The following is a 110,624-nucleotide window of genomic DNA, read 5'->3' as shown; positions in this document are numbered from 1 at the left end:
TCGAGGAGCACGCGCGGGGCCAGGACCGCGTCCGGGTCCACGAGCCGCTTGGTGCGCCACATGAGGTCGGCCGCCCGGGGCCCCCACTCCAGTTCCAGGAAGGGGGCCATGTTGCGGCCGGTGGAGTGCTCGGCCTTCAGGGAGCCGTCGAACCGCTCCACCGTGAGGTGGCAGAAGGCGTCCATGAAGGCCGCGTACCGGTCGACGTCGGCGGGCCGGGCGGCGTCGAAGGCGAGCAGGAAGTGCAGGTTGCCGTGGGCGGCGTGACCGGCGACGGCCGCGTCGAAGCCGTGCTCCGCCTGGAGCGCCAGCAGCGCCCCGCAGGCCTCCGCCAGCCGCGACGGCGGCACCGCGAAGTCCTCGGTGATCAGGGTGGTGCCGGGCGGGCGGGCCCCGCCGACGGCGGTGACGAAGGCCTTGCGGGCCTTCCAGTAGCCGGCGATGACGGCCGGATCGCTCGTGAAGGCGTTGGTCACGGAGGCGACCGGTGCGACCAGCTCCAGCGCGGGCAGCACGGCGGCCGCGCGGCGCTCGTACGCGGCGCGGCCCGCCGCGTCCGGCGCCCGGAACTCCACCAGCAGTGCGGCGGTGTCCTTCGGCAGCTCGGCCCAGTCGGCGGGCACGCCGTCCACGCTGACGGAGGCGCGCAGGGTGTTCCCGTCCATCAGCTCGACGGCGATGGCGCCCGCGTCGTTGAAGAGCGGTACGGCGGCGGCCGCGGCGGGCAGGGACGGGAAGAAGAGCAGCGCGCTCGTCAGCTCGCGGTCCAGGGGGAGCGTGTCGAAGACGACCTCGGCGATGAATCCGAGCGTGCCCTCCGAGCCGACCATCAGGCCGCGCAGGATCTCCACGGGCGTGGTGCCGTCCAGGTAGGCGTCGAGCCGGTAGCCGGTGGTGTTCTTGATCTCGTACTTGGCCCGGATCCGGGCGACGAGGGCCGGATCCGCCTCGATCTCCCGCTTCAGCTCCATCAGTCCGTGGCACAGGCCCGGTTCCGCGCGGGCCAGCTCCTCGTCCGCGAGCGGGTCGGCGGTGTCCACGACGGTGCCGGTCGGCAGGACGAGGGTGAGGGAGGACAGGGTGCGGTACGAGTTCCGCGTGGTCCCGGCCGTCATGCCGGAGGAGTTGTTGGCGACGACCCCGCCGAGGGTGCAGGCGACGGCGCTGGCCGGGTCGGGTCCCAGGATCCGGCCGTGCCGGGCCAGGGCGGCGTTGGCCCGGAACACGGTGGTGCCGGGCCGGATCCGGGCGCGCCGGCCCTCCTCCAGGACCTCGATCCCGGCCCAGTGGCGGCGTACGTCGACGAGGATGTCCTCGCCCTGCGCCTGGCCGTTCAGGGAGGTCCCGGCGGCCCGGAAGACCACCTCGCGCTGCTTGCCGTGGGCGTAGGAGAGGACCGCGGAGACGTCGTCGATGTCCTCGGCGACCACCACGACCTGCGGGACGAAGCGGTACGGGGAGGCGTCGGTGGCGTAGCGCACCAGGTCGGAGACCTTCCACAGCACCTTCTCCGCGCCCAGCAGCTCGCTCAGCTCGGCGCGCAGGGCCGGTGGGGTGCCGCCGGCCAGCCGGTCGGGGACCCGGTCGGGGGCCCGGTCGGGGGCCGGGGCCCGCACGCCGCGCGGGCGCAGGGCCCCGGGCTCCGGTTCGAGCAGCGGCATGAGCGGCCCCTTGTCGGTCGCGGTCCGGCACGGGCGCCGGGTCCGGCGCCCGCTCCGCCCGTCTCAGCAGCGGCGCTCCGCGGGAGCGTCCGCCAGCGCGTTCAGCAGGCCGCCGAGCACCTCGCGCTGTCCGGCGGTCAATGGAGCAAGGATCTCCTCTGCGGCGTCCGTCCGCGCGTTGCGCAGACGGCGCAGCGTGGCGCGACCGGTTTCGGTGAGCTCGATCCGGATCACGCGCCGGTTCGCGGGGTCGGGCACCCGGCGCACGCAGTCGGCGGCCTCCAGCCCGTCCACGAGGGTGGTCACCGCGCGCGGCACGACCTCAAGGCGCGTTGCCAGGTCGGCCATTCGGGGCGGCTGGTCACCGCCGTAGTGCGAGACGAGGCGCAGCAGCCGGCCCTGGGCCGGGGTGATCCCGAGCGGCTCCATGTGGCGCTTCTGGATGCGGTGCAGCCGGCGGGTGAGGCGCAGCAGCTGCTCGGCGAGGACGCCGTCGGTGGAATCGCGGGTGTCGGTCTCGGAACCGGTGCTCATACTGGGAACAGTACCAGGACCGGATTCATTGTGAGCATAGGTAACAATGAGCTAAGCTCATCGGAGTCTCGCCTGAAGGAGGCACATGCCCCACGACGAACCGAAGTGGACCCCATCGAACGAAGCACTCGACCCCACCCGCCCGGCCCCGGCGGAACGCCCCCGCGAGCTGCGCCGCATCCTCGGCCTGTTCCGCCCCTACCGCGGCCGGCTCGCCGTGGTCGGAGCCCTCGTCGGCGCCTCCTCGCTGGTCGGCGTGGCCTCCCCGTTCCTGCTCAAGGAGATCCTGGACGTAGCGATCCCCCAGGGCCGGACCGGACTGCTTAGCCTGCTCGCCCTCGGCATGATCCTCACGGCGGTCGTGACCAGCGTCTTCGGCGTGCTCCAGACGCTGATCTCCACCACCGTCGGCCAGCGCGTCATGCACGACCTGCGCACCGCCGTCTACGCCCAGCTCCAGCGGATGCCGCTGGCCTTCTTCACCCGCACCCGCACCGGCGAGGTGCAGTCCCGGATAGCCAACGACATCGGCGGCATGCAGGCCACCGTCACCTCGACCGCGACCTCGCTCGTGTCGAACCTGACCGCCGTGATCGCTACCGTCGTCGCGATGCTCGCGCTCGACTGGCGGCTGACCGTGGTCTCCCTCCTGCTGCTGCCCGTGTTCGTGTGGATCAGCCGCCGGGTCGGCAACGAGCGCAAGAGGATCACCACCCAGCGCCAGAAGCAGATGGCCGCCATGGCCGCCACCGTCACCGAGTCCCTCTCGGTCAGCGGCATCCTGCTCGGCCGCACCATGGGCCGCTCGCAGTCCCTCACCGACGCCTTCTCGGAGGAGTCCGAGAAGCTCGTCGGCCTGGAGGTGCGCGCCAGCATGGCCGGGCGCTGGCGGATGTCCACCATCGGCATCGTCATGGCCGCCATGCCCGCCCTGATCTACTGGGCCGCCGGCATCGCCCTGCAGACCGGCGCGCCCTCGCTCTCCGTCGGCACCCTCGTCGCCTTCGTCACCCTGCAGCAGGGCCTGTTCCGGCCCGCCGTGAGCCTGCTGTCGACCGGTGTGCAGATCCAGACCTCGCTCGCGCTGTTCGCCCGGATCTTCGAGTACCTCGACCTGCCGGTGGACATCACCGAGCGGGAGGAGCCCGTGCGGCTGGACCGTGCCCGGGGCGAGGTCCGGCTGGAGGACGTGCACTTCGCCTACGAGGCCAAGACCGGCCCCACCCTCACCGGCATCGACATCACCGTCCCGGCCGGCGGCTCCCTCGCCGTGGTCGGCCCCACCGGCTCCGGCAAGAGCACCCTCAGCTACCTGGTCCCGAGGCTCTACGACGTGACCGGCGGACGGGTCGCCCTCGACGGGGTGGACGTGCGCGACCTCGACTTCGACTCGCTGGCCCGGTCCATCGGCGTGGTCTCCCAGGAGACCTACCTCTTCCACGCCTCGGTCGCCGACAACCTGCGCTTCGCCAAGCCGGACGCCACGCGCGAGGAGATCGTCGAGGCGGCCCGCGCGGCGCAGATCCACGACCACATCGAGTCCCTGCCCGACGGCTACGACACCCTGGTCGGCGAGCGCGGCTACCGCTTCTCCGGCGGTGAGAAGCAGCGCCTGGCCATCGCGCGCACGATCCTGCGCGACCCGCCGGTGCTCATCCTCGACGAGGCCACCAGCGCCCTCGACACCCGGACCGAGCACGCCGTGCAGCGGGCCATCGACAACCTCTCCAGGGGCCGCACCACCATCACCATCGCGCACCGCCTCTCCACCGTCCGCGACGCCGACCAGATCGTCGTCCTGGACGCGGGCCGCATCGCCGAGCGGGGTACGCACGAGGAGCTGCTGGGGGCCGACGGCCGCTACGCCGCACTGGTCCGCCGGGACCGGGACGCCGCCCAGGGGCCCGAAGGCGCCGCCGGCCGCGCCGCCGGCCGGGAGCGGGACGGTTCCGGGCCGGAGCCTGCGGGCGAGCCCGTACCCACTCCGGTGAACGTGTGATCGTATGACCGGAGCGGGGTGTGATGCCCAGAAGCTCCCGTTCCGGCGGTTAACGTGCCCGCATGCCTGATGAGTCCCGGCCGCACCAGCCGCACCAGCCGCCACCGCGCCGCTCCCGGCTCACCCGTCGGGGCCGCCTCGTGCTCCTCTGCGGCGCACTCCTCGGCATCGGGCTCGCCACGATGGTGATCGAGCCCCTCCTGCCGCAGGAGGAGGCGCCCGAGAAGCCGCGCCGACTGCTGATCCCCGAAGGCTGGCGGGCCGCGCAGGTCTACGCCGCCGTCGACCGCGAACTGCGGCTCCCCGCGGGCACCACCAAGTCGGCCGCCGCCACCGCGGCCCTGGACCTGCCGGCGGAGGCGAAGGGCAACCCGGAGGGCTACCTCTTCCCGGCGACCTACCCGGTGACGACGAAGTCCACCCCCGCCGACGTGCTCGCGTTCATGGTCCGCACGGCCAACCGGAACCTCGCCACCAAGGCCGTCGCGGACGGCGGCCGGGCCCACGGCATGACCCCCTACCAGACGGCCACCCTCGCCAGCGTCATCGAGGCGGAGGCCGACAACCCGGCCGACATGGGCAAGGTCTCACGGGTGGTGCACAACCGGCTGGCGAAGTCGATGCCGCTCCAGATGGACTCCACCGTCAACTACGCCCTGGGCCGCAACACCGTCGACACCACCCTCGCCGACACCCGCATCGACCACCCCTTCAACACCTACGCGCGCCAGGGCCTGCCCCCCACCCCCATCGACAGCCCCGGCCTGCGCGCCATGGCCGCCGCGGTCGCGCCGACGCCCGGCGACTGGCTGTTCTTCGTCACCGTCAAGCCCGGCGACACCCGCTTCTCGGCGACCTACGAGGAACACAAGAGGCACGTCGCCGAGTTCAACCGGCTGCGCGCCGCCACCGCTCCGCCCGCCCGGACGGGCCCGCCACCCGCCCAGGCCGGACCGCCCGCGAAGGCCCCCGCAGTGAAATGAGCCAGTGAAATGAGCAGGCGCCCCCGCCGCGTCCCGGCCTACCATCGGCCGCCTGGCGGACGCGGACGGACAGGGGGGGCGGCGGAGCATGAGACTGCCATGGAAGACACCTCGTACGAGGACCAGCGCGCCCGCGCCGCCCGCGGCCGCCGGCGCCGCACCGCGGGCGGAGGAAGCGGAACCCGCCCGGGACCGGGAAGCGGAGGCCGCCCGCAGGCACCTGGAGGAACTCTGGGACGAGGACGTGGCCGACTGGCAGCAGTGGCTGGCCCGTTCCCCGGAAGGCGTCGACCTGATCCTGTGGTGGTACCGGCAGCGCGCCCTCACCGCCCTCGTCGGCCCGGACCGCTACCGCGAACGCCTCGCCCTGCTGCTGTCCCGGGCCGCCCCGCGCGACATCGCCGCCATGGGCCTGGGCTGCAGCCGCCGGGTCGACCGTCGGTGCCGCACCCCGGAGATCTGCGGCCAGGACCCCGCCCCGCCCCCGCCCGGCGGCCCGGCCTTCCGGGGGTCCGGACCCGTCCCCGGGGCGTGCAGCCGCTTCACCGACTGCCACACCGCACACGAGATCCGGGTCCACTTCACCGACGACGACCGGCACAGCACGGTGCTCCTGCTCCGCGGCGGCCCGGACGAAGCCCGCATGTGGGTGGACGGAGTTCCCGTCGGAGAGGGCCGGTGGCTGGACAACGGCGGCTGGTGGCAGGACGACCGCTTCTACGTGATCCGCGTCGGCGGCCCCGCCGGCCATCCGAAGCAGGGACCCGGGGACATCGGGGACTGGCTCTACCGGATCGTCTCCCTCCTGGTGTACGACGCGGAGCGGGCCGTCGCCCGCGTGTTCGACCCCGGGCCCGACGAGGAATGGACCGACCCGGTGCTGGAAGTCCGCGACGGCCTCCTGCGCATCTACCCGACCGAGGAGGCCCGGGCGGCCGGCACCCCCGACCGGGAGTTCCCGCTGGACACCCCGTGCCCGGACTGACCCGCCGGCGCCGGCCCCCGGGCCAGCAGGCGGCGTATCCCGCGCACCGCGGCCCCGCCCGCCCGGTTGGCCCCGATGGTCGAGGCCGAGGGGCCGTAGCCCACCAGGTGGACCCGCTCGTCGCGCACCGCCCTCGTCCCCTCCAGCCGGATCCCGCCGCCCGGCTCCCGCAGCCGCAGCGGCGCCAGGTGGTCGACGGCGGGCCGGAAGCCGGTGGCCCACAGGATCACGTCGGCGTCCACGCTCCGTCCGTCCGCCCACGCGACCCCGGACGGGGTGATCCGGTCGAACACGGGCAGCCGCTCCAGCACCCCGGACTCCAGCCCCGCCCGTACGGCCTCCGTCAGGGCCAGCCCGGTCACGCTGACCACACTGCGCGGCGGCAGCCCCCGCCGGACCCGCTCCTCCACCAGCGCCACCGCCGCCCGGCCCTCCGCCTCGCCGAAGGCGCCCTCGCGGAACACCGGGGGCCGCCGGGTGACCCAGGTGGTCCCCGCCGCCACCTCGGAGACCTCCAGCAGGTGCTGCACCGCCGAGGTGCCGCCGCCCACCACGACCACCCGGGCCCCGGCGAACGCCCCGGGCCCGGGGTAGTCCGCGGTGTGCAGCTGGCGGCCCCGGAACAGCTCCTGCCCCGGGTAGCGCGGCCAGAACGGCCGGTCCCAAGTCCCGGTGGCGTTGACCAGCGCCCGCGCCGACCAGCTCCCCGACGCGGACTCCACCAGCAGCCGCCCGCCACCGCCCTCACGCACGGCCGTCACGTCCACGGGCCGCCGCACGCGCAGCCGGAACCGCTCCTCGTACGCCGCGAAGTACTCCCCGATCACCTCGGACGAGGGCCGCAGCGGATCGGCGCCGGCCAGCTCCATGCCGGGCAGCGCGTGCATCCCGTGCACCTTGCCGTAGGTCAGCGACGGCCACCGGAACTGCCAGGCCCCGCCGGGCCGCGGCGAGTGGTCCAGCACCACGTGGTCGATCCCGGCCCGGTCCAGGTGGTAGGCGGCGGACAGCCCCGCCTGCCCGGCCCCGACGACCACCACGTCCACGTCCGCCGCGCCCCTCAGCATTTCGTTCACGGTTCTACTAACCGGCGGCCCGCACGGGATCTTCCCGGATGATCCGAAGCCCTGCGCGGGGCCGTGGGCCGTCGCTAGAGTCGGCTGCGTCACAGGTGACGACGGCTTGCACTTTGGGGGCTCGGTGGGGCGGCGCTTCTTCATCGGGATGGGCACCGGCAGGTACCGTCACCTCCCTGCGGAGGACCAGCTGGGTTCCGTCCCCGACGACATCGCCGCCGTCGCGCGGCTCTTCGAGGGTTTCGGCTACGAACGCGCACTGCACGGACTGGGCGAGTTCGACGGAGCCGAACAACTCCGTCAGAAGCTGGTCAACTGGTCCGCATACACCGAACTGGCCGCCGATGACGTCGTGGTGCTCTACTTCGCCGGGCACGGGACTGTCGTGGAGCGCGACCGGCACTACCTGCTGTGCTGGGACACCCAGGACACGGCATTGGCCGGCACCGCTCTCGCCACCGAGGACCTCGTACGCGTCCTGTGCAACAGCGGACTGCGCCACCTCCTGCTGATCCTCGACACCTGCTCGGCGGGCGCCGGTACGGCGGACGCCTCGGGGGCGGCTCTCCAGACGATCATCTACCGGGGTGTTGCCGAAGCCTCTGCCGGGCTGTGGTTCCTCGCCTCAGCCCGCCGCAAAGAGCTGGCCATCGACGGAGCCTTCGTTCCGGTGCTGGCGGAGGCGATCCAGACCACCACCGAGCGGACCGGCCAGCGCCAGCAGTACCTCGACCTCACCGAACTGGTGAAGGCCGTCAACGAGGGTTTCGACGAGTTCGGCCGGGGTCAGCGCGCCGAGTTGGCGAGTGCGCTCGTCACCGGCCTGGCCCCCTTCCTTCCCAACTCCGGCTACCGGGCGGAGTTGCCCCCCTCGGGTACGGACCTCGAGGTCCAGGGACGCGTCGCCGCCAAGGAACTCGCCGAACACTTCGGGCCCCGCTCGCGCGGGGTGGAGTTCGAGTCGGAGCAGGGCCTCTACTTCAGCGGCCGGGTGAAGGTGCTCGCCGAACTGGCTGCATGGGCGACCGCCGAGCAGGGTGACGGGCGTGGCCGTGTCGTCACCGGAGTACCCGGATGCGGAAAATCGGCCGTCCTCGGTCGGATCGTCGCCCTCTCCGACCCCGTCTACCGGGCCCGCCTCGACCTGAACGGCGCAGACCCGGGCACCGTGGTCCCGGCAGGCTGCGTCACCGCCGCCGTCCACGCACGCCACAAGCGCCTCGAGGAGATCGTCGAACGGATCGCGTCGGCGCTCGGCACCGAGGCCGACGGCGTGGCCGCGCTCCTCCAGGAACTCACCCGGCGAGGCCGCCAGGGGACCCCGCTGGTCATCGTCGTGGACGCCGTCGACGAGGCCGGCTCCGACACCGCAGCCGACGCGGGTGGCCACGGCGAACCCCGCCGCATCACCCGCGAACTGCTGCGCCCCATGGCGGAGATCCAGGGCGTACGCCTCCTCGTGGGCACCCGGCGCGAACTCGTTACGGCGCTCGGCCCCACCTTCACCTGTGTGGACCTTGACCGGGAGGAATACCAGGCAGGGACGGAGGACGTCAGTGCGTACGTCGCCCGGGTGTTGCTGGCAGCCGAGGAGCCGGAGGTCCGCACCCCCTACCGGGACCGTCCCGAACTGGCCCGTACCGTCGCACGCGGAGTGGCGGAGAAGGCGGCAGGCGTCTACCTCTACGCGAGGATGACGGCCCGGACGCTGCGCTCGGACGCAGAGCCGGTCGACACCGGCAGGCCCGGCTGGGAGGACAACCTGCCCAGCGAGGTCGGCGAGGCCTTCGACGACTACCTCCAGCGCTTCGGCCCCGACGAGCCCCGGGTCCGCCGCATGCTGCTGGCGCTGGCGTTCTCGGAGGGCAAGGGGCTCCCGCGCGGGCGGGTGTGGACCGGACTCGGCTCCGCCATCTCCGGAGTACCCTGCTCGGAGGAGGACGTCAGCTGGGCCCTGGACGTCGCGGCAGCGTACATCGCGGAGGTCACCGACGACGACCGCCGCTCGGCGTACCGGCTCTACCACAAGGCCCTCGCCGAGCACCTGCGCGCGACGGCCGCCCAGGACGCGCACGACATCCAGCATGCCGTGGTCGACGCATTGTTGGGTCTCGTACCGCAAGCGGACGCGCAGCAGCCGGACTGGTTCGCTGCCGTTCCCTACGTGCGGCAGCACCTCGCCACCCATGCCGTGGCGGCAGGCCGGCTCGCGGAGTTGATGGAGGACCCGGGATTCCTGCTGGCCAGCGAACCGCTCACCCTGCTGCGAGGGTTCGCGGCCATGGAGGGCGAGGGCGTACCCGGGGTGCGCGGCGCGTACGAGCAGATCGCCCACCGGCTCACCCCCGACACCCCGCTCGGGGAGCGCGCCGCAGACCTCCAGCTGTCGGCCCGCCGCTGCCAGGCCGACCGTCTGGCCGACCGGGTTGGCGAGCTCGCGGTGACCCGCCCGTGGTCGACCACGTGGGCCTGGTGGTCCAACAGCGGGGCCCATCGTCTGCTGAACGGGCATGACAGACCGGTCACATGTGTGGCGACGGGCACGCTCGACGGCCGTCCGATCGCCGTCACGGGCAGCGAGGACTCCACGGCACGCGTCTGGGACCTGACGACCCAGCGCCCCATCGGCGAGCCGCTCCCGGTCGGCATCCCCGTCAATGCCCTGGCCATCGGCGAACTCGGCGACTACTCGGTCGCCCTGACCGGCGGGCACGACGGCACCGTCCGGATCTGGGACCTCTCGGCCGGCCAGGAGTACGGGGAGCCGCTCACCGGCCACACCAATCGGGTCCTGTCGATCGCGATCGGGGAGGTGTGCGGCAGACCCCTCGCCCTGACCGGGAGCGCGGACGGAACCGCACGCTTGTGGGACCTGGCGGAGAGGCGCCAACTGGGCCAGGAGCTCGTCGTCCATCGCAGTGCGGTGCACGGCGTGGCCCTCGGCCGGCTGGACGGCCGTCCGATCGCCCTCACCGGCGGCGACGACAAGGCCGTGTACGTATGGGACGTGCACGACGCGCTGGCCGGAGGGAACGCACAGGTCAACGGTCGGCCGTTGGTCGGCACGGTCGGCCAGGTACAAGCGGTGTGCGCCGTGGAACTGGACGGGCGCTCGCTGGCCCTCGTGTGTGACACGGCGGGGATGCTCGGCTGCTGGGACCTCGCTGACCGGCGCCAGATCGGAGAACCGGTCCATGCGCACACCGACGCCAGGCTGACCGGCCCGTACTCGGTGGTGACCGGTGAAATCGCGGGGCGACCCGTCGTACTGACCTGCGCTTCGCGCTGCGCGAAGCTCTGGGACCTGCGGACGCTCCGCCCGCTCGGCCATCCCCTGCGCGGACACCTGGATGCCATGACCGCCGCAGCCCTCGCCGTACACGGGGACACGGCCCTCGCCGTCACCGTGGGGGCGGACCACACCGCACGGATCTGGGACCTCGCGGCCGATCGGCCCGATGACGGGCTGACCAGGTCGATGGCCACCACCGCGTACTGCGAGTGGGAGGGACGCCCCGTCGTCGTGACCGGTGGGGAGGACGGTGCTGTTCGGGCCTGGGACCTGCGGACCCGTCAACAGCTGGGCCCGGCCTTCGAGGGGCATTCCGCCCGGGTGACGACCCTGGCCGCCAGTGTGGTCAAGGGCCGACTGACCGTGGCGACCGGCGGCGCCGACACCGTGGTCCGGCTGTGGAGCACAGTCGGGGACCGTACCGTCCACAGGGAGCTGGAGGGGCACACGAATGCCGTCGTGTGCACCGCCTTCGGTGCCCTGGCGGGCAGGACGGTCCTGGCCAGTGGAGGGGCCGACGGTACCGTCCGCATCTGGGACGTGGAATCCGGCACGCTGATCGGCCGTCCGCTCGCCGGTCACGTGGGGGACATCGCGCACCTCGCGGTGCGCTCGGAAGGAGGTGCGCTGGAGGTCGTCCTCGCGACGGACGTGGATCACGCGTACGTGTGGCGGATCGGGCAGGGAGCGGACGGTCCCGAGACACGCTGCTGCGGGCACCGGGCCGTGCGGGACGTGGACCAGTTCGCCGCGGTCGAGAGCGTGGGATTCCACCAGGGCAAGGCGGTGGTGCTCACCGTTGCCGGAACCGGCAACCTCCAAGTCCGCGAAGTGATCAGCGGGACCGTGGTGGCCGGACCGTTCCCCATGCTCGGAACGGTGCTGGCAGCGACCCTCGTGGAAGCGGGGGGCGAATCGGTCGTGGCGGCCAGCGGCGGCAGCCAGCTCCGGATCTGGCGCTTGGATCCACGGGAAGCGCCAGGGACGCGCACGGAACCGACCTGGTGCCTGGAACCCGCAACGGTGCACGCACGCCCGCTCTTCGGCAGGGTGGGCGGGACGGTAGTGGTCGTGACCACCGGCAGCGCGGACGTTCTGATCTGGGACCTGTACGAAGGTCACGTGGTCGGCGAGCCCTTGTGCGGTGGATCGAAGAGGCTGGGGTCCGCCGAGATCCTGGAGGGTCGCGACGGCCGGACGCTGGTCGTCACGGGCAGCGGTAACGGGGTCGTGCGCCAGCACGATCTCCGTGACGGCAGCCAGGTGGCGCCGCATTTGACGCACGACGGCAGCTACCAGCCCATCACCACGGTGCACATGGGCGGCCAGGTCCTGGTGGTACGCAGCAATTGGGCGGCGACTTCCGTCTGGGACTTGGAGACCCGTCGCGAGTTGGCGAGACGGCAGGGCACCGGGGACATCGGCCACATCCTCCGTTTCGGTGACCGCCGGATCGTCGTGTCGGCGACGGGTGAGAACGTGCTGGAGGCATGGGAGCTGGACACCCAGGGGGCCCTCTGCGGGCCGATGATGGGCCATGTGGGTCCGGTGTCGGCCCTGCGCGACCTGCTCATCGGTGGCGTCCACACCCTGGTGAGCGCCTCGCGCGACGGCACCGTGCGGCTCTGGGACCTGGAGACGGGGAGCCCGGTGGGCGATCCCCTGGGCGGCTACGCGCTCGGCGTGACCGCCTTGGAGGTGGTGCGGCTCGAAGGAGTGCCGCTCGCCGTGGTCGGATCCGGTGACGGCCACATCCACGCCCGCAGGCTGGACGCCGACCAGACGGTCGTCGGCGAGTTCCCGCGTTTCGCCTCGGGCGTCCGGGAGATCCGCTTCGCCGAAGTCCGCGGCGTCCCCACCCTCGTCGCCGCCGACCGCCACGGTCTCCTCCGCGTCGGCCGGATGAACACCTTCACCTGGACCTCCGAGATCAACATCGGCAGCACCATCAACGGCTTCTCCATCGACCGAGAGGGCCACATCTGCGTGGCCACCGACATGGGCGTCGTCGCCCTCACCCTGGCGGAGGTGCGCCCGTGAGCCGGATCGTGTTCGTGCACGGCATCGCGCAGGAGGTGGTGGGGCCTGAGTCGCTGCTCGCCGAGTGGTACCCCGCGCTCTGTGACGGGCTGGCTCTCGCGGGTGGGGGGAAGCCGGCTCGGGAGGAGGTCGCGATGGCCTTCTACGGGGACCTCTTCCGCCCGGCCGGGCACCGCGGCACCGGGACGCCCGAGCTCGACGCCTCCGACGTGGAGGAGGGCCTCGAGGAGGAGCTCCTGCTCCGGTGGTGGGAGGACGCCGCCCGGATCGACCCCCGGCTGCCCGGGCCGCAGGACCGGGTCCGGCTGAGGACCCCGTACCCCGTGCAGCGGGCGCTGGACGCGCTCGGCCACTCGGCGTTCTTCGCCGGGGTGGGGGAGCGGCTGATGATCGGGGCGGCCCGGCAGGTGCGGCGGTACTTCACCGAGCCGGCGACGCGGGCCGCGGTGCGGGCGCGGTTCGACGGGGTGCTGGGCGACCGGACGCGGGTGGTCGTCGCGCACTCGCTCGGGTCGGTCGTCGCGTACGAGGCCCTGTGCGCGGCCCCCGACCGGCCGGACGTGGTGCTGGTGACGCTGGGGTCCCCGCTCGGGGTGCGCAACCTGGTCTTCGACCGGCTCGTGCCGCCCCCGCACGCCGGACGCGGCCGCTGGCCCGCGCCCGTGCGGCAGTGGGTGAACATCGCCGACCGGGGTGACCTGGTGGCGCTGGCCAAGGAGCTGGCGCCGCTGTTCGGGGAGCGGGTGCGGGACGTGCCGGTGCACAACGGGGCCAGGGCGCACGACGTACGGCCCTACCTGACGGCCCGGGAGAGCGGGGAGGCGATCGCGGCGGCGCTGGCCTGAGTCACCGGCCCGGGACGGGGGACAGGTCCCGGAGCCGCTCCAGGCCCCGGCGGGACTCCTCGTCCAGCGGGACGAAGGTCGTCAGCCGCCCGCCCGACGCCGGGCCCAGCCACAGGCTGGTGTGTTCCAGCCGCAGCAGCCCCACGTGGGCGTTGCGGATGTACTTGGTGTTGCCGCCCGCCGTCACCACCTCGTGCCGGGCCCAGATCTCCCGGAACTCCGGCGAGGCCGCCTCCAGCCGGGCCAGCAGCGTCTTCCACGCGGGTTCCGCGAGGTGCCCGGCCATGGAGGCCCGGAACTTGGCCGCGAGCAGCCGGTGGGCGTCCGGGGTGTCGACGAGGGAGGCCCGCCAGTCGGCGTTGGTGAAGGACAGCCACACGCAGTTGCGGTCCTCGGGCGGCAGGGCGTCCAGGTCGCAGAGCAGCCGGGCGTAGGTGCTGTTGTAGGCCAGGATGTCGTAGCGGCTGTTCTGCACGCACGCCGGGACCGGGTCCAGCTGGTCGAGCACGGCCCGCAGGGCCGGGGTGACGCTCGGGCAGCGGGTGTTCGGCGCCGGGTCGGTGCTGCCCGCCAGCGCGAACAGGTGCGCGCGTTCGCTGGAGTCCAGCAGCAGGGCCCGCGCCAGTGCGTCCAGCACCTGGGGGGACACCTGGATCTCGCGGGCCTGTTCCAGCCAGGTGTACCAGGTGACGCCCACGGCGGAGAGCTGCGCGACCTCCTCGCGGCGCAGCCCCGGGGTGCGCCGGCGGCGGCCCCGGACGAGCCCGACCTGTTCGGGTGTGATCCGCTCGCGGCGGCTGCGCAGGAATTCGGCGAGCTCGTGACGGCGCAGGTCGCTCTCGGGGGCAACGGTGGTCATGACACCAGGATGCGGCACCGGTCATACCGTTGCCAGGTACTCCTGGTACCAGGATAAGGACACTCTGGTACCAGGCTGGGCGGCGGTGGATCGTTCCTTCCGTGAGTGAAACAACCGTACGCACGACCCACCCGTCCCCCTCCCCGGCTCTCCCGGCCGCCGTCGGCGCGCCCGCCCCGGCCCCCGCCCCGGCCCCCGCCGTCCTCACCCCGCTCGGGCTGTTCACGGTGCTGCTGGGCGCGGCCCTCCCCCTGATCGACTTCTTCATCGTCAACGTGGCGCTGCCCGCCATCGACGCCGACCTCGCCGCCGGTCCGGCCATGCTGGAACTGGTCGTCGGCGGCTACGGGGTCGCGTACTCGGTGCTGCTGGTGCTGGGCGGGCGGATCGGCGACACGGTCGGCCGGCGGCGGCTCTTCGTCATCGGCATGGCCGCCTTCGGGGTGACGTCCCTGGCCTGCGGTCTGGCGCCCACCGCCTGGGCCCTGGTGGCCGCGCGGGTGGCCCAGGGCGCGGCGGCGGCCCTGATGCTGCCGCAGGTGCTGGCCACCATCCAGGCCACCACCCGGGGCCCGCAGCGGGCCCGTGCGATGAGTCTGTACGGGGCCACCGGCGGCCTGTCCATGGTGGCCGGGCAGATCCTCGGCGGGGTGCTGGTCGCCGCCGACGTGGCCGGGTCCGGCTGGCGTTCGGTGTTCCTCGTCAACGTGCCCGTGGTGGTGGCGGGGCTGGTGCTCGCGGTCCGGGCCGTCCCTGAGACCCGCTCGGAGCGGCCGGCGTCCGTGGACGTCCCCGGGACGCTGCTGCTCGGCCTCACCCTGGTGTCCCTGCTGCTGCCGCTGACCGAGGGGCGGGCCGCCGGCTGGCCCCTGTGGACCTGGGTGGCGCTGGCCGTGTCCCCCTTCGCGGCCCTGGCCTTCTACCTGACGGAGCGCCGCGCCGACCGGCTCGGGCGCACCCCGCTGGTGCCGCCGAGCCTGCTGCGGCTGGTGTCGCTGCGGCGCGGACTGGTGATGCTGGCGCCGTTCTCGGTCGGCTTCAGCGGCTTCATGTTCGTGGTCGCCGTCGCCCTCCAGCAGGGCCTGCGCATGGGCCCGGTGGAGGCGGGCGCGGCACTGGTGCCGATGGCGCTCGGCTACTTCGGCGCCTCCCTCGCGGGGCCCCGGCTGGTCGGCAGGTTCGGCAGCCGGGTCGTCACCGCGGGCGGACTGGTCCAGGCCCTCGGCATCGCCCTCGTGTGCGCGGCCGTGCTGTACGGCTGGCCGGACCTCGGCATCGCCGGGCTGGCTCCGGGCGTCGCCCTGGCGGGCGTCGGGCAGGGCCTCCAGCAGCCGGTGCTGATGCGGCTGATGCTCTCGGACGTCCCGGCGGACCGGGCCGGGGTGGGCAGCGGGGTCATGATCACCACCCAGCAGTCCTCGCTGGCCCTGGGTGTGGCGACCGTGGGCAGCCTCTTCCTCGCGCTGGCCGCCCCGCTGGGCATGCGGGACGCCCTCGTCGTGGTCCTGCTGGTCCAGCTGGGCCTGATCGCCGTGACGACGGCCCTCGGCCTGCGCCTGCCGCGCGAGGTGCGCTGACCCGGACCGGGGAGGCGCCCGCCGCCGTCAGGCTCCGGCGCCGGCCCCGCGCGCGAACAGCCACTGCTCGGCGGCGTCCGCGTCGAACTCCCGCTGTCCGCCGGCGAAGAGCAGCCCCGCCGCCGCGAACGCGGGATCGGCGGCGCCGTCCGCCACGTACGGGACCGCGACGCAGCCCATCCCGGCGGCGTGCGCGGCCAGCGCCCCCGGTGCCGCGTCCTCGACCACCACGCAGTCGGCGGGCCGGGCGCCGAGCCGGCGGGCCGCCTCCAGGAACACGTCCGGGGCGGGCTTGCCCCGTTCGACCTCCTCGGCGGAGACGACCGTGGTCAGCAGGGCGTCCAGACCGGTGCCCTCCAGCACGACCTCGATCGCCTCCCGCGAGGACCCGGACGCGACCGCCATCGGCACGCCCCGCGCGTGCAGCCGCTCCACGAAGGCCCGCATCCGGGGGAAGACCTCGGTGCGGGTGCGGGCCAGCTCCAGGTAGGCGGCGTTCTGTTCGGCCAGCAGCTGTTCGACCGGGGGCCGCAGACCGTAGCGGTCCTTGAGGACCTCCAGGGTCTCCAGCGTGCCGATGCCGATGAAGCGGGAGTGCTGCTCCCACGTGAAATCGGGGACGCCGTGCCGCTCCAGAGTGAGCCGCCCCGATTCGTAGTAGTTCGGCTCGCTGTCCACGAGGGTGCCGTCGAGATCGAATATGACGGAGATCATCCGTTGTGCCCGTCCTGCCGGTCGCGTTCTGGTGTAGACCATTCTGTCAGGGTTTGTGCGCGGCCCGCCCCACCGACTCCACCAGCGGCAGCAGCCGGTGCGCCACCCGCTCGCGCAGGGCGACCTCCGTCCGCGTGCGGACCACGCCCGGAAGCCGGATCAGTCGCTGGATCACGTCCTCCAGATGACCCGCGTCCCGGGCCACCACCCGTGTCAGCAGGTCGCCGCCACCGGTGATGGAGAAGGCCTCGACGATCTCCGGAACGGTCGCCAGCGCGTCCCCGACCTCGTCCAGACGTCCCTGGGTCACCTCGATGTGCACGAACGCCAGCACCGGATGCCCCAGCGCCGCGGGGGAGAGGACCGGACCGGAACCGGTGATCACCCCGGTGCGCTCCAGCCGGTCCAGCCGGGCCTGGAGGGTGCCGCGGGCCACGCCGAGGATCCGCGCGTACTCGCGGACGCTGGTGCGCGGCTGCTCGATCAGCAGGCGCAGGATCCGGGTGTCGAGCTCGTCCACCGCCATGCCAGGACTGTACCAATGGCCCGGATCGTCCCGCCGTCCGGAACCGGCCGCACCCGATGGCGGACGAGGGCATCCGATCCCGCCCCCGGTACGGAAGAACAGGGTGGCAGCCGCCGCCCACAGCCCCCGACACGGAGCCCAGCGCATGAACACCGCAGTGGTCCTGTACACCTCCGACCTGCGCCTGCACGACCACCCGCCGCTGCGGGCCGCGCTCTCCTCGTGCGACCGGATCGTCCCGCTCTTCGTCCGCGACCGGGCCATCGAGGACGCCGGGTTCGCCGCACCCAACCGGCTGGCCTTCCTCGCCGACTGCCTCGCCGACCTCGACGCGGGCCTGCGCGAGCGCGGCGGCCGCCTGGTGCTGCGCTCCGGGGAGGCCGTCGCCGAGGTCTGCGCGCTCGTACAGGAAGCCGACGCCGACGAGGTCCACATGGCCGCGGGCGTCAGCCGTTACGCCCAGGGCCGCGAGGAACGGCTGCGCGAGGCACTGGAGGCGCAGGGCCGCCGGCTGTACACCCACGACACGGTGGTCACGGCGGTGGCCCCCGGAGCCGTCCTGCCCTCCGGCTCGGGCGCCGACCACTTCTCCGTCTTCACCCCCTACCTGCGCCGCTGGACGGAACTGCCCCTGCGGGCCGTGGCCGCCGCCCCGCGCCGGGTACGCGTCCCCGAGGACATCGGCTCCGAGGAGCTGCCCCGCCGCGCGGCCGTCACCGGAACCTCCCCGGGCCTGGCGCCCGGCGGCGAACGCGAGGCCCGGCGGCTGCTGACCACCTGGCTGCGCTCGGGCATCTCCCGCTACGAGGACACGCACGACGACCTGGCCGCCGACGCCACCTCCCGGCTCTCCCCGCACCTGCACTTCGGCACCCTCTCGCCCGCCGAAGCCGTCCAGCGCTCCGCCGCGGCCGGCGGCGCCGGGGCCGAGGCCTTCGTCCGGCAGCTGTGCTGGCGCGACTTCCACCACCAGGTCCTCGCCGCCCGCCCCGGCGCCGCCGCCGAGGACTACCGGCCCCGCCACGACCGCTGGCGCACCGGCCCCGCCGCCGAGGAGGAGCTCCAGGCCTGGAAGGACGGCCGCACCGGCTATCCGGTGGTCGACGCCGCCATGCGCCAGCTGCGCCACGAGGGCTGGATCCACAACCGCGGCCGCCTCCTGGCCGCGAGCTTCCTCGCCAAGAGCCTGTACGTGGACTGGCGCGCCGGGGCCCGGCACTTCCTCGACCTCCTCGTCGACGGCGACGTCGCCAACAACCAGCTCAACTGGCAGTGGGCGGCCGGCACCGGCACCGACACCCGCCCCAACCGGGTCCTCAACCCGGTCCGGCAGGGCCTCAAGTACGACCCCGAGGGCCGCTACGTGCACCGCTGGGTGCCCGAACTCGCCGGGCTGCCCGCGCCCCGGGTGCACGAACCCTGGCGGCTGCCCGGGCCGGAGCGGGCCCGGTACGACTACCCGCCCCCGGTGGTGGACCTCGCCGACGCCCTCGACCGCTTCCGCCAGGCACGGCCCGGCGCCGCCCCGGGCGGCGTACCGTAGGCCGGTGGAACCCGAACCCGCCCTGAGCACCGGCGCCGTCGCCCGCCGGCTCGGGGTCTCCCCGACCACGCTGCGCTCCTGGGAGCGCCGCTACGCCATCGGCCCCGCCCACCGCGAGGACGGCCGGCACCGCCGCTGGACGCCCCGGGACATCGCCCGTCTGGAGGAGATGTGCCGGCTCACCGCGCGGGGCGTGCCCCCGTCCGAGGCGGCCCGGGTCGCGCTCGGCGCAGCACCCGCCGCCCGCGCCGGCGGGAGGGCGGCGGCCGTGGTGCCGGGCGGGCCCGGCGCCCTCCCCCTCGGGGAGGCGCGGCCGGAGGGACGGGGGCTCGCACGGGCCGCCGTACGCCTGGACCAGCCGGCGGTGGCGGACCTGCTGGAGGCCGCCCTCGCGGAACACGGCCTGGTCGCGGCGTGGGAGGAGGTCATCGCCCCCACCCTGCACGCGGTCGGCCGCAAGTGGGCCTCCGCGGGGGAGCGTTACATCGAGGTGGAGCACCTGCTGTCCTGGCAGATCTCCGCCGCCCTGCACCGGATCCGCCCCGCCCGGGAGCAGGTGCGGGTGCCCCCGGTGCTGCTCGCCTGTGCGCCCGGGGAGCTGCACAGCCTGCCCATCGAGGCCCTGGCGGCCGCCCTCGGCGAACGCGGCGTGCCGGTCATGATGTTCGGTGCCGCCCTGCCCGCCGGGGCGCTGTGCGACGCGGTACGGCGTACGGGCCCCCGGGCCGCCGTGCTCTGGTCGCACTCCCGCACCACCGCGGACCGGTCCCTGGCCCGCTCGGTCGCCGGCATCGAGTGGGGGGTGCGCGGCGCGCGCGGCCACTCGGCGCTGCTGCTCGCCGGACCCGGCTGGGGCCCGGAGGCCCAGGGGCCGCGCACGGGACGGCTGTTCGGGCTGCGCTCCGGTCTCGGCGTCATTGCGGAACTGGTGGCGGGGCGGGCTCCAGCGACTGCCGCAGGGCGTGCAGGGCCCGCCGCGTATGGCTCTTGACGGTGCCCAGCGGGATACCGGTGCGCTCCGCGATCTGGCTCTGGCTCAGATCGGCGTAGAAGGCCAGGCACAGCACCAGCCGCTGGGCCGCGGGCAGCCGGGCCAGTTCGCCGAGGACCAGTACCCGGTCCAGGGCCTGCTCCGGCGGTGGGGCCTGGACCCCCTCGTGCGGCTCCGCGGCGCGCTGCGCGGCGGCCCGTGCCACTCGGGCGAGCCGCCCCCGGGCCTCCAGCGCGTCCGCTACCTTGTGCCGGGTGATGCCGGTCAGCCACGCCCCCATCCCGCCGGGCCCCGGACGGTACCCGGCCCGGCCGCGCCAGGCGGCGAGGAACACCTGCTGGGTGACGTCCTCGGCCTCGCGCGGATCGCCCAGGGCCCGCCGGGCCAGGGCGTGCACCATGGGCCTCCAGCGCCGGTAGACGGCCTCGGCGGAGGCTTCGTCCCCGGCGGCGAACCCCGACTCCACGGCGGGGCCGTCCGCGGTGGCGGGGGCGTCGTCCTGCGGGCGGGACCCCTGCGGGGGAACGGTGTCCATGCGACGAGCCTCCCGATGAGGCGGCAGGCGCAGCCACTTGCACCGTTTCCGCATCGATTGCCGCCCGCTCCGGCGGGTCAGCAGCTGCCGGGGCGCAGCACCGGCTGCCTCAGGTAGGTCACGGCGACCCCGCAGACCACCGCGGACGCCGGCAGCAGCAGCCAGTTCACCGTCCACCCGGCCCGCACCAGCAGGGCCCCGGTCAGCCCGCCCGCGAACATCGCGGAGACCGCCCAGGCGCGCCGCCCCCACGCCCCCGTGCCGTATCCGAAGGCGCTGTCGCGCCCCAGCGCCGAGCCGCCGAGGAAGGCCGTCATCGACCGGGTGACCAGGGTGGTCGGCACCCCCGGCAGGTTGACCCGCATGCTGGTGACGTTGCGGAAGCCCATGGCCACCGCGAGGAGGCCGGCCGTCACCAGGTGCTGCGCGGCCGGCTTCCCGTACCGGGGCGGCACGCCCCACCCGACGCAGGCGGCGGCCAGGATCAGGCCCGCCTCCACCGCCAGGCCGATCACGAACCAGTGCCGGTCCCGGGCCTGCGCGGCCCCCTCCAGCCGGGCCGCGCACACCGCGCCGACCGCGAAGCACACCAGCGACACCCCGGACGCCAGCGCGGGCAGGTTCCCCTCGTGGGCCGTGCCGAAGGCCAGGAACAGCACGTTGCCGGTCTGCATGGCGGTGAACACCGGCCCCAGGGCCAGCAGGCTGACGGCCTCGATCAGCCCGGTCACCCAGGTCAGCACCAGCAGCAGGACGGTCAGCCGCCTGCACTCACGCACGTCCATGACGCCCGACAGTGACACGCGGGCCCCGCTCCGGCGGGACGACATGCCGGGCACCGGCGCATCACCGTTAGGGTCCGGAGCATGAGTGAACTGCTGCTGGTGAGGCACGGGGAGACGGCCTGGAGCGCGAGCGGGCGCCACACCGGGCTGACGGACGTGCCGCTGACCGCGCAGGGCGCCGACGAGGCCCTCTCGCTGGCCCCCTGGTTCCGCGACCGGGAGCCCGCCCTGGTGCTGACCAGCCCGCTGAGCCGGGCCGTCGCCACGGCCCAGCTCGCCGGGCTCACCGGCGGGATCCCCGAACCCGACCTCCACGAATGGGACTACGGCGGCTACGAGGGCATCACCACCGCCGAGATCCAGCGGACCCGGCCCGACTGGTCGCTGTGGACCGACGGCGTCCCGCCGGGCGACGCACAGCACCCCGGAGAACAGGCCGCCCAGGTCGGAGTCCGCGCGGACCGGGTCCTCGCCCGCGTCGCCGAGACCCTGCGCACCGGCCGGGGGGACGTGGTGCTCGTCGCCCACGGCCACTTCCTGCGCGTCCTGACCGCCCGCTACCTCGGCCTGCCCCCGCAGGACGGCCGGCTCTTCCTGCTGCGCACCGGCACCGTCAGCACGCTGTCCACGGAACACGGGCTCCCGGTCATCGCGGGCTGGAACACCCGGCCCTGACCGTCCTTCAGCCCCTGACCGCCCCTCAGGCCCGGTCCGGCCCCGCCGGCGGGTCGGGCAGGGCCAGGCACAGGGCGTCGAGCGCCGCCGGGAACGCGTGCTCGGGCGGGGTGCCGTAGCCCAGCACCAGCCCGTCCCGCGGGTCCATGGCACTGTCCGGGTGCAGGTACGGGCCCAGCCCGTCCAGGGCCAGTCCCGCCCGCCGCGCCGCGCGCAGGGCCGCCGCCTCCGTGCCCGGCGGCAGCTCCAGCACCGCGTGCAGCCCGGCCGCGACCCCGCTGACCCGCACGTGCGGGGCCTCGGCCGCGAGCCGCGCCGCCAGCAGGTCCCGGCGGCGCCGGTAGACCTGCCGCATCCGGCGCAGGTGGCGGTCGTACCCGCCCGAGGAGACGAACTCGGCCAGGGTGAGCTGGTCCGTCACCCCCGACCACATCTCGCGCTCCCCCTTCGCCTCCAGCACCTCGTCCACCAGCCGGCCCGGCAGCACCATCCAGCCCATCCGCAGCGCGGGCGACAGGCTCTTGCTGACGGAGCCGACGTACACGACCCGCTCCGGGTCCAGGCCCTGGACGGCGCCGACCGGCTGGCGGTCGTACCGGAACTCCCCGTCGTAGTCGTCCTCGACGACGACCCCGCCCGTGGCCCGCGCCCAGTCCACCACCGCCGCCCGCCGCTCGGGGTGCAGCGGCCCGCCCGTCGGGAACTGGTGCGCGGGCGTGAGCAGCACGGCCCGCGCCCCCGTCCCCGCGAGCTCCCCGACCCGCGCGCCCCGGCCGTCCACGGTCAGCGGCACCGTCGCCCGCCCGGCCCGCTCCAGCACCTCCCGGTGGAAGGGCAGCCCGTACGACTCCACGGCGACCGGGCCCGTCAGGACCCCGCCCAGCAGTTCCAGCGCGTGCGCGAAGCCGGAGCAGAGCACGATCCGGTCCGGCGCCGTCCGCACGCCCCGGGCCCGCGCGAGGTACTCCGTCAGCGTCCGCCGCAGCTCGATCCGGCCGCGCGGGTCGCCCACCCCGAAGGCCTCGTGCGGGGCGGCGGCCAGGGCCCGCCGGGCCGCGCCCAGCCAGGCCGTGCGGGGGAAGGCGGAGGCGTCCGGGGAGCTGGGCAGCAGATCGTGCACGGTACGCCGCCGCACGGGCCGGGCCGGACCGCGCGGCCGCCCGTGCTCCAGCGGGACGGCCCGCTCCGCGACCCGGGTGCCCGACCCCTGGCGCGCCGACAGCCAGCCCTCCTCGACCAGCTCGGCGTACGCGTCGGCAACGGTGTTGCGGGCGATCCCCAGGTCGGCGGCGAGCGTCCGGTAGGGCGGCAGCCGGGTCCCCGGCGCCAGCCGCCCCGAGTGCACCGCCTCCCGCAGGGCGCGCATCAGCCGGGCGCGCAGGCTGCCCCCGCCGCTCAGGTCCAGGTGCAGGTCGCTGCCGTTGCCGCCGCCGTCCCGGGAGGCGGGCGACTCCGCCGAATTGACCCATGATCTCTGCATGGGAATGAACCCTACGGCCGGTCGATCACGCCCGTAGGTTCTTCACATGACAACTTTTCAGGTTCCCGAACGCATGAACTTCTCCGCCGTGGCCCCCCGCGTCTTCAAGGCCGTCCTCGCCCTCGACGCCGCCGCCCGCAAGGGCCTGGACCCGGTCCTCCTCGAACTGGTCCAGATCCGCGCCTCGCAGATCAACCGCTGCGCGTACTGCATCGACTACCACACCGGAGACGCCCGCAAGGGAGGCGAGTCGGAGGAGCGGATCTACCAGCTCTCCGCCTGGCACGACTCCAGCCTGTTCACCGAGAAGGAGCGCGCGGCCCTCGCCCTGACCGAGGAGATCACCCTGCTGCCCGGCGGGGTCTCGGACGCCGTCTACGACGAGGCCGCACGCCACTTCGGCGAGGAGGAGCTGGCCCACCTGATCGCGCTGGTCTTCACCGTGAACACCTGGAACCGGATGAACGTCACCACCCGCAAGACCCCCGGCACCGAGTAGACCCGCCCGCCCCGCCCGCCTCGCGCGCGGCCGCCCCGTGCGTGACGATGCGTACATGAACGACGGCGACCGCGCCGGGACGGGCCGCACCACCGATGACGCCGGCGCCGAGGACAGCCTCCAGGCCAACGCGATCGGCTTCCTCGACGCCCTCGTCATCGGCCTGAACTCCACCTCGCCGGCCTACTCCCTGGCCGCCGTCATCGGCCCGATCGTGGCCCTGGCGGGGATCTACGCCCCCGGCATCATGCTGGCCTCGTTCGTGCCGATGCTGCTCATCGCCGCCGCCTTCTACTACCTCAACAAGGTCGACCAGGACTGCGGCACCACCTTCTCCTGGGTGACCCGGGCCATGGGCCCCTGGGCGGGCTGGCTCGGCGGCTGGGCCATCACCATGACCGGCGTGCTCGTCATCGGCTCCCTCGCCGACGTCGCCGTCCACTTCGGACTGCTGGCCGCGGGCCTCGACGACTGGGCCGCCAACCAGGTGGTCCGACAGACGCTCACCGTGGTCGTCATCCTCGCGATGACGGCCGTCTGCGTCATCGGCACCGAACTGTCGGCCCACCTCCAGGACGTGCTGATCCTCGCGCAGGTCTTCTTCCTGCTGGTCTTCGCCGTCGTGGCCATCTACCGGGTGTACGCGGGCACCAGCACCCTCGACGAGATCCACCCCTCGCTGACCTGGCTCAACCCCTTCGGCGCGGGCGGGGCCGCGCTCACCGGCGGACTGCTGCTCGGCGTGTTCATCTACTGGGGCTGGGAGTCCGCCGTCAACCTCACCGAGGAGGTCGAGGACTCCGCGACCGCCCCCGGCAAGGCCGGCATCTGGTCCACCCTGGTGCTGCTGGTCACCTACCTGTCGGTCGGCTTCGCCATCGTCGCCTACGCCGGCACCGAGTTCCTCGCGGAGAACGCCGGCGAGGAGGAGGCGATCTTCGCGGTCCTCGCGCACGAGGTGATGGGCGGCTGGGACTGGATGGTGCTCCTCGCCGTCTGCACCTCGGCCCTCGCCTCCACCCAGACCACGATCATCCCGGCCTCCCGCACCGCCCTGTCCATGGCCCGGCGGCACGCCCTGCCGCCCCGCCTCGCACACATCCACCACCGCTTCCACACCCCCGAGGTGAGCACCTGGTGGGTGGCCGGCATCGCCATCGCCTGGTACCTCGTCGTCAACCAGATCAGCGAGAACGCCCTCCTGGACTCCCTCACCGCGCTCTCCCTGCTGATCGCCTTCTACTACGCGCTGACCGGCGTGGCCTGCGCCGTCTACTACCGCCGCCACCTGCTGGAGAACGCGCACAACTTCTTCCTCATCGGGGTGGGCCCGCTGGTCGGCGCCGGGCTGCTGACCTGGCTGCTGGTGGAGTCCGTGATCGACATGTCCGACCCGGGCAACTCGGCGGGCGGCGCCTCCTGGTTCGGACTGGGCCCGCCGCTGGTCATCGGGATCGGCATCGCGGCCCTCGGCGTGCTCCTGATGTGCTTCTGGCGGCTCCGCGACGGCCGGTTCTGGCAGGAGCGCCGGGGCGTGGTCGACCCCGCCCTCGTCCGCAGGAAGAGCTGAGGAGGCCCGGATGTCCGTGGTCCTTGGATACGACGAGTCCCCCGGCGCCGAGCGGGCCCTGCGGGTGGCGCTGGAGGTGGCCACCGCCTTCGGGGAACCCCTGGTCCTCGTCCACGGGGCCGCCGCGCCCGGACCCACCGGGGAGGAGTACCGCGCCCACCGCGAAGCCGTCCTCCAGGCCGGCCGCACCGCGCTCGCCCGCGCCGTCGAGGCCGCCGACGAGGCGGGCGTCCCCTCGACGGTGGAGGTGGTGGACGACAAGCCGGCCCAGGCGCTGCTCGCCGCCGCCGAACGCCACCACGCGCGGGTCATCATCGTCGGCAGCTGGGGCGACAGCCCGATCCGGGGCGCCCTGCTCGGCTCCACCCCGCACAAGCTGCTGCACCTCTCGCCCGTACCGGTGCTGTGCGTGCCGACCGAGGACGCCCCCTGAACCGCGTCTGCCGGATGCAGGGTCAGCGGTGGAACACCCCCGCGAGGTACGCGGCCAGCCCCTCCGCCGCCGGCGGCTCCAGCCGGGCCCCGAGGTAGCCGTCGGGCCGCACCACGAAGGCCGCCGGCCCGCGCACCCCGTACGCCCGCGCGAACTCGCCCCGCCCGTCGCGGTACACCGGCCACGCAGCCCCGGCGGGCGCGGTCCCGCCCTCGGAGAGGACCGCGTACGCCGTGAGCCGCCCCGCCGGCACCCCGTCCGCCACTGCGGCGAGTGCGGGGACGTACGAGTCCGGTGCACCGTCCGTGTGGAGCAGCAGCACGTGCTCGCGGTCCCGCAGCAGGTCGAAGAGCCGCAGCGGGTAGTGCGGGACCTCGCCGGCCAGGCCCCCGCAGTCCGGTGCCCGGTCGCCGGGCCGCGGCCCGCCGGACGTCCCGCGGTCCGGCCCCACGACCGGGCTGCCGGGGTAGCCGACGAGCAGCTGCGCCTCCCGCAGCACGATCGCGGCGGGGTCCGCCCCGTCGGCCCCGAAGCCCTGCGTGGCGTGCCGGACCGTCCGCCCGACCACCTCCTCGCCGACGGGCCGACGCTCGGCGTCGTAGCTCTCCAGCAGCCGGGGGTGCGCCTCCCCGGCGACGGCCAGGGACAGCTTCCAGGCCAGGTTCCAGGCGTCCTGGATGCCGGTGTTCATGCCCTGCGCCCCGGTCGGGGGATGGATGTGCGCCGCGTCCCCGGCGACGAACACCCGCCCGTCGGAGTACCGGTCCACGATCCGGTGGCTGATCCGGAAGACCGAGGACCAGCGCATGTCGCGGGCGGTCACCGGCTGCGGCGACAGCCGGTCCAGGACCGCCTGGACGTGCTCCGGCTCCGGCGCCCGGCCGCCCTCCAGCCCGTGCGCCGTGCCGTCCGGGGAGAGGGCGGGCGAGGACAGCTCCGGCGGCACCAGCATCGACATCCGGTACCGGCCGGGGCCCGGCAGCGGGATGCACACCAGCAGGTCGTCCGGTTTCCCGTCCGGCCCCAGGTGCGTGGAGCGCACGCCGTACCCGTACGGCAGGTCCCAGTCCACCCGGACGTCGGCCAGCATGTACTGCTCGGCGAAGGCCCCGCCCCCGAAGGCCAGCCCGAGCCCCTTGCGGACCAGGCTGTGCGCCCCGTCGCAGCCCACCAGGAACCGGGTCCGCAGCTCCTCCTGCCCGCCGTCCGGGCCGGTGAGCAGGCAGGTCACCCCGCGCTCGTCCCGGGCGAAGGACACCAGCTCGGTGCTCCGCTCGATGCCGGTCCCGAACCGGGCCAGGAACTCCTCCAGGATCCGCTCCGTCTCGTACTGGGGGAGCGCGGCGAACCCGTACGGCACCTCGGGCGGCAGCACCATCTCCAGCCGGTCCCGCAGGACGCCGTCGACGTACACCAGCTGCCCGCGCATCGGGACGGCCGCGTCCAGCGCCTCCCGGACGATGCCCATCCGGTCCCAGACCTCCAGGGTGCGCGGCTGGATGCCCACGGCCTTCGCGTACGGCAGCCGCGCGGGCAGCCGGTCCACGATCCGGCAGGCCACCCCGCGCCGGCGCAGCTCCACCGCCGCGGTCAGGCCCACCGGGCCCGCACCCGCGACGAGCACGTCCGCCGCATTGCCTCGCACCCCTCCATCGTGGGCGCCCCGTACCGACTCCGCGCGGCGGCGCTCCCCGCGCCTGGCCCGGTCCGGAACCGCCCGGTCCGTTGGCCCTCCGGGTGGCCGGAAATGGCGCCCCGGAACTGTGCCAACGGTCCAGCGTGACGGACGTCGCTTGAGCCAATGCCCCTGCGGATGCTTATCTGTGTCATATCCATGTACTTTCGGCGCCGCGCAGCGCCGGACGGCAACGAGGCCGGTCCGGAGCGCGGTGCCTTCGCCGTGCCCGTCCGCCGCCCACCACCCCCGGGCGGACGCCGGGCCGGCGCGCTTCACTCCGAGGGGGGCGGCACACCGCCATGAAGAGGATGTTCGTGGCTCCGGATCCGGGGCGCACCAGACTGCGGAACTCGCTGCGCGCGGTGATCGGCACCGGTCTCGCCGTCGCCGCCGCCGAACTGGCGGGGCTCTCGCTCACCGCCTCCATCACCGGCGGGCTCGCGGCGCTGCTCGCGCTGTTCACCGTCCTCGACGCGGACGTCCGCGCCCAGCGGGTGACCACCGCCCTGCTGCCCGCCACCGGCTTCCCGGTCCTGGTGCTGGCCACCGGACTGCAGGGGACGCCGCCCGCCCGCGACGCGGCCTTCCTCGCCGTCGTCTTCGCCGGGGTCTACGCACGCCGCTGGGGGCCGCGCGGCCACGCCCTCGGCATCTTCGCCTTCATGATGTTCTTCGTCACCCAGTTCCTGCACGCCCGGCCCGCCCAGCTGCCCGAGCTGTTCGCCGCCGTCGCCCTGGCGCTCCTGTCGGCCGGGGCCGTGCGGTTCGTGCTGTGGCCCATCGAGCGCCGCACGCCCCCCGCCGCCGTGCCGCCGCCGCTGCCCGGCACCGGCCTGGCCCGGCCCACCACCCGGCAGGCCTTCCAGGCCACCGCCGCGTGCGCCTTCGCCCTGGCCATCGGCCAGGTGCTGTCCGAGGACCGCTGGTACTGGGCCGTGGGCACCGCCTGGTGGATCTTCGTCAACACCGCCTCGCGCGGCGAGACCCTGGTACGCGGCTTCCGCCGGGTCCTGGGCACCGTCGTGGGCATAGCCGCCGGCCTGCTGATCGCCGTACCGCTGCACGGCGCGCCCGCGCCCACCGCCGTCCTCGTCGCCGTCTGCGTCTTCGGCATCTTCTACACGGCGGCGCCGTCCTACTCCTGGATGATGTTCTTCGTCACCGTCATGGCCGGGCTGCTCTACGGGCTCCTCGGCGTGCTGCACCCCGGACTGCTGCTCCTGCGCTTCGAGGAGACCGCCGTCGGCGCCCTCGGCGCGGCCCTCGCCGTGGTGCTGATCCTCCCGGTGACCACCCACGGCGCCAACGACGCCTGGATCCAGCGCGCCCTGCACTGCGTACGGGCCGCCACCGCGGCCTCCCTGGACCGCCTCGCCGGCGACCCCGGGGCCGACCCCGCCCCGCACGCCGCCGAGCTGGAACTCCTGCTGGTCCGCGCGCGCGTGGCCCTCGCCCCGCTCGTCCACCCGCTGAGCCCGCTGCGCGCCCGCAAGGCCCGCGCCCGGCAGGTCATGGCACTGCTCGACGACTGCGCCCGCGAGGTGCGCGGGCTCGTGGCCGTCGCCGCCGACCCGCAGGCTTCCCACGACGCCCGGCTCGCCGCCGCCTGCTGGCGGGTGGAGGCGGCCGTGGAGGCGCTCACCGCCCCCGAGGGGGCCCTGGAGCACGCCGCGCCGCGCACCGCGGCCCGGGAGCCCGGCGGCGAGCCGGCCCTGGCCCACCTGCACGGCCTGGAGGAAGCCCTCGTCGCCCTGGCCACCCCGCTGCGCACGGACCCGCGCGCCCCGCTGGTCGTCACCGCGGCCTGAACGGCCCGTCCGGGGCGGACCCGTCGGGCGGTACGGTCGGGTCCATGACGACCCCACAGGCTCCGGCGCCGGAGTACCGCACCGCCCGCCCCGGGGACCGCGAGGCGATCGAGTCCCTCGACGGCTCCTTCCTCACCTCCACCGTGTTCGAAGTGACCGCCTCCGACGGCGGCTTCGCGCTCCGCGAGGTCGCGGTGGACCCGCCGCTGCGCAAGGTCTTCCCGCCGGACCCGGACGACGGGCAGGACGACGGCGACGAAGGCTCCGGTGCGGACTCCCGGACCTTCGTCGCCCTCGACGCCGGGGTCCTGTGCGGCTTCGCCGCCGTCACCTACGCGCCCTGGAACCGGCGCCTGACCGTCGACGACATCGAGGTCGCCCCCGGCCACCGGGGGCGCGGGGTCGGCCGGGCCCTCATGGAGCTCGCGGCCGGCTTCGCGCGCGAACGCGGGGCCGCGCACCTCTGGCTGGAGGTCAGCTCGGTCAACGCCCCCGCCGTGCACGCCTACCGGCGCATGGGGTTCACCCTCTGCGGTCTGGACACCGCCCTCTACGACGGCACGCCTGCGGCGGGCGAGCACGCCCTGTTCATGAGCCGCCCCTGCGGCTGACCGGGCCCCTCCGCGCCGGGTGCCGGCAACTATCCGGAATGCCGCGGATGATAGGCCCCCGAGGGGTCTCTCCGCAGGGGAATGCACCGGGATCACCCGGAGGAGTGTTCCGCGTGCTCCCACCCCGCCGGGCTGACCTGCGCCGTGTACAACGGGTGATTGTTCATTGCACATTCATCCGGCACGTACAGGGTGGATCTGGTCGGACAGGGGGTAACCGCCCGGAATGGAAATTCTGCAGAAGCACTCGAGCGCCGCTCAGGTGTGGGAGGAAGCCGAGGAGTTCGTCCGGCTCTTCCACCGGGAGAATCCGCAGGCCGGTGATCCGCGTGCCCGGCTCGCCGCCGTACGGGCCGAGCTCGCGGAGACCGGCACCTACCGGCACACCCCCGAGGAGCTGGTCCACGGTGCCCGCGTGGCCTGGCGCAACAGCAACCGCTGCATAGGCCGGCTCTACTGGAACTCCCTGCGGGTCCGCGACCGGCGCGGGGTGACCGAGGCCGGGGACGTCGCCGCCGAGTGCTTCGAGCACCTGCGCGAGGCGACCAACGGCGGCCGGGTCCGGCCCACCATCACCGTCTTCGCCCCCGACGCCCCGGACCGCCCCGGCCCGCTGATCTGGAGCGAGCAGCTGGTGCGCTACGCCGGCTACGGGGACCACCACTCCATAACGGTCGGCGACGCCCGCAACGCACCGCTCACCGAGGCCCTGCTCGGACTCGGCTGGTCCGGCGGCGCCGGCACCCCCTTCGACCTCCTCCCGCTGGTCGTGCAGGGCGTCGACGACAAGCCCCGCTGGTTCGACACCCCCGCGGACGCCGTGCTGGAGGTACCGATCCGGCACCCCGACGGGCGCGACGACTGGGGCGACTGGGGGCTGCGCTGGCACGCCGTGCCCGCCATCTCCAACATGTGCCTGGAGATCGGCGGCATCCACTACCCGGCCGCCCCCTTCAACGGCTGGTACATGGGCACCGAGATCGGCGCCCGCAACCTCGCCGACACCGACCGCTACAACCTGCTCCCGGCCGTCGCCCGCAGGCTCGGACTGGACACCTCCAGCGAGCGCTCGCTGTGGAGGGACCGGGCGCTGGTCGAGCTGAACCGCGCGGTACTGGACTCCTTCGACCGTGCCGGGGTCACCATCGCCGACCACCACACCGAGTCGCGCCGCTTCCTCTCGCACCTGGAGCGCGAGGAACGCAAGGGCCGCGAGGTGGGCGCCGACTGGTCCTGGATCGTCCCGCCGATCTCCGGGGCCGCCACGCCCGTCTTCCACCGCACCTACGAGGACCGGCCGAGCTCCACCGCGTACGTCCACCACCCCGGCGCCCAGGAACGGGCCAGAGGGCGGGACTTGGTCTAGACCTTCTGTTACCGTCGGCTCCGGAGAAGGATCCGGGACGGCGGAAAGAGGCACCAGTGGGCGGCGCGCACAGCACGGACCAGGGCGGCGGACACCGGGCCTACATCGGCTCGTTCACCTCGGGGGGCGGCCGCGGTGTGACCACCGCGGCCGTGGATCCGGCCACCGGAGCGCTGACCCCGCTCTCCTCCGCGGACTCCCTGGCCGACCCCTCGTACCTCACCGTCGACCGGGATTCCGGCGTGCTCTACGCGGTGAGCGAGACCGGCCGGGGAGCCGTGGGCGCCTTCCGCGCCACCGGCGCGGGGCTCGCCCCACTGGGCGCCCCCGTCCCCGTCGACGGCTCGGGGCCCACCCACCTCAGCCTGGCCGGCCGCAGGCTCCTCACCGCCAACTACGGCTCCGGCAGCGTCAGCAGCCTGCCGCTCGCCCCCGACGGCAGCGTCGCCGGCCCGGCCGCCGTCCTCGCCCACAGCGGCTCCGGCCCCGACGCGGAGCGGCAGGCGGGCCCGCACGCCCACCAGGTGCTCCCCGACCCCACCGGCCGCTGGGTGCTGACCGTGGACCTCGGCGGCGACGCCGTACGCGTCCTCGCGCTCGACCCGGCCACCGGCGCACCCCGGGAGCACGCGAAGGCCCTCCTGCGCGCCGGGACCGGCCCCCGCCACCTCGCCTTCCACCCGGCCGGCGGGGTGCTCTACGTCCTGCACGAGCTGGAGCCGCAGCTGACCGTCTGCCGCTGGGACCCGGCCGCCGGGCACCTCGAAGCCGTCGGCGAGGTCCCGGTCGCCTCCGGGGCCGCTCCGGACGGCGCACGGGCCTACCCCTCGGCGGTGACGGCCTCGCCCGACGGCCGCTTCCTGTGGGCGGCCGTCCGCGGGACCGACGCCGTGGTGACCTTCTCCCTCGAAGGCGACCCCGAGCGGCCGCGGCCCACCGGGACGACCGGATGCGGCGGCCACTGGCCGCGCGACCTGGCCGCCGACCCCTCGGGCCGCCGCCTCTACGCGGCCAACGAGCGCTCCGGGGACGTCACCTGGTTCGAGGTGGACCCGCTGACCGGGCATCCCCGCCGGGCCGGTTCGGTGCCCGTACCCGCGGCCTCCTGCGTGGTCTTCGCCTAGAGGGACGTCCCCCGGGGACGGCGAAGGGCCCGCCCGGAAGGATTCCGGACGGGCCCCCGTCACACGTGCGGCGGGTCCTACTGCGCGGCGGCGCCCAGCGGGATGCCGAGGGCGGCGCTGAACTGGGCCACGGCCAGCTTGCCGAGCGCCGGGTACGCCCCGAGCACCTCGGCGGCCGAGCAGTCGGCCTCCTTGCAGGCGGTGTCCAGCAGGCCGTCGGCGGCCTCCGGGCCGATCAGGTACGGGGCCAGCGCCAGCTGGACCGAGCCGGAACCGCGCAGCTCGGCGGCGACGGCCGCCACCGAGCCCTCCTGGTCCAGCGCGGCGGCGATCACGGGCACCGCGAGCCGGGCGGCCAGCAGCATGCCGGTGATCCCGGCCGCCTGGACGGCCTCCTCGCCGCCGGTGGTGGCCAGGATGATGCCGTCGGCGGCGGTGGCCACGGTGAACAGCCGGGCCCGGTCGGCGCGGGCCAGGCCGGCCTCCGAGAGCCGGACGTGCAGGCCCTCGGCGAGCAGCGGGTGCGGGCCGAGCACGTCGGCCAGCTCGGCGGCGGCCGAGGAGTCCATCAGGGCCTGGCGCATCCGGCGCAGCAGGTCCGCGTCGGGGCCGGCCAGCAGGGGCACGACCACGGCGTCGGGGCCGGTCGGCGCGGGCACGTCGAGACCGGCGGCGCGGGCGAACTCCGCGCGCGCGGTCCGCTCCTGCGCGACGGCGTCCAGGACGGCGGACAGCGAGGGGAACTCGCTCTCCTCGCCGGCCTCGCCCTCCAGGAAGCCGATCCGGGCGTCGAGGCCCGGCAGCTCGGAGCGGCCGATGCTGATGACCTCTTCGGCCAGGCCCCGGGAGGCGGCCGAGGGGGCACCGGGCACGGCGAGCACCAGCGCGGGTGCGCCCTCGGGCGCCACCGCGGGCTCGGGCCGGCGGTGCCGTCCGGTCTGGCGGGGTCGCGGCATTCGTACGGGCAGGCCGTTTGCGGGCCCAGTGGGGGAGCTCATGGCGCCGCATGCTACTGGTTTATCGGAACCACGTGTTCGGGCAGGGCCTGCTCGGGCGGCATCTGTCCGTATTTATCCATTGAATGTCGTAGTTCAATGTCATATAAGGTTCAACTGACGGCCGGCAGGCGCCAGTCGACGGGCTCCGCGCCCTGTCCGGCCAGCAGCTCGTTGGTCCGGCTGAACGGCCGGGATCCGAAGAAGCCCCGGTCTGCGGACATGGGGGAGGGGTGGACCGACTCCACGGCCGGCAGGCTGCCCAGCAGCGGCCGCAGGCGCCGGGCGTCGCTGCCCCACAGGATCGACACCAGCGGCTTCCCGCGCGCGGCGAGGGCGCGGATCGCCTGCTCGGTGACCGCCTCCCAGCCCTTGCCCCGGTGCGCGTTGGGCTTGCGCGGGGCGGTGGTGAGCGAGCGGTTCAGCAGCAGGACGCCCTGGCGGGTCCAGGGGGTCAGGTCGCCGTTGAGCGGCCGGCCCGTCCCGATGTCCGCGTGCATCTCGCGGAAGATGTTGTCCAGGCTGGGCGGCCACGGGCTGACCTCGGGGGCGACCGAGAAGGACAGGCCCATGGCGTGCCCAGGGGTCGGGTAGGGGTCCTGCCCGACGATCAGCACCTTCACCTCGTCGAAGGGCTGCTGGAACGCGCGCAGGACGTTCGCCCCTGCGGGGACGTACGTCCTGCCCGCCGCGATCTCGGTGCGCAGGAAGTCGCCCATGGCGGCGATCTGCCCCGCCACCGGCTCAAGAGCACGGGCCCAGCCCGGCTCGACGATCTCGTTCAACGGTCGTGCTGCCATGGTTGATCACTCTACTGGCCCACACCGACAGCCGGTCCCGTTCAGGGCAGCACGGCCGCCCGTACGCAGAGCACGTCCGGCAGGTGCTCGGCGAGCAGCTGCCAGCTGTCGCCGTCGTCGTGGCTGGCGTACAGCTCGCCGTTGCGGTTGCCGAAGTAGACGCCCGCCGGGTCGGCGTCGTCGGTGCACAGGGCGTCCCGCAGCACGGTGCCGTAGTGGTCGCCGGACGGCAGGCCCTTCGACAGGGGCTCCCATGTGCTGCCCGCGTCCCGGGTGCGGAAGACCCGGCAGCGGTGCTCCGCGGGGACCCGGTCGGAGTCGGCGTTCAGCGGGAAGACGTACGCGGTGTCCGGGCGGTGCGGGTGGGCGGCGACGGCGAAGCCGAAGTCGGAGGGCAGTCCGGCGCCGATGTCGGTCCAGGCGCCGCCCGCGTCGTCGCTGCGGTAGACCCCCCAGTGGTTCTGGAGGTAGAGCCGGCCGGGGTCCCCGGCGTCCTGGGCGATCTTGTGGACGCACTGGCCGAACTCGGGGTCCGGGTCCGGCAGGAACACCGCCGAGACCCCGTGGTTGGACGGGCTCCAGCTGGCCCCTCCGTCCCGGGTGCGGAACACCCCGGCGGTGGAGACCGCCACCGTGACGGCATCCGCGTCGGCCGCGTCGGTGACCACCGTGTGCAGGCCCTCGCCGCCGCCGCCCGGCACCCACTGCGAGCGGGTCGGGTGCTCCCACAGCGGCCGGACCAGCTCGAAGGACTCGCCGCGATCGGCCGAGCGGAAGAGCGCGGCGGGCTCCGTCCCGGCGTAGACCACGTCCGGGGCCTCCGGGCCGGCCGGGTGCAGCTGCCAGACCCGCTCCAGCGAGGCGCCGGTGTCCTCGGGGAACCGTACGGCGGGGGTGGCGGGCTCGTGCCAGGTCGCGCCCAGGTCGTCGGAGCTGAAGACGGAGGGGCCCCAGTGCGAGCTGTCCCCGCCGACCAGCAGCCGGGGCCGCGGTCCCCGGGTGTCCACGGCCACGGCCGAGACGGCCTGCGCGTTGAAGTGCGGGCCGTCGAACCCCCAGGGGCCGGAGTCCCGGCGGCGGCCGATGAAGAGGCCCTTGCGGGTCCCCGCGAGCAGTACCACGTCGGTCATGGCCGACACCTCCGGACGTCGTCGTCCTCCACGCAAGCCCTTTCCGGCCAGTCTGCACCAGGCCGGCGGCCGCGGCCGGGCAGGCCGGGCCGTCGAAGACCCGTTCGACCCGCCGGAGCCGCAGGGCGGCGGCCGTAGTACGAAGGGGCTCGTACTACGGGAGTTTTCGTAGTACGGTTCTTCTCGTACTTAGCGCCGACCCCGGTGCGCGTCCGGTCACGTATGGAGAGCCCCATGAGTGCTGCACCCGCTGCCTTCGCCGCCCTGTTCCAGCCCTACACCCTGCGTTCGGTCACCATCCCGAACCGCATCTGGATGGCCCCGATGTGCCAGTACAGCGCCGAGGCCTTCGGACCGAACGCCGGTGTGGCCCTGGAGTGGCACTTCGCCCACTACGCGGCCCGCGCCACCGGCGGCACCGGTCTGATCATCCAGGAGGCCACCGCGGTGGCGCCGGAGGGCCGCATCAGCCCCTACGACCTCGGCATCTGGAACGACACCCAGGTCGAGGCCCTCCGCAGGATCACCGCCTTCGTCAAGTCGCAGGGCTCCGTCCCCGGCATCCAGATCGGCCACGCGGGGCGCAAGGCGTCCACCGACCGCACCTGGAAGGGCGGCCGGCCCGTCGGCCCCGAGGGCCACGGCTGGCAGCCCGTGGCCCCGAGCGCCGTGCCGTTCGACGAGGGCCACCAGGTGCCCCACGAGCTCACCGTCGAGCGGATCCACGAGATCACCGGCCAGTTCGCGGCCGCCGCCCGGCGCGCCCTCGCGGCCGGCTACGAGGTCCTGGAGATCCACGGGGCCCACGGCTACCTCATCGGGGAGTTCCTCTCCCCGCACAGCAACCGGCGCACCGACTCCTACGGCGGCTCCTTCGAGAACCGCACCCGCTTCGCCCTCGAAGTCGTCGACGCCGTCCGGGCGGTGTGGCCCGGCGAACTCCCCCTGTTCTTCCGGATCTCCGCGACCGACTGGCTGGAGGAGGACGGCTGGACCGCCGACGAGACCGTCCGGCTGGCCCGGCTGCTCCAGGAGCACGGCGTGGACCTCCTCGACGTCTCCACCGGCGGGCTCGCCCCGCACGTGAAGATCCCCGTGGGCCCCGGCTACCAGGTGCCCTTCGCCGCCCGGGTCAAGGCCGAGACCACCCTCCCGGTCGCCACCGTCGGCCTGATCACCGAGCCGGAGCAGGCCGAGAAGGTCCTGGCCAACGGAGAGGCGGACGCCGTCCTCCTCGGCCGCGAGCTGCTGCGCGACCCGTACTGGGCCCGCCGGGCCGCCGTCGAGCTGGCCGCGGAGATCCCCACGCCGGACCAGTACCACCGCAGCTGGTGACCCCGGTGCGGCGCCGGCCGTTCCGGCGCCGCACCGGCGTCCTTCCTACGACGCTTCTCGTACGATGGGAAGCGCAGCCGAGCCGAACGAGTGGAGCAGGACATGACGGAACGCGACACGGCCCGCGCCCTCGCCCACCCCGAGCCCGGTGAGATCCGGCTGGAGGGCGTCCTGCACGCCCTCTCCGACCCGATGCGGCTGTCCATCGTCCGCGAACTCGCCTCCACGGACGCCGAACTGGCCTGCTCCGACTTCGTCCTGCCGGTGACCAAGTCCACGACCACCCACCACTTCCGCGTCCTGCGCGAGAGCGGCGTCGTACGCCAGACCTACCGCGGCACGGCCAAGATGAACGGCCTGCGCCGCGAGGACCTCCAGACCCGCTTCCCGGGCCTCCTGGACAGCATCCTGACGGCCGCGACGGCCGAGGACGGCCCGTCCGACGGGGCCTCCTAGGGGGTCGCGTCCATCTGGTGGATCGCCGTTCCCTGCGGTCCGTAGACGTTGATCCGGTACCCCCGTTCCAGCCGGAGCCCCTCCGCGGCCGCCAGGTAGGGCGGGATGGAGGCGGCCTGCTTGTCGAAGATCCGGGCCTCCGGGCTCGGGTTGCGGGTCCAGACGATCAGCAGCGGTACGCCGTCGGGCGTGGCCTCCTGCCGGATCCCGGACACGTCCGGGTCCCCGCCCGCCGCGCGGTACCGCTCGGCGACCGCCGCGGCCTCCGGCGGGGCGGCCGCCGTGGTGGTCTTCGGGCCCGGCGGCGGGGGCGCGGTAGCGCCTCCGCGCTCCTGCGCGCAGCCCGCCGCGAACGCCCCGCAGGCGAGGGCCGCCAGTGCCGCACGGGTGCCCTTGTACAACGGCCTTCCCATCCCCAACTCCCTTGACCGGTAACGGAACCGGTCACCCTACGCGAGCCCCGCCGCCGCGCGCAGGCCCGCCCAGTCGGGGATCTTCACCGAGCGGCGGCCCAGGGAGCGGCCCAGGGCTTCCTCGGCCGCCTCGATGGACAGCCAGCCCGGCCACTCCACCGGGTGCAGGCCGGCCGCGCGCAGGGCGTCCAGCGGGTCCCCGGGGAGGTCGCGCCGGGCCAGTGCGCCCGCGTCCTGGAGCAGCGAGGACACCGTCTCCTTGGCGCACGGCCGGTTGGTGCCGATCACCCCGGTCGGGCCGCGCTTGATCCAGCCCGCCACGTACTCGCCCACCGAGGCCCGGCCCGCGCGCACCACCCGGCCCGCCGCGTGCGGCACGGTCCCGGTGGCCGCGTCGAAGGGCAGGCCCGGCAGCGGCACGCCCAGGTACCCCACCGAGCGCAGCACCAGCTCGGCCTCGACGTCCTCGTACGCACCCGTACCGGTCACCCCGCCCCGGCCGTCCGGGGCGGTCCGCTCGAAGCGGAGCCCGCGGACCCGGCCGTCGGTCCCGCCCAGCACCTCCGCCGGCCGCAGGTGGAAGCGCAGCCGGATGTCCCGGTCCGCGGCGGCCCCGCCGTCCGGCCCGGCCGCGGACCAGCCGCGCAGCACGTCCAGGTTGCGCCGGACCGCCGCGGGCAGCGCCGCCGCCGTGCCCGGGTCCTCGTACGCCGGGTCGAGGGCGAGCTCGGCCGGCTCCACCCGGATGCCGACCCCGGGCAGCGTGCCCAGCTCGCGGAGTTCCTTGGTGGTGAACTTGGCCTGGGACGGCCCGCGCCGGGCCACCATCGACACCGTTCGCACCCCGCTGTGGGCCAGCACGCCCAGCGCGGGCTGGGGCATGTCGGTCGGCTCCAGCTCGGGCACGCCCCGGGCCAGGATCCGCGTCACGTCCACCGCGACGTTGCCCGCGCCGACCACCACGGCCGAGCGGACCCCGCCCAGGTCGAAGGGGCCGGCGTCCGGGTGTCCGCTGTACCAGGACACGAAGGCCGTCGCGGAGTGCACCCCGGCCAGTTCCTCGCCGGGGATGCCGAGCATCCGGTCGCGGGCGGCGCCCACGCAGTACACCACCGCGTGGTAGAGCTCCAGCAGCCGGGCGGTCGACAGCCCTTCGCCGCCGACCTCCACGTCGCCGAGGAAGCGGATCCGCTCGTCCTCCAGCACCGAACGGAGATTTCCGGTCAGCGATTTGATCTTCTCGTGGTCGGGGGCCACCCCGTACCGCACGAGGCCGTAGGGGGCCGGCAGCCGGTCCAGCACGTCGACGCGCACCCCCGGCACCTCACGCTGCTGGACCAGCGTCTGGGCGGCGTAGACCCCGCTGGGGCCCGAACCGACGACGGCGACACGAAGCACGGCGGTACTCCTCCCGCAGGTGCTCCCAGGATGCCACCGGCCCCCGGACCCGTCAGCCCATCGCGCGCATCCGTTCGATCTCGGCGCTCTGGGTGGCCACCACCTCGTTCGCCATCTCCTCCACGGCGACGTTGTTGCCCTGGGCGAGGGCCTCCCCGGCCATCTTCAGCGCCCCCTGGTGGTGGGCGGTCATCAGGGTGAGGAACAGCCGGTCGAAGTCGGTGCCCCGGGCTGCGGTCAGCTCCGCCAGCTGCCGTTCGGTCGCCATGCCGGGCATCGCGGCGTGGTCGTGGCCGCCGGAGTCGCCGCCCGGCGCCGGGTACCGGGAGATCCACTTCTCCATGGCCCCGATCTCCGGCCCCTGGGCGGCCGAGATCCGCTCCGCGAGCCGTTTCACCCCGTCCGCCGTGGCCCGGCCGGGGGCGAGGGCGCTCATCGCGAGGGCCTGCCGGTGGTGTTCGACCATGTGCCGCACGTACGCGTGGTCGGCGGCGTTGGGACTGTCGTCGGGGCGCTCCTTCGCGGCCTGTTCGGGGGTGAGCGTGCGGGCCGGGCCGCCCGGTTTCCCGGGGGCGACGACCACCGGTGCGCCGTCGCCCGCCGCCCGGGAGCCCGCGTCGTCGTCCTGGCAGCCGGTGAGCGTGAGGAGGAGGCCGGCGGTCAGCGCCGCCCCCAGGATTCGGCCGACTAATGCGTTTGCCATGTCCATGAAAAGCAAGATACTGCCGGGGTCCAGGTTCCGTTCCCAGGAGGAGCGAAACGTTCGGGCCCCCACGGGAGGCACAGTGACCTCGCACCGCAGCGTCAGAGTGCGCCACCGGAGTCTGGGGGCGGCCCTCGCCGCCGCCGGACTCCTCACCACGCTCCTGGCCACCGCCGGACCGGCGGCCGCCACACCGGACCCGGGCGATCTGACACCGGGCTCCGGATCCCGGCAGAGCGCCGCCCCCGCTCCGGACCGCGAACTCGCCCCCGGGGAGATCCCCGGCAAGGACGAGATCGTGCACAGCGCCAACATCAAACCCCTGGCCAACATCCCCAGCGCCAACCCGGCCGGGATCAACTCCGACCTGGCGTTCCAGGGGAACTACGCCTACGCCGGCAACTACGACGGCTTCACCATCTACGACATCGCCAACCCCAAGTCGCCCAAGGTCGTCACCCAGGTCCTGTGCCCGGGCGGCCAGAACGACATCTCGGTCTCCGGCGACCTGCTCTTCCTCTCCACCGACTCCTCCCGCAGCGACGACTCCTGCAACAGCGTCTCGCAGCCCGCGACGGAGAAGTCCTCGTGGGAGGGCATCAAGATCTTCGACATCAAGGACAAGAAGAACCCGAAGTACATCAAGTCCGTCGAGACCGCCTGCGGGTCCCACACCCACACCCTGGTGCCCGGCGGCCGCGACATCTACCTCTACGTCTCCTCGTACTCGCCCAACGAGGCCTTCCCGGACTGCAAGCCGCCGCACGACGGCATCTCCGTGGTCAAGGTCCCGAAGAAGGCCCCGACCCGGGCCGCCGTGGTCGGCTTCCCGGTGCTCTTCCCGGACGGCGGCAACCCGGGCGCGCCGACCAACCCGGGGGTCTCCAAGACCACCGGCTGCCACGACATCACCGTGCTGCCGTCCAAGAACCTGGCCGCGGGCGCCTGCATGGGCGACGGCATCCTCTTCGACATCAGTAAGCCGGAGCAGCCGCGGGTCATCGACCGCGTCCAGGACAACGTCAACTTCGCGTTCTGGCACTCGGCGACCTTCAACGAGCGGGCGAACAAGGTGGTGTTCACCGACGAGCTCGGCGGCGGTGGCGGCGCCACCTGCAACGAGGCCACCGGCCCGAACCGGGGCGCCGACGGGATCTACGACATCACGGGCCGCGGAGACCAGCGCAAACTGGTCTTCAAGGGCTACTTCAAGATCCCGCGCCACCAGGCCGACACCGAGAACTGCGTCGCCCACAACGGCTCGCTGATCCCGGTCGGCGGCGGCCGCGACATCATGGTCCAGGCCTGGTACCAGGGCGGCGTCTCGGTCTGGGACTTCACCGACTCCGCGGCACCCAAGGAGATCGGCTACTTCGAGCGCGGCCCGCTGACCACCGACCAGCTGGGCCTCGGCGGCTCGTGGTCGGCGTACTACTACAACGGGCACATCTACTCGAACGACATCGTCAAGGGCCTCGACGTGCTGAGGCTCGACGACTGGCGCACCGAGAGCGCCAAGTGGGTGCGGATGGACCGGCTCAACGTGCAGAGCCAGCCCGAGTACCACTGAGCACGGTCCCCCCGCACTAGGGGGGAAACGTTCCGCCGGGCGGCCCCCCGTCCGGCGGGACACCCAGCTCCCAGTCCAGCCCGTACCGCGCGAACAGCTCCGCCCGCAGCCGGGCCGCGGGCATCGGCGCCCCCGGCAGCAGCACCGCGACCACCGCCCCCATCAGCAGCGCCCGCAGCAGCGGGTAGTCGGTGTCCACGTCCGCCGACCCGTACGCGGCGACGGTGCCCCGCAGCAGCTCCGCCAGGCGCTGCTGCTCCGGGCACCGGATGAACCCCTCCGCCTGGAGGATGCCCGCCATGTGCGTGCGCATCAGCCGGGGCTGGTCCCGGGCCAGCCCCAGGACCGCGTCGATCGCCCGGGCCAGCAGCTCCCGGCCGTCGTCGCTGCGCGGCTCGCGCTCCAGGGCCGCTTCCAGGGTCAGGTGCATCAGCCGGTGCACCGCGGACTGGAGCAGCTGGCGCTTGCCGGGGAAGTAGTACGAGACCAGGCCGCGCGCCGCGCCCGCCCGGTCGGCGATGTCTCCGAGCTTCGTGGCCTCGTACCCGCGCTCGGCAACCAGTTCGACCGTAGCCTGCAGCAGTCGCTCCCGGGAACGTCTGCGCAATTCTTCATTGACCGACGGGCTGCGCGGGACCATGCTTACTCCTGCGTTGACTGGCTCCGAGCCAATATACTCAGCGCGCGGGACCGTCTGCTCGGGGCGACGCGGGGGATCGCCCCGGGCAGGCATGCCGAAATGCCGCCAGGGACACCAGGGCCACGCCCAGGAGCCAGCCCGCGAGCACGTCCGTGAACCAGTGGACGCCCAGGTAGAGCCGGGTGAAGCCGACCCCGAGCACCGAAACGGCCGCCACCGCCCACGCCGCGGTCACCACGCCCGAGGGCGCCTTCGCGGGCAGCAGCCACAACAGCAGCCCGCACACCACCGTGGCCGTCATCGCGTGCCCCGAGGGGTAGGCCGCGTACTGCGCGGAGTCGACGGGATCCGGCCACGCCGGACGGGGCCGCCCCAGCAGCGCCTTCATCCCCTGCTGCACCGCCGCCGCCACCAGTGCCGCCGCCCCGACGGTCACCGCCCGCGAGCGGTCCCCGCGCCGCCAGAGCCACAGACAGGCCAGGGCGGCCAGCGCGCGCATCGTCCACGGGTCCCACACCCAGTCGGAGAGGATCCGCATCGCGTGGGTGACCCCGTCGTGGGTGACGGCGTACGCGTGCAGGTCCCGCGCCAGCCGGTCGTCGTACGCGACCAGGGGCGGCCAGTCCGCCGCCACCGCCACGGTCAGCACCGCCGCGAGCAGCGCGCAGCCGGCCCCGGCCCTCGAAAGCCACGTGTTCCGCATGCCCCGATCCTGTCAGGGTGCGGAACGCACCCTTCAGGCCAGCGCGCTCAGACCCGGTACGAAGGCCACCAGCAGCGGAACCGCCGGGACCAGCGCGGCCAGCGCCGCCAGCCGCAGCCGGCGGGCCGGCGACAGGCGCGGCGTGGCCGACAGCAGCCTCCGCACCCGCTGCGGGACGTGCGCCTGCTCGGGCCCGCACGGGCCGAAGACGCCCCGGTCCTCGTTCAGCCCGACCAGGGCCAGGGCGATGGTCAGCCGCCCGTAGCGCCGCGAGGCCACGTCGTCGGCCGCCAGCTCCACCAGCCGGTGCATCTCCGCCTCGAACGCCGCGAAGACCGGGACCTGGGGGAACCCCTGCGCCAGCGCACGCGAGCAGTGCAGCAGCCAGTCGTGCCGGGCCGCCACGTGCCCCTGCTCGTGGGCCAGCACCGCGTCGAGCTGGCTGCCCTTGAGCCGGCCCAGCGCCGCCGTGGTCACCACCAGCCGGGGCGCCGCCCCGGGCTGCCACCAGGCCTCCGGACGCGGACCCTCCAGCACCACCAGCCGCGCCGCGGCCGGATCCTCACCGGGCAGCAGCGGCGCCCGGACCAGGAGTTCGGCCCCCCGGGCGCGCCGCCGGGCCCGCGCCCGCAGCACCTCCCGCGCCAGCATCGCCCCGGTCCACAGGCCCCCGCCGGCCAGCGCCACCGCGGTGCCGGCGGCCCAGGCGCCGCCCTCGGCCCCCAGCGCGTACGCGTCGACCACCCCGTGCGGGGCCACGGCGAACAGCCGGCCCCGTACCGCCTCCCAGGCGGCGGCCGCGCTCAGCAGCATCGACAGCGCCAGGCACAGCAGGGTCGCGGCCACCACGCACTGCCACACCCACAGCGCGACCACCGGTTCGCGCTCGGGCCACTGGGCCCGGGCCAGCAGGCGGGGCGCGAGGAACGCGGTCAGTGCGCCGAGCAGCAGGAGAGCGGCGGGGACCATCATGTCCGCCAGCCTATGAGCGCGGCCCCGCCCACCGGTACGGCCTCGGGGCATTGGTGACGCAGGACACGTCCCGGCCGCGCCCCGACACCCGCTGCGGAGGCCTCACATGGCCAGCAGCATCGCCAACATGCCCGTCCCCATGGCCAGTCGGCAGGCCGGCGTCAGGTCCCCGGCCGCACCCCCGACCGCGCTCCGGGCCCCTCCCGCGGACCCGGGCACCGGCTGCGGGGCACCGCCCGCCGTCACCAGCCGGGCCCCGCCGAGCAGCACGTACCCGGCGTAGTAGAGGAGCAGGGCCCCCGTCACCGCGGGCAGCCCCGCCCGGCCGTGCCCGTGCCCGGCGTACATCCCGAGGGCCATGTACGCCATCGCCAGCGAGCCGACCAGGTGGTGCGCGTGGTGCACCCCGCCCCGCAGCAGCCACAGCGCGTGCAGCGCCGCCCCGCAGGAGACCACGAGCAGGACCGGCGGACCCCAGGAGCCGGTGCCCTGCGGCAGGGCCATCGCCGCCATCGCGAAGCCCATCACCGCCTCGCCGGCCGCCGCCCCGCGCCTGCTGCGGTCCGCTCTGCGCGCCCGCAGCAGGCAGTACCCGCCGCTCGCCGCGCACAGCGCGACGAGCATCCAGGCCAGGGTGAGGGGCATCGCGGATCCGTGCACGGCGGAACCTCCCGGTGCGTCGGCGGCGGCGTCGGCGTCAGCAGAAGGGATTCCCTGCTCACGCCCCCCTCACGCCGGTCCGGGATAGGCTCTGCGTGCCGTACCAGGCATGTCATATGCCGCCGCGATGAACGGAGCCCCCGATGCCGACCGCCCAGCCCGCCGCCCTGAGCTTCCGCAGCGCCGTGGAGGCGGACGTACCGGACCTGGTGTCCCTCGTCGAGTCCGCCTACCGGGGCGACGCCAGCCGGGCCGGCTGGACGACGGAGGCCGACTTCCTGGACGGCCAGCGCACCGACCCGGAGGGCGTGGGCGCGATCATCGCCGACCCGGACGGCATCCTGCTGGTGGTCGAGCGCGCGGGCGAGCTGGTGGCCTGCTGCCAGCTCGAACACCGAGGGGACCACGCCTACTTCGGCATGTTCGCCGTGCGCCCGGGGCTCCAGGGCGGCGGCCTCGGCAAGGAGGTCCTGGCCGAGGCGGAGCGCCGGGCCCGGGAGACCTGGGGAGCGCGGCAGATGCGGATGACCGTGGTGAACGTACGGGAGGAGCTCATCGCCTACTACGTGCGCCGCGGCTACGAGCGCACCGGCGAGCTGAGCCCCTTCCCCTACGGCGACGAGCGCTTCGGCGTCCCGCTCCGCGACGACCTGGCCTTCGAGCTGCTGGTCAAGGCCCTGTAGGCCACCCGCCGGGGCCGTTCAGGCGGTGAACCGGCCGGTGCTGCGGATCTCCGGGAAGTCGGTGGACGCGCCGTCCAGTTGCAGGGCGCGCGCCAGCCGCAGCTGGTCCAGGGTGTTGACGGCGCGGCCCGTCACCCGCAGCCCCGCCGCGTGCGCCGCCTCCACCGTCTCCAGGGTGAGCCGGCGGATGTCCAGGGCCACGGTGCGCGCGCCCGCCGCCAGTGCGAGGTCCACGAGGTCCTCGGAGGCCGCTCCGGGCCGCTGCGGGTGGAGGGCCGTCCGGACGCCGGGGACGTGCCGGGCGACCGCCGCGAGCACCTCGCCGTCACCGGAGGCCACCTCCACGCGGGAGGCCAGGTCGCGGCGGACGATCAGCTCCGCGAGCGCGGTGGCGGCCGCCGGGTCCTGCACCGACACCTGGAGCGGGATCCGGACTGCGTCCAGGACCTCCTCCAGGACCGGGACGCGCTCGCCCCGGCCGGCGTCCAGCCCGCGCAGTTCGGCGAGGGTCAGGTCGGCGACGGCGCCCGCGCCGTCGGTGGTCCGGTCGACCTCGGCGTCGTGCAGCACGACGAGGACGCCGTCCTTGCTGAGGCGGACGTCCAGCGCGATGACGTCCATGCCGCAGCGTTCCGCGCGGACGAACGACCGCAGGGTGTTCTCCGGCTCGACACCCATGACCCCGCGGTGACCGATGGTGAGGAAAGTCAAGGTTCTCTCGCTTCCGTCGAGGGCGGCTCCCCGCGCGGTCGCGGTGTCCCGACCGGCCGCGCGCGGTGAGGACGCATGCTAGTGCGCCCCGCCCGCGATGGGACCGGTCGTGCAAGGCCCCGCGGAAGCCCTCCGGCCGCTTCCCGCCAGGGGTGTGCGCCGCCGGGCGGGCCCGGGGCGCCGTGCCGCGTCACCCCTGCGTGGGCGCGTCCCCGTCGGCTTGACGGACGGCCGTTCCGGGCACCCGGGCGGCGGCCTCGGCGGCCCGCGTCCCGGCCTCGCGGAGGTCGTCGAGCAGGGCCCCGGCCAGGTCCAGCTCGGCCAGGTGCTGCCGCTCGCTCCAGCGCAGCGCGAGCACCGGGAAGGCCCATTCCGGTACGTCCGCGGCGTGCTCCATGGCCTCCCGTACGGAGGCCAGCTCGCCCCGGGTCCGCACCATGTGGTCCTCGACCATGGCGCGCAGCCGCTCCGGCTCGGCCAGGTGGCCCAGCCAGATCCGCAGCAGCAGCCCGTGCTTGAGCACCGGGGGTCCGGCGTCCGCGGTGTCGCCGGCCCAGCCCGCGAGGGCCTCGCGGCCCGCGTCCGTGATGGCGTACCGGCGCTTGGCGCGGACCTCCTCGGGCCCCGAGCGCTCGGAGGACGCGTAGCCCAGTTCCTCCAGGCGGCGCAGCTCGGCGTAGATCTGGCTGATCGCGGGCGACCAGTAGAAGAAGCGGAGGGAGGAGTCCGCCCACTTCTTCAGCTCGTAGCCGGTGCGCTCACCGGGGAACGACAGCAGGCCGAGCACCGCCCACGCGGTCGGCGGAAGGTCTTGCTTCTTCGAGGTCTGACTACTAGTCATATTTCTAATCGAAGTAAGACCGGGCACGGGACGCATCCCTGGAGGCATCGTGAAATTCTCCGTGATCTTCGAGGCTCAGCTGGCCGATCCGACCGTGGAACGGGAACACCAGGTCATCCGGGACTGCGTCGAGCAGGCGGTCCTCTCCGAACGCATGGGATTCGACCGGATCTGGGCCGTCGAGCACCACTCCTTGAAGTGGTACGCGCACATGAGCGCGCCCGAAGTGTTCCTGAGCTTCGTCGCGGCCCGGACGCACACCATACGCATCGGCCACGGCGTCGTGTGCATGCCCTTCAACTTCAACCACCCGGTACGCGTGGCGGAACGGGCCGCGATGCTCGACCTGCTCTCCGGCGGGCGGCTCGACCTGGGCGCCGGGCGGGGCGGCACGGAGCAGGAGACCTCGCTGTGCGGGGTGGACCGGGAGCGCACCACCGCCGAGGTGGAGGAGGCGCTGCGGATCATCGGCAGGGCCTGGCAGGAGGAGGAGCTGGAGTACCACGGCGAGCTGCTGGACATCGCTCCGCACCCGATCCTGCCGCGGCCCGCCCAGCGGCCCCATCCGCCGCTCTTCCTGGCGTGCAGCCGGGGCGAGACCCTGGTGCAGGCCGCCGAACTGGGCGTCGGGGCGCTGGTGATGGGCTTCGCCGGGCCGGAGTCCATCGCCGGGATGCGGGCCGTGTACGACACCGCGCGCGCGGCCCGCGACGGCAGCCGGTTCGTCTCCACGGCCGTGAACGACCACTTCTCGGTGCTCTGCCCGACCATCGTGCTCGACGACCCGGAGGAGGCCCGGCGGATCGGCGTCCGGGGGCAGCGGTTCTTCGCGCAGTCCATCGGGCACTGGTACGGCGGCGCGGGGATACCGGACGAGGCGGTGGTGGCCGGTGCCGACGAGGCGGCGGAGATGCGCCGGGCCGCCGAGCAGGTGGTGGCCCGGCTGCACGAGCTGGACATCCCGGTGCGGCCGACCTCCACGGCCACCTTCAACGCCGACCACGCCTACGGGAGCGCGGACGAGGCCATCGCGTACGTGGAGCGGCTGCGGGCGGCGGGCGCGGACGAGGTGATGTGCCTGGTCCAGATGGGCACGGTGCCGCAGGAGGCCTGCCTGGAGACCCTGCGGCAGTGGGGGGAGAAGGTCATCCCGCACTTCCGTGAGGAGCGCGGGGCCGGCGCGCCGGGACGGGGCGCCTGAGGGGCCCTCCGGACCCGGCGGACGCCCGCTCGGGCCGGGACCGCGCCCGGGTGGAGTCCCGCCGTCATGCGGACGGACCGGACCGGCCTTCTTTTTCGCGCCGCCGCCGGGGGCGGCCGGATGGCCCAACTACTGGGCGGAGTGGTGGATTCCACCGTGGGTTACGGGAAGACTTCCGGTGGAGTGGGGGGTCACACAGGATATTTTCCTTAGTTTCCTCTTGAGCAGGGGAGCCTCGCATGCATACGCTGTCTTAACGCGAGGTTCTCCTGTGGAGGAAGTGACATGACGGAAACTCTTGTGCCGGGCTCCGGCGGTGCCGTGATAACCGCTGGCGCGCGGGTGGTCGACCACCCCGCCTGGCCCGTGCTCAAGGCCGCCGTGGAGGAGATCCGCCCCTGGCAGGCCAAGGACGGATCGATCGACTTCGAGGCCGAGGGCGCCCCCGCCCGCGCGGACGTCGAGGCCGCCGTGGAGCGGGTCGCCGACGCCGTCGAGGAGCTGTCCCCGCTGCTGCCGCACGCCACCGCGTACCACGCCGCGCTCGTCGCCGACCTGCGCAAGTGGGTCGCCGAGGGCTTCGGCGTCCCGGACTTCCTGGACTCCCTGCTGGCCTTCCACCCGGCCGCCCAGCGCGCCGACGGCCTCCAGCACCTCGTGGTCTTCCCGATGTACACGCAGAACGGCAACCCGGACCGCAACTTCGAGGCCGTCGTCCTGAAGATGGTGTGGCCCGAGTGGCTCTCCGAGCTGGAGCGCACCCGGTACGACAACCCGCTCTTCCTCGGCATCACCCTCGAGGACTTCACCCCGGGCTACGACACCCACTCCGCCGTGCTCTTCCCGGAGACCATCGCCGTGCGCGAGGCCCCCGAGCGCTTCACCTGGGGCGGCATCTTCTGCGACCGCGAGGCCGCCCGCTACCGCAAGGTCACCGGCGCCGCCGTGGACATCCTCGGCATCGAGCTGCCCGAGGACATCGCCCGCATGGTCGAGGACCAGGAGCGCTGCGAGAAGGCCTTCGTCCTGTGGGACATGGTCCACGACCGCACCCACAGCCACGGCGACCTGCCGTTCGACCCCTTCATGATCAAGCAGCGCCAGCCGTTCTGGATGTACGGCCTGGAGGAGCTGCGCTGCGACCTCACCGCCTTCAAGGAGGCCGTGAAGCTGGAGTCCGAGGGCAACGAGCACGGCCGTGACGTGCAGTACGCCGTCCTCTTCGACCGGATGTTCCGCTTCCCCGTCTCCGGCGACCGCAACCGCAACTACGACGGTCTCGGCGGCCAGCTCCTCTTCGCGTACCTCCACAAGCACGACGTCGTGCGCTGGACGGACAACAAGCTCAAGATCGACTGGATGCGCGCCCCGCAGGTCACCAACCAGCTGTGCGCCGAGATCGAGGACCTCTACCGCGCGGGCATCGACCGCCCGAAGCTGGTCCACTGGTTCAAGGCCTACGAGCTGGTCTCCACCTACCTCGCCCCGCACCCGGGCTCCAAGTGGGCCAAGGGCCCCGACGCCCTGGACCTCACGCAGCCGCCGCGCAAGCTGGTGGACGACGTGCTTCCCGACGAGTTTCCCCTCAGCATGTTCTACGAGGCCCTCGCCAAGAAGCTCAAGGGTGTGATCGCGTCCACGAAGGGCATCACCCCGGCGAACGCCGACGACGCCGAGCGGGCCGCCGCGTGAGCGACCGCGCACAGGAGGCTGTACGGATGAACGGCAATGGGACGCTCCACGGAGCGGTCGTGGCGGTGGCCGGAGCCGGCGGCCCCGCCGGCCGGGCCGCGCTGATGCGCCTCGCCGAGGCGGGTGCCACGGTCGTGGCCTCCGACGCCGACGCGGCGCGCCTGGCGGAGGCCGTCGACGCCGCCCGCTACGCCCACGGCGGCGCCACCGTCACCGGTGACACCGTCGACCTGCTCGACCTGGAGGCCACCAAGGCCTGGGCCGAGCGCACCGAGAAGGAGTTCGGCCGGGTCGACGGGGTCGTCCACCTGGTCGGCGGCTGGCGAGGCAGCAAGACCTTCACCGACGTGGACCTCGCGGACTGGGACTTCCTGGAGAAGCTCCTCATCCGCACCGTCCAGCACACCTCGCTCGCCTTCCACGACGGACTGCTGCGCAGCGACCGCGGACGCTACGTGCTGATCAGCCAGTCCGGCGCGCACAAGCCGGTCGCCAACAACGCCGCGTACAACGCCGGCAAGGCAGCCGCCGAGGCCTGGACCCTGGCCATGGCGGACTCCTTCCGCAAGGCCGGGGGCGAGGACGGTCCGCAGGCCGCTGCTGCGATCCTGGTGATCAAGGCACTGGTGCACGACGCGATGCGCGCCGAGCGTCCCAATGCGAAGTTCGCGGGCTTCACCGACGTCACGGAGCTGGCCGAGGCCATCGCCGGCGTCTGGGAGCGGCCCGCCTCCGAAGTGAACGGACAGCGTCTGTGGCTCACTCCACAACCGTGAAGACCGATGCCCGCCGCCACCACGATCCGGCGGTCCGCGGTTTCGCGAGCGACAACTACGCGGGGGTGCATCCGGAGATCCTGGAGGCCATCGCGCTCGCCAATGGCGGCCACCAGGTCGCCTACGGCGAGGACGAGTACACCGAGCACCTGCAGAAGGTCATCCGCAGCCACTTCGGCCCGTACGCGGAGGCCTTCCCGGTCTTCAACGGCACCGGCGCGAACGTCACCGCCCTCCAGGCGATGACCGACCGCTGGGGCGCCGTGATCTGCGCCAAGTCCGCCCACATCAACGTGGACGAGGGCGGCGCGCCGGAGCGGATGGCGGGCCTCAAGCTGCTCGCCGTGCCCACCCCGGACGGCAAGCTCACCCCCGAGCTGATCGACCAGGAGGCCTGGGGCTTCGAGGACGAGCACCGGGCCATGCCCCAGGTCGTCTCGATCACCCAGAACACCGAGCTCGGCACGGTCTACACGCCGGACGAGATCAGGGCGATCTGCGAGCACGCCCACGGCCTCGGCATGAAGGTGCACCTCGACGGTGCCCGGATAGCCAACGCCGCGGCGTCGCTCGACGTGCCGATGCGCACCTTCACCAACGCGGTGGGCGTCGACGTGCTGTCGTACGGCGGTACCAAGAACGGCATGATGTTCGGCGAGGCCGTGGTCGTGGTGAACCCGGACGCCGTCCGGCAGATGAAGCACATCCGCAAGATGTCGATGCAGCTCGCCTCCAAGATGCGCTTCGTGTCGGTGCAGCTGGAGGCCCTGCTCGCGAAGGACCTGTGGCTGCGCAACGCCCGCCAGGCCAATGCCATGGCGCAGCGGCTCGCGGCCGGCGTGCGCGAGACCGACGGGGTGGAGATCCTCTACCCGGTGCAGGCCAACGCCGTCTTCGCGAAGCTGCCGCACGAGGTGTCGCGCCGGCTCCAGCAGCGGTACCGCTTCTACTTCTGGGACGAGGCCGCCGGCCACGTCCGCTGGATGTGCGGCTACGACACCCAGGAAGAGGACGTCGACGGCTTCCTCCAGGCGCTCAAGGAGGAGCTGGCCCGCTAGCCGCTCCCTGCCACATAGCTGAATAAGTATGCCCCCGAACGTAAACTCATTGATCTATGTTCGGGGGCATGCCTATGCTCCCGCCCATGCAGCTCACCCAGCAGAATCCCGACATCCATGCGTACTTGGCCTCCGATGAGGCCGTCGACCACTGGCATCCCCTGGTGCAGGAGACCGCCGATGCCCTCTGGTCCGCCACCGGCGATGCATACTCATACGCCAAAGCGGCCTTCGAATTCGTCCGGGACGTCATCCCGCACTCGGCCGACTCCGGCGACCTGCGCGTCTCCTGGCGCGCCTCCGACGTGCTCGCCACCCGCAACGGCATCTGCCACGCCAAGTCGCACGCCCTCGCCGCCCTGCTGCGCGCCCAGGGCATCCCGGCCGCCCTGTGCTACCAGCGCCTGACCGAGGACGACGGCTCGGCCCCGCTGGTCCACGGGCTCGTCGCCGTCCGGCTGCCCGGCGCCGCGGCCTGGTCCCGGATCGACCCGCGCGGCAACAAGCCCGGCGTGGACGCGCGGTTCGACCTCGAACGGGAGCGGCTCGCCTTCCCGGTCCGCCCGGAGCTCGGCGAGGCCGACTACCCCGGGCTGTACGCCGCCCCGCACCCCGCCGTGCTCACGGCGCTCCGGGAGTCCGCGGACCGGCCGGAGCTGTGGCGGAACCTGCCGACCGCTCTGTGACCCCCTCGGCCGGTACGGGTCCCCGTACCGCCACCAGCGCGTGCAGCGCGGCGGCCGCGAGCTGCAGGACGGCGATCCCGAGCAGCAGCGTCCAGGGCGGCGCGGCGGCGGCCAGCCCCACGAGGGCGGCGCCCGTCGAAGCCGCCGTGATCTTCAGTCCCGCCCCCAGCGTGAACACCTGGGGCCGCACCGCCGCCGGGGAGTGCTCCGAGCGGATCCGCAGCGTGGCCGTCAGCAACGGCCCGTCGCAGACGCCGGCCACCGCGAACGCCGCCGCCGTCACCGCCACCGACGGCGTGAACGCCGCCACCGCGAGGGCGACCCCGGTCCCCGCCATGCCCCAGCGGGCCAGCCGGCCCGGCGCCACGCCCGTCATCCGGCCCAGCGTCAGGGACCCGGCCAGCGCACCCGCCGCGAAGGCCGTCATCAGCACCCCGCCCGCGCCCGGACTGCCGAGCCCGGTCGCCAGCAGCACCGACGTGGTGGTCAGCGACCCGATGCCGACGAAGGCCAGGGTCGTCGCCGAGGTGATCGCCCTCAGCTCCCGGACCCGCCACAGGGCTGCCAGCCCCGCCCCCAGCCCGGCCCGGGGCGCGTCCGGGGAGGGGCCCGCGCCGGGGTCCGCGTACGGCAGGGAGGCCGCGAGCACCGCCGCCAGCGCCGCGGAGGCCGCCAGTACCGCCATCGCGGGCCCGGCCGAGAGCACCGCCCCGACCACGCTGACCGCCGCGGGGGCGGTGACCGCCGCCGCGTTGTAGGTGGAGGCGTCCCAGCCGTACGCCCGGTCCCGCGCCGGACCCGCCGGCAGCAGCCCCGCGACCAGGCTGGAGAGCCCACCGGTCACCACCGGCCCGCAGGTCCCGCCGACCACCGCCACCAGGAGCACCACGGGCGCCGGGGCCCGCCCCAGCAGCACCGACAGCGCCGCCACCGCCACGGTGAACCCCGCCAGCGCGCCCGCGTAGAACAGCCGGGGCCGCCGGGCCCGGGCCGCGGCGGTCCCCGCCAGCGGCGCGGCCAGCACGTGCGGCGCCATCCAGGCGGTCAGCACGAACGCCCCGTGAGCGGCGCTGCCGGTGCGCTCCACGGCCAGCAGCACCACCGCCATGCCCATGCCCTCGGACGCGAAGCGCGCGGCCAGGGCCGCCGCCAGATACCGCCCGAACCCGCCCATCGGCGAACCCCCTCCGCGTTGGGTAACGTGTTAAGCGGAAAAGACGTTACGTCAGACGGGTGCAGGACGAAAGGATCCGTGCATGGCGGACCGGCAGGACCCGGGCGGCGGCTTCGAGGCGGCCCGGCGGACGATCGAGCTGGCCGAGGCGGTCCGCGCGGACCCGGCACTGCCGCGCGCCGCCCTGGCGGAACTGCTGGCCCGGCACGGGGAGCGCCCGGAGGAACTCGCCCCGGAGGTCTTCACGGAAGCGGACGCGGACGAACTGCGCGCCGCGGTGCGGCGCATGGCGGAGGTCCTCGCCGAGACCGACGAGGACCGCGCGGCCGGGGCCATCAACGCCCTGCTGGAGGAGTGCGCCACCCGGCCCCGGCTGACCCGGCACGACGGCCATCCCTGGCACCTGCACGTGGACCGGGGCGACGGGGCGCAGTGGGGGGACTGGTTCCTCGCCTCCGGCGCCCTCGCCCTCGCCCAGCTGCTGACGGGGCACGGGCGCCTCGCCTGGGGTGCCTGCGCCGCGGCCGGCTGCGGCCGGCTCTACCTGGGCACCGGCACCGGAAGCGCCCGGCGCCACTGCACCCCGGCCTGCGCCACGCGCGCCCGGGTCGCCGCCCACCGGCGCCGCAAGCGCGCGGCCGGGACGGGCCCGGGGGAGCGGGAGGAGCCGGGGCCCGGGGTCAGTTCGCCTCGCGCTCCTTGACCTGCGCGGCCGTCGGGGCGGTGCCGCCGAGGTGGGCCGGGAGCCACCAGGAGTCCTCCGGACCCTGCGGCTTGGCCGGGTAGGCGCTCTGCGCCGCGTCCAGCAGCTCCTGGACGCGCTCGCGCAGGCGGCGGGTGATGGCGCCCGCGAACTGGTCCTTGGGCGCCTCGATCGGCTCGCCGACGCGCATGGTCACCGGGATGTGGCTGCGCTTGAGGTTCTTCGGGCGCCCCTTGGTCCACAGCCGCTGCGTGCCCCACAGGGCCACCGGGATCAGCGGGACCCCGGCCTCCTGCGCCATCCGGGCCGCACCCGACTTGAAGCTCTTGAGGGTGAACGACTGCGAGATCGTCGCCTCCGGGAACACCCCGATGATCTCGCCGGAGCGCAGCGAGTCCAGGGCGTGCTGGTACGCGGTCTCACCCTGCTGGCGGTCCACCGGGATGTGCTTCATCGCGCGCATCAGCGGGCCCGAGACCTTGTGCCGGAACACCGACTCCTTGGCCATGAAGCGGACCAGCCGCTTCTGCGGGCGCGCCGTCAGGCCGGCGAAGATGAAGTCGAGGTAGCCGATGTGGTTCGACACCAGGACCGCCCCGCCTTTGCGCGGGATGTTCTCGGTGCCCTTCATGTCGATCCGGATGTCCAGCGCACGGAAGAGGGTGTGCGCGGCACCGATCACCGGGGGGTATACGAGCTCAGCCATGATGGGGAGACCCCGCTTTCTGCCTGGGGAGGTGCTCCCGGCCGGAAGTTACGGCAGCGTAGGTACGCGGCCATGGGGATCGTGCCCCAAACGCGGCCCGCTGGCCAGCCCAGACGCCCGCGCCGGGCGAGATTCTCGTCACGCGGGGAATGCCGCGCGCCGGACGGGTGCTCGGACCAGGGTACGTACATGCGAACAGGACGGACGGGAGCGGGTGTGCGCGGGCACGGAGAAGGTACGCGGCCGCCGGGCGGGCAGGGGCCCCTCGGGGCCGCCGAGCTGGGCCGGGAGCCGGGGGAGCGGGCCAGCCTGGTCCAGTTCTCCACCGCCTTCTGCCAGCCCTGCCGGGCCACCCGCAGGATCCTCGCCGAAGTCGCCGAAATGGTGGACGGCGTCGAGCACATCGAAATCGACGCCGAGCGCAACCTCGAACTCGTGCGCGCCCTCGGCATCGAGAAGACCCCCACCGTCCTCGTCCTGGACGCCGCCGGGCGCGTCGTGCGGCGTGCGGCCGGGCTGCCGCGCAAGGCCGACGTGATCGCCGCCCTGGGGGCGGCGGTGTGACGGACGCGCCGGTACGCGCGCCCGCACGCAGCGTGACGCGCCTGACATCTGCCCGCTGCGGCTTGACTGTGTACGCGTGAGATCGACAGGCTGGCCGCATGCGGTATGAACTCCTGCTTTACGGGCGGCTCCACGTGGACCTCGTCCGCCACGCGAGCGCGCGCTGTCGGGACAGCTGAAGGCCCCGGCCCAGGCCACCCTGCCCCGACCCCCCAGCGCGCCCGCGACCCCGCGGGAGTAAGGAAGCACATCCCGATGACGGCTCCGACGGCCCCGCCCGTACCCTTCGGCTCCGCCGGCGACCCCCTGCCCGGCTCCCCCGACCTGCTCCGCTCCGTCTTCCGGCGGCACGCCGCGGGTGTGGCGGTGATCACCGCCGCGACCGGGGGCCGGCCCGTGGGCTTCACCGCGACCTCGCTGAACTCCGTCTCCGCGGACCCGCCGCTGCTCTCGTTCACCATCGGCACCGGCGCCTCCAGCTGGCCCGCGGTGCGCGACAGCGAGTACCTCGGCGTCCACATACTCGGGGAGCACCAGCGGGAGCTGGCCGGCCTCTTCGCGCGCAGCGGCGCCGACCGCTTCGGGGCGCAGACCGAGTGGGCCCCCGGCCCGCACGGCGTGCCGCTGCTCGGCGGGGTGCTGGCGTGGCTGGTGTGCCGGGTGGCGGCGCGGGTTCCGGCCGGGGCGCACCGGGTGGTCATCGCCGAGGCGGTGGCGGGCGACCCGGCCGGGGAGGGCCGCCCCCTGCTGTACCACCAAGGGCGCTTCAACGCGTTGCGGGACTGAATCGTCCCTGCTGGGGCGGGTTCGGGCGGCGTTGGACAGATCACAGTTCAGCGGCCTTGCAACCGGGGAAGACCCACTGTGTACTGACGAGTAACATTCCCTTCGGAGCGCGGGCCGCCCCGACCGGGACCCGCCCTACAAGGCGCCTATGCTGCCTGCACAAGGCGGTTTCAGAAAAAGACGATGCGGTAGGAGAGCCGGCGTGAGCCTGAGGATCGTTGTCTGTGTGAAGTACGTGCCCGACGCCACCGGTGACCGGCACTTCGCCGATGACCTGACCGTCGACCGCGACGACGTCGACGGTCTGCTGTCGGAGCTCGACGAGTACGCCGTCGAGCAGGCGCTGCAGATCGCCGACGAGGCGGACGACGCCGAGATCACCGTTCTGACGGTGGGCCCCGAGGACGCCAAGGACGCGCTGCGCAAGGCGCTGTCGATGGGCGCCGACAAGGCCGTCCACGTCGAGGACGACGACCTGCACGGCACCGACGTCATCGGTACCTCGCTGGTCCTCGCGAAGGCGATCGAGAAGGCCGGCTACGACCTGGTCATCACCGGCATGGCGTCGACCGACGGCACCATGGGTGTCCTCCCGGCGATCCTGGCCGAGCGCCTGGGCGTCCCGCAGGTCACCCTGCTCTCCGAGGTCAAGGTCGAGGACGGCACCGTCACGGGCCGCCGCGACGGCGACTCCGCGAGCGAGCAGCTGGAGGCCTCCCTCCCGGCCGTCGTCTCGGTGACGGACCAGTCGGGCGAGGCCCGCTACCCGTCCTTCAAGGGCATCATGGCCGCCAAGAAGAAGCCGGTGGAGTCCTGGGACCTGTCGGACCTGGACCTGGAGGCCGAAGAGGTCGGCCTCGAGGGCGCCTACACCGCCGTCGACTCCGCGGCCCAGCGTCCGGCCCGCACCGCCGGCACGATCGTCAAGGACGAGGGCGAGGGCGGCAAGCAGCTGGCCGAGTTCCTGGCCGGCCAGAAGTTCATCTAAGAGCTTCGGTCACCCCTCTCAAGCCCCCAGACACTTCGCAAAGCAGGAGAGCAGTCACATGGCTGAAGTTCTCGTCTACGTCGACCACGTGGACGGTGCCGTCCGCAAGCCCACCCTGGAGCTGCTGACGCTGGCCCGCCGCGTCGGCGAGCCCGTCGCCGTCGCCCTGGGCGCCGGTGCCGAGGCCACCGCGGCCGTGCTCGCCGAGCACGGTGCCGTCAAGGTCCTCACCGCCGACGCCCCCGAGTTCACCGAGTACCTCGTCGTACCGAAGGTGGACGCGCTGCAGGCCGCGTACGAGGCCGTCTCCCCGGCCGCCGTGCTCGTCCCGTCCTCCGCCGAGGGCAAGGAGATCGCCGCGCGCCTCGCCGTGCGCATCGGCTCCGGCATCATCACCGACGCCATCGACCTGGAGGCCGGTGACGAGGGTCCGGTCGCGACCCAGGCCGCCTTCGCCGCGTCGTTCACCACCAAGTCCCGCGTGTCCAAGGGCACCCCGGTCATCACCGTGAAGCCGAACTCGGCCCCGGTCGAGGCCGCCCCGGCCGCCGGTGCCGTCGAGGCGCTCGCCGTCACCTTCGGCGCCCTGGCCACCGGCACCAAGGTCGTCTCCCGCACCCCGCGCGAGTCGACGGGCCGCCCCGAGCTGACCGAGGCCGCGATCGTGGTCTCCGGCGGCCGCGGCGTCAACGGCGCCGAGAACTTCGCGATCATCGAGGAGCTCGCGGACTCCCTCGGTGCCGCCGTCGGCGCCTCGCGCGCCGCCGTCGACGCCGGCTGGTACCCGCACTCCAACCAGGTCGGCCAGACCGGCAAGTCGGTCTCCCCGCAGCTGTACATCGCCTCCGGCATCTCCGGCGCGATCCAGCACCGGGCCGGCATGCAGACCTCGAAGACCATCGTGGCCATCAACAAGGACGCCGAGGCCCCGATCTTCGACCTGGTCGACTACGGCGTGGTCGGCGACCTCTTCGCGGTCGTCCCGCAGCTGACGGGCGAGATCAAGGCGCGCAAGGGCTGAATTTCCGCGCCCGGTCGCTGACCTGCGCATCTCTTGGCCTACGGGGCCGTGTGGTGATTGTCACCGCACGGCCCCGAGTCGTTTGTCCCAGGCGGTGGAGGGACCATTGACTGAGCGGAACCCCGTGACTAAATTCTGCTATGCGGATCTAAGCTTCCGTGAAGCGGAAAAGAGGAGAGTGCACGATGGGTCAGCAGGAGAAGGTGGCGACGAGCCTCGCAGGCGCGGTCAGCGAGGGCATCAGCGCCTCCCTGGCGCCGGTGGACGCGGAACTCGCGCGCCACTACCCGGGCGACCCCGGCACCCGCCAGCCCATCCACACCGTCTACGTACCCGGTGACGTCTTCACGGCCGACACCATCCGCTCCTGGGGCGACCAGGCCCTCGCCGCCATGGACGAGCACGCCCCGGACGCCGCCACCTTCGCCAAGGTACTCGGCATCCCCGACGAGCTGGCCGTACCGGTCTACGACCGCGTCCGCGCCAAGCTCGCCACCGAGCCCATCGAGGACCTCCGCGTCGACTTCGAGGACGGCTTCGGCGTCCGCTCCGACGAGGAGGAGGACCAGGCCGCGGCCCGCGCCGCCCGCCTGATCTCCGAGGCCTACTCCAACGGCACCAACGCCCCCTACATGGGCATCCGCATGAAGTGCATGGAGTCCAACGTCCGCGACCGCGGCATCCGCACCACCGACGTCTTCCTCTCCGGACTGCTCGCCCACGGCGGCCTCCCGGAGAACCTGGTCCTGACCCTGCCCAAGGTCACCTACGCGGAGCAGGTCACCGCGTTCGTCGAGCTGCTGGAGGCCTTCGAGTCGACCCGCGGCCTGCGCGCCGGCCGGCTCGGCTTCGAGATCCAGATCGAGACCAGCCAGTCCATCCTGGCCTCCGACGGCACCGCCACCGTGGCCCGGATGATCGAGGCCTCGAAGGGCCGCGCCACCGGCCTGCACTACGGCACCTTCGACTACAGCGCCTGCGTCGGCGTCTCCGCCGCCTACCAGGCCAGCGACCACCCTGCCGCCGACCACGCGAAGGCGATCATGCAGGTCGCCGCGGCCGGCACCGGCGTACGCGTCTCCGACGGCTCGACGAACGTGCTGCCCATCGGCACCACCGAGAAGGTCCACGAGGGCTGGAAGCTGCACTACGGCCTGACCCGCCGGGCCCTCGCCCGCGCCTACTACCAGGGCTGGGACATGCACCCGGCGCACCTGCCGACCCGCTACGCGGCCGTCTTCACCTTCTACCGCGAGGGCCTGGAGGCCGCTGCCGCGCGCCTGAAGGCGTACGTGGCCAAGATCGAGGGCGACGTCATGGACGAGCCCGCCACCGCGAAGGCCCTGGCCGGCTACCTGGTCCGCGGCCTCGACTGCGGCGCCGTCGGCGCCGAGGAGGTCACCGCCCTCACCGGCCTGACCCGCGCCGAACTGGACGCCTTCGCCATCCCGCGCCGCTCGGCGACCCTGACGGCGACGGCCTGATCCACCCGGCCCGCCCGGCCCGGCCCGGAGTCACCCGAGCCGGGCCGTCGGCAGGATCCAGCACCGCAGGGTGCCGTCGTCCCCGGCGGAGGCCAGCAGACTCCCGTCGGGGGAGAAGGCGACCCCGCGGACGGCGCCGGTGTGCCCGGTCAGCGGGAGGTCGGTGACGGGCTCGCCGGTGTCGGTGTCCCAGAGCTGCACGGTGCCGTCGGCGCTCGCGCTGGCCAGCCGGTGGCCCTGCGGGGAGAAGGCGAGGTCGTGGACGGGGCCGGCGTGCCCGGAGAGGCGGCGGCCGGGGGTGCCGGGGGCGAGGACCTCCCAGAGCAGGACGTGCCCGTCGGTGTCGCCGGTGGCCAGCAGGTGGCCGTCGGCGGAGAAGGCCATGGCGGCGACGCCGCTCAGATGGCCCTTCAGTTCCAGGCCGCCTCCTGCCATGGCAGCCGGATCCCACAGCACCACCCGCTCACCCGTGGCTGCGGCCAGTAGGCTCCACTCCGGCGCGGCTGCGAGCGCGTACACGTCCGAGATCCCGTCCGGAACGTGCGCGGCGGCCGTGTTCAGCACGGACACCCGTCCCTCCGGACCGATCGCGGCCACCGGGGCGATGGCGCCGCAGAACGCGACGTGCTGCACCAGCGACAGGGGACGGCCGAGTGGCAGGCCCGGGGTCCACAGCGAGGCAGGCCCGCCGTCTGCCGGGAAGTCCAGTCCCCAGAGAGCCATGCCGCCGGGCGTGGGCAGGGACTCGGGTAGCTGGGTGTGTGACGCCGGATCCCAGGAGAGGACCCGGTGATCCGCGGTACGGACGAGGAGGCGGTCGCCGTCCGGGGAGAAGGCCAGTCGGCGCAGGGCGACCCCGGTCTCGGATGACGAGGGAGGCAGGGCCACCGCCTGATCTCCGCGCAGGGCCGCGTCGAGGGCCCGTGCTGCGAGCAGCGGGGAAGGCGAGGGCTCCTCGGTGAGCTCCTCCCGGTACACCACCAGGGTGTCGGCCTCGCCGCAGAGAGCGAGCATCCGGCCGTCAGGGGAGATGGCCAAGCGGTCGAACGGACCCTGGTGCCCCGCCAAGGGCGGCCCCAGGAGCGCTCCGGTCCCGGGATCCCAGAGCCGTACGGTGCCCCGGTTGGCGATGGTCGCAAGCAGACGGCTGTCTCGTGAGAACGCCATGGTGGCCCCGTTGCCGGCCGCCTCGGGAAGCCTGTGCGCGACTGTGCTGGTCGCGGTGGACCACAGCAGAGTTTCCTTGTCATAGGTCGTGGCCAGCACGGCACCGTCAGGAGAGAACGCGGCGCCCACCGGCCCATCGATCTTCTTTATGAGGGGTCTGCCGACGCTCGCACCGCCCGTGAGATCCCACAGGTGCAGCATGCTCTGGGTCCTGAGCGCGGCCAGGATGCCGCCGTCAGGGCGGCAGAACATCGCCTGAACCTCGCCGATCAGGGGCGATGCGGTCGGTTCGCCGGTCACCGTGTCCCATCGGCGGACGATCTCTTCGTCGGCAGTGACCAGCGTCCGGCCGTCCGCCGCGAAGACGACCAGGTCGACGGGGTTGTCGTGACCGTGCAGGGGAGATCCCACCGACTTGAGGGTTGCGGTGTTCCACAGCGTCACACCACCCCCGTCGTCTCCGACGGCCAAGAGGTGGCCGCTCGGAGAGAATGCGACGGTATAGGCAACGCAATCGGCTTCCAGCTCGCCGACGGCCACCCCTCGGACGGGATCCCACAGTTGGACCACTCCCTTGTGGTCGTGTTCCCCGGATACGGCGAGGAGCCGGCCGTCGGGAGAGAAGGCCGCGCACCAGTTGTTGTCCGCCCGCAAGGTGAGCACGTGAGCCAGTGTGAAGTTGCGCCCACTGGCGGGGAGGGGTGTGGGCAAGACCGCCGCAGCCACTGGGGAACGCCGGAGCGGCGCCAGGGCGGCCAGGTCGCGCCAGCGGCGGCGCCAGGGTTCCAGTTCGGGGGAGTTGTGCGGCGGGACCGGGCGTTCCTGGCCGAACTCGTCGTAGGAGTGCAGGATCCGGACCAGGCCCATCAGGCCGTCCAGCCCGGGCAGGCGGTCCCCACGGAAGGCGTCGCTCTGGGTGGACACCGGAAGCCGGATCCCGGTCTTGGACTTCGCCGCACGCGTGGCGAGTTCGCGGTACGACCGGTTGCCGCGGTCGAGCCGCAGCCGGCGTAAGTCCGCCGCGAACGCCTTCAGTTCTTCGTCGAATGCACGCACGCCGTTCATCACCGCACAGGTTAGGGCCGGGCACGACGCTCCGCCGGACGATTCCGAACAGTGCCGGTCAGTGGCGGTGTCCGGCGGTGTCCGGGGGCGGTACGGGTTCGTTCGGCGGAGGCGGCGAGAGGGGGCGGGCGGCGCTGCAATCGGGGCATGACCACAGCCCCGGACACCGATCCGCCCCTCCTCACCCTGCACGCCGCCGTCGTGCTCCTCGGCGCCCTGTTCGCCGGGTTCGTCGCCGGCGGGCTGAGTTACCTCGGCGGGGTGCCGGTGCCGCTGGCCGTGCTCGCCGGGCTCACCGTCGCCGGCGGGGCCGTGCAGGGGTTGCGCGGGCTCATCCGGTGACCGGCGGGAGTTCGCCCGAGCCGCGCGGGACGAGGCGGGTGGGGAGTTCGATGCGGGCCGGGGGCAGGGCGGTGCCCGCCAGGCGCTGGAAGAGGCGGTCCGTGGCCACCCGGCCCAGGGCCGCCGGGTCCTGCGCGACCACCGTGACGCCCGGTCGCAGCAGGTCGGCGAGCTCGAAGTCGTCGAAGCCGACCAGCGCCACCGGCCGGGGCAGCGCCGCGAGGACCCGTACGACGGTGACGGTGACCCGGTTGTTGCCGGCGAAGACGGCGGTGACCGGTTCCGGGCCGGCCAGCATCGCGCCGGCCGCCGCCGTCACCCGTTCCGGGGCGGTCGACCCGAGGGACACCCAGGACTCCGAGACCGGGAGGCCCGCCCGGGCCATCGCCTCGCGGTAGCCGCGCAGGCGTTCCGTCGCCGTGTGGATGCGGGGGTGGTCGCCGATGAACCCGATCCTGCGGTGCCCGGCCGCGATCAGGTGCGCCACCCCGTCCCGGGCGCCGCCGAAGCTGTCCGACAGGACGACGTCCGCCTGGATCCCGCCCGCCGGACGGTCCACGAACACGGTGGCCACCCCGGCCCGGATCTCCGGCTCCAGGTAGCGGTGGTCGTCCCCGGCGGGGATCACGATCAGCCCGTCCACCCGCCGGGCGCACAGCGCGAGCGCCAGTTCCCGCTCGCGTTCCGGGTCCTCGGCGCTGGAGCCGTTGATGAGCAGGGCTCCGTGGGCGCGCGCCACCTCCTCCACGGCCCGGTTGAGCGGACCGTAGAAGGGGTCGGCGAGGTCCTCCAGGACCAGGCCCACGGTGGCGGTGCGCCCCTTGCGGAGGACCCGCGCGCTGTCGTTGCGCCGGAAGCCGAGCTCCTCGATGGCCTCCTGGACCCGCCGCTCGGTGTCCGGGGTCACCCCCGGCTCGCCGTTGACGACCCGCGAGACCGTCTTCAGGCCGACGCCCGCCCGGGCCGCCACGTCCTTCATGGTCGGCCGGTTGCCGTAGCGGGGCTCGGACGGGTGGCGGGTCTGCGGCACGGCGGGGAATCCTCCGGAAGTGGGGGTGGCGGGCGGCTGTGGTCCCGGCTCCGCCCCCGAGCATAAGCACTCGGCCGACGGGCGGGTTTCCATGGCAGGGTGGGGCGGGCAAGCCACCGGGGGGCTTCGGAGGCGAGCCACAGGGAGAGGGGTAGACGTGATTGTCTGGATCAACGGCACTTTCGGAGCCGGGAAGACCAGCACGGCCCGTGAACTGGCCGGACTCCTTCCGGACAGCAGCCTGTACGACCCGGAGCTCATCGGCGACGCGCTGCGCCGGCTGCTGCCGCCCAAACGCCTCGCCGAGGTCGACGACTACCAGGACCTCCCGAGCTGGCGGCGGCTGGTCGTGGACACGGCGGCCGCGATGCTGGCGGAGCTGGGCGGGGTCCTGGTCGTGCCGATGACGCTGCTGCGGCAGGAGTACCGCGACGAGATCTTCGGCGGCCTCGCGGCGCGCCGGATCCCGGTGCGGCACGTGCTGCTCGCCCCGGAGGAAACGATCCTGCGAGAGCGCATCGCCACCCGTCGGGAGCCGGGGGCGCCGGAGGTGGTGGACGTACGGGTCCGCCAGTGGGCGTACGACCACATCCCGGTCTACCGGCAGGCCCTCGGCTGGCTCAGCGCCGACGCGCACCTCGTCGACAACGGCCGCCTGACGGTACGGGAGACCGCGCAGCGCATCGCCGACGCCGTCCGCACCGGCACGGCGGCGGTCTGCGACATCGTGCAGACCCCGGAGCCGACGCGGGAGACGGTGGCGGCGGGGGTGCTGCTCTTCGACGACCGGGACCGGGTCCTCCTGGTGGATCCGACGTACAAGCCGGGCTGGGAGTTCCCGGGCGGCGTGGTCGAGCCGGGCGAGGCCCCGGCACGGGCCGGCGTACGGGAGGTGGCCGAGGAACTGGGCCTGACGCTGGAGCAGGTTCCCGGGCTGCTCGTGGTCGACTGGGAGCCGCCCCGCTCCCCGGCGTACGGCGGGCTGCGGCTGCTGTTCGACGGCGGACGGCTGGCGGAGCCGGAGATCGCGCGGCTGCGGCTGCCCGGCCCGGAACTGCGCGCCTGGCGGTTCGTCACCGAGTCCGAGGCGGCCGGCCTGCTGCCGCCGCAGCGCTTCGAACGGCTGCGCTGGGCCCTGCGCGCCCGCGAGCGCGGCATGCCGCTCTACCTGGAGTCGGGCCGCCCCACCCCCTGACGCGGCCCGGACCCCGGTCCGGCGCACCGGGGTCCGGCCGGGCCCGGGCCTTGCTCAGGCCGCGGCCGCCCGCGCCGCCTCGTCGAGGGCCTTCGCGGTGTCCTCGGTCCAGGGGTCGCCGTGGCCGAAGCAGGCCACGGACGGGGCGAGTGCGGCCAGCCGGCCGAAGGAGGCGACCGCCCCGGCCCGGTCCACGTTGAAGACGCCCAGCATCACCCGGCCGACGCCCGCCACGCAGTCCCCCGTGAACAGGACGCCGTGCGCGGGCAGGTGCACGCCGATGCTGCCCGGCGTGTGTCCCGGGGCGTGGACCACCACCGCCCCGCCGCCGAAGTCCAGCACCTCGCCGTCCTCCAGCTCCCGGTCGACCCGGGTCGGCGGTGCCTCGGGGGCCGTCAGCCCGTGCGCGTAGAGCGGGACTTCCCAGTCCAGCAGCACCGGCTCCGGGACCGGCTGCTCGCCGCGCACCACCGGGGCGTCCAGCCGGTGCGCCAGCACCCGGGCGCCCCACCGGTCGGCGAGTTCGCCGGCGCTGCCGACGTGGTCGCGGTGGCAGTGCGTCAGGACGATCCGCTCCAGCCGCCCGGGCTCCAGCCCGAGGGACCGTATCGCCCCCTCGACGACGTCGGCGGAGCCGGCCTGCCCGGCGTCGATCAGGGTGAGGGCCCCGCCGTCCTGCCACAGGTAGGCCTGGCCGATGGCGAAGCGCAGCATGTGGAGCCGGTCCGGGATGACTTCTACGAGATCCATGTCCATGACGGCGACCGTAGGCGCCCGGGCCTGCGCAGGGCATCAGACTTCGCCGGGAGCGGAGTACGCCCAGGGCGCAGTGCGCCCTGGGCGTAGGGGAGGGGACGCCGGGGCCGGCGTCAGGTCAGGCGGTCAGGCGGTCAGGCGGACTTGGACGCCGCGTAGTTCACCAGGAAGAGGGCCTCGGCGACCGACAGCCGCTCCAGCTCCTCCGGGGAGACGCTCTCGTTCACCGCGTGGATCTGCGCCTCCGGCTCGCTGAGCCCGATGAGCAGCATCTCCGCCCGCGGGTACAGGGACGTCAGCGTGTTGCACAGCGGGATGGACCCGCCCATGCCGCTGATCTGCATCTCCTGGCCGTCGTACGCCTCGCTGAGGGCCGCCGCCATCGACGCGTACGCCGGGCTGCTCGTGTCCGCCTGGAAGGGCTGGCCCTGACCGACGACCTCCAGCTCCAGCTTCGCCTTCCACGGGGTGTGCGCCACCAGGTGCGCCTCCAGCAGCTTGATGGCCTCGGCGGTGTCCACGCCCGGCGGCACGCGCAGGCTGATCAGCGCGCCCGCGCTCGCGTGCACCGAGGGGGTCGCGCCGACCACGGGCGGGCAGTCGATGCCGAGCACGGTGACGGCGGGACGGGCCCACAGCCGGTCGGCGATGGTGCCCTCGCCGATCAGTTCGACGCCGTCCAGCACCTTCGCGTCGGCGCGGAAGTCGGCCTCCGGGTACTGCAGGCCCTCCCACACCGCGTCCGAGGCGAGACCGTCCACGGTCGTCGAACCGTCCTCGGCGCGCAGCGAGTCCAGCAGCCGGATCAGCGCGGCGAGCGCGTCCGGGGCGACACCGCCGAACATGCCCGAGTGCAGGTTGCCGCCCAGGGTGTCGAGCTTGACCTTGACGAGGGTCATCCCGCGCAGGGTGGCCGTCACCGTCGGCAGGCCGAGGCGGAAGTTGCCCGCGTCGCCGATGACGATGGTGTCGGCGGCCAGCAGCTCCGGGTTGGCCTCGGCGTACTGCTGGAGGCCGCCGGTGCCCTGCTCCTCCGAACCCTCGACGATCACCTTCACGTTCACCGGCACCCCGCCGTTGGCCTTCAGGGCGCGCAGCGCGAGCAGGTGCATGATGAAGCCGCCCTTGCAGTCCGCGGCACCGCGCCCGTACCAGCGGCCGTCGCGCTCGGTCAGCTCGAAGGCCGGGGAGATCCAGGCGGCGTCGTCCAGCGGCGGCTGCACGTCGTAGTGCGCGTACAGCAGGACGGTCGGGGCGCCCTCGGGGCCGGGCAGGAACCCGTACACGGACTGGGTGCCGTCCGGGGTGTCGAGCAGGGCCACGTCCTGGAAGCCCTCGGCGCGCAGTGCGTCGGCCACCCAGTTCGCCGCGGCCTGGCTCTCGCTCTGCGGGAACTGGGCCCAGTCCGCGACCGACTGGAAGGCCACCAGCTCGGTCAGCTCCGTCTTGGCGCGGGGCATGAGCGAGGCGACGGTCTCGGCGATCGGATTCTGGGACATGGGCACGCTCCTCGTGGGTGCGACGTTGTTGTGGGTGCCGGGGTACGGCGAATGCAAGGCGAAAGACTGTCACGATCCTCGCACAGAGGGACGAGGCGGCGGCTCGCCGTAGGATTTCCACGGCATCGGAGCAACCGGGTGATCAGGAGCAGCAGCACATCGTGAGCAGCGACGACGACGTGAACGGCGCAAGCGCAGAGCAGGCCGGCCGGCCGGCGGGAGAGGGCGTCCCGGCCCAGACGCCCGGGGAGCGGCCCGCGGAGACGGCCGAGGGGGCGGCCGCCGGGGACGCCGCGGAGGTGTGGGACGTCGTCGTGGTCGGCGCCGGACCCGCCGGGGCCTCGGCGGCGTACGCCGCGGCATCGGCGGGCCGGAGCGTCCTGCTGCTGGAGAAGGCCGAGCTGCCCCGGTACAAGACCTGCGGCGGCGGCATCATCGGCCCCTCGCGCGACGCCCTCCCGCCGGGCTTCGTGCTGCCCCTCCAGGACCGCATCCACGCCGTCACCTTCTCCCTGGACGGCAGGCTGGCCCGGACCCGGCGCTCGAAGAACATGCTGTTCGGGCTCATCAACCGGCCGGAGTTCGACGCGGGGCTGGTCGCGGAGGCGGAGAAGGCCGGCGCGACCCTGCGTACGGGCACGGCCGTGTCCCGGGTCGAGCAGCACGGCGCGGCAGTGCCGGACCGCCGCACGGTCGCCGTGGTGCTCGCGGACGGCGAGACCGTTCTGGCCCGGGCCGTGGTCGGCGCCGACGGCAGCGCCAGCCGGATCGGCGCCCACGTGGGCGTGGAGATGGACCAGGTGGACCTCGGCCTGGAGGCCGAGATCCCGGTACCGGAGACGGTGGCCGAGGACTGGAAGGGCCGTGTCCTGATCGACTGGGGCCCGATGCCCGGCAGTTACGGCTGGGTCTTCCCCAAGGGCGACACGCTCACCGTCGGGGTCATCTCGGCGAAGGGCGAAGGGGCGGCGACCAAGCGGTACCTCGACGACTTCATCGCCCGGCTGGGCCTGGCCGGTTTCGAGCCGGCCGTCTCCTCCGGCCACCTGACCCGCTGCCGGAAGCCGGACTCCCCGCTCTCGCGCGGCCGGGTGCTGGTGGCGGGTGACGCGGCGGGCCTGCTGGAGCCGTGGACGCGGGAGGGCATCTCCTTCGCGCTGCGCTCGGGGCGGCTCGCGGGGGAGTGGGCGGTCAAGGTCTCGGAGGCGCAGGACGCGGTGGACGCGCGCCGGCAGGCGCTCAACTACGCCTTCGCGGTCAAGGCCGGACTGGGCGTGGAGATGGCCGTCGGCAAGCGGATGCTGACCGTCTTCGAATCCCGGCCGGGGCTGTTCCACGCGGCGCTCACGGGTCTGCGGCCGGCCTGGCTGGCCTTCGCCCGCATCACCCGGGGTTCGACGACGCTGCCCGACCTGGTCCGTGCGCACCCGCTGGCGCGCAGGGCCCTGCACCTGCTGGACGACCGTCAGGCGCGCGCCGGCCGCCGCGGGTAGCGGCGGCAGCGACCCGGCCGCGGAGCGCCGGTTCCCCGCGGGGGGCCGGCGCTCCGCCGCGTCCGGGGGCGGGGGCCGGTAGGGGACCGGCAGGCCTGTGGGGGGCCGGGTGGGCGGTGGGGGCGTTCAGCGCGACACCGTGATCCGGAAGACGGGGTGGTCCCCGGCGGCCGTCCGGAGTTCGGCGTCGGTGGACCGGGCGGTGACGCCCTGGAAGAACCGGTTGACCTCCCAGCCCCACTTCTCCAGGTAGGCCCGCAGCACGACGGCCTTCTCCGCCGGGTCGGTCAGTTCCTCGGCGGTGAAGGCGCGGACCTTGCGGCCCACGCGCAGTTCACCGCCGCCCGCCACGCGCATGTTGCGCACCCACTGGGAGTGGCCGCGGGCCGAGACGAGGTACTGCTCGCCCTCGAAGCGGTGCGGGTTGACGGGGATGCGCTGCATCTGCCCGGAGGTGCGGCCGCGGACCGACAGCTCGGCGGTGCCGGCCAGGCTGATGCCGAGGCGGGCGAGCTTGCCGAAGAGGGCGTTGAAGCGGACGGCGAAGGGGCCGGCCTGGACGTAGTAGGGGGCGGGCGCGTTCATGGGGGCCTCCGGGGTACGGTGATCCAATCCGAGAGCACTGCTCTCGCTTGAGATCAGTGTGCACGGATCGGCGCGCCAAAACAAGAGCGGTGCTCTCTGTTGTGATTAGTGCTCTCATTTTTGTGCACTGCTCCGAAACCGTGGCACACTGACCCGCATGAGCACCGTGCGTGGAGCCAGGGAACGGGCCCGTATCGAGGTCACCGCCGCCATCAAGGACGAGGCGCGCCGCATGCTCGCGGCCGAGGGCGCCGCCAAACTCTCCCTGCGGGCCGTCGCCCGCGAGCTGGGCATGGTCTCCTCGGCCCTCTACCGCTACTTCCCCAGCCGCGACGAGCTGCTCACCGCGCTGATCATCGACGCCTACGACAGCCTCGGCGCCGCCGCCGAAGCCGCCGACGCCACCGCCCGTGCGGCCGGCTCCGCCCCCCGCGCCCGCTGGACGGCGGTCTGCGGAGCCGTCCGCGGCTGGGCGCTGGCCCACCCGCACGAATACGCCCTGATCTACGGCTCCCCGGTCCCCGGCTACACCGCCCCGCTCGACACCGTCGGCCCCGCCTCCCGGGTGGCCAACGTCCTCATCGGCATCCTCCGCACCGCCTACGAGGGCCGCGGCCTCGCCCTGCCGCCCCTGCCCGACGCCCTGCGCCCCGAAGCCGCCCGGATGACCGCCGACTTCGCCGAAGGACTGCCCCCCGCGGTGACGGCCGCCCTGGTCGCAGCCTGCGCGCACCTCGTCGGCCTCGTCTCCTTCGAGCTGTTCGGCCAGTTCAACCGGGTCGTCGAAGAGCGGGACGCCTTCTTCGCGCACGCCGCCGGACAACTGGCGCACGCGGTCGGACTGCCCGCCGCATGAGCGGGCCCGGACCCCGGTGACACCTCGCTCGTCAGTTCTTCACACCAATCCGGGTGGTTCGCCCTTCACCGGGTTTCCGCGCGCCTAGTGTTCCTCGGGTCCCCGCCCCCTGCCGCAGCCGGAGGAACAGCCCCGTGGCTCCCGCCCGTGCACTGAAGGCCCTGTACGCCGTCGCCGTGATCGTGCTGCTCGCAGCGCCGGCGCCGGCCGTACCCGCCTCCGCGAGACAGACGGAGCCGTCGGCGGCTCCCGCCCCCCGGATACCCGGCGTGCGCGGCCTGGAGATCGCGGTCCCCGCCTACGCCGGGGCCGGTGCCCCCATGCTGACCGCCCTCACCGCCACCACCCCGGCCGCCTCCGTGGTCGTCCTCAACCCCGGCAACGGCGACGCCCCCTTCGACGGCCCCTGGCGGGCCCGCGCCGACGCCCTGCGCGCCGGCACCACCGCCACCGGCGAGAAGACCAAGGTCCTCGGCTACGTCCACACCGACCACGGCAACCGGGACCTCGCGGCCGTCAAGGCCTCCATCGACAACTACCTGCGCCCCTCGGACGGCGAGGACGACGAGGGCGACGAAGACGACGAGGACGCGGCAGACGACGAGGGCGGCCGGGGCGGCGGGCTCCACGTCGACGGCATCTTCTTCGACGTCGTCAGCCGCGACTGCGGCCCCGGCAACGCCACCCGCGACCACTACGCCGCCCTGCGCCGCTACGTGCAGGAGGCCATGCACGCCGCCGACCCGGACGTCGACGACCTCGTCGTCAACAACCCGGGCACCGCCATCGCCGACTGCTACCTCGAACCGGGCCACCGCACGGCGGACGTCTTCGTCACCTACGAGGACACCTACGCCGCCTACACCGCGGGCGGCTGGCAGGGGAACGTCTTCGACGCCCGCGGGGGCTACCGCCCGGGCGCGGACCTCGACCCGGACGGCACCGCGTTCTGGCACCTCGTCCACGGGGTCCCGGACGGCGCCGCGATGCGCACCACGCTCCGCACCGCCTTCGACCGGGGCGCCGGGTACGCCTACGCGACGGGCGCCACCATGCCCAACCCCTGGAACACCAGCCCCTCCTGGAAGTACCGCACCCAGACCGCCTACGCGGCCACCCTGGGCGGCGCGGATCCGTCCGCCTGACCCCGCTACCGCTGCGGCGTGCCGAAGGGGCCGCCGGGCGCGAAGGCGCGGGCGGCGAACCGGCCGGCGACGAGGCGGTGCGCCTCCGGGGAGGGGTGGAGGCCGTCGGGGAGCGGGAGCGCGTCGAAGTCGGCCCCGCCGTAGAGGTCCAGCCCGTCCAGGTGGTGGAGTTCCGGGTCGTCCGCCGCGCGCTCCCGCACGATGCGGGCCAGTTCCTCCCGGACGACCCGGAGGGTCAGCTTGCCCGCGGCCGTCTCCGCCGGGTCTCCCGCCGCCCTGAACCGGAGCCGGCCCTCGGCGAGTTCGGAGTAGTCGGGGGCGGTGGGCCCCGGGGTGTCCTCGTGGATCGGGCAGAGGATCGGCGAGACGACCAGCAGCGGCGTTCCGGGGTGCCCCTCGCGGACGGTGTCGAGGAAGCCGTGCACCGCGGGGCCGAAGGCGCGCAGCCGCATCAGATCGTGGTTGACCAGGTTGATGCCGATCTTGACGCTGATCAGGTCGGCCGGGGCGTCCCGCAGGGTGCGCGCGGTGAACGGGTCCAGCAGGGCGTTGCCGCCCAGGCCCAGGTTGACCAGCTCCACCCCGCCGAGGGAGGCGGCCAGGGCCGGCCAGGTCGTGCTGGGGCTCGCCGCGTCGGAGCCGTGGCTGATCGAACTGCCGTGGTGCAGCCACACCCTGCGGCCCCGGTCGGGGACGGGTTCGACGGGGGCGTCGGTGCGCAGCGCCACCAGTTCGGTGACCTCGTTGTGCGGCAGCCAGATCTCGACGTCCTTGACCCGGTCGGGCAGTCCGGCGAAGCGGACCGTGCCGACCGGGCCGGGGGTCCGCTCCGCCGACCCGGTGGCCATGTCGACGGTCAGGACGTGCCCGCCGCTCACCGGGCCCTGGCCGGCGAGCCGGCCGTCGACCAGCAGGTCGTACAGCCCCTCGGGGCGCGGCGGGGCACCCCGGTAGGCCGTCCTGGTGCGTACGGCGTCCAGTTCGACGGCGGTCGCCCGGGTGCGGAACACCACCCGCACCCCCGAGGGCTGCGCCTCCGCCATCGCCAGCTGCCCGTCGGGGCACTGGGCGCGGGCCCGGGCGGGCAGCCGGTGCGGCAGCAGCCCGAGCGCGGTGCGTTCCACCTCCAGGGCGCCGCGCAGGAAGCGCTCTTCGACCGGGGTGGTGATCCAGCCGGGGGAGCCGGAGGAGCCGGAGGCGGCGGGAGGGGTGAGGGAGGCCATGGTGCCCACCCTGCCAAGCCGCTCCCCGGCCCGCACGCGCATTTCCGGGCGCCGTCCCCGCGTCAGATGCCCGCCGTCTCCTGCCACAGCCGGGCCAGGGACTCGTCCCCGCGCACGCCCGGACCGGCGAGCGGGAGCCGGTTCCACAGGGCCGCGTACAGCCAGGAGGCCTCCCCGGTCACCTCGCAGTCCGGCTCCTCACCGGTGTCGCCCCGCACCGTGCGGGCCGGCTCCTTCGACAGGTGGACCGTCCAGACCGCGCCCGTGTCCGCCGCCCGGACCCGCAGTACCCGGGGCTCCTCGGTCCGCACCCGGCTCCTCGGCCGGGCGTGGAAGCCGGTCAGCAGCTCGTCCACCCCGTCCTCCGCGAACTCCGGGGCCACCGCGGAGAAGGCGAGGCCCCGCGCCGACTCGGCGTCGAAGCGGTGCACGGCCGTCTCGTGCGCCTGCCGCCGGGCCCAGAACGCCAGCGGCGACGGCGGTGCCGTCGGCAGGAAGGTGAAGCAGGCCAGGTCCTCGGACGCCCCGGCCAGGGTCCGGACCAGCTCGGCGTGCCCCTCCCGGAACCAGGCCAGCAGCTCCGCCCCGGCCAGTTCCGGCGGCTCCGGGAACGGCACCCGCTCCACCAGGGCGTCCCGCACGAACCCGGCGGCCCAGCGGTGCACCGCACCGGTGTGCCGCAGCAGGTCGGCCACCCGCCACTCGGGGCAGGTGGGCACGGGGGCGTCCGTACCGGCGAGTTCGGCCTGATCGGCGAGCAGCTCGCCCTCCCGGGCCAGGGTCTCCACGTATGCGGTGATCTTCATGGCGCGAGTCTGCCAGCCGCCCCCGACACAATGGGAGGGTGGACGGAGAACTCTCGCCGCACGGAGAACGCCTGCCGGACGGGGCACCGCCGGACGGGGCACTGCCGGACGGGGAGCCGGCGCACGGGGAACCGGCGCACGGGGAGCTGTTCCCGCGCGAGCGGACCGAGATCGCACCCGGCGCCGTGCACCTGCCCGACTGGCTCGGGCCCCGGCGCCAGCGGGCGCTGCTGGCCGCCTGCCGGGAGTGGGCCCGGCCGCCCGCGGGACTGCGTACCGTACGCACCCCCGGGGGCGGGACGATGACCGCCCGGCAGGTGTGCCTGGGCCTGCACTGGTACCCGTACGCCTACGCGCGCACCGCGGTCGACGGGGACGGGGCGCCGGTCAAGCCGATGCCCGCCTGGCTCGCCGGGCTGGGCCGGGACGCCGTCACCGCCGCCTACGGGACGCCCCCGCCGCCCGCGGAGGCCTACGACATCGCCCTGGTCAACTTCTACGACGGGGACTCCAGGATGGGCATGCACCGCGACGCCGAGGAGCGGTCCGGGGCCCCGGTGGTCTCGCTCAGCCTGGGCGACTCCTGCGTCTTCCGCTTCGGCAACACCGCCTCGCGGGGCCGCCCGTACCGGGACGTCGAGCTGCGCAGCGGAGACCTGTTCGTCTTCGGCGGCCCGAGCCGGCTCGCCTACCACGGGGTGCCGAAGGTGCTGCCGGGCAGCGGCCCGCCGGGGCTGGGCCTGACGGGCCGCCTCAACATCACCCTGCGGGTCGGCGGCCTCGGAGCGCAGCCGGGGCGAGGGGCGGCCCCCGATCATGCGAGGATCCCCTCATGAACGGCAACGGGGCCCCGCTGGGGGCGGGGGACGAGACCACAGCGTCGGCGGCGTCCGCGCGGACCAGGCTGGAGCGCGGCCGCGGCGCACTCGGCCCGGCGCTGGAGCTCGTCCACACCGGCCGGGCCCCGACCCGGGCGGTCCTCACCGCCGAGCTGGGCGTCACGCGGGCCACCGCCGGAGCCGTGGCCGCCGAGCTGGAGGCGCTCGGCCTGATCCGCGTCGACTCCCGGCCCGGCGGCGCCGGCGGCACCCAGGGCCGGCCCTCGCACCGGCTCGCCGTCGACGAGAACGGCCCCGTGGCGCTGGCCGCGCAGGTCCACCCCGACGGCTTCCGGGCTGCCCTGGTCGGCCTCGGCGGGCGCATCGTGGCCACCGCACCCGGCAAGCTCACCGTCTCCGCCGACCCCGCGCAGGTGCTCGGCGCGGTCGTCGACGCGGGTGCCCGGCTGCTCGCCGAGTCCGGGCGGCGCTGCGTCGGCGCGGGCCTGGCGGTGCCCTCGGCGGTCGCGGAGCCCGAGGGGACGGCCCTGAACCCGCTGCACCTGGCCTGGCCGCCCGGCTCCCCGGTGCGGGACATCTTCGCCGAGCGCGTGAAGGCGGCCGGCATCGACGGCCCGGCCCTGACCGGCAACGACGTCAACCTCGCCGCCCTCGCCGAGCACCGGCACGGCGCCGGCCGCAGCGCCCAGCACCTGCTCTGCGTGGCCACCGGACACCGCGGGGTGGGCGGGGCACTGGTCCTCGACGGCCGGCTGCACAGCGGTAGCGCGGGCCTGGCCCTGGAGGTCGGCCACCTCACCGTGAACCCGGAGGGGCGGGCCTGCCACTGCGGCAGCCGGGGCTGCCTGGACGTGGAGGCGGACCCGCTGGCCTTCCTCACCGCGGCCGGCCGCACGCCCGGCCCCGAGGTGTCGCTGCTGGCGCAGGCCCGCGACCTGCTGCGCGCCGAGTACGCGCAGCCGTCGGTCCGGGCTGCCGCCGAGGAGCTCATCGACCGGCTCGGGCTGGGCCTGGCGGGCCTGGTCAACATCCTGAACCCGGACCGGATCATCCTCGGCGGACTGCACCGGGAGCTGCTCCACGCCGACCCGGAGCGGCTGCGCGCGGTGGTCGCCGACCGCAGCCTGTGGGGGCGCAGCGGGGGCGTGCCGATCCTGCCGTGCACCCTCGACCACAACAGCCTGGTCGGGGCGGCGGAGCTGGCGTGGCAGCCCGTGCTGGACGACCCGCTGGGGACGCTGGGCGCGGCGGCCTGAGCCCCGCGGCGGCCTGAGTCCCGCGGGGGCCGGGGCGGCCGGCGGGGGAGTCAGCCGGGCCTGGCGCCGACCGCGGCCGACGCCGGCACGCCCGTCGCGACGGCCTGTGCGTCGACGGCGGTGAGCACCGGGCGGGTGGGTTTCCGTACGGTCTTCCGCACGCCGATGCTGACGGTGCGCGCGGGCGCCACCGGTGCGGGGGCCGCCCGCAGGGAGAACCAGACCACCTTGCCGGGGCCGTCCGGCCGCTGCCGGGCCCCCCAGGCCTCGCTGACCGCCTCGACGAGCGCCAGGCCGCGCCCGGAGGTCTCCAGGTCGCCTGCCGCGCGGCGGACGGGCAGCCGCGGATCGCTGTCGTGGACGGACACGGTCAGCCGTCCCAGGCGGAGTTCGATCTCGACCGTGCACACCTTGTCCGGCTGCGCATGGCGGTGGACGTTGCTGAGCAGCTCCGTCACGCCGAGCGCAGCCCGGTCTATGAGCGGGTCGAGCTGCCAGTGGCGCAATTGCGCGGAAACGATTCTGCGGACCTGGCCGATCCGCGAGGGCAGGGCCTGCAGTTCGACGACGCAGTGCCTGCGGGAATGACTGATCACGGCTGCGACTCCCCGACATCATCGTTACGGGTGCTGCACCCTCGGTGACGCAATCACCAGGGTCACCCACGGTGGCGCCGTGTGCAACCGAACGCCCGGGTACGGCACCGAAAGCGATCCGCATGGAAACCCAAAGTCATCATTTGCGCAGGTGAGGGGGGTACATTGCGAAAGGAGGGGGCTTTGGAAACGACAAAGGAGCAAGGCGCATGAGCACCACCGGCACCACCGGTACACCGGCCTCGAACACGGCCGGGAGCACGGCGACGACGGTCGACATCGACCGCAGCGACGACGGCTACCGGGCCTGGCTCAAGGAGGCCGTCCGCAAGGTCCAGGCGGACGCCAACCGCTCCGCCGACACGCACCTGCTGCGCTTCCCGCTGCCCGAGGCGTGGGGCATCGACCTCTACCTGAAGGACGAGTCCACCCACCCGACGGGCTCCCTCAAGCACCGCCTCGCGCGCTCGCTCTTCCTCTACGCCCTCTGCAACGGCTGGATCCGGCCCGGCCGCCCGGTCATCGAGGCCTCCAGCGGCTCCACCGCGGTCTCCGAGGCGTACTTCGCCAAGCTGATCGGCGTCCCGTTCATCGCGGTCATGCCGCGGACCACCAGCCGCGAGAAGTGCCGGCTCATCGAATTCCACGGCGGCGCATGCCACTTCGTCGACGACCCGATGAAGATGTACGAGGAGTCCGCCGACCTGGCCGCCCGCACCGGCGGCCACTACATGGACCAGTTCACCTACGCCGAGCGCGCCACCGACTGGCGCGGCAACAACAACATCGCCGAGTCGATGTACCAGCAGCTGCGCCTGGAGCGCTACCCCGAGCCCGCGTGGATCGTGGCGACCGCCGGCACCGGCGGCACCTCCGCCACCATCGCCCGCTACGTCCACTACATGCAGTACGACACCCGCGTCTGCGTCCCGGACCCGGAGAACTCCTGTTTCTTCGACGGCTGGACCAACAACGACCCGCACGCGAGCAGCGACTGCGGCTCCCGCATCGAGGGCATCGGCCGGCCCCGGATGGAGCCCAGCTTCGTCCCCGGTGCCGTCGACCGCATGATGAAGGTGCCGGACGCGGCGTCCGTCGCCGCCTGCCGCGCCCTCGAACAGGCCATAGGGCGCAAGGCGGGAGGCTCCACCGGCACCGGCCTGTGGAGCGCCCTGAAGATCGTCTCCGAGATGGTGGCGGAGGGCCGCGGGGGCAGCGTCGTGACCCTGCTCTGCGACCCGGGCGACCGCTACCTCGACAAGTACTACTCGGACGAGTGGCTCGCCGCCCAGGGCCTCGACATCGCCCCGTACGCCAAGACGATCCGGACCCTGCTGGAGACCGGCGACTGGCGCGAGCCCGAGGCCTGATCCGGAAGGGCGGCCTAGGGGGTTGTGCGCGCCGAGAGGCGGGCGTCCAGGGCGCGCACCGCGGTACGGAAGGACCGGCCGAGGCCCGGGCGGGCCGCGGCCAGTGCCAGCCGGAAGGGGGCCGGGCCGTCGGCGGCGAAGGTCCAGCGGACGAGGGCCCCGGCGCCGTCCGGCCCCGGGGCCAGCAGCCACTCCTCCACCAGGGCGCTCACGCCGGGCACGTTGGTCTCGTCGACCCGGTAGGCGTAGCGCAGCCCGGGATCGGCGGCCACCACCGTCTCCCGGAACCGGACCCCGCCCATCAGTCGTACCTCCCGACCCGTCCCGCCGCCGGTCGGCCGGGCCAGGGTGACCGCGCCGAACCAGGCGGGCCAGCCCGTCACCTCGTCCGCGAGCGCCCGGTACACGGCTTCGGGCGGGGCCGAGGTCCGGGCCGTGAAGGCCGGCCGGACCGGGGCCCGCTCGATGAAGTCCAGCTCCACGGGGCGGAGTCGGCGGGCCATGGCGTTACCCCCTGGGGGAGAGTGCGGCGCGGGCGCGGGTGCGCGCCGCGCACACCATAGCTGACCATTCGTCAGGAAGCCCTGCCGGGTGGTGGATCAGCACGACGCCGGCAGGGCCGGCAGGTCCTCCGGGAACAGCAGCGTGAGCTCGTCCGTACCCGGGTCGGCCAGCTGCGCGACCCGGCCCGCGTGCCGCTCCACCATCGCCTCGAAGGTCTGGCGCGCGGTCCGGCCGTTGCCGAAGGCCGGGCCCTTGGGCAGCTCCGTGAAGTACTTGAGCAGCGCCTCCCCGGTGCCCTCCCCGAGCCGGTACTCGTGCTCCTCCGCCTGCTGCTCCACGATCCGCAGCAGCTCCTGCGGACCGTAGTCCCCGAAGGTGATGGTGCGGGAGAACCGCGAGGCCACACCCGGGTTGACCGTCAGGAAGCGCTCCATCTCCTCCGTGTACCCGGCGACGATCACCACCACCGCGTCCCGGTGGTCCTCCATCAGCTTCACCAGCGTGTCGATGGCCTCGCGCCCGAAGTCCCGGCCCGAGTCCTCGGGGGCCAGCGCGTACGCCTCGTCGATGAACAGCACCCCGCCCCGTGCCCGGTCGAAGGCCTCCTGCGTACGGATCGCCGTGGACCCGATGTGCTCGCCGACCAGGTCCACCCGCGACACCTCCACCAGGTGGCCGCGCTCCAGCACCCCGAGCGAGGCCAGGATCTCCCCGTACAGCCGGGCGACGGTGGTCTTGCCCGTGCCGGGGGAGCCCGTGAAGACCAGGTGCCGGCGCACCGAGGCCGCCTTCAGGCCCGCCTGCTGCCGCCTGCGCCCCACCTCGATCATGTCGGTGAGGGCCCGCACCTCGCGCTTGACGCTGTCCAGCCCGACCAGCGCGTCGAGCTGACCCAGCACCTCGCCCGAGCCGCGCGACCCTGCCGCCGGGGCCGCCGGGGCGGGCGCCCCGGCCGGTTCGGGGCCGTCCGCCGGCCGCGCGGCCGGCACCCCCTGCGCGGGCCGCTCCGCGGGATCCTGCCCGGCCGTGGCCCTGCGCGGGCCCGCACTGCCGGGCCGAGCCCCCGCGAGGGAGGCGCCCGCCGCCCGCGCCGCCGGGCCCGTACCGCCCTCGTCGCCGGTGCAGCCCTCGGCGTGCGGGCCGTCCTCCGCGAACTCGTACCCCCCGCGCGCGCAGCGCTCGGTGTGGCACCGGGACAGGGTGGTGCGGCAGCCGTCGATGACGTGGAAGCCGAAGCCGGAACTGCCCGTCACCCGGCAGGCCGTGAAGGTGCCCCGGCCGCCCGCCGACACGTAGAACCCGGCTTCGGCGGCGGAGGTGACGGTGCACCGCTCCAGGACCGGATCGGCGCCCTTGGTGACGATCACGCCCGTCTGCACGGCGTCGATGGTGCAGTTGGCGAGGGTGCCGCCGCTGCCGTGGTCGCGGAACCAGGCCCCGGTGCCCGCCTCCCGGATCCGGCAGTCGTCGAGCTGGGCGCTCGCCCCGTCGCTCACCGAGACGGCCGTGTTGCGCACCTGCGAGAGGTCGCTGTCGACCACGTCCACCCGGGAGCCCCGGTCCAGCACGAACAGCGCGTCCGGCACGTCGTGCACCCGGCAGGAGTCCAGCGAGGCGGTGGCCCCGTCGCTGACCCACACCGCCGGGTAGTCGCCCGTGCTGTCGTGGATCTCGCAGGACTCCGCGTCGACCCGGGTGCCCGGATCCCACACCGACAGGCCGTTGCGCCCGAACCGGCGCACCGTGGTGCGGCTGAGGGTGAGGACCGAACGGGCGCGCAGGTCGACGGCGTTCTCCGGCACGTCGTGGATGTCGCAGCCGGCGAGGGTGAGCACCGCGTCGGTGTCGAGGGTGACCCCGTCGGCGGACGTGCGGTGCACCGCGCAGTCGGTCAGCCGGGCGGCGGCGCGCGCGGAGACCTGCACACCGGTGCCCTTGACCTCGTACACCTCGCAGCCCAGCGCCTCCAGCCCCGAGCCCTCGCCGGTGACCGTGATGCCCGCGCCGACCGCGTGGTGGATGCGGCAGCGCTCCAGGCGGGGATGCCCGCCGCGGACCGAGACCCCGGCCTGCCCGGCGACGACCACCTCGCACTCCTCGAACACCCCGCCACCTCCGTCCAGGACGGAGATCCCGACCCCGGCCGGGTTCTCCACCGTGCACCGGCGCACCAGGGGCCGGGCCCTGCCGCGCACCTCGATCCCGGACGCCGAACGGGTGTGCACGCGCAGGTCGGTGAGCTCGGGGGAGCCCTCCTCGACCAGCAGCGCGGGCGCCGCCCGGTCCGCCCCCTCCAGGTACAGGTCCTGGACCACGGCGGAGGCGCGCACGGTCAGCGCGACCCCGTCGAGCGGGGCGATGCGCACCGAGCCGGCCGCGGCCCCCTCGGGCCCGCGCAGGGTGACGGCATGACGCAGCACCAGGTTCTCCCGGTAGGTGCCGGGGGCGATGGACAGCACGTCCCCGTCGCCCGCGGCGGCGAGCGCGGCGGTCAGCGTCGGATACTCCCCGGAACGCCGCCGCCACCGCGAGGCCCCGCCGTGCGTCACCTGGACCGTGCCCTGAGCCATCGTGCTGTCGCGCCCCCACCCTGGTACTCGCGCTGCCGGACCTGCGGAAGCGACGGAAGAGACTGGAGCGACCCGGCCTCCGGCTCCACGGTAGCGCGCGCGGGGCCGGTGAGCGGCCAGGTCAGCTGCCTGCGCCCGCCCGGCCCCAGTCCGGCCCCGCCGCCGCCCAGGCGCGGTCCAGACGCGTGTACCGCCGATGCACGAGCCGGCGTACGACCAGCCGCCGGACCGTCTCGGCCAGCGCGGCCGCGGTGAGTGCGGCGGCCAGGCCCGCTGCACCCGCGTGGAACGAGGCGGCGGCGGGGTCGAGCGGCTGCCCCACGAGGCGGCCCCGGACGTCGGTCCATATCCGGAACCGGTCGCCGGCCCGCGGCGGTTCCTCCGCCGCCGGGACCGTGCCCTGGTGGCTGCTGCCGTCGGGCGCGGTCCAGGCGGCCACGATCCGCGTCCGCTCGGGCGCCTGCCGCTGCGCGGACGGATCGGCGGCCGCCCCGGCGCCCGCGCCCGCGGGCCGGACCACCACCGCCGGGACCAGGTACCGCTCGTGCCGCTGCTCGACCGCGGCCCGCTGAAGCGTCCCGTCCACCTTGATCCCCGCCACCCAGCCGACGGCCGGGGCCACCAGCAGGACGCACACCAGCGCCGCGAACGCCACCCACGCCTCGAAGAGGTCGGTCGGCCTGCGCAGCGGATTGCGCCGCCAACGCCACACACCCATTGCTGTCCGCACGGTCCGGCTCCCCCTGCCCCATGCCCGGTCTACGTCTTCGTCTGCCGTCCTGAATGCTCCAACGGCCCCGCGCGGCCCGTTGGTTCCAGTGGATGCCACGAGCCCCTCGAAGGTGTTGTTCCGACGTCCTGCCGTGGTCAGCGGCGGGGTCGGTGCCTCCGTGCGTGCGGGATCTCCCCGTGGCGGCCGGGTCACTCCAGGACGCGCACCTCGTCGCCCACCCGGACCGTGCCCGTGACGACCGGCGCGAGCTGGCGTCCGAAGGCCAGCGACTTCCCGATCCGCCGGTGCCTGGCCAGCGTCTTCAGCGGCTCCCGCCCGCGCTCCGAGGTCCGCTGGTCGGTGGTGGTCACGATGCAGCGACCGCACTCGCGCACCCCGCGGAAGACCGCGTCGCCGATCGCGATGCGCCGCCAGCCGTCCTCGGCCCAGGGCTCGGCGGGACCCCCGACCACCAGATTGGGCCGGAAGCGGTTCATGGGCAGCGGGCCCTCCTCCGGATGGTCGCCCCGGGCGATCAGCTCGTTGAGGGCGTCCAGCGAGGCGCTGGTGGCCAGCAGCAGGGGGTAGGCGTCGGCGAGGCTGACGGTCTCCCCGGGCAGGGCGTAGTCGGGGTCCACCGGCCGGCGGACGGCCGGGTCGTCCAGGTGCACGAGGCGTGCGGGCTGGCCGAGGTAGGCAGTGAACCACTCGGCGGCGGCGGCCGCCGCGACCACCGTCTCGATCTTCTTGCCGAAGAGCACGACCGGCTCCAGCGGGCCGGGCTCCGGCACCTCCACGACGAGACCGGGCATGCCCGGTCCCGACAGCTCGACCCGTCCGCCCGGCAGCGGGCGTGCCGCGGCCAACGCGAGCCGCGCCTGCTGGCGTTGGGTGATCACTGCGCCCGTCATGTCGACCACGGCCCAGCGGCGGTCACCGGCCGGCCCCCAGGGCTCCACGACGATCTCGTCCGGAGCGGTCCCCGCCACCGACTTCACGGGGTGGACGTGGAGCGACTGGACGTACAAGTTCGACATGGGGGCATTGTGACAGCTGCCCCCGCCGGCCCCCCGGTGATCGCGTGCGGGATACGCGCCGTGCGGGACGCCGACGTCACCGACGGTGACCGCCGGGCCGGGTCAGTAGGCGCGCTGCTGGTACTGGCGGCCGTACGGGTCCTCGTACGAGGGGACGCCCGCCGCGGACGCCACCGGAGCCATGGGGGTCATCGGGGCCACGGGCGCCATCGGCCGCGGGGCCGCCGGACGCATGGCCTCGTACCCGGTGCCCATGGCCGCCGGACGGGGCTGCTGGGGCTGCGGCTGCGGCACGTACCCGGCGCGGGGCGCGATCTGCTGCTGCGGGATGTACGGGGCGGGCGCGTGCTGAAGCGGAACCGGCATCTGCTGCGGCTGCGGCATGGCCTGCTGCGGGTACCCGTACCCGTACGCGGGGGCCTGCGGCTGCGGTGCGGCGGGCGGCAGGGCGGGCATGGACGAGGCGAGGGCCGGCAGGAAACCACCGCTCGAGTAACCGGCACTGGGGGATTCGTAGGCGGCCGGAACGCGGATCGGGGCGATCTGCGGAGTACCCCGCTCGGCGACGAGGGAGTCGTAGATGGGGGTGTCCGGGAAGGAGGGCGCGGAGTAGTAACCGCCGCCATAAGTGGAGCGGGGGGAGGTCATGGGAGACAAGTTAAGCCCACGACTTCACCGGGTCTATAGCCAGGTGCCGCCAACACCGCGCTGACCTGCATATTCCCAGGTCAGCGCCACAGCTTTCACTTGACGTTCACCTGCACGATTCGTCACTTCCGCCCCGTCTTGGTGCTAGTCGTACTCACCGGTCGCCCCTTGCGCCCACCCGGTGCTGACGCAGCGTCACAAGACGGTGACCTCGGATGACGTCCCCTCAGGCGGGGGAATTGCCCGATTCCGCCACCGGCCGGCTTCAGGCGTCGCTCGGCCGGGCGTACGTACGGCCCTTCCAGGCGGCCCCCCGCCCGCGGTAGTGCTGGACGGCCGAGTCGACGGTCATCAGCAGGTAGAGCAGCGCGGTGACCGGCAGCAGCGGGGCGAGCAGCGCCGGCTGCCGGTAGTAGCGCAGCATCGGCAGGTACGTCGCCGCCATCAGCAGCCAGGCCAGCCCCCCGGCCCAGGCCGTGGCGGTGCCCACGGCCGAGGGCGGACCCGCCAGCCCCGCGAACAGGGCCGCCGGCGGGAGCAGGTACACCAGCGCAAGCCCCGCCACCGTTCCGGCCAGCAGCAGCGGCCGGTGGCGCAGTTGGGCGTACGCGCTGCGCGACACCATCCGCCACAGGTCCCCGAGGGCCGGGTACGGGCGCACGCTGTCCACCCGCTCCGCCAGCCCCAGCCAGATCCGCCCGCCGGAGCGCTGCACGGCCCGGGCGAGGGAGACGTCGTCGATGACGGCCTGCCGGATCGAGTCCGGGATGCCGGCGCGGACGGCCGCCCCGGTCCGCAGCAGGACGCAGCCGCCGGCCGCCGCGGCGGTCCGGGAGCCGGGGCGGTTGATCCGGCGGAAGGGGTACAGCTGCGCGAAGAAGTACACGAACGCGGGTACGACGAGCCGCTCCCAGAAGCCGGCCGTGCGCAGCCGGGCCATCTGGGAGACGAGGTCGAGGTCCGCGCCGGTCGCGGCGGCGACCAGCTCGCGCAGGCTGTCGGGCTCGTGCGCGATGTCGGCGTCGGTGAGCAGCAGGTACTCGGGCTCCCGGTGCGTGGCGGTGCGGGCGTACCCGATGCCGTGCCGCAGCGCCCAGAGCTTGCCGGTCCAGCCGGGCGGCGGGTCCCCGGGAGTGACGACGGCGAGGGGCAGGCCGGGCTGCTCGGCGGCCAGGCGGCGGGCGAGCGCGGCCGTGCCGTCGGTGCTGCCGTCGTCGACCAGGACGATCCGCGCCTCGCCGGGATAGTCCTGGGCGAGCAGCGAGGGCAGGCTCAGGGGCAGCACCCCGGCCTCGTCCCTGGCCGGGACGACGACGGCCACGGAGGGCCAGCGGGCGGGGGCGGTGCGCGGGGGGAGGCGGACGTCGGTGCGCCAGAACATGCCCTGGGCGAAGGTCAGCCAGAGCCAGGCGGCGAGGGACGCGCAGGCGGCGATGAGGAGGCCCATGGTGGCAGTGTCGCCGAAGCGGCGGGGCCTGTCCCGGTCTTCCGGGCGCGTCGGGCCGCGCGTCGGGGGGCGTCGGGACGCGCGGCGGGGCGGCGTCGGGACGAGGCGGGGCGGCGTCGGGTTTGCTCTGGGAGCGCGTCGGCGGGCCGCCGGGTGCGCGGCCGGGCGTGCGGCCGGGGCGGGTCCGCGGGGTGGGGGATCGCGGGCGGGACGGGCGCGTCGACTAAAGTGACCGGGTGAAGATCGCGCTCATGGACTCGGGAATCGGCCTCCTCGCTGCGGCCGCCGCGACGCGTCGGCTCCGGCCCGACGCTGATCTGCTGCTGTCCTCCGACCCCGACGGGATGCCCTGGGGCCCCCGTACGCCCGCCGACCTCACCGAGCGCGCCCGCGCCGTCGCCCGGGCCGCCGCAGCGCTCCGCCCGGACGCGCTGATCGTGGCCTGCAACACCGCTTCCGTGCACTCCCTGGAGACCCTGCGGGCCGAGCTGGAGCCCGGCATCCCCGTCATCGGCACCGTCCCGGCGATCAAGCCCGCCGCGGCCGCCGGCGGCCGGGTGGCCATCTGGGCCACCCCCGCCACCACGGGCAGCCCCTACCAGCGCGGGCTGATCCGCGACTTCGCCGCCGGGGCGCGCGTCACCGAGGTGCCCTGCCCCGGGCTCGCGGACGCCGTCGAGCACGGTGACGAGGACGCCGTCGCCCGTACCGTCGCCGCCGCCGCCGCGCTCACCCCGGCCGACGTGACGGACGTGGTCCTCGGCTGCACCCACTACGAGCTCGTCGAGGAGTCCATCCGGGCCGCCCTCGCCGTTCGCACCGGGGGAGCGGAGCTCGTCTACCACGGCTCCGCCGAGGCCGTCGCCGTGCAGGCGCTGCGCCGCATCGGCCTGGAACCCGCGCCCGGCCTGCCCCGCACCGGCGGGCTGACCGTGCTGCACAGCGGTCGGACCTCCACCCTCTCCGACGCCGCCCTCGGCTATGCCGAAGGCCGCCTGCTCGCCGAGCGGGAGCAGGCCCACCAGCACTGATGCGGCGGGCGGCAAAAGGCGGTTCCCGGCTCCGGTACGGGCTCGCATACTGGGCCCGTGATTGCCTATGCCAAGCACCTGCCGACCGGTGTCGTACCGGCAAGTGATGTGCGGACATGGGGCGTTGAGGGTTCCGGGCGCTGGCTCAAGCTACGGACCCCGGTCGTCTTCGCCCCTGGTGCGGGGAGTTGGTTCCTCGCCGTCCTGGTGACCGTCTCGCTGGTGCTGGTCCTCCGCGACGGGGGACCGGCCGCTCCGGTGGGCACGGCGTGGCGGTTCTATCCAGCGGCCGTGCTGCTGGTGGCCCTGCCCCTCTGGTACCGGTTCCTGCCCGGCGCGGCCGCGGCGGGCAGCGCCGTGCTGGTGGCGGAATCCGCCGTCGCGCTCCCGCGCGGCCCGGGCGCCGTCCTCGTCTGCCTGTCGGCCTCGTGGGCGCTGGCCGGGGCGCTGCTGCGGCTGTGGTCCCGGCGCGCGCAGGACCGGGCGGCCCTGGACGCGGCCGGGCCGGCCCGGTTCGCGCTCCCCGACCGGCTGCCGCCGGGTCAGGAGCGGCGCGGGAACACGCGGATCGTCGCCGGGGCCCTCGGGTGCCTGGCCGCCGTCGGGGTCCTCGTGGACGGTCTGGTCCAGGACCTGGGGACCGGCCCCGGGGACCTCCCGTACGACGCGGTCGGCCACCAGCGGATCTCCCTGGTCCTGCTGGTGCTCGGGAGCACCCTGTTGGGCCGGGGCTGGGCCGCCGACCTGGCCACCCGGCGGCTGTACGCGGGAGCCCAGCCCGTGCTGGTCGTCGGCGTGCGGATCTCCCCGTCGGGGCACTTCTGGCTGCTGCCGGACGCCGACGACACGGCGGGCCGGCCGCTGCTCTGCTACCGGCCGCGCGACCGGGACACCCTCAGGGGCGCGCGGCTGCTGGCCGCGGGGACGGAGGGGCTGCCGCGGGGCGGACTGCACGACGTCGACGCCCGCGCCGAACCCTTCGAGGCGCTGCTGTACGGGGTGCCGCGCGAGGGGGCCGAGGTGGTGCTGGAGTACGCGGTGCACGAGGGCCACGACAGCATCTCCAGCCGGGTAGCGGGCGTTCCCCTGCTGCCCCGCCGGCGGCACGGGCTGGGCCCGTGGAGCCCGGCCGGGACGTCCTACCAGGACACGGTCCGGGGCCGCCGGGAGCAGGAGCTGCAGCGCCGCCGGGAGACCGAGCGGCTCCGCACCCGGACCGCCAAGCGGGCCACGGCCTCCGGGACCGCCGGCACGACCGCGGCGGGCTGCGGCGGAGGCGGCGGAAGCTGCGGTGGCGACGGCTGCGGCGGAGGCGGCTGCGGAGGCTGCGGCTGCGGCTGACCCCCACCGGGCACGGGCCGGCACGGCACCACCGGGTACGGGCCGGCATGCCCTCCGCCCGGTATGGGCCCCTGCCGGGTGCGGGTCGGCACGCCCCCGCCCGGTACGGGCCGGCGTGGCCCCCGCCGGGTACGGGCCGATGCGGCCGCCCCGCTGCCCGGCCCGCCCACGGCCGCACGGGGCTGCCCGCGGCCCTGCGGGCCTACGACGCGGAGCGCCGCCGCAGTGCGCAGCGCGTGGCCCGCGGCTCCAGGGCCCTGCACCGCTTCGTGACCACCCGCCGCCCGGCCCTCCGCGACGCCCTGATCGGCCTCCTGGCCTAGGGGGTGTCCGCAAAGTCCCGCCTGCCCCGCGGCGCCCGGCACGCACTCTCGCCGCACCGGGCGAAAGCCCAAGTACGTCCAGTACGCGGGCTTCCGCCCGGCACGCCGAGAGCACGCACCGGACACCGCGGAGCCCGCCCTCCGGGGGGACGGCGCCACTTTGCGGACACCCCCTAGGACACGGGCCCCGCCGGGGCGATGCGCCGAGTGGCGCAGACGGGGTGGTGCGGAACCGGAACGTGGGTAGGCTCCTGCACATGACGGGTCACCCACCAGGCCCCCTCTGGGCGGGCCGGGCTTCCAACCGTGTGCAGTGGCTGCTGGCCGCGGCCGGTGCGGCCTGCCTGGCGCTGGGGGTGGAGCTGGCCGTCGACAACGCCTGGACCGCCGGGTTCGTACCGCTCCTCATGTCCGTGATCGGCTGCCTCGCGGTCGGGCTGCTCATCCTCTACGGCACCCTCGCCTTCGTCCACGTCGCGGTCACCGTCGACGCCGAGGCCCTGGAGGTGCGCTGCGGCCCCATGGGGCTGCCCCGGCGCAGGATCCGGCTCGCGGAGGTCGCCGCCGCGGAATTCCGCCCCCGCATCACCCCCCAGCAGTGGGGCGGCTGGGGCTACCGATGGCGCCCGGAGAAGGGCACCGCCGTCATCGTCCGGCGCGGCGAGGGAGTGGAGCTGCTCCTCGGCGACGGCAAGCTGTTCACGGTCACCGTCGACGACGCGGAGAACGCCGTCCGGGTCATCCGCACCCACCTGCGCGCCCTCGCGCGGTAGCGCGCGGCGCCTCCTTACCGGTCCTTGGGGCACGGGGACGTACACTCCGCCAGATGAGCAGCAGTGTCACCCGCGCCGCCGAGAGCGAGCCCTCGCAGCCCGCCGGACGAGCAGCGGCGGTCGCCCCGTCCGAAGCCGCCGCCTCCCCGAGCCGGGCGGAGCACAAGGCCGCCTGGCTGGTGCGCTCCGCCCTCGCCGGAGCCGCCGGGGTGCTGCTCTACCTCAGCTTCCCGCCCCGCCCCCTGTGGTGGCTGGCCCCCTTCGCCCTCGCCCTGCTCGCCGGCTGCCTGCGCGGCCGCCGGGCCCGGGCCGGCTTCGGGCTCGGCTTCCTCTTCGGGCTCGGCTTCCTGCTGCCGCTCCTCGTGTGGACCAGCGAGGGCGTCGGCCCGGTCCCCTGGATCGCCCTCGTCACCCTCGAAGCCCTGCTCATCGGCCTGACCTGCCTCGGCATCGCCCTCGTCAGCAAGCTGCCCGGATGGCCCCTGTGGGCCGCCGCCGTCTGGATCGCGGGCGAGGCCCTGCGCGCCCGGGCCCCCTTCGGCGGCTTCTCCTGGGGCAAGCTCGCCTTCGGGCAGGCCGACGGCGTCTTCACCCCGCTCGCCGCCGCCGGCGGCACCCCGCTGCTCTCCTTCGGCATCGCCCTGTGCGGCTTCGGCCTGTACGAGCTGCTGCGCACCGCCCGCAGCGACCCCCGGCGGGGCACCGCGGCCCTCGCCGCGCTCGCCGTCGCCGCCCCGGTTGGCGCGGCCCTCGCCGCCCGCCCGCTGGTCTCCGCGGCGGCCGAGGACGGCACGGCCGTCGCCGCCGTCATCCAGGGCAACGTGCCCCGCGCCGGCTTCGACTTCAACGCCCAGCGCCGCCAGGTCCTCGACAACCACGCGAACCGCACGATCCAGCTCGCCGAGGACGTCAAGGCCGGCCGCGCCGCCAAGCCGGACTTCGTCCTGTGGCCGGAGAACTCCTCCGACATCGACCCGTTCACCCAGCCCGACGCCCACGCCGTCATCGACAACGCGGTCAAGGCCGTCGGCGTGCCCACCGCGATCGGCTCGGTCCTCGCCCCCGAGACCGGCCCGCTGCGCAACACCATGATCCTGTGGGACCCGGTCAAGGGACCCACGGACACCTACGACAAGCGCAAGATCCAGCCCTTCGGCGAGCGCATCCCGATGCGCTCCTTCGTCCGCCTCTTCAGCTCCGACGTGGACCGGGTCCGCCGCGACTTCGGCCCCGGCAAGGAGCCCGGCGTCTTCGACATGGCGGGCACCGGCGTCGGCATGGTCACCTGCTACGAGGCCGCCTTCGACGACGCCGTACGCTCCACCGTGCGGGCGGGCGCCCAGGTCATCGCGGTGCCCAGCAACAACGCCACCTTCGGCCGGACCCAGATGACCTACCAGCAGCTGGCCATGGACCGGATCCGCGCCGTCGAGCACAGCCGCACCGTCCTCGTCCCCGTCACCAGCGGGGTCAGCGCCGTCATCCAGCCCGACGGAAAGGTCACGCAGCAGACGCGGATGTTCACCGCCGACGCCCTCGTCGCCGAGATCCCGCTGCGCTCCGGCCAGACCCCGGCCACCCGCCTGGGCCCGCTGCCCGAGTACGCGCTGCTCCTCGTCGCGGCCGGCGGGCTCGGCTGGGTGCTGACCCGCCGCCTTCGCGCCCGCCGGGCCGCATGACGACGGCCCCCGAGGCCGGGCCCCGTAGGGTCGGGGCATGACCACACCCGAGTACATCCGAGAGATCAGGGAGAGCGGCGCCGGCCACCGCCTGCTCCTGCTGCCCGGCGTCACCGCCGTCGTCTTCGACGACCGGGGCCGGGTGCTGCTCGGCCGCCGGGCCGACACCGGCAAGTGGTCCGTCGTCGGCGGGATCGCCGAGCCGGGCGAACAGCCCGCCGGGACGGCGGTGCGCGAGGTGTACGAGGAGACGGCCGTGCGGTGCGTCCCCGAGCGGGTGGTCCTCGTCCAGATGCTCGCACCGATCACCTACGCGAACGGCGACGTCTGCCAGTTCCAGGACATCACCTTCCGCTGCCGCGCCACCGGCGGAGAACCCCGCTCCGCTGACGGGGAGCTGCTGGAGGTCGCCTGGTTCGCACCGGACGCCCTGCCGCCGCTGGAGCACTTCGCCCTGGACCGCATCCGGCGCTCCCTGACGGAGGAGCCCACCTGGTTCGAGGCCCCCTCCGGGACCGTCTAACCCGCCGCCCGGCGGTAGAGCTCCAGCGCCGCCGCGCCCATGACCGCGCTGTAGGAGACGTCCGGGACCGTGCCGCCGCCCTCGTGGCCGCCCAGCACCCCGGCCAGCGCGCCGCCCGCCAGCCACGGGCTGCCGCTCGTTCCCCCGCTGAGGTCGGGGCAGTCGATCCGGCGCTGCGTGGACGAGAACAGGCCCGTCGCGTTCGAGCAGCGCAGCGGGGCCTCCTCGGAGCTGGGGTAGCCGACCACCGTCACCGTCACGTCCGCCGGCTGCCCGGCGGCCACCGGGAAGCCGCCGACCACGTTCTCCACGTTCCGCGTCCGCGCGCCGTCCTCGGGGGCGACCGTCGCGAAGGCGATGTCCGCGTCCGGGTCCTCCCCCTCGGCCCAGGCCGGGTCCGTGAACACCCCGGTCACCCGCCACAGCCCGTACGGGGCCTCGCCGTCCCGGTAGCCCGGGGCGAAGACCGTGGTGTCCGGACTGCCCAGGCAGTGCGCGGCGGTGGCGATCACGTCACGGCCCGCGCTGCGCACCACCGAGGCGGTGCAGAAGTGCCCGCCGTCCGTGCCGCCCGCGAACAGCGCACCCACCCGCGCCGACGCGGCGTCCGCGTCGGCGCGCACCGTCACGCCGAGCGGGGGCAGCGCCCCGGCCTCGGGGAGGTCCAGGCCCAGCAGGGCGGTCATCGAGGTCAGCGCGAGCAGGATCCGCGCCGCCCGCCGGGCACGGCGGCGGCCGGCCGGCCGGGTAGGGGTGCGAGTGATCATGCATCCGAGCCTCCCCGGCGAAACTGTGCCCGGAGCCCGGTGTTCCGTGTGAATCCGCTGTGAATGTCGGAACCCCCGAAGGCGAACCGGTCCCGGGCGGGCGGTTCCGGCGGAACCTCCGAGCCCGCCGGCGGAAGGCCCCGGTCTATGGACGCCGCGGCGGACTTCCCGTCCGGCTGTTGTGCACCGCGGTGCGTGATCGCCGGGCCCGCCCGCCCCTAGCCTCGCCGCAGGAGCACGAACGAGGGGCGGTACCGAGTGAACTGGCTCATCCACGACTACCGCGAGAGCGATCTCGCGGCGGTGGTCCATCTCATAGACACCACGGCCGAACTGGGCCAGGAGTCCGTCTTCTCGCTCGCCGAGTGCATCAGCGCGCTGACCGACCGGCAGCCCTGCGTCGTCGCCGTCCACCAGGGCGTCCCGATCGGCGCGGCCCTCGCCTGCGTGACCGGCGAGCGCGCCTGGGTGATGCGGATCGCGATCGCCTCCGGCTGGCGCGGCCGGGGACTGGCCAGCGCCCTCCTCGTCGAGCTGGAGCGGCGCCTGATCGCCGCCCGGGTGGGCCGGATCGCCTACGTCCTGCCCGAGGAGGACCTGCTCGGCGAGGGCCTCCTCAACGCCGGCTACACCCGGCAGCCGGCTGTCGCCTACTTCGAGAAGACCGAGCCCCTGCACGGACCCGCTGCGGGCCTCCTCGACGACCTCGGCGGCCGTTTCCTGCCCAACGACCTGTGGGCCAAGGTCGCCGGCATGGAGAAGGAGAAGGAGCTCATCGAACGGCGCGTGGTCCTCCCCCTCGCCGAACCGGAGCGGGCCGCCGCGCACGGGGTGCGGCCGCCCCGCGCGATCACCCTCTTCGGGCCGCCCGGCACCGGCAAGACCACCTTCGCCCGCGCCATCGCCTCCCGCCTGGGCTGGCCCTTCGTGGAGCTGCTGCCCTCCCGCCTCGCCGACGAGGGCAACCTGGCCGCCGCGCTGCGCGTCGCCTTCGCCCGGATCGCCGAGCTGGAACGGGTCCTCGTCTTCATCGACGAGGTCGAGGAGATCGCCCCCGTGCGCAGCGAGCCGGCGCAGCCGGGCGGCATCCACGGGGTGACGAACGAGCTGCTCAAGCTGATCCCCGGCTTCCGGGAGGGCGACGAACGGCTGCTGGTCTGCGCGACCAACTCCATCCGCTCCCTCGACCCGGCCTTCCTGCGGCCGGGCCGCTTCGACTACCTGATCCCCATCGGCACCCCCGACGCCGGGGCGCGCGCGGCGATCTGGTCGCGCTACACGGCCGGACGGACCGGCGTGGACGTGACGGCTCTGGTGGAGGCGACCGAGCTGTTCACCCCGGCCGACATCGAGCACGCCGCGCGGATCGCCGCACAGGTCTCCTTCGAACGGGACCTGGAGGCGGTCGGCGCGCGCGGGGCGGCGGCCGCGCAGCTCGGCGCGACCACGGAGGACTACCTCGCGGCCGTGGCGCAGTGCAGGCCGACGGTCACCCCCGCGATGACCGGCGAGTTCCAGGCCGACATCACCGCCCACGCGCGGTTCTGACCGACGGCCGCTCCCCAAGGACACCGTCCCCCGGTTGCGGCGGGGGACGGGAACGCGAAACGGCCCGCGGCCGCTCCCCAAAGCGGCCGCGGGCCTTCCGCGCGGACTCGGCATCCGTGCGGAACGGCCGCGTTCCGCGGGGTGTCACATGCCGGAACACGGCACGCAGGGGTGCCTGAGGGCGTCCTGCGCGCCCTCGTCTACGCCTTCGAGTCAACCAGCGCGGCCCCCGCCCGGGCTTCGGCCGGACGGCCACATCCGCCCCGGCCGGAAGTACGGCTCCGGGCCCCTGCCGCCGCGGCCGGACGGTGGGCTACGGTCGGGCCATGGGCTTCGTCGTCTTCATGACCCTGCCGGGACTCGCGCTGATCCTCACCGCGATGGCCTTCGCGGACCTCGCGCTCGTGCGCGCCGGCCGGGCCGGGCTGCTGCCCTGGCGGTGGAACGGCCGCCAGGGGCAGATCTCCTCCACCGGCTTCGAGCAGCTGCACGCCAGCTTCTCGCCGGGCAAGCAGAACGAGCTGAAGGAACGCCAGAGCGCCCTGGTGATGCGCGACGACGAGGAGGACGGCGCCCCGCCGCACTCCCGCGTCGACCTCGCCGGCGGACGCGCCGTCATCAGGCTGCCCGCTACCGGGGGCACCGGTAGGTGAACTCGGCCGCCGCCGTCCGCCGGACGGGCGAGATCAGCTGGAGCTCGGCCCGCGCCGGGTAGCTGCCCGTGCCCTGGAAGGTCCACAGCAGGTGCAGCGTGGCCTCCTTCCGCCCGGCCGGCACCCGTTCCGTGAGTTCCTCCGACCGGGTGCCGTCGCTGCGGACCCAGCGGTAGGTGAGGGTCCCCGGGCGTCCGTTGGTGCGTACGACGGCCACCACGTCGGCGGCCGCACCGCATCCGGGACCCCCCGGGTCGGTGGACACCGCCACCTCCCGCACCTCCACGGCCGGGCCGAACCGCTGCCAGGCCAGGTAGCCGAGCACCGCGGCCAGCACCAGGGCCGCCAGGGTGTACCGGCGCCAGCCCCCGCCGCGCCGCGCGGGCGGCCGCGGCCCGGGCACGGGCCCGGGCACCACGGGGAACGGCGGGGCCATGGCGGCCGTCACCCCCGGTCCGAACCGCAGCACGGAACCCTCGACCCGGTCGGGCGCGGCGTCCGCCGGGGGCGGCGGGCCGCTGAACCAGTGGCTGCCGAGCACGGTGGCGCTGTACTCGTCGTCGTCGGCGGGGTCCCGGGGGACGCGCGGGTCGTTCATCGCGGGACCTCCTGGTCCTGGCAGCGGTACAGCAGCGCGGAGGCGGAGGCCGAACCGTTCGCGGCGGCGGGCCTGGTGGTGACCCGGACTCCGCCGTAGCAGCCGTGGCCGCGGGCGAACGTGTGGGCCTGGACCACGGTGGCCTGCGAGCCGGCGTCGACGGTGAGGGTATCGGTGCCGTCGGGCACCGAGAAGGCCCCCTGCGAGGAGCCGAGGAACCACTCCACGACGACGGTGACCTTGCCGCTGCCCTGGGCCGCCAGGGAGACGGTCGCGTCGCCCCGGTAGACCCCGGGCCTGAGCGAGACGTCGAGCTTGGTCACCCGCAGCGTGGGGGAGGGCGTCGGGGTCGGCGAGTGGCTCACCGTCGGTTTCGGGGTCGGGCTCGGCGACGGGCTCCAGGTCGTCGAGTGCGAGGGGGTCGGGGTGGGCGTCGGTGTCGGCGTCGGGGACGCCGAGGCGCTCGGCGACGGGGACCCGGAGGGGCTCGGGGACGGCGAGTGCGGGGCGGACGGTCCGGGCGCGGGCGTGGCGGGCCCTGGCGTGGCCGGGCCCGTCGTGGCGAGGTCGCTGAGCGCCGAGGCCCCCGGCGGGGTGCCGGCCCCCGCGTCCGTCGTGAACACCAGCACCGCCCCCAGCACCAGTGCCAGACCCGTCGCCAGCCAGCCGCCGCGACCCGGAGCCCAGCCCGAGCCGCCGCCGACCGAGGTGGTGGCCACCGCGGTGGTGCCCGCCGCCGCCCCGGCCGCCGAGGGGAACAGCAGCGGCAGCAGGGCCGCCAGCGCGGCGAGCTTGCGCTGCCCGCGCTCCTCCCACTCGGGCCCGTACGCGGCCACCGCGACCGCTTCCAGCTCGGCCACGAACGCCTCGGCGTTCTCCGGGCGCTGCTCCGGCCGCTTGGCCAGACCCCGCCGGATGAGGGGGCGCACCGGCTCGGGGGCCTCGGTCTCCGGGACCGGGGCCTCGATGTGCTGGACGGCGAGCTCGGCGAAGCTCGTCCCGTCGTAGGGCTTGCGGCCGGTCAGGAACTCGAAGAAGGTCGCGGTCGCCGCGTACACGTCGGCCGTCGGCGAGGCCGGCTGACCCTGCCACTGCTCCGGCGCCATGTAGGCGGGGGTGCCCGCCACCCCGGGGGTGGTGCCGCGGCCCGCGGCGATCCCGAAGTCCACCAGCTTGGAGGAGCCGTCGGGCGCGACCAGCACGTTCTCCGGCTTGTAGTCCCGGTGCACCACGCCCGCCCGGTGGGCGGCGGCCAGCCCGAGCAGGGAGCCCTTGAGCACCACCAGCGCGGCCTCGGCCTCCGCCCGCCCCGACTCCCGCAGCACGGCGCGCAGCGAGATCCCGTCGACCAGCTCCATCACGATCGCGGCGCCGGACGGGGCCTCCACGTACTCGTACAGGCCCACCACGTACGGGGACACGAGCCCGCCCAGCAGCCGGGCCTCGGCGCGGAACTCCCGGATGAAGGCGGGGTCCTCGCGCATCCGTTCGCTGAGGTACTTCACCGCGACGGCCGTGCCGGTGGCGTCGTGGAGCGCGAGCACGACCCGGCCGCTGCCGCCCGCGCCGAGCTCGCGCACCTCGGTGTAACCGGGTACCGTCCAGCCGTTGCCCATCATGCGCCCCCGTCCGTGGCGTCACCGGCCGCCCGCGGGGCGGCCGGCCGGTCGTCCCCCGACCGGCCACCTGGAGGACGGCTTTTCCGCCACGGCCGGTTCCCAACCCCGCCGTGCGTCTCGGATCGTGGTCAGGCCGCGGCCGACACGGCGCCGATCATCGCGTGCAGCCGGTCGGCGGCGGCCCGCCCGAAGGACGGGTCGTTGATGTGGGTGTCGTAGTCGTAGAGCCGGGCCGCACTGCCCCGCAGGCCCTCGCGCAGCGCCGTGAACAGCGCCCCGTCCGCACGCGGGTCGTGGTACGGGCCGCCCGGCGCGCCGAGCGTGGACAGCCCGCGCAGCGGGACGCAGACCGCCGTCGGCCCGGTCGACGCGCGCAGCTTCGCGGCGACCCGCCGCCCCAGCTCCGCGCACTCCGACTCGGTCGTGCGGATCACCGTGATCGAGGGGTTGTGGACGCGGACCCGGCGGTAGCGGGCCCGCTCGGGCAGGGTCTCCAGCGGTCCGAACTTCACCATGTCCAGGGCGCCCAGGCTCACCACCTGGGGGACCCCGGCCCGCCCGGCCGCGCTGAGCCGGTCGGGGCCGGCCGTCAGGATGCCCCCGCACAGGTCGTCGGCGAGCTCGCTCAGGGTCAGGTCCAGCACCCCCGCGAACACCCGCTGCCCGGCGAGGGTCTCCAGGGTGCGGCCGCCCGTACCGCTGACGTGGAAGACCAGGACCTCGTACCCCAGCTCCTCCAGCCGCTCCCGGGCCGCGTCCACGCCGAGCGTGGTCACCCCCGCCATGCTCGCCGCCACCAGCGGCCGCGAGCCCGCGCCCAGCCGGGCCGGCCGGCTGCGGTCCAGCGCGGCGCGCGCGAAGCCCTTCGCCATCCCGGCGACGGCCTCGGCGGCGTTGGCCAGCACCGGGGCCGAGACGCTGTTGATCCCGGCGATGTCCACCACGCTGTACATCATGGTGATGTCCGCCGAGCCCACGTACGGGGACACGTCCCCGGACGCCATCGACGAGACCATCACCTTCGGCACGCCCAGGGGAAGCGCCCGCATCGCCCGGGTCGCGATGGAGGTGCCGCCGCTGCCCCCGATCGCGAGGACGCCGTGCAGCCGGCCCTCGGCGTGCAGGCGTAACAGGGTCGCCTCGGCGCCCCGGGCCATCGTGGTCACGGCCGCGCCCCGGTCGGCGGCCGCGCGCAGTTCCGACAGTTCCGTGCCCGCCGCCCGCGCCACCGCTTCGCGGGGCACGTCGGCGGGCACCCGGGGTTCTCCCATGATCCCCGTGTCCACCAGCACCACTTCGACGCCGGCGCGCAGCAGCCTCTCGCGCAGCCAGCCGTACTCGACACCCTTGGTGTCCAGGGTTCCCACCAGCACGACGTTCGTCATATGTGCAATGTCCATGCAGGTGGGGTTTGTTGGCAAGTAAAGGTCAGGTCAATCCGCCAATAGCATCAGCAACCGTTCCAGGAAGGGAATTTGACCGACAATCAGCTTGTTCCGTGCGATCGGGGGAGCGAACCAGTCCACCCGGTCCAGCTCCGGGAACTCCCGCTCGATCCCCGAGTGCGGGGGCCACTCCATCGTGAAGGTGCCCGGCACCGTCACCGCCGGATCGAGGTCCGCCTCCACCGCCCAGATGGTCACGAGCTTCCCGCTGCTCAGCCGTACCTCGCCCAGCGGCAGGTAGTCCCCCTCCGGCGGGGGGACCCCCAGTTCCTCCGTGAACTCCCGGCGGGCCGCGTCCCGGGGCGCCTCGTCCGGTCCGTACTCGCCCTTCGGGATCGCCCAGCCCCCGGCGTCCCGCCCGGCCCACAGCGGACCGCCCATGTGCCCGAGCAGCACCTCGACCCCGTGCCCCGCCGTCCGGCGGAACAACAGCAGGCCGGCGCTCCGCTTGTACCTCTTCGCGTCCGTCACGGGAGCCATACATGCCCCGCCGGAGCCCCGCCCAGTGATCCGCCGTACGGAATCAGCCACCGGAAGGGGGCCTTCAGTGTGCGTGCGGCCCCTCGCGGTGCACCGGCCCGTGGGCGTCCGCACAGTGCGGGTCCCCGCCGTCCGGGTCCTCGCCCGGCCGGCCCACCGACAGCAGGGCGTCCTGGACGTGGTCCACCTGGAGGGTGGTGTGCGTGATCCCGTACTCCTTCGCCAGCAGCAGCTCCAGCTCCCGGCGCACCGCGTGGCAGTCGCCCTCCTCCTCCACCAGCACGTGCGCGGAGAGCGCCGCCTGACCGGAGGTGATCGTCCAGATGTGCAGGTCGTGCACCTCGGTCACCGGGGCGTGGGCGACGAGCCGGTCGCCGACCGCGTCCGGGTCGACGTGCGCGGGCGCCGCCTCCAGGAAGATCCGGCCCGACTCGCGGACCAGCCCGTAGCCCGCCTTGACCATCAGCACCACCACCACGAGCGTGGCGATCGCGTCGGCCTGCACGAATCCCGTCGTGAGCACGATCAGACCGGACACGGCCGTCCCGATGAAGGCGAACAGGTCGTTCAGGATGTGCTGGTACGCGCCCTCCACGGCGAGCGAGGACCGGTTCGCCCGCGAGATGCACCAGGCCGCGGCCACGTTCACCACGATCCCGGCCAGCGCCGTCACCAGCACCACCCCGCCCTCCACCGGCGGCGGGTCCAGCAGCCGCTGCACGGCCTCGTACGCCAGCCAGGCGCCCAGCAGCAGCAGGGTCAGCCCGTTGGCCTGCGCGGAGAGTATCTCCGCCCGCTTGAGGCCGTACGTGAACCCGCCCCGCGCCGGCCGCGCCGCCAGCCGCATCGCGATCAGCGCGAGCACGATCGACACGGCGTCCGTCAGCATGTGCGCGGCGTCGGAGATCAGGGCCAGCGAATGGGCCATCACGCCGATGACCACCTCGACGGCCATGAAGCCGCCGATCAGGGCCAGCGCGATCGCCAGCCACCGGCGGTCGGCGTCCGGGTCCACACCGTGGCTGTGCCCGCCGGGACCGTGGCCGTGCCCGTCGTGCCCGTGCCCGGAGTGGTCCGTCCCGGCGTGCTCGTGCGCGTGGTCGTGGTCGTGCCGGCTCATGGCTTCCCCCGTTTGTTCGGTTTCCGACGCGTGAAGTGAAGCGCACCGCGACGCGATCGGCAAAGGCTGCAACGGGGACCGTTGTCATTCCCCATAAGAACGCTCTGACCTGCGGCGATGCCGCTTCTGCCGGTTGCGGCGGTTCATGGGAAAATCTGTCCATGGTCCAGCGGCCCGGTGCGGCGACCGCGCCCGAACTCGTCCTGGAAACCGCCATGGGCTCCACCGAGATGAGCCCGGGCCGGAGCTACCGCGTCGGCCGCGACCCCCTCTGCGAGATCTGCCTCGACGACGACCGCGTCTCCTGGCACCACGCCGTCCTGCGCCCCGAGGGCGACCACTGGACCCTGGAGGACGAGGGCAGCACCAACGGCACCTGGGCCGACGGCCACCGCGTCCACGAGTGGGCCGTCGGCCCCGGCAGCGAACTCCGCTTCGGCAGCGCCCAGGACGGCCCGCGCGCCCTCCTCAGCAGCCGTACGCCTCCCCGCGCCGCCGCCTCCCGCCCCTCCCGGGTCGCCGACCCGGCCACGACCGGAACCTTCCGCAGCCCCACCAGCATCCGGCCGCTGCCCGCCCGGACCACCGTCCGCATCGGCCGCGACCCCGGCAACGACCTCGTCGTCGACGACCTCGTCGTCTCCCGCAGGCACGCCGAACTGCGCGCCCTCGCCGACGGCACGTACGAGATCGCCGACCTCGGCAGCCACAACGGCACCTACCTCAACGGCGCCCCCGTCGGCACCGCCCCCGTCACCGAGGGCGACATCGTCGGCATCGGCCACTCCGCCTTCTGCCTCGTCGGCGACCAGCTCCAGGAGTACACCGACACCGGAGAGGTCTCCCTCGACGTCCAGGACCTCGCCGTGGCCGTCGACCACGGCCGCAAGACCCTCCTCGACCACGTCTCCTTCCCGGTCGGCGGCAGGTGCCTGCTCGCCGTCGTCGGCCCCAGCGGCGCCGGGAAGTCCACCCTCCTCGGTGCCCTCACCGGACTGCGCCCCGCCGACCACGGCACCGTCCTCTACGACGGCCGCGACCTCTACCGCGACTACGCCGAACTGCGCTCCCGCATCGGGCTCGTCCCCCAGGACGACATCCTGCACGCCCAGCTCACCGTCCGCCGCGCCCTCGCCTACGCCGCCGAACTGCGCTTCCCGCAGGACACCGGCAAGGCCGAACGGCTCGCCCGGGTCGACGAGGTCATCGGCGAACTCGGCCTCGGACAGCGCGCCGACCAGCCCATCCACAGCCTCTCCGGCGGCCAGCGCAAACGCGTCTCCGTCGCCCTCGAACTCCTGACGAAACCCTCGCTGCTCTTCCTCGACGAACCCACCTCCGGCCTCGACCCCGGCATGGACCGCTCCGTCATGCACATGCTGCGCGGCCTCGCCGACGACGGCCGCACCGTCATCGTCGTCACCCACAGCGTCCTCAGCCTCGACGTCTGCGACCGGCTCCTGGTCCTCGCCCCCGGCGGCCGCGTCGCCTGGTACGGGCCGCCCGGGGAGGCCCTCGGCTTCTTCGGCTTCGACGAGTGGCCCGAGGCCTTCGAGGCCTTCGAGAACCAGCGCGACCGCGACTGGGCCGGCCGGTACGCGGCCTCGCCCCAGCACCGTGCGTACGTGGCGGCCGCCGGCCGCCGCCCCCGGACCGGGGACCCCGCGGCCCCCGGCCCCGCCGGGTCCGCCGCCCCGCCGCCCCAGCCGCAGAGCCGGACCGCCCAGCTCTCCACCCTGGTCCGCCGCTACGCCACCGCCCTGAGCGCCGACCGGACCTTCCTCGCCATCATGGTCGCGCTGCCGTTCGTGATGGGCGCCATGGCCCGCGCCCTGGCCGGCAGCGCCCTCACCCAGGAGACCGCGATCAACGCCCTGCTCATCCTGTGCGTCGGCGGCGTGCTGACCGGGGCCGCCAACGCGGTCCGCGAACTCGTCAAGGAACGGGTCATCTACCAGCGCGAACGCGCCGTCGGGCTGTCCAGGTCCGCCTACCTGATGTCGAAGGTGGCCGTCCTCGGCGCGATCACCGTGGCCCAGGCCGTCGTCCTCACCCTCGTCGGCCTCTTCGGAGTGCGGCTCGGACCGCCCGGCTCCACCGGGGTCTTCCTGCCGCCCCTCGCCGAGATCACCCTGGCCGTCGCCCTGCTGTCCTTCACCGCCATGATGCTCGGCCTGCTGGTCTCCGCGCTGGTCAGGAAGGAGGAGGTCACCATGCCCCTGCTGGTCCTCCTCGCCATCGTGCAGGTGGTCTTCTGCGGGGCCCTGCTCCAGCTCGACGGGGTGCCGGTGATCGGACAGCTGGCCTGGCTGGTCCCCTCCCGCTGGGCGCTCGGCGCCATGGCCGGCACCATCGACCTCGGCCGGATCGTGCCCGGCCCCCTCGCCGACGACCCCCTCTTCGCGCACTCCGCCGGGGTCTGGCTGCTGGACGTCGGCATGCTGGCCGCCCTGTCCGTGCTGTTCGGAGTGCTCGTCGCCCGGCTGCTGCGGCGCCACGAGCCCGCCGTGATGCGGAAGTAGGCCCCGCCGATGACGGACGCCCCGGAGCCCGGCGCGGGCTTCCGCCCCACCCACGTGGTCCCCCAGGACGGGCTGCCCGCCTGGGAGGAGCCCGACGTCTCCCGGCCCACCACCGCCCTCGACCCCTTCCTTCCCGTGCGGCTGCTGTCCCGGCGCGGCGAGTGGGGGGAGGTGCTGTGCGCCAACGGCTGGTCCGCCTGGGTCGACGGACGGCTGCTCGTCGCGGTGCCCGGGCCCCCGCCGACCGCCGGCCGGCCCCTCGAACGGACCGAGGACCCCGGACCGCTCCTCACCCGCACCGCCGACACCCTCGACCGCTACCGGCGGGCCCTGCGCGACACCGTCCCCGGCACCGCCGACGACGGCTTCCGGCAGGCCGTACGCGGCCTGCGCGCCGGGATCGTCATCGACGGCGAGTCCGTATGGGTGTACGAGGAGGCGGCGGGACGGTGGCTGTACGCCGACGGGAGCCGCCCGACCACCTACGCCGTCGTCTCGGAACCGGGAGCCCCGCCGCCCGCGCCGGAGCCGGAGCCCCCGGAGCCGGACACCGGCGCGGCAGCCGTCGTACCGGAGACACCGCACGAGCCCACGCGCGTCGCGGACCGCCCCGACGGGGGAGGGAGCCGATGACGGACCCCGGACCCCCCGTCGGGCGGGCCCCGGAACTCACCGGCACGCGCTTCGCCGGCTACCTCGTCGGGGACGAGATCGGGCGGGGCGGGATGGCCGTCGTCTACCGCGCCCGGGACCTGCGCCTGGACCGGACCGTCGCACTGAAGCTGCTGTCCCCGCAGCTCGCCCGCAACGACACGTTCCGGCAGCGCTTCACCCACGAGTCGAGGGTCGCGGCCGCCATCGACCACCCGCACATCGTGCCCGTCTTCGAGGCCGGCGAGGCGGACGGCGTCCTCTACATCGCCATGCGCTACGTCGCCGGGAAGGACCTGCGGGCCCTGCTCGACCGCACGGGCCCGCTGCCCGTGGAGACGGCGGCCAGGATCGCCGGCCAGGTCGCCTCGGCGCTCGACGCCGCCCACGACCACGGCCTGGTCCACCGGGACGTGAAGCCCGGCAACGTCCTCGTCGCCGAGGGAACCGACAGCGAGCACCCCGAGCACGTCTACCTGACGGACTTCGGACTGACGAAGAAGTCCCTCTCGCTGACCGGGTTCACCAGCGTCGGACAGTTCGTCGGGACCCTGGACTACGTCGCGCCCGAGCAGATCGCCGGGAAGCCGGTCGACGGGCGCTGCGACGTCTACAGCCTCGGCTGCGTGGTCCACGAGATGCTCACCGGCGGCCCGCCGTTCCGGCGCGAGGACGACATGGCCCTGCTCTGGGCCCACCAGTACGACCCCCCGCCGCCCCCGAGCGAACGCCGCCCGGAACTCCCGGCGGCGGTGGACCAAGCAGTGGCCAAGGCCCTGGCGAAGCAGCCCGAGGAGCGGTGGGACACCTGCCTGGAGTTCACCGGCGCGCTGCGCCGGGCGGGGACCGGGGCCCCCGGGGAGCGTGCGGCACCGCCGGAAGCGGGCCCGCCGCCCCCGCCGCCGCGATGGGCACTGCCGGTGTTCCGGGCGCGGTGACGGCGGGGACCGGGATCAGTCCCCGGGAACCCGCCCCGGGTGGCGCAGGGGGCGGGCCAGGAGCGCACCGAGGAAGCCGGCCACCGCGCCCCACAGCAGCCCGAGGCCGGTCGTGCGCCAGAGGTACGGGGTGAGCTCGACCCGGCCGCCGAGCCCGGAGACGTCCCCGAGCCCCAGCAGCGACAGCCCGAACCGGGCGTGCACCCCGGCCAGCAGGCACACCGTCAGGGTGGCCAGCCCCAGCGCCACCGCCAGGTGCACCGCGTGCTGCCAGGGCCGGACCCGTGCCGGGGAGCGCACGGCGGCCAGCACGCCCGTGCCGAGCAGCGCCACCGCGGCCACCACGACCAGCCACCAGGCCCGCGCGTCGCGCTCCGCGAGCGAGGCCACGTCCACGGTGGACGGCACGGGGCCGCGCAGGGCCTGGTCCAGCAGCGGCGGCACCGGCAGCCCGAACGGCCCCTCGACCACGCCCCGCCAGGCACCGCCGAAGCCCGTGGTCAGGGCGAGCCAGGCCAGGTTCGGAAGTCCGAGCAGCAGCACCGCCAGGGTGCGGGCCGCGTGCCCCTGGGTGGCCGCCGCCACCAGGCCGACGCCGGCGCCGAGGACCACGTACGCCAGGAGCAGCACGGCCGTCGCGTGCGCGGCCGGCCGCACCGCCGTGTGGAAGCGGAGCAGGCCGGGCGGGAGCGGGGTGCGGCGGGAGACCAGCAGGGCGATCAGCAACAGGCCCAGGAACCACAGCAGTCCGCCGAGCAGGGTGGGCCCCGGCGCGGCCCGGAAGCCGACCGTCGGGGCGGAGTCGAGCAGTTCGCCGATCTCCCCGAGCGGCGAGTCGCCGGCGGACAGGCCGAAGGTCTGGCGGGCCGCCAGCGCGAACAGGGTGAGCAGCGCCAGCCACAGCACCGCCGACCGGCCCGCCCGGGCCAGCAGTTCACCGGCCCCGGCCACGGCACGGTGGCGCAGCGGGCGCAGGAAGAGCCACCCGGCGGTGAGCGCCCCGGCCAGGCTCACCGAGAGCGGCAGTACGGACAGGCTCGCGTCGGCACCCGCCAGGAATCCGGCGTCCCCGGAAACCTCGACCGAACCCCCGGCCGCCATCACGACGACCGCGGCGACCACCCGGGGGAACGCCCCGCCGGGCAGATCGCCGGCCCCGGCGCAGGCCAGCCCGGCCGCGGCCACCGCGGTCATCGCCGCGAAGCCCGCCACGACGGTGACGAGGGCGTCCCGCCAAGCCCCGGCGGAAGCGCGCGCCGAGGTGCGCGCGGAGGTACGGCTCACCTTGCCACGGTGGCACCCCCGGCTTGCGGACACCACCTGGACGGCGCACACAATGGTCGGCAAGAGTGCCGGGAACACCCGGAATTCCAGTGATTCACGCCATTCACGCCATTTCCCCGGATGCGTCCGCCTGGGAAGAGGAGCCCGTGACCACGCAACCCTCCGGCGAGCGGCCGCCAGAGCCGCCACGGTCGCTGAACCCGTCCCCGCCGTCCCCGCCGTCCCAGCCGTCCCCGCCGTCGTCCGGGCGCCCCACCGGCCCGCCCTCCGGTCCGCTCTCGGGCGGTGGCGCGGAACCCCCGCCGCCGCCTCCTCCCGGCGGGCCGGGCTCCGGGGAGCCGCCCCGGGGGCCCTGGTGGCGGTCGGTGCCCGGCCTGGCGACGATGGCCGTGGCGCTGGCCGCGGTGGTCACCCTGGTGGTGGTGCTCACCAGGCCCGGCGGTGGCGGTGGGACCACGCAGCGGGCCGCCGCCGAGGTGTTCCTCCAGCCGGCCGCCGAACCCGGGCGGGACCCCTTCACCGCGTCCAGCGCGGCGGAGCAGGCCACCCCGCCGCCCGAGAGCCCGTCCCGGGGCACCGCCGCACCCACCACGGCCCCGGGCACCCGCAGCGTCAGCGGCGCCTCGCCCGGGCTGTACGGCGGCACCCAGGACATCGCCAGCTGCGACGTGGAGCGGCAGATCACCGCCCTGACCTCGCAGCCCGCCAGGAACGCCGCCTTCGCCGCGGCCCTCGGCATCCGGCCGGAGGCCGTCCCGGGCCACCTGCGCTCCCTCACCCCGGTGCAGCTGCGGATCGACACCCGGGTCACCAACCACGGGTACCGGGACGGCCGGGCCACGCCCTACCAGGCCGTGCTCCAGGCGGGGACGGCCGTGCTGGTCGACGACCGGGGGGTGCCGAGGGTGCGCTGCGCCTGCGGGAACCCGCTGGGCCCGCCGGTGGCGCTGAAGGCCGATCCGAAGCGCTTCGGCCGGCCCTGGTCCTCGTACCGGCCGGCCGAGGTGGTGGTCGTCGCGCCGTCGGTGACGGTCGTGCACACGTTCGTCATCTACGACCACCGCGACCGGCGCTGGCTGGAACGCGACCGCGGTCCCGTCCCCGAGCGCGACCGGCCCGTCGCGCCGCCCGTCGGCCCGCCCGTCGTCTCCCCTCCGGTGGTGTCGCCCCCGGTCGTCTCCCCGACGGCGGGCCCGACGCCGCCGACGTCCCCGCCGACGTCCCCGACGGCCTCTCCGACGGAGGTCGCGCCCCCGGTGGCCCCGACGCCGACCGTCTCCGAGCCGGAGGTCCTTCCCCCGCCGCTCGTGGTCACGCCGTCGGAGCCGTCTCCCCGCCCGAGCCGGACCGGACCCCCGAAGGCCACCCCGAAGCCCCCGACGCCCACCCCGGCCGCGACGCCGACCGGCGCGGGGACCCCGGCCGGTACCGGCCCCCCGAAGGACGGGGGCACGCCCACCGCCACGCGGTCCGCGCGCCCGCCGGCCCTGACCGGCGACCGGACGACCGCCCCGCCGTCCGGGTCCAGCCCCTCGCCCGCCACGCCCGGGCGGACCACCTGACCGCCCCCGCGCACATGCCGAGCCAGGGGGAACAGTGAGACCCTGGCTGCATGGACCAGCGGGGACGGACCCCGGAGGTCGACTGGCCCGCGCGGCCCGACCTGAGCCTCGCGCTCAACCGGATGGGCACCTTCGACTGGGACCTCGACAGCGGACGCCTGTACTTGGACGCCACCGCCCTCGAGGTCCTGGAGCTGAGCCCGGAGCAGTTCGACGGGACCCCCGCCGGACTGCGCCGGCGCGTCGTGGACGGCGACGGCGAACGGCTGGACGGCCGGGTGGAGCGGGCGCTGACGGACGGCCGCAGCCACTACGGGGCGTACTTCCGCACCCTGCGCGCGCAGGGGACGCCCGGCTGGACCCACCTCCAGGGGCACATCCTGCGGGATCCGCACGGGCGCGCGTACCGGGTCATCGGGATCCTCCGCGACGCCGACCAGGACCCGGGGGAGCCCGGCGCCACGGGGGAGCGGGACGAGGGACGGCGCCGGATGACCGGGGTCGTCGAGCGGACCACCGCGATCCTCGCGCACGCCCGCACCGTGAACGACGTGACCGACGTCCTCAAGGACCCCGAGGCCCTCGGCCACCTCGGCGCCGTCAGCGTCATGCTGGGCATCGTCGACGGCGGCCGGATCCACCTGGTCGCGGAGGGCCAGCTCGGCTCGTACGTGCCCGAGATCGAGTACACCCGCATCGACGCGGAGTTCCCGATGAGCGAGGCCGTACGGACCATGCAGCCGGTCTTCCTCGCGTCGCGCGAGGAGTTCCGGCGGCGCTACCCGCTGCTGTGGCCGTACATCGAACCGCTGGCCGTGGGCAGCGGGGTCTACCTGCCGCTGATCGCACAGGGCCGGCCGGTCGGCGCGCTCGGACTGCTGTACACCCGCGACGGGGACTTCGACGCGGAGGAGCGCAACCTGCTGGTGGCGCTCGGCAGCGGGATCGCGCAGGGACTCCAGCGCGCGATGCTCTTCGAGCAGGAGCACGACCTCGCCGAGGGCCTCCAGCGGGCCATGCTGCCCCGGACGATCCCGGAGGTGCCGGGCGCGGTGATCGCCGTGCGCTACCGGGCGGCCCGGGTCGGGCGGGACATCGGCGGCGACTGGTACGACGTCGTCCCCCTCGGCGAAGGGCGGGTCGGGGTGACGATCGGCGACGTCGAGGGCCACGACACGGACGCCGCGGCCGTGATGGGACAGCTGCGGATCGTGCTCCGCGCCTACGTACTGGAGGGCCACACCCCCGGCACGGCACTGGCGAGGGCCTCAGCCTTCCTCCGCGACCTGGCCACGGAGCGCTTCGCCACCTGTACCTACGCCGAACTGGACCTGAACACCGGGATGCTGCACATCGTGCGGGCCGGCCACCTCGACCCGGTCGTGCGGCGCGGGGACGGCAGCTGCCACCGGATCCAGGTGGTGGGCGGGCTCCCGCTGGGCCTGCCCCCGCGCGAGCAGCCGGGCAGCGGCTCCGGCTATCCCGTCACCACCCTCGAACTGCACCCCGGCGACACCCTGTTGCTGTGCACCGACGGCCTCGTCGACCGGCCCGGCGGCGACTCCGAGACCGGGATGCGGGAGTTCCTGGAGGCCGCCGAGCGCGGCCCGGCCGACGTCGAGGAACTCGCCGACGTGCTGTGCGACCTCGTCGGGGACGCGGGCGGCGGGGACGACATGGCCCTGCTCCTGCTGCGCCGCCGCGGCACCCCCGCGCCGCGCGGCGGCGGGCCGCTGCGCCAGCGCCTGGAACCGGGCGACGCGGACGGGCCGGCGATGGCCCGGCACCTGATCCGGGCGGCGGTGGCCGCCTGGGGTGCCCGGGAGCGGGCCGACGAGATCGAGCTGGCCGCGGACGAGCTGATGACCAACGCCCTCGTCCACACCGACGGCGGCGGGCAGGTCGCCCTGCGGCTGACGGCCGCGGGCCGGATCCGGATCGAGGTCGAGGACAGCAGCAGCGCCCTGCCCCGCCGCCGGGAGGCCGACGACTGGGCGGTGTCGGGCCGGGGCCTGCTGCTGGTCGAACGGCTCGCGGACGCCTGGGGCGTGGAGCCCCGGGGCGTCGGCAAGTGCGTGTGGTGCGAGTTCGCCGTGCCCGTCCCGGCCGACACCCGCTAGCGGGTGTCAGGCGGCCGCCGTGACCACCGTCAGGTCGCTGACGGCGCCGAACGCCGAGGCGCCGCCGAGGCGCTCGGGGGTCTGGGCGCGCGCGTACGGTGAAGACCCCCCCCACGGGACGTGCGAAAGAGCGGTCGTGCACGGAAAACCGGCTTGTCGGAGGCCGGTCCGGGCAGTCGAGCATGTGTCAGTGCCGCGTCCGGCGTCCAAACCGTCCGTCCCCGCCAGCCGTTGCCGGCCACCCGGCCGCCCGGTGTCCTAGAGGGGGACCAGCGTGATTTCGGTGGCCTTCACGCTCGTCCAGACCGGAGCGCCGTCGGCCACGCCGAGTTCGGCGGCCGCCTCCGGGGTGATCTCCGCGACCAGGTCGGGCGCCTCGGCCGAGCCGATGAGCACGCGCAGCCGGCTGCCGGCCGCGGTGACCTCCCGTACGGTGCCCGGCCAGACGTTGCGGGGGCTGCCGCCCGGGCGGTCCCGGTGCAGCGACACCGCTTCGGGGGCGATGATCGCCAGGGCCTGCGCCCCCTCCGGCAGGGTCTCCGCCACCACCAGCCGGCTGCCGCCCGCGAGCACGAGCCCGTCGGCGGAGGCGGTGCCGGGCCAGGCGTTGCGGCCCAGCATGCGGGCCACCCACGGCGAGCGCGGGTGCCGGGTGACCTCGGCGGGCGGCGCGTCCTGGAGGGTGCGTCCGTCGGCCAGTACGAGGACCCGGTCGGCCAGCGACACCGCCTCGACGGGGTCGTGCGTGACGATCAGGCAGACCCCGCCGAAGCCCGAAAGGTGCCCGCGCAGGGTGTGCCGCACGCGGGCCCGGGTCGTCTGGTCGAGGGCGGCGAGGGGCTCGTCGAGCAGCAGCAGCCGGGGCCGGGCGGCCAGCGCCCGGGCCAGCGCCACCCGCTGGGCCTGCCCGCCCGACAGCTGCCCGGGCCGGCGCTGCGCGAGGTGGCCCACCCCGAGCCGGTCCAGCCACAGCTGCGCCTCGCGGCGGGCCTCGGCGCGCGGGACCCGGCGGGCGCGCAGCCCGTACGCGGTGTTGGCCAGGGCGCTCAGGTGCGGGAACAGTGCCCCGTCCTGCGGGACCCAGGCCACCTGCCGCTGGTGCGGGGGCAGCGCGGTGACGTCGGTGTCCCCGAGCCGCAGTGCGGCGCGGGCCCGCGGGGTCAGGCCGAGCAGGGCGCGCAGCAGGGTGGTCTTCCCGGCGCCGTTCTCGCCCACCACGGCGATAGTGGTGCCGGGTGCGGCGTCGAGGGTGAGCTCGGTGAAGCCGGTGACCTCGGCGTGCAGGGGCCAGCGGCCGCCGTCGGCCGGGGCGGGGACCTCCGCGCCGGCGGCGGTGGCGGGCGCTTCCGGCTCCGCGGCCTTCGCCGCCCCGGGGTCCTTGGCCGCGACGGGCGTGCCGGTCCACCGGCCGCGCAGGGCGATGAGCACGCCCATGGCGATGGCGAGCAGCAGCAGCGAGACCGAGGTGGCCGCCTCCGGCCGGTCCTGGAGCAGCAGGTAGACCTGGAGGGGCAGGGTCTGGGTGGTGCCCGGCAGGTTGCCGGCGAAGGTGATGGTCGCGCCGAACTCGCCGAGCGCACGGGCCCAGGTGAGCGCGGCGCCCGCTATCAGGCCCGGGGCGACCATGGGCATGGTGACCGTGAAGAACACCCGGACCGGGGAGGCGCCGAGGGACGCGGCGGTCTCCTCATAGCTCTGCTTCAGCCCGCCCAGCGCCCCCTCCAGGCTGATCACCAGGAAGGGCATGGCCACGAAGGTGGCCGCGACGACCGCCCCGGAGGTGTGGAAGGGGAGCGTGACGCCGAAGGTGTCCTCCAGCCACGGCCCGAGGAGTCCGCGCCGTCCGAAGCCGAGCAGCAGCGCGACGCCCCCGACGGTCGGCGGCAGCACCATCGGCAGCAGCACCAGGGAGCGGACGAAGGCCTTGCCCCTGAACTCGACCCGGGCCAGCAGCCAGGCGAGCGGCACGCCGAGGAGCAGCGAGAGGCCGAGTGCCCACAGGGACACCAGCAGCGAGAGCCTGAGGGCCGTGACCACACCGGGACTGGTGAGGTGGGCGCCGAGTTCGCCCCACTGCGTACGGGTGAGGATGCCGATCAGCGGCAGCAGCAGGAACGCGACGGCGAGCAGCGCGGGGAGCGCCAGCGTCACGGGGGGCCGGGTACGGGTGCGGAGTCTGCTCATGGGGTGATGGGGGTTCCTGGTCGGGGCCGGGGAGCGGTCCTTGCGGAGGGTGCGTCCGGCGCGGGCGCCGGACGCACCGAAAGGGGCCGCCCGTCCCCCCGGACCGGGCAGCCCCTTCGCGGCGGTGTCGGCTAGGCCTTCTGGAAGCCCGCGTCCTGGAGGATCTTCTGCGCCTCGGGGCTGCTCAGCCAGGTGACGAACGCGGCGGCGGCCTCGGCGTTCTTGGAACCCTTCAGGGTGGCGGCCGGGTAGGACGCGACGGCGTTCTGCTCGTCCGGGATGTCCACGGAGACGACCTTGTCACCGGACTTGATCGTGTCCGTCTTGTAGACGAGGCCGGCGTCGGCCTCGCCCAGCTCGACCTTGCTCAGGACGGCGCGGACGTTGGGCTCCTGGGAGACCGGCTTCACCTCGATCTTCTGGGCGTCGAGGATCTGCTTGCTGTAGCGGCCGACCGGGACCTCGGGCGCCGCGAGGACGACCTTGATCTTCGAGTCGGCGAGGTCCTTGAGCTCGTCGACCTTGAAGGGGTTGTCCTTGCCGGTGGCGATGACCAGGCGGTTCTTCGCGATGACCGTGGGGTTGTTGGTCTCGGCCTTCAGGCCGTCCATGGTCTTGGTGTCGGCGGTGACCAGCGCGTCGGCCGGGGCGCCCTGCTTGACCTGGGCGGCGAGCTCCTGGGAACCGGCGAAGGAGATGGTCACCTTGGTGCCGGGGTGGGACTTCTCGTAGGCGGCCTTCGCCGTGTTGAACACGTCGGTGAGGGAGGACGCGGCGAGCACGGTGAGGTTCGCGCCCTTGGCCTCGGCGGAGGCGGGGGCCGACGCGGACGGCGAGGCGGCCCCGTCGGCCTTCTTCTCGTCGTTGCCGCCGCCGCAGGCGGACAGCGGTACGAGCAGCGCGGCGGTGAGCGCGGCGGCGGCGATGCGGCGGTTGTTCGGGGTGGCGGACATGAGCGGGTGCTCCTCGGTCGGGTCGGCGGCCGGCCGGGTGCCGGAGCCGCGCGGTGGTGACCCGCGCCGGTGACGGGCGGAGCGGGTGGGGACGGGCGGGTGGGGGCGAGCGGGAGGTCTGGGTGGTCCGGGTCCGGATCCGGTTTCGGGGGCCGGCTCAGGCGCGGTCGATGTGCACGCTGGTCGACTTCACGCGGGCGGTGGCCTGCATGCCGACCTCCAGCCCGAGTTCGTCGACGGCCTCGCGGGTGAGCAGGGAGACCAGGCGGTGGGGACCTGCCTGGATCTCGACCTGGGCGGCCACGTCGCCGAGCTTGACGGCCGTGACGATGCCGGGGAAGGCGTTGCGCGCGGAGGTGTACGGCTCGCCGTCCTCGTTGTGGGCGCCCTGCCCCACCTCGACGGAGAAGGCCGCCAGGTCGCGGCCGTTGATCAGGCGACGGCCGCCCTCGTCGCGATGGGTCGCGACCCGGCCGGCGTCGGCCCAGCGGCGCGCGGTGTCCGGGCTCACGCCCAGCAGACGCGCCGCCTGCCCGATGGTGTAGGACTGCATGCGCGACAAGGTAGGGGCTCGGAAGCCGCATGTGCAATTCGTTTGGCGCGATCTCTATCGCAGATGCCATGGCCCTTGTGGTATCCGCCAAAAACCGTTCCGCTCGGGGGCCGCCGGATCGCTAGAGTCGGGCCATGACTGACGGTACGAGGACCACGGCTACGGGGACGGCCCCGCTGGAGGCGGGGACCGCACGGGTTGACGCCTGGATCTGGTCGGTCCGGCTCACCAAGACCCGGTCCGTGGCGGCGACGGCCTGCCGGGCGGGCCACGTGAAGGTCAACGGCGAACGGGCCAAGCCGGCGCAGCAGGTGCGGGCGGGCGACGAGGTGCGGCTCTTCCACGCGGGGCGTGAGCGGATCGTCGTGGTCCGGCGCCCGGTGACGAAGCGGGTCGGACCGCCGGTCGCCGCCGAGTGCTACGTGGACAACAGCCCGCCGCCGCCGACCCCGGTGGAGGCGGCGGTGGTCGGCATCCGCGACCGGGGGGCTGGCCGCCCGACGAAGCGGGACCGTCGGGAGATGGAGCACCTCCGGGGGCACTAGGCCCCGGGGTCCGGGCCGTACCCCGGCGCCCGCGGGTGGTTGGCCGCTGCGCGGAGCGGGTCCCCTACCCGCCCTTCCACCGTTCCCAGGGGCTCCGCCCCTGACCCGATACGGCGCTACCGCGCCCGCGCCTCAAACGCCGGCGGGGCTGATTCAGCCTCGCCGGCGTTTGAGGCGCGGGGGTCTGGGGGCGGAGCCCCCAGGGAACGGGCGAAGGGCGGGTAGGGGACCTC

General features: G+C 74.5%; 101 protein-coding genes (1 of these 101 running past the window's edge). 53 read left to right on the top strand and 48 right to left on the bottom strand.

The annotated features are described in order from the left end of the window. Both ACIPW5_RS09205 and ACIPW5_RS09200 read right to left on the bottom strand, forming a co-directional pair. Positions 1-1,661 carry the 5' portion of an FAD-binding and (Fe-S)-binding domain-containing protein gene (locus ACIPW5_RS09205; RefSeq protein ID WP_401242501.1) on the bottom strand. It extends 1,288 nt beyond the left edge of the window, so only the first 1,661 of its 2,949 coding nucleotides appear in the window; it begins with the start codon at positions 1,659-1,661; the stop codon falls past the left edge of the window. Between the two features lie 63 nt (positions 1,662-1,724). Further along, positions 1,725-2,195 (bottom strand): MarR family winged helix-turn-helix transcriptional regulator, encoded by a 471-nt coding sequence (locus ACIPW5_RS09200; RefSeq protein WP_401242498.1) that lies wholly within the window; start codon positions 2,193-2,195, stop codon positions 1,725-1,727. Between the two features lie 85 nt (positions 2,196-2,280). Between ACIPW5_RS09200 and ACIPW5_RS09195 the strand changes: the two genes are divergently transcribed. The 3 genes from ACIPW5_RS09195 (at position 2,281) to ACIPW5_RS09185 (ending at position 6,162) form a co-directional block, all read left to right on the top strand. After that, entirely contained in the window at positions 2,281-4,194 is a 1,914-nt protein-coding gene (locus tag ACIPW5_RS09195) for an ABC transporter ATP-binding protein (RefSeq protein WP_401242496.1), read from the top strand. Between the two features lie 62 nt (positions 4,195-4,256). Continuing rightward, positions 4,257-5,177, top strand: coding sequence for an endolytic transglycosylase MltG (gene mltG / locus ACIPW5_RS09190; RefSeq protein ID WP_401242494.1), 921 nt, complete (start codon positions 4,257-4,259; stop codon positions 5,175-5,177). 88 nt (positions 5,178-5,265) lie between these two features. Next, on the top strand, positions 5,266-6,162 hold the full coding sequence (locus ACIPW5_RS09185; protein WP_401242491.1) for a hypothetical protein: 897 nt from the start codon (positions 5,266-5,268) through the stop codon (positions 6,160-6,162). On the opposite strand, the gene ACIPW5_RS09180 is transcribed toward ACIPW5_RS09185, so the two are convergent. Next, entirely contained in the window at positions 6,087-7,229 is a 1,143-nt protein-coding gene (locus tag ACIPW5_RS09180; RefSeq protein ID WP_401243126.1) for an FAD-dependent oxidoreductase, read from the bottom strand. The genes ACIPW5_RS09185 and ACIPW5_RS09180 overlap by 76 nt on opposite strands. Positions 7,230-7,386: 157 nt before the next feature. Here ACIPW5_RS09180 and ACIPW5_RS09175 point away from each other — a divergent pair, with 157 nt between their 5' ends. Further along, positions 7,387-12,570, top strand: a complete 5,184-nt coding sequence (locus ACIPW5_RS09175; protein ID WP_401242489.1) for a caspase family protein — start codon at positions 7,387-7,389, stop codon at positions 12,568-12,570. Next, the gene (locus ACIPW5_RS09170) at positions 12,567-13,415 is read left to right on the top strand and encodes a hypothetical protein (protein ID WP_401242486.1); all 849 of its coding nucleotides are present in this window, start codon (positions 12,567-12,569) and stop codon (positions 13,413-13,415) included. The genes ACIPW5_RS09175 and ACIPW5_RS09170 overlap by 4 nt, the downstream gene beginning before the upstream one ends. 1 nt (position 13,416) lies before the next feature. Here ACIPW5_RS09170 and ACIPW5_RS09165 read toward each other — a convergent pair whose 3' ends face one another. Continuing rightward, positions 13,417-14,274, bottom strand: a complete 858-nt coding sequence (locus ACIPW5_RS09165) for a helix-turn-helix domain-containing protein (RefSeq protein ID WP_401242483.1) — start codon at positions 14,272-14,274, stop codon at positions 13,417-13,419. A gap of 101 nt (positions 14,275-14,375) precedes the next feature. Between ACIPW5_RS09165 and ACIPW5_RS09160 the strand changes: the two genes are divergently transcribed. Continuing rightward, on the top strand, positions 14,376-15,851 hold the full coding sequence (locus tag ACIPW5_RS09160) for an MFS transporter (protein WP_401242480.1): 1,476 nt from the start codon (positions 14,376-14,378) through the stop codon (positions 15,849-15,851). A gap of 27 nt (positions 15,852-15,878) precedes the next feature. On the opposite strand, the gene ACIPW5_RS09155 is transcribed toward ACIPW5_RS09160, so the two are convergent. Continuing rightward, entirely contained in the window at positions 15,879-16,565 is a 687-nt protein-coding gene (locus ACIPW5_RS09155; protein WP_401242477.1) for an HAD family hydrolase, read from the bottom strand. Positions 16,566-16,611: 46 nt separating this feature from the next. Next, entirely contained in the window at positions 16,612-17,091 is a 480-nt protein-coding gene (locus ACIPW5_RS09150) for an Lrp/AsnC family transcriptional regulator (protein WP_401242475.1), read from the bottom strand. Between the two features lie 145 nt (positions 17,092-17,236). Between ACIPW5_RS09150 and ACIPW5_RS09145 the strand changes: the two genes are divergently transcribed. Both ACIPW5_RS09145 and ACIPW5_RS09140 read left to right on the top strand, forming a co-directional pair. After that, positions 17,237-18,634, top strand: a complete 1,398-nt coding sequence (locus ACIPW5_RS09145; RefSeq protein WP_401242472.1) for a cryptochrome/photolyase family protein — start codon at positions 17,237-17,239, stop codon at positions 18,632-18,634. A gap of 4 nt (positions 18,635-18,638) precedes the next feature. After that, positions 18,639-19,625, top strand: coding sequence for a MerR family transcriptional regulator (locus ACIPW5_RS09140; RefSeq protein WP_401242469.1), 987 nt, complete (start codon positions 18,639-18,641; stop codon positions 19,623-19,625). Here ACIPW5_RS09140 and ACIPW5_RS09135 read toward each other — a convergent pair. Both ACIPW5_RS09135 and ACIPW5_RS09130 read right to left on the bottom strand, forming a co-directional pair. Next, positions 19,549-20,160 (bottom strand): RNA polymerase sigma factor, encoded by a 612-nt coding sequence (locus ACIPW5_RS09135; protein WP_401242467.1) that lies wholly within the window; start codon positions 20,158-20,160, stop codon positions 19,549-19,551. The genes ACIPW5_RS09140 and ACIPW5_RS09135 overlap by 77 nt on opposite strands. A gap of 77 nt (positions 20,161-20,237) precedes the next feature. Further along, positions 20,238-20,945: a YoaK family protein gene (locus ACIPW5_RS09130; protein WP_401242465.1), complete on the bottom strand. Its 708-nt coding sequence runs from the start codon at positions 20,943-20,945 to the stop codon at positions 20,238-20,240. Between the two features lie 81 nt (positions 20,946-21,026). Here ACIPW5_RS09130 and ACIPW5_RS09125 point away from each other — a divergent pair, with 81 nt between their 5' ends. Then, a complete protein-coding gene (locus ACIPW5_RS09125) occupies positions 21,027-21,620 on the top strand; it encodes a histidine phosphatase family protein (RefSeq protein ID WP_401242462.1) in 594 nt (197 codons plus the stop codon). A 25-nt stretch (positions 21,621-21,645) separates the two neighbouring features. Here the strand turns inward: ACIPW5_RS09125 and ACIPW5_RS09120 are convergent, their stop codons facing one another. Further along, positions 21,646-23,100, bottom strand: a complete 1,455-nt coding sequence (locus ACIPW5_RS09120) for a PLP-dependent aminotransferase family protein (protein ID WP_401242459.1) — start codon at positions 23,098-23,100, stop codon at positions 21,646-21,648. Between the two features lie 46 nt (positions 23,101-23,146). On the opposite strand from ACIPW5_RS09120, the gene ACIPW5_RS09115 reads away from it, so the two are divergent. From ACIPW5_RS09115 to ACIPW5_RS09105, 3 genes are read left to right on the top strand one after another with little or no spacing between them, the layout of a single operon-like run. Continuing rightward, positions 23,147-23,599 (top strand): carboxymuconolactone decarboxylase family protein, encoded by a 453-nt coding sequence (locus ACIPW5_RS09115; RefSeq protein WP_007262599.1) that lies wholly within the window; start codon positions 23,147-23,149, stop codon positions 23,597-23,599. Positions 23,600-23,654: 55 nt separating this feature from the next. Further along, positions 23,655-25,169, top strand: a complete 1,515-nt coding sequence (locus ACIPW5_RS09110; RefSeq protein ID WP_401242457.1) for an APC family permease — start codon at positions 23,655-23,657, stop codon at positions 25,167-25,169. Positions 25,170-25,179: 10 nt separating this feature from the next. Beyond that, the gene (locus ACIPW5_RS09105) at positions 25,180-25,602 is read left to right on the top strand and encodes a universal stress protein (protein ID WP_401242455.1); all 423 of its coding nucleotides are present in this window, start codon (positions 25,180-25,182) and stop codon (positions 25,600-25,602) included. 22 nt (positions 25,603-25,624) lie between these two features. Here ACIPW5_RS09105 and ACIPW5_RS09100 read toward each other — a convergent pair whose 3' ends face one another. Further along, positions 25,625-27,247: an FAD-dependent monooxygenase gene (locus ACIPW5_RS09100; RefSeq protein WP_401242452.1), complete on the bottom strand. Its 1,623-nt coding sequence runs from the start codon at positions 27,245-27,247 to the stop codon at positions 25,625-25,627. Between the two features lie 332 nt (positions 27,248-27,579). Between ACIPW5_RS09100 and ACIPW5_RS09095 the strand changes: the two genes are divergently transcribed. The 4 genes from ACIPW5_RS09095 (at position 27,580) to ACIPW5_RS09080 (ending at position 32,189) form a co-directional block, all read left to right on the top strand. Continuing rightward, positions 27,580-29,088 (top strand): FUSC family protein, encoded by a 1,509-nt coding sequence (locus ACIPW5_RS09095; RefSeq protein ID WP_401242450.1) that lies wholly within the window; start codon positions 27,580-27,582, stop codon positions 29,086-29,088. Between the two features lie 44 nt (positions 29,089-29,132). Continuing rightward, positions 29,133-29,699: a GNAT family N-acetyltransferase gene (locus tag ACIPW5_RS09090; RefSeq protein WP_401242447.1), complete on the top strand. Its 567-nt coding sequence runs from the start codon at positions 29,133-29,135 to the stop codon at positions 29,697-29,699. Between the two features lie 226 nt (positions 29,700-29,925). Continuing rightward, positions 29,926-31,065 carry a nitric oxide synthase oxygenase gene (locus tag ACIPW5_RS09085; RefSeq protein ID WP_401242444.1) on the top strand — a complete coding sequence of 380 codons (1,140 nt, stop codon included), beginning with the start codon at positions 29,926-29,928 and terminating at the stop codon, positions 31,063-31,065. Between the two features lie 56 nt (positions 31,066-31,121). Next, positions 31,122-32,189 carry a lactonase family protein gene (locus tag ACIPW5_RS09080; protein WP_401242441.1) on the top strand — a complete coding sequence of 356 codons (1,068 nt, stop codon included), beginning with the start codon at positions 31,122-31,124 and terminating at the stop codon, positions 32,187-32,189. A gap of 77 nt (positions 32,190-32,266) precedes the next feature. Here the strand turns inward: ACIPW5_RS09080 and ACIPW5_RS09075 are convergent, their stop codons facing one another. The 3 genes from ACIPW5_RS09075 to ACIPW5_RS09065 all read right to left on the bottom strand — a co-directional run bounded on the left by ACIPW5_RS09075 (position 32,267) and on the right by ACIPW5_RS09065 (position 35,114). Further along, positions 32,267-33,187: a sirohydrochlorin chelatase gene (locus ACIPW5_RS09075; RefSeq protein ID WP_401242439.1), complete on the bottom strand. Its 921-nt coding sequence runs from the start codon at positions 33,185-33,187 to the stop codon at positions 32,267-32,269. Between the two features lie 110 nt (positions 33,188-33,297). Further along, a complete protein-coding gene (locus ACIPW5_RS09070) occupies positions 33,298-33,984 on the bottom strand; it encodes a uracil-DNA glycosylase (protein WP_401242436.1) in 687 nt (228 codons plus the stop codon). Positions 33,985-34,025: 41 nt separating this feature from the next. Then, positions 34,026-35,114: a WD40/YVTN/BNR-like repeat-containing protein gene (locus ACIPW5_RS09065; RefSeq protein WP_401242435.1), complete on the bottom strand. Its 1,089-nt coding sequence runs from the start codon at positions 35,112-35,114 to the stop codon at positions 34,026-34,028. 234 nt (positions 35,115-35,348) lie between these two features. Between ACIPW5_RS09065 and ACIPW5_RS09060 the strand changes: the two genes are divergently transcribed. Beyond that, entirely contained in the window at positions 35,349-36,449 is a 1,101-nt protein-coding gene (locus tag ACIPW5_RS09060; RefSeq protein WP_401242432.1) for an NADH:flavin oxidoreductase/NADH oxidase, read from the top strand. A 102-nt stretch (positions 36,450-36,551) separates the two neighbouring features. Next, the gene (locus tag ACIPW5_RS09055) at positions 36,552-36,905 is read left to right on the top strand and encodes an ArsR/SmtB family transcription factor (RefSeq protein WP_401242429.1); all 354 of its coding nucleotides are present in this window, start codon (positions 36,552-36,554) and stop codon (positions 36,903-36,905) included. Here ACIPW5_RS09055 and ACIPW5_RS09050 read toward each other — a convergent pair. From ACIPW5_RS09050 to ACIPW5_RS09040, 3 genes are read right to left on the bottom strand one after another with little or no spacing between them, the layout of a single operon-like run. After that, a complete protein-coding gene (locus ACIPW5_RS09050) occupies positions 36,902-37,318 on the bottom strand; it encodes a hypothetical protein (protein WP_401242427.1) in 417 nt (138 codons plus the stop codon). The two genes, ACIPW5_RS09055 and ACIPW5_RS09050, sit on opposite strands and share 4 nt — an antisense overlap. A 36-nt stretch (positions 37,319-37,354) precedes the next feature. Beyond that, complete coding sequence (locus tag ACIPW5_RS09045) at positions 37,355-38,716, bottom strand: FAD-dependent oxidoreductase (RefSeq protein WP_401242424.1); 1,362 nt, start codon at positions 38,714-38,716, stop codon at positions 37,355-37,357. Between the two features lie 52 nt (positions 38,717-38,768). Then, positions 38,769-39,425 (bottom strand): DUF305 domain-containing protein, encoded by a 657-nt coding sequence (locus tag ACIPW5_RS09040; RefSeq protein ID WP_401242421.1) that lies wholly within the window; start codon positions 39,423-39,425, stop codon positions 38,769-38,771. Positions 39,426-39,501: 76 nt separating this feature from the next. Between ACIPW5_RS09040 and ACIPW5_RS09035 the strand changes: the two genes are divergently transcribed. Then, entirely contained in the window at positions 39,502-40,989 is a 1,488-nt protein-coding gene (locus ACIPW5_RS09035; RefSeq protein WP_401242418.1) for an LVIVD repeat-containing protein, read from the top strand. 16 nt (positions 40,990-41,005) lie between these two features. Here ACIPW5_RS09035 and ACIPW5_RS09030 read toward each other — a convergent pair whose 3' ends face one another. From ACIPW5_RS09030 to ACIPW5_RS09015, 4 genes are all read right to left on the bottom strand, one after another. Beyond that, positions 41,006-41,629 carry a TetR/AcrR family transcriptional regulator gene (locus ACIPW5_RS09030; protein ID WP_401242415.1) on the bottom strand — a complete coding sequence of 208 codons (624 nt, stop codon included), beginning with the start codon at positions 41,627-41,629 and terminating at the stop codon, positions 41,006-41,008. 37 nt (positions 41,630-41,666) lie between these two features. Beyond that, positions 41,667-42,332: a phosphatase PAP2 family protein gene (locus ACIPW5_RS09025; RefSeq protein ID WP_401242414.1), complete on the bottom strand. Its 666-nt coding sequence runs from the start codon at positions 42,330-42,332 to the stop codon at positions 41,667-41,669. A gap of 33 nt (positions 42,333-42,365) precedes the next feature. Next, positions 42,366-43,304 carry a M56 family metallopeptidase gene (locus ACIPW5_RS09020; RefSeq protein ID WP_401242411.1) on the bottom strand — a complete coding sequence of 313 codons (939 nt, stop codon included), beginning with the start codon at positions 43,302-43,304 and terminating at the stop codon, positions 42,366-42,368. 102 nt (positions 43,305-43,406) lie between these two features. Then, on the bottom strand, positions 43,407-43,949 hold the full coding sequence (locus ACIPW5_RS09015) for a DUF5134 domain-containing protein (protein ID WP_401242408.1): 543 nt from the start codon (positions 43,947-43,949) through the stop codon (positions 43,407-43,409). A 158-nt stretch (positions 43,950-44,107) separates the two neighbouring features. On the opposite strand from ACIPW5_RS09015, the gene ACIPW5_RS09010 reads away from it, so the two are divergent. Continuing rightward, on the top strand, positions 44,108-44,647 hold the full coding sequence (locus ACIPW5_RS09010) for a GNAT family N-acetyltransferase (RefSeq protein WP_401242406.1): 540 nt from the start codon (positions 44,108-44,110) through the stop codon (positions 44,645-44,647). An 18-nt stretch (positions 44,648-44,665) separates the two neighbouring features. Here ACIPW5_RS09010 and ACIPW5_RS09005 read toward each other — a convergent pair whose 3' ends face one another. Continuing rightward, positions 44,666-45,358: a glycerophosphodiester phosphodiesterase gene (locus ACIPW5_RS09005; RefSeq protein WP_401242403.1), complete on the bottom strand. Its 693-nt coding sequence runs from the start codon at positions 45,356-45,358 to the stop codon at positions 44,666-44,668. Positions 45,359-45,548: 190 nt separating this feature from the next. Beyond that, on the bottom strand, positions 45,549-46,199 hold the full coding sequence (locus ACIPW5_RS09000; protein WP_401242401.1) for a PadR family transcriptional regulator: 651 nt from the start codon (positions 46,197-46,199) through the stop codon (positions 45,549-45,551). A gap of 49 nt (positions 46,200-46,248) precedes the next feature. Between ACIPW5_RS09000 and ACIPW5_RS08995 the strand changes: the two genes are divergently transcribed. The 5 genes from ACIPW5_RS08995 (at position 46,249) to ACIPW5_RS08975 (ending at position 51,612) form a co-directional block, all read left to right on the top strand. Next, complete coding sequence (locus ACIPW5_RS08995) at positions 46,249-47,400, top strand: LLM class flavin-dependent oxidoreductase (protein WP_401242398.1); 1,152 nt, start codon at positions 46,249-46,251, stop codon at positions 47,398-47,400. Positions 47,401-47,685: 285 nt separating this feature from the next. Continuing rightward, positions 47,686-49,092, top strand: coding sequence for a DUF6421 family protein (locus ACIPW5_RS08990; RefSeq protein WP_401242396.1), 1,407 nt, complete (start codon positions 47,686-47,688; stop codon positions 49,090-49,092). 26 nt (positions 49,093-49,118) lie between these two features. Continuing rightward, positions 49,119-49,868, top strand: a complete 750-nt coding sequence (locus ACIPW5_RS08985) for an SDR family NAD(P)-dependent oxidoreductase (RefSeq protein WP_401242393.1) — start codon at positions 49,119-49,121, stop codon at positions 49,866-49,868. Further along, entirely contained in the window at positions 49,865-50,926 is a 1,062-nt protein-coding gene (locus tag ACIPW5_RS08980; protein WP_401242390.1) for a threonine aldolase family protein, read from the top strand. Before ACIPW5_RS08985 ends, ACIPW5_RS08980 begins: the two co-directional genes overlap by 4 nt. An 86-nt stretch (positions 50,927-51,012) precedes the next feature. Further along, the gene (locus ACIPW5_RS08975; protein ID WP_401242388.1) at positions 51,013-51,612 is read left to right on the top strand and encodes a transglutaminase family protein; all 600 of its coding nucleotides are present in this window, start codon (positions 51,013-51,015) and stop codon (positions 51,610-51,612) included. Here ACIPW5_RS08975 and ACIPW5_RS08970 read toward each other — a convergent pair. Beyond that, positions 51,548-52,786: an MFS transporter gene (locus ACIPW5_RS08970; protein ID WP_401242386.1), complete on the bottom strand. Its 1,239-nt coding sequence runs from the start codon at positions 52,784-52,786 to the stop codon at positions 51,548-51,550. The two genes, ACIPW5_RS08975 and ACIPW5_RS08970, sit on opposite strands and share 65 nt — an antisense overlap. An 82-nt stretch (positions 52,787-52,868) precedes the next feature. On the opposite strand from ACIPW5_RS08970, the gene ACIPW5_RS08965 reads away from it, so the two are divergent. After that, positions 52,869-53,489 (top strand): CGNR zinc finger domain-containing protein, encoded by a 621-nt coding sequence (locus tag ACIPW5_RS08965; protein WP_401242383.1) that lies wholly within the window; start codon positions 52,869-52,871, stop codon positions 53,487-53,489. Here ACIPW5_RS08965 and ACIPW5_RS08960 read toward each other — a convergent pair. Then, entirely contained in the window at positions 53,467-54,195 is a 729-nt protein-coding gene (locus ACIPW5_RS08960) for a lysophospholipid acyltransferase family protein (RefSeq protein WP_401242380.1), read from the bottom strand. The genes ACIPW5_RS08965 and ACIPW5_RS08960 overlap by 23 nt on opposite strands. A gap of 189 nt (positions 54,196-54,384) precedes the next feature. On the opposite strand from ACIPW5_RS08960, the gene ACIPW5_RS08955 reads away from it, so the two are divergent. From ACIPW5_RS08955 to ACIPW5_RS08935, 5 genes are all read left to right on the top strand, one after another. Next, positions 54,385-54,759 carry a thioredoxin family protein gene (locus ACIPW5_RS08955; RefSeq protein WP_401242377.1) on the top strand — a complete coding sequence of 125 codons (375 nt, stop codon included), beginning with the start codon at positions 54,385-54,387 and terminating at the stop codon, positions 54,757-54,759. Between the two features lie 255 nt (positions 54,760-55,014). Continuing rightward, complete coding sequence (locus ACIPW5_RS08950) at positions 55,015-55,545, top strand: flavin reductase family protein (RefSeq protein WP_401242374.1); 531 nt, start codon at positions 55,015-55,017, stop codon at positions 55,543-55,545. A gap of 202 nt (positions 55,546-55,747) precedes the next feature. Continuing rightward, on the top strand, positions 55,748-56,533 hold the full coding sequence (locus ACIPW5_RS08945; protein WP_401242371.1) for an electron transfer flavoprotein subunit beta/FixA family protein: 786 nt from the start codon (positions 55,748-55,750) through the stop codon (positions 56,531-56,533). A 58-nt stretch (positions 56,534-56,591) separates the two neighbouring features. Next, positions 56,592-57,554: an electron transfer flavoprotein subunit alpha/FixB family protein gene (locus tag ACIPW5_RS08940; RefSeq protein ID WP_401242369.1), complete on the top strand. Its 963-nt coding sequence runs from the start codon at positions 56,592-56,594 to the stop codon at positions 57,552-57,554. Positions 57,555-57,739: 185 nt separating this feature from the next. Continuing rightward, positions 57,740-59,038 (top strand): DUF6986 family protein, encoded by a 1,299-nt coding sequence (locus tag ACIPW5_RS08935; RefSeq protein ID WP_401242366.1) that lies wholly within the window; start codon positions 57,740-57,742, stop codon positions 59,036-59,038. A gap of 30 nt (positions 59,039-59,068) precedes the next feature. Here ACIPW5_RS08935 and ACIPW5_RS08930 read toward each other — a convergent pair whose 3' ends face one another. Next, a complete protein-coding gene (locus ACIPW5_RS08930; RefSeq protein ID WP_401242363.1) occupies positions 59,069-61,270 on the bottom strand; it encodes a WD40 repeat domain-containing protein in 2,202 nt (733 codons plus the stop codon). Between the two features lie 147 nt (positions 61,271-61,417). Here ACIPW5_RS08930 and ACIPW5_RS08925 point away from each other — a divergent pair, with 147 nt between their 5' ends. Next, on the top strand, positions 61,418-61,612 hold the full coding sequence (locus ACIPW5_RS08925; RefSeq protein WP_401242360.1) for a hypothetical protein: 195 nt from the start codon (positions 61,418-61,420) through the stop codon (positions 61,610-61,612). On the opposite strand, the gene ACIPW5_RS08920 is transcribed toward ACIPW5_RS08925, so the two are convergent. Continuing rightward, entirely contained in the window at positions 61,602-62,591 is a 990-nt protein-coding gene (locus ACIPW5_RS08920; protein ID WP_401243123.1) for a LacI family DNA-binding transcriptional regulator, read from the bottom strand. The two genes, ACIPW5_RS08925 and ACIPW5_RS08920, sit on opposite strands and share 11 nt — an antisense overlap. Before the next feature lie 208 nt (positions 62,592-62,799). On the opposite strand from ACIPW5_RS08920, the gene ACIPW5_RS08915 reads away from it, so the two are divergent. Next, positions 62,800-63,837, top strand: a complete 1,038-nt coding sequence (locus ACIPW5_RS08915; protein ID WP_401242357.1) for an NUDIX domain-containing protein — start codon at positions 62,800-62,802, stop codon at positions 63,835-63,837. A 54-nt stretch (positions 63,838-63,891) separates the two neighbouring features. Here ACIPW5_RS08915 and ACIPW5_RS08910 read toward each other — a convergent pair whose 3' ends face one another. Both ACIPW5_RS08910 and ACIPW5_RS08905 read right to left on the bottom strand, forming a co-directional pair. Beyond that, a complete protein-coding gene (locus ACIPW5_RS08910; RefSeq protein ID WP_401243120.1) occupies positions 63,892-64,587 on the bottom strand; it encodes an MBL fold metallo-hydrolase in 696 nt (231 codons plus the stop codon). Positions 64,588-64,727: 140 nt separating this feature from the next. Further along, positions 64,728-66,092: a dipeptidase gene (locus tag ACIPW5_RS08905; RefSeq protein WP_401242354.1), complete on the bottom strand. Its 1,365-nt coding sequence runs from the start codon at positions 66,090-66,092 to the stop codon at positions 64,728-64,730. 299 nt (positions 66,093-66,391) lie between these two features. Between ACIPW5_RS08905 and ACIPW5_RS08900 the strand changes: the two genes are divergently transcribed. Then, on the top strand, positions 66,392-67,585 hold the full coding sequence (locus ACIPW5_RS08900; protein ID WP_401243118.1) for a geranylgeranyl reductase family protein: 1,194 nt from the start codon (positions 66,392-66,394) through the stop codon (positions 67,583-67,585). Positions 67,586-67,711: 126 nt separating this feature from the next. Here the strand turns inward: ACIPW5_RS08900 and ACIPW5_RS08895 are convergent, their stop codons facing one another. Continuing rightward, positions 67,712-68,170, bottom strand: coding sequence for a nitroreductase/quinone reductase family protein (locus tag ACIPW5_RS08895; protein WP_401242352.1), 459 nt, complete (start codon positions 68,168-68,170; stop codon positions 67,712-67,714). Between the two features lie 157 nt (positions 68,171-68,327). Here ACIPW5_RS08895 and ACIPW5_RS08890 point away from each other — a divergent pair, with 157 nt between their 5' ends. Further along, a complete protein-coding gene (locus ACIPW5_RS08890; RefSeq protein WP_401242349.1) occupies positions 68,328-69,026 on the top strand; it encodes a TetR/AcrR family transcriptional regulator in 699 nt (232 codons plus the stop codon). Positions 69,027-69,160: 134 nt separating this feature from the next. Further along, on the top strand, positions 69,161-70,171 hold the full coding sequence (locus ACIPW5_RS08885; protein WP_401242346.1) for a spherulation-specific family 4 protein: 1,011 nt from the start codon (positions 69,161-69,163) through the stop codon (positions 70,169-70,171). Between the two features lie 5 nt (positions 70,172-70,176). Here ACIPW5_RS08885 and ACIPW5_RS08880 read toward each other — a convergent pair whose 3' ends face one another. Together ACIPW5_RS08880 and ACIPW5_RS08875 are read right to left on the bottom strand one after the other, a co-directional pair. After that, positions 70,177-71,394 carry a GDSL-type esterase/lipase family protein gene (locus ACIPW5_RS08880; protein ID WP_401242344.1) on the bottom strand — a complete coding sequence of 406 codons (1,218 nt, stop codon included), beginning with the start codon at positions 71,392-71,394 and terminating at the stop codon, positions 70,177-70,179. A gap of 62 nt (positions 71,395-71,456) precedes the next feature. After that, complete coding sequence (locus ACIPW5_RS08875; protein WP_401242341.1) at positions 71,457-72,200, bottom strand: maleylpyruvate isomerase family mycothiol-dependent enzyme; 744 nt, start codon at positions 72,198-72,200, stop codon at positions 71,457-71,459. 101 nt (positions 72,201-72,301) lie between these two features. On the opposite strand from ACIPW5_RS08875, the gene ACIPW5_RS08870 reads away from it, so the two are divergent. Beyond that, the gene (locus tag ACIPW5_RS08870) at positions 72,302-73,036 is read left to right on the top strand and encodes an alpha-ketoglutarate-dependent dioxygenase AlkB family protein (RefSeq protein WP_401243116.1); all 735 of its coding nucleotides are present in this window, start codon (positions 72,302-72,304) and stop codon (positions 73,034-73,036) included. Next, the gene (locus ACIPW5_RS08865) at positions 73,033-74,295 is read left to right on the top strand and encodes an ROK family protein (RefSeq protein ID WP_401242339.1); all 1,263 of its coding nucleotides are present in this window, start codon (positions 73,033-73,035) and stop codon (positions 74,293-74,295) included. Before ACIPW5_RS08870 ends, ACIPW5_RS08865 begins: the two co-directional genes overlap by 4 nt. A gap of 50 nt (positions 74,296-74,345) precedes the next feature. Here the strand turns inward: ACIPW5_RS08865 and ACIPW5_RS08860 are convergent, their stop codons facing one another. Beyond that, the gene (locus tag ACIPW5_RS08860; protein ID WP_401242337.1) at positions 74,346-74,891 is read right to left on the bottom strand and encodes an ATP-binding protein; all 546 of its coding nucleotides are present in this window, start codon (positions 74,889-74,891) and stop codon (positions 74,346-74,348) included. 209 nt (positions 74,892-75,100) lie between these two features. On the opposite strand from ACIPW5_RS08860, the gene ACIPW5_RS08855 reads away from it, so the two are divergent. Continuing rightward, positions 75,101-76,261: a PLP-dependent cysteine synthase family protein gene (locus ACIPW5_RS08855; RefSeq protein WP_401242336.1), complete on the top strand. Its 1,161-nt coding sequence runs from the start codon at positions 75,101-75,103 to the stop codon at positions 76,259-76,261. Positions 76,262-76,275: 14 nt separating this feature from the next. Here the strand turns inward: ACIPW5_RS08855 and ACIPW5_RS08850 are convergent, their stop codons facing one another. The 6 genes from ACIPW5_RS08850 to ACIPW5_RS08825 form a co-directional block, all read right to left on the bottom strand. Beyond that, positions 76,276-76,764 carry an SRPBCC family protein gene (locus ACIPW5_RS08850; RefSeq protein ID WP_401242334.1) on the bottom strand — a complete coding sequence of 163 codons (489 nt, stop codon included), beginning with the start codon at positions 76,762-76,764 and terminating at the stop codon, positions 76,276-76,278. 96 nt (positions 76,765-76,860) lie between these two features. Beyond that, complete coding sequence (locus tag ACIPW5_RS08845) at positions 76,861-79,335, bottom strand: right-handed parallel beta-helix repeat-containing protein (RefSeq protein ID WP_401242331.1); 2,475 nt, start codon at positions 79,333-79,335, stop codon at positions 76,861-76,863. A gap of 121 nt (positions 79,336-79,456) precedes the next feature. Further along, positions 79,457-80,065, bottom strand: a complete 609-nt coding sequence (locus ACIPW5_RS08840; protein WP_401242330.1) for a hypothetical protein — start codon at positions 80,063-80,065, stop codon at positions 79,457-79,459. Positions 80,066-80,256: 191 nt separating this feature from the next. After that, entirely contained in the window at positions 80,257-81,084 is an 828-nt protein-coding gene (locus ACIPW5_RS08835; RefSeq protein WP_401242328.1) for an MOSC domain-containing protein, read from the bottom strand. A gap of 102 nt (positions 81,085-81,186) precedes the next feature. Beyond that, positions 81,187-81,732 (bottom strand): DUF6643 family protein, encoded by a 546-nt coding sequence (locus ACIPW5_RS08830; protein WP_401242325.1) that lies wholly within the window; start codon positions 81,730-81,732, stop codon positions 81,187-81,189. Positions 81,733-81,997: 265 nt separating this feature from the next. Beyond that, positions 81,998-83,179 (bottom strand): glycosyltransferase, encoded by a 1,182-nt coding sequence (locus tag ACIPW5_RS08825; RefSeq protein ID WP_401242322.1) that lies wholly within the window; start codon positions 83,177-83,179, stop codon positions 81,998-82,000. 236 nt (positions 83,180-83,415) lie between these two features. Here ACIPW5_RS08825 and ACIPW5_RS08820 point away from each other — a divergent pair, with 236 nt between their 5' ends. The 6 genes from ACIPW5_RS08820 to ACIPW5_RS08795 all read left to right on the top strand — a co-directional run bounded on the left by ACIPW5_RS08820 (position 83,416) and on the right by ACIPW5_RS08795 (position 88,849). After that, positions 83,416-84,210, top strand: coding sequence for a glutamate racemase (locus tag ACIPW5_RS08820; protein WP_401242320.1), 795 nt, complete (start codon positions 83,416-83,418; stop codon positions 84,208-84,210). Between the two features lie 57 nt (positions 84,211-84,267). Beyond that, positions 84,268-85,551 carry a hypothetical protein gene (locus tag ACIPW5_RS08815; RefSeq protein ID WP_401242318.1) on the top strand — a complete coding sequence of 428 codons (1,284 nt, stop codon included), beginning with the start codon at positions 84,268-84,270 and terminating at the stop codon, positions 85,549-85,551. 47 nt (positions 85,552-85,598) lie between these two features. Beyond that, positions 85,599-85,874, top strand: coding sequence for a hypothetical protein (locus tag ACIPW5_RS08810; RefSeq protein WP_401242315.1), 276 nt, complete (start codon positions 85,599-85,601; stop codon positions 85,872-85,874). A 257-nt stretch (positions 85,875-86,131) separates the two neighbouring features. Continuing rightward, on the top strand, positions 86,132-86,647 hold the full coding sequence (locus ACIPW5_RS08805) for a hypothetical protein (protein WP_401242312.1): 516 nt from the start codon (positions 86,132-86,134) through the stop codon (positions 86,645-86,647). Positions 86,648-86,700: 53 nt separating this feature from the next. Next, entirely contained in the window at positions 86,701-88,326 is a 1,626-nt protein-coding gene (gene lnt, locus ACIPW5_RS08800) for an apolipoprotein N-acyltransferase (RefSeq protein ID WP_401242310.1), read from the top strand. 37 nt (positions 88,327-88,363) lie between these two features. Further along, positions 88,364-88,849, top strand: coding sequence for an NUDIX hydrolase (locus tag ACIPW5_RS08795; protein WP_401242308.1), 486 nt, complete (start codon positions 88,364-88,366; stop codon positions 88,847-88,849). On the opposite strand, the gene ACIPW5_RS08790 is transcribed toward ACIPW5_RS08795, so the two are convergent. After that, positions 88,846-89,616 (bottom strand): trypsin-like serine peptidase, encoded by a 771-nt coding sequence (locus tag ACIPW5_RS08790; RefSeq protein ID WP_401242305.1) that lies wholly within the window; start codon positions 89,614-89,616, stop codon positions 88,846-88,848. The two genes, ACIPW5_RS08795 and ACIPW5_RS08790, sit on opposite strands and share 4 nt — an antisense overlap. Positions 89,617-89,874: 258 nt before the next feature. Here ACIPW5_RS08790 and ACIPW5_RS08785 point away from each other — a divergent pair, with 258 nt between their 5' ends. Together ACIPW5_RS08785 and ACIPW5_RS08780 are read left to right on the top strand one after the other, a co-directional pair. Continuing rightward, positions 89,875-91,164: an ATP-binding protein gene (locus ACIPW5_RS08785; RefSeq protein ID WP_401242302.1), complete on the top strand. Its 1,290-nt coding sequence runs from the start codon at positions 89,875-89,877 to the stop codon at positions 91,162-91,164. A gap of 326 nt (positions 91,165-91,490) precedes the next feature. Continuing rightward, positions 91,491-91,817: a DUF6191 domain-containing protein gene (locus ACIPW5_RS08780; RefSeq protein ID WP_401242299.1), complete on the top strand. Its 327-nt coding sequence runs from the start codon at positions 91,491-91,493 to the stop codon at positions 91,815-91,817. On the opposite strand, the gene ACIPW5_RS08775 is transcribed toward ACIPW5_RS08780, so the two are convergent. From ACIPW5_RS08775 to ACIPW5_RS08755, 5 genes are all read right to left on the bottom strand, one after another. Beyond that, positions 91,795-92,415, bottom strand: a complete 621-nt coding sequence (locus tag ACIPW5_RS08775) for a hypothetical protein (RefSeq protein WP_401242296.1) — start codon at positions 92,413-92,415, stop codon at positions 91,795-91,797. The two genes, ACIPW5_RS08780 and ACIPW5_RS08775, sit on opposite strands and share 23 nt — an antisense overlap. Continuing rightward, complete coding sequence (locus ACIPW5_RS08770; RefSeq protein WP_401242293.1) at positions 92,412-94,034, bottom strand: serine/threonine-protein kinase; 1,623 nt, start codon at positions 94,032-94,034, stop codon at positions 92,412-92,414. The genes ACIPW5_RS08775 and ACIPW5_RS08770 overlap by 4 nt, the downstream gene beginning before the upstream one ends. 128 nt (positions 94,035-94,162) lie before the next feature. Continuing rightward, a complete protein-coding gene (locus ACIPW5_RS08765; protein ID WP_401242290.1) occupies positions 94,163-95,419 on the bottom strand; it encodes a Tm-1-like ATP-binding domain-containing protein in 1,257 nt (418 codons plus the stop codon). Between the two features lie 48 nt (positions 95,420-95,467). Then, positions 95,468-95,959 (bottom strand): NUDIX domain-containing protein, encoded by a 492-nt coding sequence (locus tag ACIPW5_RS08760; protein WP_401242287.1) that lies wholly within the window; start codon positions 95,957-95,959, stop codon positions 95,468-95,470. Positions 95,960-96,023: 64 nt separating this feature from the next. Beyond that, positions 96,024-97,079, bottom strand: a complete 1,056-nt coding sequence (locus ACIPW5_RS08755; RefSeq protein ID WP_401242284.1) for a cation diffusion facilitator family transporter — start codon at positions 97,077-97,079, stop codon at positions 96,024-96,026. 161 nt (positions 97,080-97,240) lie between these two features. On the opposite strand from ACIPW5_RS08755, the gene ACIPW5_RS08750 reads away from it, so the two are divergent. From ACIPW5_RS08750 to ACIPW5_RS08740, 3 genes are read left to right on the top strand one after another with little or no spacing between them, the layout of a single operon-like run. After that, a complete protein-coding gene (locus ACIPW5_RS08750; RefSeq protein ID WP_401242281.1) occupies positions 97,241-99,601 on the top strand; it encodes an FHA domain-containing protein in 2,361 nt (786 codons plus the stop codon). A 9-nt stretch (positions 99,602-99,610) separates the two neighbouring features. Beyond that, the gene (locus tag ACIPW5_RS08745; protein ID WP_401242278.1) at positions 99,611-100,234 is read left to right on the top strand and encodes a hypothetical protein; all 624 of its coding nucleotides are present in this window, start codon (positions 99,611-99,613) and stop codon (positions 100,232-100,234) included. Continuing rightward, positions 100,231-101,190 carry a serine/threonine-protein kinase gene (locus ACIPW5_RS08740; protein WP_401242275.1) on the top strand — a complete coding sequence of 320 codons (960 nt, stop codon included), beginning with the start codon at positions 100,231-100,233 and terminating at the stop codon, positions 101,188-101,190. The genes ACIPW5_RS08745 and ACIPW5_RS08740 overlap by 4 nt, the downstream gene beginning before the upstream one ends. 15 nt (positions 101,191-101,205) lie before the next feature. On the opposite strand, the gene ACIPW5_RS08735 is transcribed toward ACIPW5_RS08740, so the two are convergent. Beyond that, positions 101,206-102,474 carry a streptophobe family protein gene (locus ACIPW5_RS08735; RefSeq protein WP_401242273.1) on the bottom strand — a complete coding sequence of 423 codons (1,269 nt, stop codon included), beginning with the start codon at positions 102,472-102,474 and terminating at the stop codon, positions 101,206-101,208. 365 nt (positions 102,475-102,839) lie between these two features. On the opposite strand from ACIPW5_RS08735, the gene ACIPW5_RS08730 reads away from it, so the two are divergent. Both ACIPW5_RS08730 and ACIPW5_RS08725 read left to right on the top strand, forming a co-directional pair. Beyond that, entirely contained in the window at positions 102,840-104,036 is a 1,197-nt protein-coding gene (locus ACIPW5_RS08730; protein ID WP_401242270.1) for a DUF6777 domain-containing protein, read from the top strand. Positions 104,037-104,086: 50 nt separating this feature from the next. Further along, positions 104,087-106,156: a SpoIIE family protein phosphatase gene (locus ACIPW5_RS08725; RefSeq protein WP_401242267.1), complete on the top strand. Its 2,070-nt coding sequence runs from the start codon at positions 104,087-104,089 to the stop codon at positions 106,154-106,156. 258 nt (positions 106,157-106,414) lie between these two features. Here the strand turns inward: ACIPW5_RS08725 and ACIPW5_RS08720 are convergent, their stop codons facing one another. The 3 genes from ACIPW5_RS08720 to ACIPW5_RS08710 all read right to left on the bottom strand — a co-directional run bounded on the left by ACIPW5_RS08720 (position 106,415) and on the right by ACIPW5_RS08710 (position 109,846). After that, positions 106,415-108,340, bottom strand: a complete 1,926-nt coding sequence (locus tag ACIPW5_RS08720) for an ABC transporter permease (RefSeq protein WP_401242264.1) — start codon at positions 108,338-108,340, stop codon at positions 106,415-106,417. A 131-nt stretch (positions 108,341-108,471) separates the two neighbouring features. Continuing rightward, positions 108,472-109,293: a molybdate ABC transporter substrate-binding protein gene (modA, locus tag ACIPW5_RS08715; RefSeq protein WP_401242261.1), complete on the bottom strand. Its 822-nt coding sequence runs from the start codon at positions 109,291-109,293 to the stop codon at positions 108,472-108,474. Between the two features lie 157 nt (positions 109,294-109,450). Then, a complete protein-coding gene (locus tag ACIPW5_RS08710) occupies positions 109,451-109,846 on the bottom strand; it encodes a molybdopterin-binding protein (protein ID WP_401242259.1) in 396 nt (131 codons plus the stop codon). Positions 109,847-109,980: 134 nt separating this feature from the next. Between ACIPW5_RS08710 and ACIPW5_RS08705 the strand changes: the two genes are divergently transcribed. Next, a complete protein-coding gene (locus ACIPW5_RS08705; RefSeq protein WP_401242256.1) occupies positions 109,981-110,391 on the top strand; it encodes an RNA-binding S4 domain-containing protein in 411 nt (136 codons plus the stop codon). Positions 110,392-110,624 lie beyond the last annotated feature (233 nt).

Source organism: Streptomyces sp. NPDC090077 (assembly GCF_044747545.1).
GTDB lineage: Bacteria > Actinomycetota > Actinomycetes > Streptomycetales > Streptomycetaceae > Streptomyces.
Note: the sequence above shows the minus strand (reverse complement) of the source record. Positions and strands in the feature narration are given on the sequence as shown.

Excerpts from the sequence above, each read along its gene's own strand:
- ACIPW5_RS09015 (WP_401242408.1), bottom strand. The coding sequence starts at position 43,949 with ATGCCCCTCACCCTGGCCTGGATGCTCGTCGCGCTGTGCGCGGCGAGC.
- ACIPW5_RS08905 (WP_401242354.1), bottom strand. The coding sequence starts at position 66,092 with ATGTCCCAGAATCCGATCGCCGAGACCGTCGCCTCGCTCATGCCCCGC.
- ACIPW5_RS09065 (WP_401242435.1), bottom strand. The coding sequence starts at position 35,114 with ATGACCGACGTGGTACTGCTCGCGGGGACCCGCAAGGGCCTCTTCATC.
- ACIPW5_RS09055 (WP_401242429.1), top strand. The coding sequence starts at position 36,552 with ATGACGGAACGCGACACGGCCCGCGCCCTCGCCCACCCCGAGCCCGGT.
- lnt (WP_401242310.1), top strand. The coding sequence starts at position 86,701 with ATGAGCAGCAGTGTCACCCGCGCCGCCGAGAGCGAGCCCTCGCAGCCC.
- ACIPW5_RS09165 (WP_401242483.1), bottom strand. The coding sequence starts at position 14,274 with ATGACCACCGTTGCCCCCGAGAGCGACCTGCGCCGTCACGAGCTCGCC.
- ACIPW5_RS08865 (WP_401242339.1), top strand. The coding sequence starts at position 73,033 with ATGAACGGCAACGGGGCCCCGCTGGGGGCGGGGGACGAGACCACAGCG.
- ACIPW5_RS09125 (WP_401242462.1), top strand. The coding sequence starts at position 21,027 with ATGAGTGAACTGCTGCTGGTGAGGCACGGGGAGACGGCCTGGAGCGCG.
- ACIPW5_RS09200 (WP_401242498.1), bottom strand. The coding sequence starts at position 2,195 with ATGAGCACCGGTTCCGAGACCGACACCCGCGATTCCACCGACGGCGTC.
- ACIPW5_RS08970 (WP_401242386.1), bottom strand. The coding sequence starts at position 52,786 with ATGGGCGGGTTCGGGCGGTATCTGGCGGCGGCCCTGGCCGCGCGCTTC.
- ACIPW5_RS08830 (WP_401242325.1), bottom strand. The coding sequence starts at position 81,732 with ATGACCTCCCCCCGCTCCACTTATGGCGGCGGTTACTACTCCGCGCCC.
- ACIPW5_RS09090 (WP_401242447.1), top strand. The coding sequence starts at position 29,133 with ATGACGACCCCACAGGCTCCGGCGCCGGAGTACCGCACCGCCCGCCCC.
- ACIPW5_RS09195 (WP_401242496.1), top strand. The coding sequence starts at position 2,281 with ATGCCCCACGACGAACCGAAGTGGACCCCATCGAACGAAGCACTCGAC.
- ACIPW5_RS08740 (WP_401242275.1), top strand. The coding sequence starts at position 100,231 with ATGACGGACCCCGGACCCCCCGTCGGGCGGGCCCCGGAACTCACCGGC.
- ACIPW5_RS08750 (WP_401242281.1), top strand. The coding sequence starts at position 97,241 with ATGGTCCAGCGGCCCGGTGCGGCGACCGCGCCCGAACTCGTCCTGGAA.
- ACIPW5_RS08910 (WP_401243120.1), bottom strand. The coding sequence starts at position 64,587 with ATGGATCTCGTAGAAGTCATCCCGGACCGGCTCCACATGCTGCGCTTC.
- ACIPW5_RS08990 (WP_401242396.1), top strand. The coding sequence starts at position 47,686 with ATGACGGAAACTCTTGTGCCGGGCTCCGGCGGTGCCGTGATAACCGCT.
- ACIPW5_RS09180 (WP_401243126.1), bottom strand. The coding sequence starts at position 7,229 with ATGCTGAGGGGCGCGGCGGACGTGGACGTGGTGGTCGTCGGGGCCGGG.
- ACIPW5_RS09115 (WP_007262599.1), top strand. The coding sequence starts at position 23,147 with ATGACAACTTTTCAGGTTCCCGAACGCATGAACTTCTCCGCCGTGGCC.
- ACIPW5_RS08845 (WP_401242331.1), bottom strand. The coding sequence starts at position 79,335 with ATGGCTCAGGGCACGGTCCAGGTGACGCACGGCGGGGCCTCGCGGTGG.
- ACIPW5_RS09040 (WP_401242421.1), bottom strand. The coding sequence starts at position 39,425 with ATGGACATGGCAAACGCATTAGTCGGCCGAATCCTGGGGGCGGCGCTG.
- ACIPW5_RS08835 (WP_401242328.1), bottom strand. The coding sequence starts at position 81,084 with ATGTCGAACTTGTACGTCCAGTCGCTCCACGTCCACCCCGTGAAGTCG.
- modA (WP_401242261.1), bottom strand. The coding sequence starts at position 109,293 with ATGTCCGCCACCCCGAACAACCGCCGCATCGCCGCCGCCGCGCTCACC.
- ACIPW5_RS08955 (WP_401242377.1), top strand. The coding sequence starts at position 54,385 with ATGCGAACAGGACGGACGGGAGCGGGTGTGCGCGGGCACGGAGAAGGT.
- ACIPW5_RS08875 (WP_401242341.1), bottom strand. The coding sequence starts at position 72,200 with ATGAAGATCACCGCATACGTGGAGACCCTGGCCCGGGAGGGCGAGCTG.
- ACIPW5_RS09185 (WP_401242491.1), top strand. The coding sequence starts at position 5,266 with ATGAGACTGCCATGGAAGACACCTCGTACGAGGACCAGCGCGCCCGCG.
- ACIPW5_RS08765 (WP_401242290.1), bottom strand. The coding sequence starts at position 95,419 with ATGACGAACGTCGTGCTGGTGGGAACCCTGGACACCAAGGGTGTCGAG.
- ACIPW5_RS08760 (WP_401242287.1), bottom strand. The coding sequence starts at position 95,959 with ATGGCTCCCGTGACGGACGCGAAGAGGTACAAGCGGAGCGCCGGCCTG.
- ACIPW5_RS08920 (WP_401243123.1), bottom strand. The coding sequence starts at position 62,591 with ATGAAGGACGTGGCGGCCCGGGCGGGCGTCGGCCTGAAGACGGTCTCG.
- ACIPW5_RS08755 (WP_401242284.1), bottom strand. The coding sequence starts at position 97,079 with ATGAGCCGGCACGACCACGACCACGCGCACGAGCACGCCGGGACGGAC.
- ACIPW5_RS09105 (WP_401242455.1), top strand. The coding sequence starts at position 25,180 with ATGTCCGTGGTCCTTGGATACGACGAGTCCCCCGGCGCCGAGCGGGCC.
- ACIPW5_RS09075 (WP_401242439.1), bottom strand. The coding sequence starts at position 33,187 with ATGAGCTCCCCCACTGGGCCCGCAAACGGCCTGCCCGTACGAATGCCG.
- ACIPW5_RS09050 (WP_401242427.1), bottom strand. The coding sequence starts at position 37,318 with ATGGGAAGGCCGTTGTACAAGGGCACCCGTGCGGCACTGGCGGCCCTC.
- ACIPW5_RS08930 (WP_401242363.1), bottom strand. The coding sequence starts at position 61,270 with ATGAACGGCGTGCGTGCATTCGACGAAGAACTGAAGGCGTTCGCGGCG.
- ACIPW5_RS09000 (WP_401242401.1), bottom strand. The coding sequence starts at position 46,199 with ATGACTAGTAGTCAGACCTCGAAGAAGCAAGACCTTCCGCCGACCGCG.
- ACIPW5_RS09175 (WP_401242489.1), top strand. The coding sequence starts at position 7,387 with ATGGGCACCGGCAGGTACCGTCACCTCCCTGCGGAGGACCAGCTGGGT.
- ACIPW5_RS08925 (WP_401242360.1), top strand. The coding sequence starts at position 61,418 with ATGACCACAGCCCCGGACACCGATCCGCCCCTCCTCACCCTGCACGCC.
- ACIPW5_RS08935 (WP_401242366.1), top strand. The coding sequence starts at position 57,740 with ATGGGTCAGCAGGAGAAGGTGGCGACGAGCCTCGCAGGCGCGGTCAGC.
- ACIPW5_RS08895 (WP_401242352.1), bottom strand. The coding sequence starts at position 68,170 with ATGAACGCGCCCGCCCCCTACTACGTCCAGGCCGGCCCCTTCGCCGTC.
- ACIPW5_RS09025 (WP_401242414.1), bottom strand. The coding sequence starts at position 42,332 with ATGCGGAACACGTGGCTTTCGAGGGCCGGGGCCGGCTGCGCGCTGCTC.
- ACIPW5_RS08825 (WP_401242322.1), bottom strand. The coding sequence starts at position 83,179 with ATGGGCCTCCTCATCGCCGCCTGCGCGTCCCTCGCCGCCTGGCTCTGG.
- ACIPW5_RS09120 (WP_401242459.1), bottom strand. The coding sequence starts at position 23,100 with ATGCAGAGATCATGGGTCAATTCGGCGGAGTCGCCCGCCTCCCGGGAC.
- ACIPW5_RS08745 (WP_401242278.1), top strand. The coding sequence starts at position 99,611 with ATGACGGACGCCCCGGAGCCCGGCGCGGGCTTCCGCCCCACCCACGTG.
- ACIPW5_RS09145 (WP_401242472.1), top strand. The coding sequence starts at position 17,237 with ATGAACACCGCAGTGGTCCTGTACACCTCCGACCTGCGCCTGCACGAC.
- ACIPW5_RS08725 (WP_401242267.1), top strand. The coding sequence starts at position 104,087 with ATGGACCAGCGGGGACGGACCCCGGAGGTCGACTGGCCCGCGCGGCCC.
- mltG (WP_401242494.1), top strand. The coding sequence starts at position 4,257 with ATGCCTGATGAGTCCCGGCCGCACCAGCCGCACCAGCCGCCACCGCGC.
- ACIPW5_RS08985 (WP_401242393.1), top strand. The coding sequence starts at position 49,119 with ATGAACGGCAATGGGACGCTCCACGGAGCGGTCGTGGCGGTGGCCGGA.
- ACIPW5_RS09085 (WP_401242444.1), top strand. The coding sequence starts at position 29,926 with ATGGAAATTCTGCAGAAGCACTCGAGCGCCGCTCAGGTGTGGGAGGAA.
- ACIPW5_RS09130 (WP_401242465.1), bottom strand. The coding sequence starts at position 20,945 with ATGGACGTGCGTGAGTGCAGGCGGCTGACCGTCCTGCTGCTGGTGCTG.
- ACIPW5_RS08880 (WP_401242344.1), bottom strand. The coding sequence starts at position 71,394 with ATGGCCTCCCTCACCCCTCCCGCCGCCTCCGGCTCCTCCGGCTCCCCC.
- ACIPW5_RS09070 (WP_401242436.1), bottom strand. The coding sequence starts at position 33,984 with ATGGCAGCACGACCGTTGAACGAGATCGTCGAGCCGGGCTGGGCCCGT.
- ACIPW5_RS09095 (WP_401242450.1), top strand. The coding sequence starts at position 27,580 with ATGAAGAGGATGTTCGTGGCTCCGGATCCGGGGCGCACCAGACTGCGG.
- ACIPW5_RS08705 (WP_401242256.1), top strand. The coding sequence starts at position 109,981 with ATGACTGACGGTACGAGGACCACGGCTACGGGGACGGCCCCGCTGGAG.
- ACIPW5_RS08710 (WP_401242259.1), bottom strand. The coding sequence starts at position 109,846 with ATGCAGTCCTACACCATCGGGCAGGCGGCGCGTCTGCTGGGCGTGAGC.
- ACIPW5_RS08720 (WP_401242264.1), bottom strand. The coding sequence starts at position 108,340 with ATGAGCAGACTCCGCACCCGTACCCGGCCCCCCGTGACGCTGGCGCTC.
- ACIPW5_RS08790 (WP_401242305.1), bottom strand. The coding sequence starts at position 89,616 with ATGATCACTCGCACCCCTACCCGGCCGGCCGGCCGCCGCCGTGCCCGG.
- ACIPW5_RS09060 (WP_401242432.1), top strand. The coding sequence starts at position 35,349 with ATGAGTGCTGCACCCGCTGCCTTCGCCGCCCTGTTCCAGCCCTACACC.
- ACIPW5_RS09010 (WP_401242406.1), top strand. The coding sequence starts at position 44,108 with ATGCCGACCGCCCAGCCCGCCGCCCTGAGCTTCCGCAGCGCCGTGGAG.
- ACIPW5_RS08855 (WP_401242336.1), top strand. The coding sequence starts at position 75,101 with ATGAGCACCACCGGCACCACCGGTACACCGGCCTCGAACACGGCCGGG.
- ACIPW5_RS08770 (WP_401242293.1), bottom strand. The coding sequence starts at position 94,034 with ATGATGGGCAACGGCTGGACGGTACCCGGTTACACCGAGGTGCGCGAG.
- ACIPW5_RS08975 (WP_401242388.1), top strand. The coding sequence starts at position 51,013 with ATGCAGCTCACCCAGCAGAATCCCGACATCCATGCGTACTTGGCCTCC.
- ACIPW5_RS08795 (WP_401242308.1), top strand. The coding sequence starts at position 88,364 with ATGACCACACCCGAGTACATCCGAGAGATCAGGGAGAGCGGCGCCGGC.
- ACIPW5_RS09135 (WP_401242467.1), bottom strand. The coding sequence starts at position 20,160 with ATGGACACCGTTCCCCCGCAGGGGTCCCGCCCGCAGGACGACGCCCCC.
- ACIPW5_RS09155 (WP_401242477.1), bottom strand. The coding sequence starts at position 16,565 with ATGATCTCCGTCATATTCGATCTCGACGGCACCCTCGTGGACAGCGAG.
- ACIPW5_RS08950 (WP_401242374.1), top strand. The coding sequence starts at position 55,015 with ATGACGGCTCCGACGGCCCCGCCCGTACCCTTCGGCTCCGCCGGCGAC.
- ACIPW5_RS08940 (WP_401242369.1), top strand. The coding sequence starts at position 56,592 with ATGGCTGAAGTTCTCGTCTACGTCGACCACGTGGACGGTGCCGTCCGC.
- ACIPW5_RS09020 (WP_401242411.1), bottom strand. The coding sequence starts at position 43,304 with ATGATGGTCCCCGCCGCTCTCCTGCTGCTCGGCGCACTGACCGCGTTC.
- ACIPW5_RS08775 (WP_401242296.1), bottom strand. The coding sequence starts at position 92,415 with ATGAACGACCCGCGCGTCCCCCGGGACCCCGCCGACGACGACGAGTAC.
- ACIPW5_RS09150 (WP_401242475.1), bottom strand. The coding sequence starts at position 17,091 with ATGGCGGTGGACGAGCTCGACACCCGGATCCTGCGCCTGCTGATCGAG.
- ACIPW5_RS08960 (WP_401242380.1), bottom strand. The coding sequence starts at position 54,195 with ATGGCTGAGCTCGTATACCCCCCGGTGATCGGTGCCGCGCACACCCTC.
- ACIPW5_RS08965 (WP_401242383.1), top strand. The coding sequence starts at position 52,869 with ATGGCGGACCGGCAGGACCCGGGCGGCGGCTTCGAGGCGGCCCGGCGG.
- ACIPW5_RS08805 (WP_401242312.1), top strand. The coding sequence starts at position 86,132 with ATGACGGGTCACCCACCAGGCCCCCTCTGGGCGGGCCGGGCTTCCAAC.
- ACIPW5_RS08780 (WP_401242299.1), top strand. The coding sequence starts at position 91,491 with ATGGGCTTCGTCGTCTTCATGACCCTGCCGGGACTCGCGCTGATCCTC.
- ACIPW5_RS08810 (WP_401242315.1), top strand. The coding sequence starts at position 85,599 with ATGCCCTCCGCCCGGTATGGGCCCCTGCCGGGTGCGGGTCGGCACGCC.
- ACIPW5_RS09110 (WP_401242457.1), top strand. The coding sequence starts at position 23,655 with ATGAACGACGGCGACCGCGCCGGGACGGGCCGCACCACCGATGACGCC.
- ACIPW5_RS08850 (WP_401242334.1), bottom strand. The coding sequence starts at position 76,764 with ATGGCCCGCCGACTCCGCCCCGTGGAGCTGGACTTCATCGAGCGGGCC.
- ACIPW5_RS08890 (WP_401242349.1), top strand. The coding sequence starts at position 68,328 with ATGAGCACCGTGCGTGGAGCCAGGGAACGGGCCCGTATCGAGGTCACC.
- ACIPW5_RS09030 (WP_401242415.1), bottom strand. The coding sequence starts at position 41,629 with ATGGTCCCGCGCAGCCCGTCGGTCAATGAAGAATTGCGCAGACGTTCC.